Source organism: Micromonospora sp. NPDC049257, from assembly GCF_040678915.1.
GTDB classification, from domain to species: domain Bacteria; phylum Actinomycetota; class Actinomycetes; order Mycobacteriales; family Micromonosporaceae; genus Micromonospora; species Micromonospora antibiotica.
In genome coordinates this window covers 1-115023 of sequence record NZ_JBFAQU010000020.1, presented here as the reverse complement: position 1 = coordinate 115023, position 115023 = coordinate 1, and the positions used below count along the sequence as shown (strand labels likewise).

Sequence of the window (115023 nt, the reverse complement as noted above, 5' to 3'; positions counted from 1 at the left end):
GGGCTGCGCGGCGAGGGCGTCGACCAGCCGTCGGCAGGAGCCGGCCAGGTTCCACCGTTGGGCCAGCTCCAACAGCCGGTCGGGATCGGCGGGCGGTGCTGCGGCGGCCACCCCGGGGAGTGGTCAGAAACCTGCCGCGTGGGCGGCGGTGGTGCCGCCGACCACCGGAAGAACGATCTTGCTGCTCTTCAGGGCGACCTGGATGTTCGCGGCGGTGGTGTCCGCCTGGCTGGAGTACTGCGGGTAGCTGGCCACGATGATCACGCCGATCCGGTGGCCCGGCTTGAACACGTAGTCCTCCGGCAGCAGCGGGAAGGTGAAGTTGTACGACTCCCCCACCACCAGTGGCACGGCGGTCCGGATCGACTGCCGGTTCTGGGCGTCCATGATGCCCTTGGTGACCAGCTCGTAGTCGGCGGTGGCGACCCGCTTGGCGGTCTGCTTGTAGCAGCCGTCGTCGGTCGGGCTGTTCAACCCCCAGCAGTCCTCGGTGGCCAGGGTGACGATGCCCTCACCGGAGGCCCGGTGCGCCACCCGCTCGTCGGTGCCGTAGTCGACCAGGATCGCCCCGAAGTTGGTGTCGGTCTGGTCGGCCGAGGCCCGCAGCTGCACCTTCGGCGTGCCCGAGATGTGCAGGGGCGCGGTCAGCGGCGCGGACAGGAACGCCAGCCGGTTCGGCTGCACGGTGTCCGGGTTGAGGATCATGGTGTTCTGGCTCTGGGTCCGGCTGTCCTGGAACGCGCCGGTCGCCGGCTTGGCCGTCGGCACCAGCTTCAGGCCCCCCGCCCCGGTGGTGCCGGGCTGGAGGAACACCTCGGTGTCGGCCTTGCCGGGGATCGGCCAGTCGGCGTGGGTCTCCCACACGTCGGCGGCCCGCTCCAGGTCGACCCGGGGCTCGTCCATGATGCCGTTGGCGATCCCGTGCAGCCAGAAGTCGAACCACCGGTGCAGGGTGGACACCCACACCGCGCGCCGCGAGTCGAACGGGTCGACGTGCCCCTCCTGGGAGAGCCACAGCTTGCGCTGGACGTTGTTCTCCGCCAGGGCGTACCAGAACTTGCTGAAGTGGTCCGCGCGGACGTTGTCGTCGTTGAGACCGTGGTAGAGCAGCACGCTGGCGGTCATGTTGGGGACCTTCTTGACGTAGCTGCGCTCGTTCCAGAAGGCGGTGTAGTCACCGGTCTCGTCGCCGTCGGCGGCGGCCATCGCGTCGCGTACCGGCTTGCAGTAGTCCCGCCGCTCCGGGTTGGTGACCGTGTTGGCCAGCGACGCCACGTAGCTGTTACCCCGGGTGACCACGCCGTTGCTGCGTACGTAGTCGTAGTACTCGGTCGGGCCGCTGATCGGCACCACCGTGGTCAGGCCCTTGACGCCGGTCACCGCCGTCGCCATGGCCAGCGAGCCGTCGTACGACTTGCCGATCATGCCCGACTTGCCGTTGTGCCAGTCGGCGGTGACCACCTGACCGGCGGCGTTGCGCGCGGTGGCCCGGCCGTTGAGCCAGTTGATCGCCTGCTTGGCGCTGAGATTGTCCTGGTTGGCGTTGGTGGTGGGGCAGCCGGTGGAGTTGTTGGTGCCCACCATGTCCAGCAGGATCACCGCGTAGCCGCGCGGCACGAAGTAGTTGTCGTAGAACAGCGGCCACTTGTCGAGCAGTCCGTCGCCGTCCAGGTCGGCCTTGCACTCGGACTCGTTGCCCCGGCAGACCGTCGAGTAGTACGGGCTGGCGTCCATGATGACCGGCACCTTGAGCCCGTTCGCGGTGGCCGCCGGTCGCATCAGGTCGAACGCGATGATGTCGCGCAGACCGTCGTTGTCGCTGTCGAAGGTGGAGTCGATGAACAGGCGTTCCCGGATGGCGTCGCCATAGCCGAACACCGGCTGGGTGACCCCGTCCTGGACCACGATCGTCGGTACGTCCTGCGCCGCCAGCGCCTGTGGTGCCGCGCCCAGGGCGGCGAGCACCATCGCGGACAGTGCGGCCACCCCGGCGCGGAGGGGTGTTCCCGATCCAGCCATGCGGTCTCCTTGAATCTCGGCGAGACCGCGCACGTTATGGGCCGACCGACCGGCACCACCACCTGCACCTGTAGGAACTTTGCCCCGGCCGCCCCGACGACACCGGGCGGGGCGGTGGACGTGCCGGTCAGTCCCGGTAGCCCCACTGCCGCAGCGGCTTGTCCAGCACCCGTTCCACGGCGGCGAGCTGCGCGTCGCCCAACTCCTCGTGGTACGCGGCCCGCCGCCCGGCGTGGAACCGGTACCGCCCGAACCCCTTCTCGAAGGCCGGTGACCAGTCCAGGTCGAGGAAGTCGAGCATCCGGGCCACCTCGCCGCGCGGGTCGGCGAGCAGGTCCTCGTAGCGCACGTCGAGCCACTGCCCCTCGGGGTGCGCGGCCCGCGCCTCGGCGAAGGAGTCCATCAGCATCTTCCAGCCCAGCGCGGCGAGCACCGGGAACGACCTGTCGTATTCTTCCCACTCCTGGCGCAGGTCGGTCGGCAGCGGCCCGAGGAACCAGTTGTCCGGCCCGCGCCAGCCGTCCCACCAGCCCATCTGGAGCCAGGAGTTGGTCACCGCCCGACCGTCGCGGACCACGTTGACCACCCGCAGCTGCGGGTAGCCGGCCCGCAGGAACCCGGCGCGCGGCCAGCCCGTCACGTGGTGCAGCAGCAGCCGGCAACCCTGCCGTTCGATCCGGGCGTCGAAGAAGGCCCGCAGCCGCCGCCGCAGGTACGGGGTGAGATCGTCGGCGGTCAGGTCCCGGCACGGGCGGGAGAAACCGGCCACCACGTGCCGGTCCAGCAGGTCGTACGCCTCCGACGGGGCGACCCGCAACCGGCCCTTCTCCAGCAGCCGGCGGCTGTGCCGCAGCGACGTCATACCCGCCGGGCGGGGCGCGGAACGCCGGTACAGCGGCCCGTTGAACCGGCCGGCCAGGTTGAGCCGGGACAGCTTGTCGTCGACCCCGGAGACGAACCCGACCCCTGGATGCCGGGACAACAACTCCTGCACCAGCGTCGAGCCGCACCGCCCGGTGCCCACCACCACCGCCAACATCGTTCAGCCCTCCTCGTGCCCGGTCGACCCCGCCCGCCCGACGCCCACCGACCGTCCACCGGTCGCAGCCGGCCCACCCCGCGCGGGCCGCCCCGCCCCGGCCGGTGCCGGGACGCCGCGCCGCCACGGGTAGCCGAACCGGCGCAGCCCCGGCGCGGTGAGCCCGGTGACCAGCGCGTACGACCAGCGGGACAGGTCGCGCCGCCACTGCACGTCGGCGGTGATCGGCACCGGGCCGGTCCGGTGCCGCGACGGGTTGCCGGCCACCGAGTGCGTCGGCGTCAGCCGTACCGTCGCCGGGCCGGTGAACGGGCCGCCGTCGGGGTCGACCCCGGCGAAGGCGACGATCCGGCGCAGCGTCGCTTCCGGGTCGGCGGTCAGATCCTCGTAGCGCACCCGCAGGTAACCCGCCGGTGCACGGTCACCCCACAGCCGGACGGTCACCGTGTTCCAGACCAGCCAGAGCAGGGCCGCCTTCCACACCGGCGGTCGGCTCATCAGCTCCGGGTCGGTGTCGCCGTCGAGACCCCGGCGACGACGCCAGGAGAAGGCGGTGGCCCGGGGGTCACGGACCAGGTGCAGCACCCGCAGCTCGATGCCGGGCAGCGCGCCGAGCAACGCACCGTACGGGGGCAGCTTCGACGAGTCGACCACCACCCGTGCCCCGGTGTGCCGGGCCACGGCCGCGTACAGGTCGGCCAGCACCGCGTCGTCGGGGTGCGCGGGCACCGGCCGGAGACCGCGGCGGTGCCGGCGCAGCAGCGCAGGCAGCCCGCGCATCCGCAGCCGGCCGCGCAGCCCGGCGGCGATCGCGGCGGCCCGGTCGGTCGGCAGCTCCCGGCGCACCCGGTCCCACAGGGGGCAGTCCCGCAGCGGCCGGCCACAGCCGCAGGGCCGGTTCTCCAGCTCCCCGCGCTGCCACAGGTACCGCAGCTCCCCGGCGGCGAAGACCCCGTCGTACTGGCCCAGCACGGTGGTGACCAGGGTGCTGCCGCTGCGTCCGCTGCCGGCCAGGTAGAGCACCCGCACCGGCGGGTTCACACCGGCTCCCGCACGGCCTGCGCGGCGCTCGCGTAGACCTCCCGCAGCCGGGTCAGGTGCGCCTGTGGGGAGAAGTCCCGCTCCACCCGCGCCCGACCGGCCCGCCCCATCCGGTACGCCCGCTGCGGGTCGGCCAGCACCCGGTGCAACCCGGCGGCCAGCGCGACCGGTTCGTCGGCGGGCACCACCTCACCGTCCACCCCCGGGGTCACCAGCTCCGGCAGGCCACCCAGGTCGGAGGCGACCACCGGAACCCCGCAGCCGTACGCCTCCAGCACCGCCATCGGCTGGTTCTCGTTCCACCGCGACGGCACCGCCACCACCGTGGCCGAGCGGACCAGCTCGTGCAGCCGGGCCTTGTCCAACCGGCCGTGGAACCGGACCCGGCCGGGGGCCCGCCGCCGGGCCAGCTCGGTCAGCCCGTCGCGGGCCGGGCCGTCCCCGGCCACCTCCAGCACCACGTCGTCGGGCAGCCGGGTGAGCGCCTCGATCAGCACGTCGACGCCCTTCTCGGCGGCCAGTCTGCCGGCGAAGACCACCGGCCCGCCGGGTGCCGTCTTGACCGCCGTCGCGGCGACGTCGACGAAGTGCGACACCACGTGCATCCGGTCGGGGAAGACCCCGGCCCGGCGCATCACGTCGGCCAGGAACCGGCTCGGGCTGACGAACGCCTGCACCGGCCCGTACGCCCGGGTGGTGCGGTGCAGCCACGACTCGACGGCGAGCAGCGAGCTGGCCCCCAACGAGCCGTCCTTGCAGCGGCGGCGGGCCGCGCGCAGCGGACCGCCGGTCACGCAGGCGTCGCAGACCGCGCCCCGGTCGAGCATCTGGTAGCTGGGGCAGGCCAGCTTGTAGTCGTGCAGGGTCATCACCGCCGGCACCCGGGCGGCGCGCACCGCGGCCAGCACCGACGGGGAGAGCTGGTGGTAGATGTTGTGCAGGTGGACCACGTCGGGCCGGAACTCGTCGAGCACCCGGGCCAGGCCCCGCCGGCTGGCCGGCGACCAGATCATCCGGGCCGCGACCGCCGCCCGGGCGCCCGCGCCGCGCGGCGTCGGGTCCAGCTCCACGTGGGACGGGAAGTGCCTGGCGTACGGGGTGGGCGCGTCGTTGTCCGGGTGGGTCATGCCGAAGAAGGCCACCTCGTCGCCGTCGCCCCGTTGCAGCTCGGCGACGTCGAGCAGGTAGCCCTCGGCGCCGCCGCGCCGGTAGAGGAACTTGTTGACGTGGAGGACACGCATCGGCCTGCTCCGGAGGTGGCTGCTGGGGTCCGTCGGGGGTCGGGAGGTGGGGTGGTCGCCCCGGACAGCAGCGGTGACCAGGGGCCCCACCGTATGCAACACCGGTGTCGTGAGTCCAGCTCATGATCCCCAAGTAGCCACACGGCCCATCGCCGGCTGACCACACGGCCACGTGGTCAGCCGCGATGATCTGCCGGTACCGTGTGCCCCACCCCGCCCGACGTGCCCGAGGAGGACCCGGTGCCCCACCCCGACGAACCTTCGGCGCTGGCGTACACCGCCCGTCGGGTCCGCCGGCACCTGCGCTGGGCGCGTACCGAGGGCATCCGGCGACTGGTCGAGGAGGACCGGCTCGACCCGGTCGACCGGGCCCGCACCGCCCTGGCCAAATGGCGCTGGCGACGGACCCATCCCGGGCCGCCCGGCCGGGCCGTCCCGGTCTACCTGGTGGGCCTGCAACGCTCCGGCACCAACATGCTGACCCGGGGGTTGGACGCCGACCCGTCGGTGGAGGTCCGCAACGAGAACGACCGGGTGGTGTTCCACCGTTTCCGGCTGCGCCCCGACCCGGTGCTGACCGCCGTCATCCGGCGCAGCCGGCACCGGTACGTGCTGGTCAAGCCGCTGTGCGACACGCACCGGGTGGACGAGCTGCTCGACCTGTCCGGGGTCGCGCCGGGGCGGGCGCTGTGGGCGTACCGGGACGTCGACGACCGCGCCCGCTCCGAGGTGGCGAAGTTCGGCGACGCCAACCTGCGGGCGTTGCGGGCGATCGCCGACGGCACCATCGGGGACCGCTGGCAGGGGCAACGCCTGGACCCGTCGACGCGGGAGCTGGTCGCCGGCTTCGACCACGACCGGATGACCCCGCACACCGCCGCCGCCCTGTTCTGGTACGTCCGCAACTCGCTGTACTTCTCCCTGGGCCTGGCCGACCGCCCGGACACCCTGCTCTGCTCGTACGACGCGCTGGTCGCCGACCCGGCCGGGTACACCCGGCGGTTGTGCGCCTTCCTCGACCTGCCGTACGACCCGGTGTTGCACGCGCACGTCGGCGTCCGCAGCCCGGCGCGGCCCCGGCTGGACATCGACCCCCGAGTACGGGCGCTGTGCACCGAGCTGACGGGCCGGTTGGACGCGTCGGCCGGCCGACCCGAGGCGGTGGAGCATGGCTGACCCCACCGACCCGGCCCCGCACACCGCACCGGACCTGCAGGCCCGGCCCGCACGGACGGCCGACCCCGCACCGGACCCGCAGGCCCGGCCCGCGCCGGACGCGGCAGCCGGGGCGGGTCGGCCGCAGGGGCCGATCTTCCTGGTCGGGTGCCAGCGGTCCGGCACCACGATGCTGCGGCTGGTGCTCGACTCGCACTCCCGGGTCAGCTGCGGCCCGGAGACCCGGTTCCTGGCCGACATGCAACGCATCGTCGGGCGGGACTGGGAACGGCTGTCCCGCTTCGGATTCCCCCGCGATTACTGGCTGGGCCGCATCGCCGACTTCTTCGGCGGCATCCAGGCCGACTACGCCCGCTCCCGGGGCAAGACCCGCTGGGCCGACAAGACCCCGCTGTACGCGCTCTCCATCGACTTCCTGGCCGAGGTCTTCCCCGACGCGCAGTTCGTGCACGTCGTGCGGGACGGCCGGGACGTGGTGGTGTCGCACCGCAAACGGTTCGGCTACTGGTCGGCGGTCAAGTGCGTGGTGAAGTGGCCGCGCTACATCCGGATCGCCCGCGCCGCCGGGGCCCGGCTGCCGGCCGACCGCTACCACGAACTGCGCTACGAGGAGACGGTCACCGACCCGGAGAAGGCCATGCGTGGCCTGTTCGAGTTCCTCGGCGAACCCTGGGAGGCTGGCGTGCTCGACTACGACGGCAAGCAGCACGACGTGGCGGGCAAGTACACCGCCGAGGCGGAGCGACGGCGGGCCGCCGCCGGCACCGACGCCCCGATCTACGGTTCCCGGGTCGGCACCTACCGCCGGGAGCTGGACCCCTTCCTGCGGGTGCTGGTCCGGGTCTTCTCCGGTGCCACCCTGCGCGAACTGGGCTACCGGTGAACCGCCGGGACGGGTCGCCGGGGCGGCGGGCGGCCGGACCACCGGCGACCGGCCGGGCCGGGTCGTCGGCACACCGTCGGGCCGGGGCGGCGGTGGCCCGCCGGGCCGGGCGGCGGACGCTGATCGCCGGTGCGCTGCTGTTCGCCCTGGTCGCCGGGGCTGCCTGTTCGGACGATCCCGCTCCTGCTCCCCGGCCCGCCCCCTCGGCGACCGGGCCGTCGGCCGGTGCCAGCGGTACGCCGCTGCCGGCCGGTGCGCCGGTCCGCAACCCGTTCGGTGCGCACTGGGACTTCTCCCGGCACGACCAGTTCGTGCCCTACCTGGAGAAGCTCACCGGCTCGACGACGTACCACGAGCTGAGCTGGTGTGACATCGAGAAGACCCAGGGCAGCCCGGACTTCGCGGCGGTGGACCAGATCGCCGAACGCAGCCGCAAGCTCGGCATCACCCTGCACCTGAAGATCCGCACCGGGGTGTGCTGGGCGACCGGCGGGACGGCGAAGTTCACCCGGGGCCAGGCCAACAAGACCGAGTCGGCGATGCCGACGGACCTGGCCGCCTACCAGAACTTCGTCCGCACACTGGTGCAGCGGTACGCGCCGTACGGCGTCGGCGAGTACGCCATCGAGAACGAGGTCAACGCGCAGCAGTACTGGGCGGGCAGCCCGGAGGACTACCGCCGGCTGGTCACCGCCGCCGCCGAGGCGATCCGGTCGGCCGACCCGAAGGCCAAGGTGGTCGACTCGGGCATGAGCAGCGTCGCGTACGGGATGGGGGTCGCCGACCGGTTGCTGCGCGCCGGGCAACCCGACCAGGCCGTCGCCGCGTACCAGGCGTACTTCCAGCGGCGGATCGGCACCCGGGGGCGGCTGATCCCGGCGGTGAACGACCCGACGGCGTTGCGCACGGCGTTGGACAACGCGCAGAACTCCCGCAACCTGGCCTACCTCGCGGTCACCGAGAAACTGCTCGACGACCGGGTGGTCGACGTCCGGCAACTGCACTTCTACGAGCACTTCTCCGGGGTGCCGGCGCTGCTGGACTACCTGCGGGCCGAGACGCCGTCCGGGGTGCCGGTGCAGGCGTGGGAGGTCGGGCAGTTCTGGAAGGACGGCGGCGACGACGCCGCGGCCCGGGGTGACGAGATGGTCAAGGTGGTCAGCATGCTGGTCGCCGGGGGCATCCACGAGGTGCTCTGGTTGCCGCTGGCGTACAACCCGAACAACCGGGCCGGTGCGGAGGTCCGCTACGGGCTGCTCGACCCGGACGGCACCCAACGGCAGGCCGGCGCGATGATGGCCGCCCTGGCGGCGGCGGCCCGGGACGCGACCGTCGAGCCGGTGAACGGCAAGGGCCTGACCGGGGTGGCGTTCCGGCGGGGTGCGGAGAGCACCCTGGTGGTCTGGTCGACCTCCACCGGCACTGTGTCGTTGCCGGCCACGGGCGGGGTGACCGGGGGGCCGGTCGGTGCCGACCCGACCGCCCGCACCGGTGCGCTGCCGATCGGCCCGAGCCCGGTGCTGGTGCGGGCACAGGGTGACCCGGCCAGCGTCCTCGCCCCGATCCGCTGACCGGCTCCCCACCGCACGCGGTCCGATGGTAGGTGCGGTGGGGCCCCGGGCCGGTGCTCTCGGGGGCGGGCGGTGTGCGGCGGGCGCGGGTGAGCCCGGTGGGCTCCCATGATCACATTGCGATTTTGCGCACTGTCCTCGGCGTGTCGTCTACATAATCGCCAGCTGTTCATGGTCCCGCACGTTGGCGCAGCGGCGTTCAGCCCGGCGACGGGGCGTGGCCCGCTCGCTCACCAGGTACGGGGCCAGCCGAGCAGCTCGGCGAGGCGGGCGTTGTGCGGGGCGAACCCGGCGGCCAGCTCGGCCCGTAACGCCGGGGTGAGCTGCGACGGGCCGGTGTCCGCCCGGCGGGTGTGCCGGGCGAACTCCGCCGGGGTGAACGGGGCCAGCCCGAGGAACCGCAGCACGCCCGCATAGGTGGCCGCCGGGTCGGCGTACAGGTCCTCGCTGCGGATCACGTGCAGCTGGTCGGCGGGCAGGTGGGCGTACCAGCGGTCGAGCTGTTCGGCGTAGCGGCCCCGGGCTGCGTAGGAGAAGTTGCGCAGCGCGTGGTGTGCCGCCGGGGTGTCCGGCCCGTCGGCCAGCCCCCCGGCCAGCCGCCCCGACTCGGCGGCGAGCGCCTCGGCGAAGCCCAACGGCTCCAGCCCGTACGAGCGGGTGTGCAGGTAGTGCGAGTAGGCCCGCTCGACCGGGTCGCGCAGCAGCGCCACGAACCGGGCCTCGGGCAGCGTCGCCGCCACCCGGGCCGGCACGCTGGGGTGGAACAGGTAGTAGGGGCTGGCCTCGAAGCTGCGCCGGCCCGGGGCGGCCGGCGGGAAGTGCGCCCGGTACCAGCGGGTCCCCCGCCCGAAGTGCAGGCTGAAGAACTGGAGTTCCTTGCCGGTGGCGGCCCGCACGTCGGGATGCGCGGCGAGGTAGTGGTGCAGCGAGGTGGTGCCGCACCGCTGCCCGCCGATGATCAGGAAGTCGGGCAGTACGCCGACCCGGCCGGGCCGCGCCGCCCGCGCCCAGGCGCGGGTGCCGCGTACCACCCGACGGAGCCGGTCCACGGCGACCCGGCGCGGCCCCGCGCTCACCGCGACACCGCCCGGTCGGAGGTGTCCCGGCCACCCTCGCCCACCCCGGAGGGGGGCGGACCGTCGTCGGACGGGACGTCCCCGGCGGCGGTGTCGGGCGGGTCGCCGCGACGGCGGCGGGCCAGGGTGCGCAGCACCATCAGATCCTCCCGGCTGAGCCCCAGCGCCAGCACGGTCCCCAGGTAGACGGCGACGATCGTGGTCAGGCCGACGAACGGCCGCCACGGCCAGCCCGGCACCAGCCAGCGCACCAGCAGCCCGGCGGCCAGCGCGACCACCCCGGCAGCGAGCCCCTTGGCCATCCCGACGGTGAACGGCAACGCGCCGGTCAGGTGGCGGACCTGCACCACCCGGGCGATGTTGACCACGATCAGCGAGGCGCTCCACGCCGCCGCCGCGCCGACGATCCCGTACGCGGGGATGAGCCACAGGTTGAGCAGCACGTTGAGCACCAGGGCGACCAGGTTGTCGGCCATGTTGAGCGCCACCCGGCCGGACATGTTCAACACCGTGCCGCACGGCCCGGTGGCCGCGTTGACGAGCTGGCCGAGGGCGAGGATCACGGTCACCGCCGCGCCGGTGGCGACCTCGCCGCCGAAGACGCGCAGCAGGTCACCGGGGAGGACCAGCAGTGCCACGAACGCCGGCAGCGACAACCGGACCACCCAGCCGGTGGCCACCGCGTAGACCCGGCGGACGTCGTCGAGGTCCCCCCGGTGGTAGAGGTGCGCGAGGTACGGGCCGAACGCCGCGTTGACCGGCGCGAGGACGAAGATGGCCACGGTGACCAGCCGGGTCGCGACGTTGTAGACGCCGATCTCCGGGTTGGCGAAGAAGCCGAGCAGCAGGGTGTCGACCCAGATCAGCCCGGTCGACGACAGCGACGACACCCAACTGACCGTGGAGAAGCGGAACAGCTCCCCCGGCCGGTGCACCGGGCGGGCCGGCGGCACCCGGCGCACCAGCCGGGCCAGCGACAGCAGGGCGAGCAGGGCGGCCGACCAGCCGGCCACCACCAGCGCCCAGAACGCCCCGGTCAACCCGGCCCCGGTGACCAGGGCGAGCACGGTGAGCAGCAGCCGGGTGCCCGGCTCGTAGAGCTGGCCGATGAAGGTGTACGGCCGCTGGGTGCGCCAGCCCCGGGTCGCCGCCAGCGCCGCCTCACAGATCGTCGACGCGGGCAGGGTCAGCGCGACCAGTCGTAGGCCGGTGACCAGTCCCGGGTCGTGGAGCCGGTCGGCGAGCCACGGTGCCCCCCAGGCCAGGGCCCCGGCGAGGACGACCGACGAGCCGGCGGAGACGGCCAGCCCCAACCGGACGGTGCCGCGCAGTGCCGGGGCGTCGTCGTCGGCCAGGTGCACCGCCACGAACCGGGTCAGCCCGGCCCGGAACCCGGACAGCGACAGCAGCCCGGCCAGCGACAGCACCGCGTAGCACTGGGCGTACCGGCCGACCTCCCGGATGCCCAGCACCCGGGCCAGCAGCAGCATGACCAGGAAGACCGCCGCCTGGCTGAGCAGGGCACCGAGCAGGTTGAGACCGCCGCCCCGGGCCATCCCCCGCACGTGCTGGTCGCCCCGGGTGGACGCTTCGGTCACCCCGGCCTACCGGCGGCGGGAGTGCTGCTCGGGCACGGTCGCCGTCACCGCCGGCAGCACCACCGTGTCGTCACTGCTGCGCCGCCCACCGGTCGGGGCCGGGGTGGCCCGGCCGACGGCCGCCGGCTGTCCGGCCCGACGGCTGCGCGCCAGCCACTCCAGCACCGCCACCAGCAGCACGGCCAGCAGCAGGCCGGCACCGGACACCGGGAGCACCAGCGCGACCAGCGCCTTCATCCGGGACACCGGCTGCGCCTCGCCGACGCTGGTCACCTTGTCGGGGTCGGCCGCCTGGGACTGGGCGCGGGCCTGTTGCAGGCCCTGCCGGGCCGAGGCCAGCGCACTGGTGGCGCTGTCCCGCTGGGCGATCAACGCCTGGTAGTCGGGCAGCTTGGGGCCGAGTTCGTCGAGCCGCTTCTGCCCGGCGCTGATCGAGTCGGCGGCGGCGTCGGCGCCCCGGCTGTTGCCGACCGCCTGCATCTGCAACTGCTGCTGCCGCAGGCTGGCGATCTCCTGCAGCGTCGACTGGTAGAGCTTGTCCGGCTGGCTGACCTTGTTGGTCTTCTCCCAATCGTTGATCGCCCGGGTGGCGCCGGTCAGCTCGTCGGTGGCCGCCTTCACCTCGTCGGTGGCGATGTTGACCTGGCTGGTGAACAGGAACGCCAGCGCGCGCTTGCCGGTGGCGGTGAGCACCGGGGCGACCGTGGACCGGTCGTCGGCGGTGTAGGTCACGGTGAGCTGGCTGCTCGCGCCGACCTGCTTGACCGCCAGGCCGTCGCGCAGCGCGTCGGCGGGGACCCCGGTGTCGGCGGCCACCTGGTCGACCACCTGCGGGGAGGTGACCGCCGCGGCGAAGGCCGCCGCGAACTGGTTGGCGGCCTGGGTGCCGGTGTACTGCTGGGCGGCGCTACCGCCGACCAGGGCGGGCGCGGCGACGTAGGAGGTGGCGGCGTACTGCTGCGGGCCGAGCAGGACGATCGACGCGGCTGCCGCCCCGGCGACCAGCGGAATGCCCACCAGCAGCCAGAGTCGACGCCGCGCGACCCGCAGATAGTCGACGATCTCCACCCTGGTGCTCCCCACTGCTTGATCCTTCATCGGTTGGTCCGGCCGGTCGTCACCGGTCGGGGCGTCGCCGGCCGGGACAGGTCGTCCGGTAGCCCGCGGGCGACCGCGCCGGCTGCCGCGGCGAACGCCGCGAAATACCACAGGGTGACCACGTTCGAGATCACGTTGGACGCGGCGCTGACCGCGACGAAGGCGACCGCGCAGCCCAGGAAGCCGATCGCGATGCCCCGGCCGAGCGTGCCCGGTGGGGCCCGGCGCAGCGCGTTGAGCCCGGTGTGCAGGCACAGCGCCATCATCGCCAGGTACGCCAGCAGCCCGGCCAGCCCGGTCTCCACGTACGCGCGCAGGAAGTCGTTGTGCGGCTTCTTCGCCTCGTCGGCCTCGAACTTCGTCATGTTGGGGCCGATCCCGGTGACCGGGTTGCGGTTGGCCAGCGACACGATCTCCGACCAGTAGCCGACCCGCCAGGCGAGGGTGTTGCCGGTCGGGCCGCCGCCCACGGCGCTGCTGTCGGCGAGTTGCCCGAAGCGGTGCGCCACGCTCGGCAGCAGGGCCACCCCGGCCACCGTGACCAGGCAGAGCGCCACCAGCATCCGCCGGCTGCGGTGCAGCACCGCGACCACCAGCAGGCCCAGCCCCGCACCCAGGATGGCGCTGCGGGTGTTGGTGAGCAGCAGGAACAGCAGCGACGCGGCGAGCAGCACGCCGAGGCCGAGGCGCAGTCGGCGGCTCAGGTAGCGGTGGATGCCGAACCCGAAGATCACCATGAACATGAGGTAGCGGCCGAACGTGGTGGACTGGCTGAACGGGCCGCTGATCCGGGTGAAGTCTCCCTTGACCTCTGCCGGTGGGTGGCCGAGCAGGGACAGCACGACGGTGTAGCCGACCGCCAGCGCCAGCGAGACGTAGGCGGCGAGCAGCACCCGGCGGACCGCCGGCAGGTCCGGCATGAGCTGTTCCAGGACGACGAACATCACCACCACGGTGCCGATCCGCAGCGCCTCCAGGGCGCTGGGCACCGGCTGGGCGGCACCGGCGGCGCTGACCAGGCAGGTGGCCCCGACCAGCAGCATCGCCACGCCGAGCGGGGAGCCGCGCAGCCGGCCGTGCTGCCGCAGTTGGGCGGCGAGCCAGAGGCCGGCGGCGAGCAGGAACAGCACCGCGAGGATCGTCGAGGGGTCCATCGTGCGGGTCGCCCCGGCACCGTCGGCCCGGCCGGCCGTCGGGCCGCTGAGCTTGAACAGGTCGACGCAGGACCGGACCGCCAGCATCAGCAGCACGTACGCCGAGAAGCGGGTCAGCGCGAGCGCGCCGACGGCCAGCCCGGCGAGGATCACCAGGGGCAGCACGGCGGCGATCCGGCCGCCCCCGGTCGCGGCCAGCCCGGCGCCGACCGCCACCACGGCGCAGAGCAGCGCCGCGCCGCCGGTCAGCAGGCGGGTGGTCCGGTCACCGGCGGACCACCGGCGGGGTCGCCCCCCGGGCAGGCCGAGGTCGCCCTCCGTGCCGTGTCGCTGTCCGTCCACCGCTCGCCGACCACTCGTTTCCAGGGAACTGTTGCCGGTCGCCGCCGACGGCCGGGAGAACGGCCTAATCTAACGGGCGACGCGATCGGGGGACATGGGCCGTTACGTCGGCCGTGGGCGACCCAACGTCCGGTTCCTCGGGACGGGGGGCGCGCAGGGCCAGCGAGAAGTAGAGTTTTTCCAGCTCGCGGGCTGCCGCGTCCCAGCTGTACTCGGCCAGGACCCGGTCACGCAGCAGCGCGGCACCGGCCCGTTCGGCCGGTACGTCGGCGGTCACCGTGGCCAACGCCCGCAGCAGGTCGTCGGCGTCGCCGTCACGGAACAGCCGGTGCCCGGGGCCGTCGTGGGCCAACACCTCACGGTGGGGTTCGATGTCGCTGGCCACCACCGGCAACCCGTACGAGGCTGCCTCCAGCAGGGTCAGCGGCAGCCCCTCCAGGCGGGACGGCTGCACGAAGGCCGCCGCGTGCGAGTACAGCTCGGCGAGCACGTCGCCGTAGACGAAGTCGGTGAACACGATGCGCGGGTCGTCACCGGCGGCCTGCCGCAGCCCGGCGACGTACTCGTCGGTGAAGGACGAACCGCCGACGATGGCCAGCCGCAGGTCGGTCGGCAGCCGCCGGAACGCCCGGACGAGCAGGTCGGCGGCCTTCTCCGGGACGAGCCGACCGACCAGCAGCAGGTAGCCACCGGGGCGCAGGCCGAACCGGGACAGCTCCCGGGGCGGCCGGTGGGTGGGGGTGGCCACCCCGTTGGGGATGTAGCGGGCCGGCCGGCCGAACCTGCTGGTGTAGTGCGCCGCCAGCCCCTGCGACACGGTCACCCGGGCGTCCGGCAGGTGTCCGCTGAGCCGGTACGCGGTGCCGAGCACCGCCCGCGCCGCCCGGCCCCACTTGTCGCGCTGGTTGTCCAGCCCGTGCACGGTGAGCACCACCCGGGCCCGGGAGGCGTAGCGGGCCAGCGGCGCGGTCAGCACCGGGCCGAGACCGTGGTAGTGCACGATGTCGGGGCGCTCGGTCAGCGCCGCCAGGGTCGAGGTGGCCGAGTGCACGATGGCGTCGAGGTGCTTGCTGGGCACGGTGCGGGCCCGCCGCAACCGGATGCCCCGGTGCCGGGTCGTCTCCACCGCGCCGTAGCTGTCCCGGCAGTAGACGGTGATCTCGTGGCCGAGCCCGGCCAGCCGGCTGGCCATCTCCTCCACGTGCCGTTCGATCCCCCCGTAGGTGGCCGGCACGCCCTTCTGGCCGATCATCGCCACCCGCAGCGGACGCCAGCCCGGCGGGCAGGTCACGGTCGGCCCCGAACGGTCGGGGCGGAGTTGCTCTCCCCGATCGGCGGCTTCGTCACGCAACGGCACTGTCCCCCCTCGTTTCTGCTCCTCACCGGGTTGGTGGCGCTGTCCCCGGCGCACGGGACGCTAGATCATCGACGATCGGCCGGCCACTGGCCGGTCAGTCAGACCTGGCCGGACACCGGTGGTGTCCGGCCAGGTCGGACACCACCGGTGTCCGGCCGGTCGACCGCCGGTGACCGCCCGGTGCCGATACGACGCCGGGAGGACGGAGTCTCCGTCCTCCCGGCGACCGGAGGGTGACGTCAGGAGGTCGGGCCGCCGAACTCCACCCAGTTGAGGTTGAACAGGCTGGTCGTGGGTCCGCCGGAGACGGGCTTGAAGACCAGGTAGAGCGCGTGGGTGCCGGCGGCCTGGCTGACCGGGAAGGTCTGGCTGGCCCAGGCGCTGGTGCCGGTGGTCGCGTTGAGCGTCGCGCTGGTCACCAGCGCACCGGTCGGCGAGTCGAGCCGCAGCTCGACGATGCCGCGCGGGGTTCCGACGGTGGCCGTGGAGCCACCGGCGTACCGGAAGGTGATCTTGTCGATCCCGCCCAGGTTGATCGGGTCGAGCGCGATGTGGTCACCGCTGTCGATGCCGGCCACGTGCTGGCCGCCACCGGCGTCGGTGGTGTTGGCCAGGGTGACGCCCTGCTGGACCTGGGCGAACTCGGCCTGCTGCCGGAAGGTCTGCAGGACGATCTGGTCGAGCGAGGACAGCGCCGGCTGGCCGTTGGCGCCCTTGTCGGTGTAGGTGGCGCTGATCGCGCCGTACAGGTAGCCACCGGCGTGGTCGGCGCCGTCGGCCGGGGTCTCGAACGAGCCGGAGCAGCCGTTGGCGTCGCTCATGCCGTGGCCGTGGGTGTCGTGGCCGAGCACGAACGAGACCGTGACCCGGCTGCAGTCGATCGGGCCGTCCTCGGGGTCGGTCACGGTGACCGTCCACGGCACGGTGTCACCCCAGTTGAAGAACGTGCCGGACAGCGGCGAGGTGACCTTCACGGTGGGCGCGGTGTTGCCCACGGTGATCTCGCGGGTGAGCACCGCCGTCTTGCCGCTGGTGTCGGTGACCGTCAGCTTGGCGGTGAACACCCCGACGGTGGTGTAGGTGTGCGACGCGTCCCGCTGGGTCGAGTCGGTGCTGCCGTTGCCGTCGAAGTCCCAGGCGTAGGTGATGGTCTCGCCCGGGTCCGCGTCGTAGGAGCCCTCGGCGGAGAACTGCACGGTCAGCGGTGCCGCACCCGAGGTGGGGCTGGCCTTCAGTTCGGCCACCGGCGCCCGGGTGCCCTTGGCGTAGCGGATCACCGACAGCGCGGCGTCCGGGTTGGCCCGGAAGAAGCCGTCGCCGTACTCCAGCAGGTAGAGGTTGCCGTCCGGGCCGAACTCCATGTCCATCGGGTTGTCGAAGACGAAGCCCGGCAGGAACTGCTCCACCCCGACCAGCTTGCCGCTGCCGTTGGTGCGCATCATGTAGATCTTGTCCCGGGTGAACTCCCCGAAGACCACCGCGTCGTTGTAGTACTCCGGGAACTTGGTCTCGGAGGCCAGCGCCGCGTCGTACTTGTAGACCGGGCCGCCCATCGGGCCGACGCCCCCGGTGCCGAGCACCGGCCACTGGAACTCACAGGTGCCGGGCGGGGTGCTCAGGTACGCCTCGGCGCAGGTGGTGGTGGCCCGGAAGGTGTAGTTGAGCTGCGGGTCCTGCACCGGCGGGAGGACCCGACGGCCGGTGTTGCGCGGCGAGTCGTTCACCGGTGCGGCGCAGTTGAACGCACCCTTGGACTGCTTGGTGACGAAGTCGTAGTCGATGTACGGCAGGGTCGGCGAGTAGCAGTACGGCCAGCCGTAGTTGCCTGCCTTGTTGGCGGCGATCCACCGCCCGGTGCCCTCCGGCCCCCGGGCCGCGTTCGGCACCTGCGAGTCCGGCGAGTAGTCACCGATGTAGACGAAGCCCCGCGAGTCCACGTCGAAGCGGAACGGGTTGCGCAGGCCCATCAGGAAGATCTCCGGGCGGGTCTTGTCGTCGCGGTCCTCGGCCTCGGGGAAGAGGTTGCCGGCCGGGACGCTGTACGACCCGTCCGCCTTCACCTTGATCCGCAGCACCTTGCCCCGCAGGTCGTTGGTGTTGCCGGCGGAACGCTGCGCGTCGTAGCCCGGCCCCTGGGTAGGCGACTCGTTGATCGGGGTGAAGCCGTCCGAGCCGCCGGCGTTGGTGTCGTCGCCGGTGACCAGGTAGAGCAGCCCCTTGCCGTCGAACTTGATCTCACCGGCGACGTGGCAGCAGACGCCCCGGTCGGTGTCGACCTTCATGATCTTCTGCTCGCTGGCCAGGTCCAGGTGCGGGGTCGGCTCCTCCACCCACTTGAACCGGGAGAGCTGGTTGTGTCCCTTGTAGGCGTCCCACGCGCTCGGGTCGGTGCTGGTCACCGGCGCGTCGGTGATGGGGGTGTCGAGCTTCGGCGCGTAGTAGACGTAGACCCACTTGTCGGTGGCGAAGTCCGGGCCGACGGTGACCGACTGGAGGCCGTCCTCGTCGTGCTGGTACACCGGGAGGGTGGTGATGACCGGGCTCGCGCCGGTCTTCGGGTCGTAGAGCCGGATCTCGCCGGCCCGGGTGTTGTGCAGCACCCGGCCGTCGGGCAGCACCGACAGGGTCATCGGCTCGCCCGGCTCGTCGTTGAGGATGACCTTCTCGTAGTTGGCCTTGACCGTCGCACCGCAGTCGCCCTGGACCATGCCGGCCGACCACTGGATCGCGCCGAGCAGGTGCTTGCGGAACGCCCCGTTGGCGTACGTGTCGGCGGAGTCGCCGAGTCCGGTGTAGAACGACCGGCCGCCCTGGAAGTCCTTGCACCAGGAGATCGGGTGGTCGAAGCCCATGGTGCCGCCGGTGAAGGACTTCTCGTCCACCGTGGCCAACACGTGCGCGGTGCCCCGGACGTTGGTGGTGAAGTTGTACCACTGGTCGTTGAGGGTGAGCTGCCGGGCGAGCGGCTTGCTCGCCGGGTGCGCCCGGTCGGCCACGTCGATGGTCGCCGACCCGCTCGACGCCGTACCGGCCACGGTGGTGCCGACGATGTCGCGGTAGAACGTCCACGATGGTTCGGCCTCGACCGCGGCATGCACGCCGAGGTAGCCACCACCGTTGCGGATGTAGCGCTCGAAGGCCGCCTCCTGGCCGCCGTTGAGCACGTCGCCCGTGGTGTTGAGGAAGACGACCGCGCCGTAGCTGGCCAGGTTGTCGTCGGAGAAGGCGGTCGCGTTCTGGGTGACGTCGACGGTGAAGCCGTTGCCGTTGCCCAGGGTGCGGATCGCGTTGACGCCCTTGTCGATCGACGGGTGACGCTCACCGTCGGTCTTGGTGAACACCAGGACGCTTGTCTGGTCCTGGGCCGGCTGGGCCAACGCCGGGGCGGTCGCGGCGAGCGGGACGACGATCCCGACCCCTGCGATCGCGGCGAGCCATCGGTGTACCGATCTTGCCATCTGGTTCCTCCGGTGGGGGACGATGTGCTACCTGCTCCGGGCGGGTGCCGGGGCCACCCGGGGTGTCGTGGTGCTGCGCCTGGCTCTCCGGTGGGGCGGGACGACGCCGTCCCTGCCCCGGGGTGGTTCGCCGACCGGTGAGCTGCCGCACGGTCCGGGGGCGCGGCCCGTGCTGCGGGCACGGGGCATCGCGGCCCGGGGTACGGGTCGGAAGAGGTGACGTGGTGGCGGGCGGGGCCTGCGGGGGCGTACCGCCCGGGGACCGTGCCGACATCCTGCCCGGGTCTGCCGGGGCGGGGTCGGGGCGTGGCGGTCGGAAAGCGACGGCGTCCGGGCGGTGGCGGTCGCGTCAGGGGACGCGACCGCCACCCGGGAGCCGCCGACGGTGGTGCGAACCGCCGGTCGGTGCCCAGCTGCGGCCGGTAACCGGCCGTCGGGGGCGGTCAGTCGTTGCGGTAGATGGTCAGGTCGGCCATGTTGGCGTAGCTGAGCCGGGCGAAGTCCAGCGACTGGCCCGGGTTGGCGGCACCGCCGGGGGCGGTGTCCATCTCCCAGTTGGCGTGGTGGAACTCGGACTCGCCGATGGTCTCGAAGAACTGCTGGAAGTTGATGTCGCCCTCACCGAGCGGGATCATCTCGTAGCCGTTGGCCAGCGTGCTGTTGCGGTTGCCGTCCTTGGCGTGGAACAGCGGGAACCGCTTGGTACGCCGGGCCACGTTGAGGATCGGGTCGAACAGCGAGGTCTTCTGCTGGCCGGCGGAGTTGGTGTACTTGGTGTGCTTGAACCGGGCCACGTACGCCCAGTAGATGTCGCACTCGAAGTAGACGTACTTCGGGTCGGTCTTGGCGAAGAAGTACTCCAGCCGGCGCACGCCGGAGGAGCGGGTCGGCTTGCCGTTGGCGTCCAGCGGGCCGCTGTCGAGCAGGAACGAGTAGGCCACGTCGTGGTTGTGGGTGTAGAGACGCATCTTGCGTTCCTTGGCCTGCCGGCCCAGCTCGTTCCACAGGTCGGCGGCGGCGTCCCAGTCGGCCTGGTAGGCGCTGTTGGTCGGGTCGCTGCCGGTGCCGATGTTCTTCATGCCGAGTTCCTCGGCGATGTCGAGCTGCTGCTGGAAGGTGGCCGCGTTGATCGACGTGTGGGTGCCGTTGGCGACGAGGCCGTTGTCGTCCAGGATCTTGCGGATCTCGGTCGGGGTGATCTGCCGGCCCAGGATCGAGGTGTGCTGGTTGTAGCCGGCGAACTCGATCTCCTTGTAGCCCATCTCGGCCAGGCTGGCGAGCACCCGCTCGAAGCCGTAGGGCACGCCGCTGTCGTCGGGGGCGGCGGAGATCCGGTCCCGGACGCTGTAGAGGATGATGCCGCGGTTCTGCGTCGGGATGAGCGGGTCGACCCGCCACTTGCCGTCCGCGCGGGCCGGGCCCTTGGTCTGGAGCACCGGCAGTCCGGCCGCGCCGAGGACGGCGGCGGCGCCGGCCGACGCGGCGAGCAGCCGACGACGGGTGACCTGGGCACGGTACTGCGGGTCGGCGGCCAAACGGCGTTGTTCCTCGTTCACAATTTCCACCTTTCGAGGGTGGCCCTGCGGCCACGGAGACGTGCGAGTCCTGCTGGGAGGGTCGGTAAGGACCTGCGCCGCCGAATACGCGTGGCCCGGTGGATGACTGGTCGATCAAGGGGGGATGTCAGCCGTGTTACGTCCGTGAACCGGACACTAACGGTGGCTGACGGCTAAAGATAGACCTCGAACGGAGAAACTTTTGCACGTCTAAACAAAAGTTCTCGACGGTCGGAGACCCTGCCCGAACGGCCGCCCAGACCCGGCTCCCCGGTCGATTCCCCGACCCCCACCAGCGCGAACAGCGACGGCGCCCCGGGAGGCGGGCAGGCGGACACGGCGCGGGGCACGGTGTCGACCCCACCATCGAATCGACACCGTGCCCGACGCGCCTCGACACCGTGCCCGACGCGTCGCCGTGGACCGCTGCGGCACCGGCCGGCGTGCCACTCCCCCGAGCGGGTGACCCGGCCCGTTATCCGGAACCGGCCAGCACCAGCTCCTCCAACCGCTGCTCCAGCGCCGCCGCGTCCAACCCGCCCGGCCAGCCCCGCAGCAACGCACCGCCCTTGGCGACCAGCACGACGGCCGGTGGCTCCCGCACCGCGTACGACCGCCAGACGGTCTGCTGCTCGTCGACCACGACCGGGTACTCCACCCGGTGCGTACGCAGGTAGTCCTGCAACTCGTCGGCCTGGTCCGCGCCGGCCACCCCGACGAAGACCACCCGGTCCCGGTGGCGGCGGGCCAGCTCGCTCAGCGCGTCCTGCCGGGCGACGCAGGTGGTGCACCAGGAACTGAAGAAGGTGAACACCACCGGCCGGTCCGCCCACAGCCCGGCGGCGGTGAGCGGGGTGCCGTCGGTGAGCGCACCGGTGAACGCGGGGGCGGCCGGGGCGGTGCCGGGGGGCGGGCGCAACGCCAGGTCGGCGGGGACCGGACCGGGCAACGTGGACGCGCCCCCGGCGAGCACCGGCGCGGTCTCCGCGGTCGGCCCGGCGGAGCAGCCGGCCAGCACCAGCACCGCCAGCAGCGCCGCGAGCAGCCGCCTCATGCCGGCACCACCGCCACCAGCGCCGGCCCCTCGCTGCTGTCCGGGGTCAGCTCCAGCGCGGGCCGGCCGGCCACCTCCAGCCGGTACCCGGCCCGCTGCGGCACCTGCACCGGCACCGCGAACTCGCAGTAGGTCGGCACCCGTTCCACCTCGAGGTCCTCGGCGAACGCGGCCACCGCCGTGCCCGCCGGCAGGGTCCCGGTGACCAGGGCCGCCCCGTCGGGGTCGAGCACCCGGAACGGCGCCCGGTGGTGGAAGTAGAGGTACGGCCCGGTGCCGGCGCAGTCCACACCCTCGGCCCGGATGTTGATGTCACGGACCAGGACCCGGACGGTGGTCGGGGTGACCGCCTCCGGTCCGCCGTCGGTGCCGGCACAGCCGGTCGCCCCGGCCAGCAGCGTCGCCCCGGCCGACAGCAGGGTCAGCAGCGCGCCGGTGCCGCGCCGGGCACCCGTGGACAGCCGCACGTCGTCTCCTCCCACCCGTGCGTCGGGCCCGGGGCGGCGTGTGCCGTCCCGGACCCGACGCGACGATCGATCCCGGTCAGGACTTCTCCACCCGGCACTGCTTCGTCACGGTCTTCGACGGGTCGCTCTCCGAGGTCGCGGTGAGCTTGACGAAACCGGTGTCCGCGGCGGCGGCGGTGGCCCCCACCGACACCCGGACGGTGGTGGACTTGCCGAACTGGGCGGTGGCCAGCGGGTTGGGCAGCCAGGTCCGCCAGCCCTTGCCGGCCACCTCGGCCGAGAGCCGGTAGACGTCCGACTTGAGGTACGCGGTCACGTCCTCCGGGTGCTGCTGCCCACCGGCGGAGTACGCGCCGGTGTTGGTCAGCTCGAACGAGCAGGTCACACCCCGGTTCGTGGGCTTGCCGGTGCTGGTCACCTCGCCCTTGCCCAGCGTCACGCCGTGGCTGCTCGGCCCCCCGGTGCCGTCCAGCGACCGCACCGCCACCGTGTACGACAGCGAGCCGGCGGCGTCCCGCTTGAGGTCGATGACGTAGAAGTGCAGCCGGTTGGCCTCGTCGACGTACTCGTACTGGCTGCCGGTGTCCGCCCCGGCGTGGAACAGCGCGTCGGAGAGCTGCCGGTAGTCACCCATGGTGATCTTCTGCGGGGTGCCGTCCGGCCGGTAGAAGTCGATCATGTCGATGTCCTGCGGGTTGGCGTCCACCACCCACTGGAACGGCGCGCTGTCGGCGTTCTTGGTCTTGCTCAGCAGCACGCCCCGGTCCGGGGTGAACGAGTCGGCCCCCATCCGGTCGACGACCTCGACGGTGTAGTTGTTGAAGCTGCCGCCGTCGCACAGCGGGTTCGTGGCGACCGTGCAGGCGGGCGAGAGGTCCTTGTTCAGCGCGATGTTCACGCCGGTCAGCCCCTTCGGGCCGGCATCGACGGCGCGGGCGGTCACCTGGGCGGTGACCAGACCCGAGGAGGCCAGCGCCTCCCGGGAGAGCCGCAGCACGTGCTCCTCACCGAGCAGGCCGATCTTGAGCTTGTCCCGCACCGTGTGCAACGACCCCATCGAGCCACCGTTGGTCGGCGGGATCTGCCAGCGGGTGTGCGGGCCACCGGGGCCGTTGAACGAACCCCGCGACATCATGCTCCAGATGCCGGTGTACGCCCGGCGTAACGGCTCGCCGTACGGGTTGTTGTAGTTGTCGCCGATGCCGAGCAGGTGGGTCAGCTCGTGGGCGTACACCCCCATGCCGGAGCTCTCCCCCTGGGTGGACGAGCCGGAGCCGGCGTTGGGCCACAGGGTCGCCGCCGCCTTCCAGGACGTCCACTCGACGTAGCGGGTCTTGGCCCAGTTCGGCAGGTTGGGGTCCGGCGGGCCCCAGGAGTCCGGCACGTCCTCCTTGTTCTGGAAGATCATCTGCCCGAACTCCTGCCAGGTGGACGACTCGTCCTGCCCGGCGCTGAGGATGAAGACCAGCTCGTACTGGTTGGCGACCTCGTCACCGACCGCCGCCCGCCACGCGCCCAGCCCGTCGGTGCGGATGTTCTTGTTGCAGGCCTCCCCGCCCGGGCAGGCGCCGGGGTTGAAGCTGTTGTCCAGCCCGTACTGGTAGGACTTCGCCGGCAGCTGGTACGGCCCGAACCCGGCCAGGTCCACGCCGTAGCGCCCGTTGGAGTCCTGCATCCAGTACTCGTGCAGGGTGTGCCCCTTGTTCAGGGTGTTCGGGGTGTTGAGGAAGTCCTGGTAGAACTTCGGCACGTCGGCGCGGGGGATGTTGGCCGCGACCGACTGGGGGTTGCCGAAGACCGTCGAGCGGGCCCGTTGGGACACCGCGAACGTCTGGTCCGGATAGTCGAGCGCGACCAGGGCGATCTTGAAGTTGCGGATCGCGCCCCGCACGCTCGGGTCGGCCCAGTTCTTACCCGGCACCGCCTGGTAGTCGTCCCAGGTCATGGTGTCGGGGTTCTGCCAGGCCTGCGGGTCGAGGACCTGGAACGGCGCGGTGCCGCCGGCCGGATTGGCCGGGGCCGCGGCGGCCTGCGCCGCGCCGGTCACCACCAGCGTGCCGGCCAGGACCGCGGCCAGCACGGAACGCCTCAGTCGGGGTTTGTTGCGGGTAACACGGTGCACAGGTTCACCTCTCGTCGGGAGGGACACGGCGTCCGGTCCGGTGTCGGCGGGGGGGTGGCTGCCGGGGCACCTGTCACTGGGCCGCGCAGCGAATCTAGGAGGACGGGCCGGGGCCGGTCACCGTGCAGATGTCGGCAGGTGGACCGGCCGCTTCCGACACCTGAAGGACCCGCGTCGGGTCACGGCGGGCCACCAGCGTCCGCCGGGACCTCCCCGACCCGCCCGATCCACCCGCCCGGCCCGCCCGTCGACCGGCCCCGCCGGCCGGGGTGGTTCACCGGGGACGACCGTCGACGACCGGATCGACGGTGACCGACAGGGCCCGGACCAGGTCCCGGCGCAGCCGGGCGACGGCCGGCTGCGGCAGCGGACCGCGCGGCGGGCGGCACCGGCCGCCGAACCGTCCGGCGCAGTCCATCGCCAGCTTGATGGCCTGCACCGCCTCCGGCCGGGAGCCCCAACCGAACGCCGGGTGCAGCTCGGCGTAGAGCGGCAACGCCCGGGCCAGATCCCCGGCGACACAGAGGTCGTAGAGCCGCAGGGCCTGCCGGGGCAGCGCGTTGGACAGGCCGGAGACCCAGCCCCGGGCCCCGCACAGCACCAGTTCGAGCAGCACGTCGTCCGCGCCGGCCAGCACGTCCACGTGCGGGCAGAGGTCCCTGATCCGGTGCACCCGCCGCACGTCACCGGAGAACTCCTCGACCGCGACGATCCCGTCGGTCTCGGCGACCCGGGCGAGCAGCTCCGGCGTCAGGTCCACCCGGGTGTCGTACGGGTCGTTGTGGGCCACCACCGGCAGGCCGACGGCGGTCACCTCCCGGTAGTGGGCGACCACGTCGGCGTCGCCTGCGGGGTAGCCGTCCGGGGGTGGGGCGAGCACCCCGGCGGCCCCGGCGGCGGCGGCCTGCTCCGCCCAGCGGCGGGACTGCCGGCTGCCGTACCCGCCGACGCCGGGCAGCACCGCGCAGCCGGGTGGCGCGGCCTGCACCGTCGCCCGCACCACGTCGGCCCGCTCGTCGTCGGACAGCGCCCGGTACTCCCCCACCGACGCGCACGGCGTCACCCCGTGGCAGCCCGCCTCGGCGAGCCACCGCACGTGCTCCTGGAGCCGGTCGAAGTCGACGCCGAGGTCGTCACGCAACGGCGTGGTGATGGCGACCAGCACCCCCCGCCAGGGCCTACCAGCTGTCACTCGGGCGTTCCCTCCTACGCGCCGGCGGCCCGCTGCCCACCGCAGGTGGAACCCTACGATCGTCGATCGTCGTGGCTCTTCGGACAATTGCCGGAACAGTCGCCGTGGGGGCCGTCCTTTTGTCGGTATATCCGCGGTGGACCTTGCGCACAGGCCCACCGGCCGCACAGGGTAGGGCACCGGCTGTCGCACCCCCTGCCGCGCAGCCAACCAGGGGAGATCCATGCACGGTGAGCTTCAGCGCATAGTCGACGCCGTCGCCGCCCGGGTGGGGCGTCCCGCCCTCATCGAGGACCGGCGGCAGCGGGTGGTCGTCTACAGCGAACACGACGGGCCGATGGACGAGGTACGCCGGATGTCGATCCTGCGCCGGCAGACCACCCCGGAGGTGATCGCCTGGTTCCGCCGGATGGGTGTGCTCACCGCCCGCGAGCCGGTGCGTACCCCCGCCGACGTGGCCCTCGACCTGCTCCCCCGGGTCTGCGTGCCGATCTGGCACGACGACCTGCTGCTCGGTTTCGTCTGGTTCATCGACGACGACGGGTCGATGACCGACGCGGACATCGCCACCGCGACCGGTGCCTTCACCGACCTGTCGCTGGCCCTCTATCGGGAGAACCTGCTCGGTGAGCTGGCCTCGCAGCGGGAGTCCGAGGCCACCCGGACCCTGCTGGTGGAGAGCCCGCAGGCCCGTGCGCACGCCGTGCGTGCCCTGCTGGAGGAGGGCACGGTCGCCGGTGACGGCACGACCACGGCGGTGGTGGCCCAACTCGCCCCCGTCACCGGGCGGCACCCCGACGAGATGGCCCGGATCGCGCTGGAACAGGCACTGGTGGCGACCCGCCGGTGGCTCGGCGTACGCGAGTCGCTGCACATGGTCTGGCCCGACCACGGGGTGTTGCTGATCTGCGGTGGTCGGATCGCCGGCCGGCCCACCCCGGAAACCGCCGCCGGTCACCTCGACGAGGCGCTGGGGCAGGCGACCCGGGGGCTGTCCTCGGTGGAGCGCACGGTGACCGGCATCGGTCAGTCCCGCCCGGGGCTGGCCGACGCGGTGCAGTCGTACCGGGAGGCGGTGCAGGCGGCCCGGGTCGGTGTCCAACTGCCGGCGCTCGGCCGGGTGGTCTCCTGGGCCGGCCTGGGCATCTACCGGGTGTTGTCGCAGCTGGACGCGCGGCACCTCGACGTCGCCGGGGTGCACCCCGGGTTGGAGCGGCTGCTGCGCGACGACGCCCACCAGGTGCTGCTGGAGACCCTGGAGGCCTACCTCGACCTGGCCGGCAACGCCCACGCCACGGCCGAGAAGCTGCGGCTGCACCGGACCACCCTCTACTACCGGCTGCAACGCGTCGAGCAGCTCGCCGACACCGACCTCAAGGACGGCAACGAACGGTTGTGCCTGCACCTGGCGATGAAGCTGGGCCGGCTCACCGGCCACTACCGCACCCCGTCCTGACCGTGCCGGCCGCCCGGCGACCGTCGGGACAGGACACCCGCACCGCCGCACTGTGACAGCCCGTGTCCGGCCGGACAGATCATTGACAGATCCGAGCGGGTACGGCCAGGATGGGCGCACCGATCGGCAATGCCCCCAGGACCGACCGTAACCAGGTACGCCCCCCCGCCCGTCACGCAGACCGGATCGGCGCCGGTCCGTCACCGCCGCGCGTCCGGGAGACACCCCGTGTCCCCCGTCCTGCGGCGGGTCGACGTCATGACCGGCCGCCCACCGTCGCCCGACTGTCGGCGTCCGACCTCCCCGTTTCGTACCCCGCCCGACGGCGGGCGCTGCCGCGCGCCGTCGGCCCGTCGTGCACCCCCAGGAAAGGTGGCCCGAGATGTCTCGTTCCGCACTGCCCCGCCGCTGGCGGCGGCTACCCGCCGCCACGGCTGCCGGCGTGGCGTTACTGCTGCTCGCCGGCCCGGCGACCGCCGGCACCGCCGCCCCGCCCGACCGGGAGGCCGACGCCCCGATCGGGCTCGAACGCTCCGCCGACGAGCAGGCCGACGTGGTGGAGGTGGTGGTCGACGGCACCGCTGCGCTGGACGAGCTGGTCGCCACCGGGGTCGACCTCGACCACCATGTCACCCGGACCGCGCAGGGCATCGTGGTGCACGCCGTGGTCACCCCGACCGAGGTCGCCGCGCTCAAGCGGAGGGGCTACCGGGTCGGTGCCGTGCTGCACGACGCGGCCGACTCCGCGCAGCGGGTCAGCGAGCGGGACGCGACGATCGCCGCCCACCAGGCCGAGAACCGGGCGTACACGGCGACCCTGCAGCGCAGCGCCGCCGCCTCCGACGTGAAGATCATCCGGGCCGACTACTACACCTCCGGCACCAACCAGGTGCTCTCGGTCGAGGCGAAGTGGGCCCAGGGTCAGACCTCCACCAGCACGCTGACCGTGGCACGCGACAGCGGCCCCGGCACCGAGATCGGCTCCGGCGGCACCCAGAACATCTCCCGGTTCGTCGACGCCGGGGTCTACCTCTATCACCGGGGCGCCGCCGCCGTCACCGCCCGGCCGCAGCGCATCCAGATCACCAGCCCCACCGGGGACGTGGCGGTCGCCGAGGTGAAGGAGTGGCTGCCCATCCCGGCCGACAGCCCGGAGGGGCCGGGCTACCAGAAGGACTTCGTCACCAGCTACCTCACCCCGACCGAGCTGTACGACCGGATCAAGCGGCTGGCCGACGCCTACCCGCAGCTCGCCGAGGTGGTGAAGCTGCCCTACCAGACCAACGGGTACCGGCGTAAGGCCCAGGTCGTGCTCGGCGGGACCAACGCCACCCGGGTCGCGGTCGACTCGCTCGCCTGGGGGCACGAGGGCGGCAACGACCTCACCGTCGAGCTGGCCGACCCGGGCGCGGCCGACCGGCCGCTCACGGTCACGGTGACCGGCAAGGCCATCCGGGTCAGCCTGGCCACCGACGCCACCGGGGTGGTGACCAGCACCGCCGCCCAGGTCGCCGCGGCGCTGACGGCCGAGGCGGGTGCGCTGGTCACGGCGTACACCTACCGGGGGGACGCCGGCGCCGGGGTGGTCGCGCCGGTCGCGCCGACGCCGCTGTCGGACAACCTGAAGGCACCCGCGGGGGTCTCCCGCGACCCGCACCCGGTGTACGCCATCCGGATCGGCAAGTACCGCGACGGCTCCCGCACCGGGGTGCTCGCCTACGCCCAGGAGCACGCCCGCGAGTGGGTCCCGCCGCTGGTGACCATCGAGACCGCCGAGCGGCTGCTGCGCAACCACGCCACCGACGAGAACACCAAGCAGCTGCTGCGCACCCTGGACATCTGGATCGTGCCGTCGATCAACCCGGACGGCGGGCACTACTCGTTCTACGACTACGCCTCGCAGCGGCGCAACATGACCAACCACTGTGCCCCGGGCGGCGCCACCGACGCGCTGGCCCGCAACTCGTGGGGGGTGGACAACAACCGCAACTACACCGAGTACAGCCTCTTCGACGGCTACTCGGGGGCGTCGGCGAGCTGCACCAGTGACACCTACGCGGGGCCGAGTGAGCTGTCCGAGCCGGAGAACCGCAACGTCGACTGGCTGGCCCAGCGGCCCAACATGAAGTTCTCGATGAACCTGCACTCCTCCGGCAACTACTTCATGTGGTCGCCGGGCGCGTACGCCACCCCGGGCCGGATCTCCGCGCCCCGGCCGACGCTCGCCGACGAGTCGTTCTTCTGGGGCGCGTCGTCGCGCATCCTCACCGCGATCAAGCGGCACCGCAACATGGCGGTCACCCCGGCCCGGACCGGCCCGATCTCCGACGTGCTGTACTCGGCGGCGGGCAACTCCGGCGACATGCTCTGGTACAAGTACGGCATCTACGCCTGGAACTTCGAGGTGGGCACCAGCTTCCAGCCCACCTGGGACGAGGCGCACCAGGAGACCATGGAGTTCAGCAACGGCCTGGTCGAGCTGCTGCGGGTGGCCCGGGACTTCGACAAGGACAAGAAACGCCCGACCAGCACCCTGGCGGTCACGCCGAGCGCCACCGAGGGCACCGTCAGCGTCCGGTTCGACACCAGCGAGCCGGCGGCGGTGTTCTACACCCTCAACGGCTCCCGGCCGACGTTCGACTCCACCCTGTACGCCTCGGCGGGCATCCGGGAGGGGGGCGAGACGCTGACCGTCCCGGCCGGCACCAAGGTGCACTGGTTCTCGGTGGACGCCGCCGGCAACATCGAGCGCAACTACCGCCCGGACGACGACAGCTTGACCTTCAACCGGGGCTGGGCGACCCTGCCCACCGGCTGACGCCGACACCAGCGGGGGTCCGCGCGGTCGGACCCCCGCCGGTCGGCCCGGGTCAGTCCTGCGCCCGCCACCGGTAGAACTCGGTGGCCACGGCATCGAGCGGGCTGCCCCAGGTGTCCGGGTCGAACGGGCTGATGTACGGGCTGAGATCGTCCATGATCTTGGCGAAGACCGGTTGGTCGTGGCGTTGCTCCACGGCGCCGTCGAACGGCTCGCCGACGCGCTCCAGCACGTGCAGGTAGACGTCGTCGATCGAGTACAGCCACCGCCCGGTGACCCCCATCATGGCGGGCAGCGGGCCGGCGTCGGACTCGGCGAAGATCTGCGCGACGGTGGGTTCCGCACCGGGCTTGATCCGGGCCACGATGACCGTCCGGCTCGGCTCGCCCGCGTCGGCCGGCGGCTCGGCCGGCGCCCAGGAGTAGAACTCCTTCGCCACCGAGTCCGACGGGTTCTTCCAGTCCCTCGGGTAGGGCGTCACGTACGGGGCGATCTGCTCGGCGATCTGCTGGAAGGCGGGCAGGCCCCGGGTCTGCCCGGTCACCTTCGGGTCCGCGTCGCGCTCGATCAGGTGGATGTAGAGGCCGTGGAACGACAGCAGGGTCCGCCCGACCACGCCCAGGTCCTGCGGCCGGGTGGTCCGGTCGTAGTACCCGAACACGTCGGCGACGGTCTGCTCGCTGCCCGGCACCATGGAACAGACGATCACGTTGCGGAAGGTCATCGGAACTCCTCGGGGATCAGACGGTACGGGTCGGCTCGGTGGGACGGGGGCGACTGGCCGGCGGGTACGACACCGGCGGGGCGGAGGCGGTGAACCGGACCGGCAGCTCCAGCAGCCCCCGGAACGGGGACGCCGCCGGCAACCGGCGCAGCTCGGTGGGCGGCACCCCGAGGCGCAGCCCGGGCAACCGGCGCAGCAGTGCCGCCAGGGCGATCTGGGCCTCCATCCGGGCCAGGGAGACCCCGAGGCAGTAGTGCACGCCGTGGCCGAAACCGAGGTGCGGGCCACGGACCCGGCGCAGGTCCAGCCGGTCCGGGTCGACGAAGTGCGCCGGATCGTGGTTGGCGGCGTTGAGCACCACCCCGACGATCGACCCGGCCGGGATGCGTACCCCCTGGTATTCGACGTCCTCGGTGGCGACCCGAGGGCTGGCCACCGGCAGCGGGCCGTCGAAGCGCAGCAGTTCCTCGATCGCCGAGGGCAGCAGGTCCGGGGTGTCGCGCAGCAGGTCGAGCTGGTCGGGGTGGGTCAGCAGGGCCACCGTCGCGTTGCCCAGGAAGTCGGCGGTGGTCTGGTGCCCGGCGAACAGCAGCAGGAAGGTGGTGGTGACCAGCTCCGCCTCGGACAGCCGGCCGTCCTGGTCGCAGGCGTCGATCAGCGCACTGATCATGTCGTCGGCCGGGACCACCCGTTTGGCGGCCACCAGCTCCACCAGGTAGTGGTGCAGCCGTACCTGCGCCTCGCCGACCGCCGCCCGCTCCTGCGCCGGGGGTCGCCGCGCCGACCCCGAGGTCCGGATCACCTGGGTCCAGTCCAGCACCCGCTCCTGGTCGGCCCGGGGCACCCCGAGCAGCTCACAGATCACCACCATCGGCAGCGGGATCGCGAAGTCGTGCATCAGCTCGGCCCGACCCTGCGCGACGAACCCGTCGATCAGGTCGTCGACGATCTGCCGTACCCGGGGGCGCAACGCCTCGATCCGACGCGGCGCGAACGCCTGCGACACCATCCGGCGCAACCGGGTGTGCTCCGGCGGGTCCGCGTTGAGCATGTTGCGGTTCAACGCCTCGGAGTTCGGGCCGAAGAGCTGCAGGTAGTGCTGGCCGGGTCCGTAGAGGTCCTTGGACAGCCGGGGGTCGGTCAGCGCCGCCCGCGCGTCGTCGAACCGGGTGAGCAGGTACGAGTCGAACCGGGGCGAGCTGACCGGGCAGACCGGGGCGTCGGCCCGCAGCCGGGCGAAGGACGGGTAGGGGTCGACGGCGAACTGGTCGGTGTAGAGCTGCGCGGCGGGTACCGGCTCGGTCATCTGGTCTCCTCGGGTGCGCTGGGCATGCTGTGCAGCACCTGGTAGGTGTGCCGTTCGGCGGATTCCCGCAGGTCCCGCACCACCCGCAGCAGCCGGTCACGGTGTTCGCTGCGGCCGAAGGCGTCCAACCGTTCCCGGTCCACCCAGTCACTGATGATCAGATAGCTGCGCGGGTCGTCGGCGTCGCGGACGAGGTCCTGGCGCAGGCACCCGTCGAGCAGCCGGATCTGTGCCGCCGCCGAGAGCCACTCCGCCTCGAACCGCTCCGCGCAACCCTCCCGGGTCCGCATCGCGAGCACCGTGCGCACCGCCGTCATCGCGCACCCCCGAACACCAGGTGCAGGTTCTTGCGCAGCGCGTCGGCGTCGACCGGTTGGCTGCGGAAGCCGACGTGCCCGTCCGGGCGGATCAGGTACAGGGCGGTGCCGGTCACCCCGTACCGGGCGCGGAACTCACCCCCGGCGTCGCGCAGCACCGGCGGCGCGAGCAGCCCCGGGTCGTCGGCGTCCGGGCTGATCAGCAGGTACGCGTCGACCTCACCCCGGGTCAGGGCACGGACGTCGGCGCAGAGCCCCGACACGGCCGCCACCGCCGCCGGTTCGGCCGAGGCGTCGGCGTAGACCAGCAGGGTGTGCCGGGTGCCGCCGGTCAGCTCGCGCAGCCGCAACGGGTGCCCCACCCCCCGCCGGGTCAACCCGCCCAGGTCGGGGGCGCACTCACCGGGGCGCGGGCCGGCGCGCAGCCCCTCCGGGTCGGTCACGCACTCCCCGACCAGCGGGCTGTCGGCATAGCTGAGCAGCAGCGACATCTCCTGGCGGAACTGCCGTTCCAGGTCGGCACGGTCCAGTTCGTCGGTGAACGCCATCCGAACCGCCCGGCCGACGATCTCCTCGCCCTCCGGGCGACGTTCGGCCTCGTAACTGTCGAGCAGGCCGGGGGCGGCCAGCCCCCGCGCCGCCAGCGCCACCTTCCAGGCCAGGTTCCAGGCGTCCTGGATGCCGGTGTTCATCCCCTGTCCCCCGGCCGGCGGGTGCAGGTGGGCCGCGTCACCGGCGACGAAGACCCGGCCGTGGCCGTACCGGTCGACGATGCCGTGGCTGATCCGGAACACCGACGACCAGCGCAGGTTCGCCGCCCGGGTGCCCGGTGGGGCCAGCCGGGTAAGCGCCGCCTGCACGTCGTCGAGGGTCGGCTCGGCCAACTCCTCGCTGAACCCGGGCGGGGCGTCCCGACCGCCGGTCTGGGCGAAGAACCGGGGTGGCGCGAGGGTCGCGATCCGGTACCGGCCCGCACCGCGCAGCGGTACGCAGACCAGCATGCCGTCCATCTGACCGTCGGTCTCGTGCAGGAACCGCAGCAGGTGCCCCGGCGGCATGTCCCAGTTCACCTCGACGTCGGCGAGCATGAACAGCTGCGGGAACCGGCCCAGCCCGCCCGAGAACGTCAGCCCGAGCAGGTCACGGACCCGGCTGTGCGCGCCGTCGGCGCCGATCAGGTACTGCGCCCGGACCGTCTGGGTGCCGCCCCCGGCGAGCGCCAGGGTGGCCAGTACGCCGTCCGCGCCCTGGGTGAACCCGGTCAGCTCCGCCCCGCGCTGCGGCCGTACGCCGAGGGTGGCCAGCCGCTCGGTGAGGATCCGCTCGGTCTCGTACTGGGGCAGGCCGAGGTGCGCGTACGGCAGGTCGGGCAGCTCCCAGCTCATCCGGTGGGTCTGGGTGCCGTTGACGAACACCACGTTGCCGGTGAGCCAGATCCCGGCGTCCATCGCCTCCCGCGCGATGCCCTGCTGCGCCCAGATCTCCATCGTGCGGCAGTGCACCCCGATGGCCTTGTCCGCCTGACCGGGCGGGGCGGCCCGCTTCTCCACCACCTGGCAGTCGATGCCGCGCCGGGCCAGCTCGACGGCGGCGGTCAGCCCGGTCGGCCCCGCCCCGACGATGAGTACGTCCGTTGTCGTGTGCACGTCGGTCTCCCTACCGGTACTGGCTGCCCGGTCGGTGCCGGGGTGAGCCGCGAGGTGGAACAGTCGGCGGCGGAAGTCGAGCAGGAACGGCGCGATCGGCCCGGCCTCCTCCCGCGCGTGCGCCGGGTTGGCCACCCAGCGGTGGAACTCCGCCTCGGTGCGCCACTCGGCGAAGATGTGGTGGACGTCGGTGTCGGGCTCGCGCAGCAGCTCCTCGCGCAGGTAGCCGGGGACCCCGGCCATCCGGGCGGTCACCTCGGCGTGGCCGCGGTGGAACTCGGCGAGCCGGGCGGCCGGGACGGTGACCTCGACGTCCACCAGGAGCGTCGGGTGCCCGCCGGGCCGGTCGCGCATCACCCGCCGGTCGGCGGCGGTGGGCGGCGCGCACCCGGCACGCAGGGCGTCGGCGAGGCCGGCGGCCACCGGGCCGCGCTCGTAGTCGAGCAGGGCGTCGTCGTCGACCCACTCGGTGGCGATGACGAACGTACGCGGGTCGTGCGCGTCCACGAACAGGTCCCGACGCAGGTTGCCGGGCAGCGCGTCGAGCTGTGCCGCAGCCGTGCGCCAGGCCGACCGGACGGCCTGTTCGGCACCGGGGCGCGCGCGGATCCGGAGCATTGTCCTGATCATGGAGTCTCCTTGACGGCCTGCCCGTGACGAGGGTCCCGACCGCCGGGACCTGCACCGGCGCGTCGTCGCTCGACCCTGTCGCAGCGCGCGTCACCCCGGCGTCACCGGCCGGGCGGCTCGGGTCGACCCCCGTTGACGCCGCCGGGACGGCCCACCCACCCGGACCGTTCCCGCCGCCGGACGCACACCGACGGCCGGTACCGCACGCTCACGGCGGGACCGGTCGGGGTGGCTCAGGGGCGGCGGTTGCCGCTGCTCGCACGGACGACGAGGACCGGTTCGACCTGGGGGCGGGGCGCGTCCGCGCCCGCACCGTCGAAGAGTTCCAGCAGCGCCGCCACGCACCGCCGGCCGACCTCGTCGAAGTCCTGCCGCACCGTGGTCAGTGGCGGGGAGAGGTATTCGGCCTCGGGGATGTCGTCGAAACCGACCACGCTGACGTCTTCGGGAATCCGGGCGCCCCGCTGGTGCAGGGCGCGCAGCAGACCCAGCGCCTGGTGGTCGTTGGCGCAGAAGACCGCCGTCACGTCGGGGCGCTCCACCAGGGACTGGCCCAGCTCGTAGCCGGCCCGGGGGCTCCAGTCGCCGACGATGACCGGCGGGACGCGGCGGCCCGCCTGCTCCAGGGTCTGCCGCCACCCGTCGACCCGGTCGCGGGCCTCCAGCCAGTCCCGGGGACCGGCGATGTGCCACACCGTCTCGTGGCCGAGGTCGAGCAGGTGCCGCACCGCCAGCCGGGCACCGGCCACCTGGTCGACGGAGATGCTGGGCAGTTCGCCGCGTTCCCCGCTGGCCTCGACCACCACCGCGGGCACCCCGGTGGGCAGGCCGTGCACGGCGACCGACGCCGTCATCATCGGGGTGATGACGACGACGCCGGCCACCGACTGCTCGGTCAGCGCGTCGATGGCCGAGCGCATCCCGCTACGGTCCAGCCGCTCCAGGGTGACGATGCTGATGCCGTACCCGGCGGCGCGGGCGGCCCGCTCGATGCCCAGCAGGGTGGCCGCCGGGCCGAACAGGATGGTGTCGAAGCTGACCACGCCGATGACCCGGGAGCGGCGGCCGGCCAGCCCCCGGGCCAACGCGTTGGGCCGGTAGTTGAGCTGGTGCACGGCACGCAGCACCCGCTCCCGGGTCTCCGGCCGAACGCTCGGGTGGTTGTTGAGCACCCGGGACACGGTCTGGTGCGACACCCCGGCGAGTTGCGCGACGTCGCTCATCACCGCGGCGCGTTCGGGCCGCTGCTGGCCCATGGCGGGTCAGAAACCCCGGGCCAGGCGGTAGTAGGCCTGGTTCCAGCGCAGCTCGTCGGCGAACCGGCGGGGGGTCGTGTCGGCGTCGATGACGACCAGTTCGGTGCCGACCATCTCGGCGAGGTCGTGCAGCTCCTCGACCCCGACGGCCTGGGACAGCACCGTGTGGTGCGGGGCGCCGGCGGTGAGCCAGGCCTCCGCCGACGCGGCCAGGTCCGGCCGGGGCCGCCACACCGCCCGCGCCACCGGCAACTTCGGCAGCGGGTACGGCGGCGCGACCACGTCGATCTCGTTGGCGACCAGCCGGAACCGCTCCCCCATGTCGGCCAGGCCGAGCACCACGGCCGGGCCGGGCTGGGCGTCGAAGACCATCCGGACCGGGTCCTCCCGGCCACCGATGCCCAGCGGGTGGATCTCGACGTTCGGGGTGGCCGCCGCGATGGTCGGGCAGACCTCCAGCATGTGCGCCCCGAGCACCAGTTCCCGACCCGGGGTGAGGTCGTAGGTGTAGTCCTCCATGAACGAGGTGCCACCGGTGGTGCCGACGGACATCGACTTGAGCGTGCGCACCAGCACCGAGGTCTTCCAGTCGCCCTCACCGCCGAAGCCGTACCCGTCGGCCATCAACCGCTGCACGGCCAGGCCGGGCAGCTGACGCAGCCCGCCCAGGTCCTCGAAGTTGGTGGTGAAGGCGCGGAACCCACCGGCGTCGAGGAAGTCGCGCAGCCCCGCCTCGATCCGGGCGGCGTAGCGCAGCGAGTCGTGCCGGTCGCCGCCGGAGCGCAGCGCGGCGACCAGGCGGTAGCTGTCGTCGTACTCCTTGACCAGGTCGTCGATGCGCGCGTCGGCGACCGCGTCGACGGCCTCGACCAGGTCGTTGACCCCGTAGGTGTTGACCGAGACGCCAAAGCGCAGCTCGGCCTCGACCTTGTCCCCCTCGGTCACCGCGACGTCGCGCATGTTGTCGCCGAAGCGGGCCAGCCGCAGCGACCGCATCTCGGCGTGCCCGATCGCGGCCCGGGTCCACGCGCCGATCCGGGCGGCGACCCGGGGGTCGCTGACGTGCCCGGCGACGGTCTTGCGGGCGACACCGAGCCGGGTCTGGACGTACCCGAACTCCCGGTCGCCGTGGGCGGCCTGGTTGAGGTTCATGAAGTCCATGTCGATCTCGGACCAGGGCAGTTCCACGTTGGCCTGGGTGTGCAGGTGCAGCAGCGGGGTACGCAGCGCGTCCAGCCCCGAGATCCACATCTTGGCCGGCGAGAAGGTGTGCATCCACGCGATCACCCCGACCGCACCCTGCACGGCGGCGTCGCGGCAGACGGCCAGGATCTCGGCGCTGGAGGTCAGCACCGGCTTCCAGACCACCCGGGCCGGGACGGCCGGGTCGGCGTCGAGCCGTTCGGCGATCCGTCGGGACTGCTCGGCCACCTGGCGCAGGGTCTCCGGGCCGTACAGGCCCTGGCTGCCGGTGAGGAACCAGACCTCGGCGACCGGGGATGGGTTGGTCATGGGCGTTGCCTTCCGGTGGGACTGGCGAGGGTCACTTGGTACGGATACCAACGAGGCGTTGGAGCAGGATGAACACGAACAGCAGGCCACCAATGACGATCTTGGTCCACCACGAGTTGAGCGTGCCGTCAAAGGTGATCAACGTCTGGATGATGCTGAGCACCAGCACCCCGAGCAGGGTGCCGAAGACGTACCCGGAGCCGCCGGTGAGCAGGGTGCCGCCGATGACGACCGCCGCGATCACGTCCAACTCCATGCCCACCGCGATCAGCGGGGCACCCGACAGGGTGTAGAACGACAGCAGGATGCCGCCGATCGCCGAGCAGAGGCCGCTGATCGTGTAGACCGCGATCTTCGTACGGCCCACCGGCAGGCCCATCAGCAGCGCGGACTGCTGGTTGCCGCCGATGGCGTACACGTTGCGCCCGAGCCGGGTGTACGCCAGCACGGCCGCCGCCACGGCCACCACCGCGACGGCGATCAGCGCGCCGACCGAGACGAAGTTCTCGCCGAGGTGGATGCGGTGCTGGGCGGCGCTGGTCCAGAACCCGTCGGTGATCGGGATCGAGGTGGTGCTGATCCAGGTGCACACCCCCCGGGCGAAGAACATCCCGGCGAGCGTGACGATGAAGGGTTGGATCTCGAAGAAGTGGATCACGCAGCCCATCGCGAACCCGAGGATCGGGCCGAGCAGCAACGCGATCACCAGCACCAGGGCGGGGTGCAGGCCGTTGCCCAGCAGGGAGGCCGACACCATCGCGGTCATCGCCACCACCGACCCGACCGACAGGTCGATGCCCCCGGTGAGGATGACGAAGGTCATCCCCACCGCGACGACCAGCAGGAAGCCGTTGTCGATGAAGACGTTGAAGACGACCTGGATGTTGGAGAACGCCTGGTACTGCGAAACACCGATGGAGTACATAACCAGCAGCAGCGCTGCGGTGGCGAGCACCGGCACGTGCCGGGGTGGCACCCGCCACCAGGCACGGCCCGGGCGGGCGGCCAACGGGGTCGTGGTCATGCCGGAACCTGCTCCTTCTCTGTGCCGACCGGCTCCACCGGAGTCACCGGGACGCTGCGCCGACGGCGGAACCGCGCCCGGAAGGCCGGGGCCTGGATGAGACAGACCACGATCACCACGACCGCCTTGAACAGCAGGGACGTCTGCGGGTCGATGTTCATGGCGTACACCGAGGTGGTGAGGGTCTGGATGAGCAACGCGCCGACCACCGTGCCGCCGAGGTAGAACCGGCCGCCGGCCAACGCGGTGCCGCCGATGACCACGGCCAGGATGGCGTCCAGCTCGACCCAGAGCCCGACCGCGTTGCCGTCGGCGCTGGAGACGTTCGCCGTCATCATGAACCCGGCGATGGCCGCGCAGGCGGCGCTCACCACGTACACCAGGAAGGTGATCCGCCGGGAACGGATGCCGGCCAACCGGCTGGCCTCGGCGTTGCCGCCGACCGACTCGATGATCATGCCGAGCGCGGTACGCCGGGTCAGCACCGCCACCAGCAGGGTCACCGCGAGGGCGATGACGATCGCGAACGGCAGGGTCAGCAGGTGCCCCACCCCGATCACCTTGTAGGGCCCGCTGTTGATGGTGATGATCTGCCCTTCGGCGATCAACTGGGCCAGGCCCCGGCCGGCCACCATCAGGATCAGCGTGGCGATGATCGGTTGGATGCCGATGCCGGCGACCAGGATGCCGTTCCAGGCACCGAGCAGCAGGGCCACCCCGAAGCCGAGCGCCACTGCGGTGAGCACCACGCCCAGACTGTTCTGGTCGGGCTGCTCGCTGATGTAGAGGCAGGCCACCGCACCGGCGACCGCCGCCACCGCACCCACCGAGAGGTCGATGCCGCCGGTGGCGATCACCAGGGACATGCCCAGGGCGACCAGGATCAGCGGGGCGCTGAGCCGGACGATGTCGATCAGGCTGCCGTAGAGGTGGCCGTTCTTCAGCTCGATCGACAGGAAGCTCGGCCGGTAGACGGCGTTCGCGACCAGCAGCAGCACCAGCACCACGAGCGGCCAGAACAGCCGGTGGCTGGTGACGCCCGCAGCGCGGGCCCGTACGGTGCTCATGCCGGCACCGACCCTTCCTGGGAGCTGCCGCTGGCGATGACCTGCATGACGCGGGCGGCATCGAGGCTGTCGTCGTTGGTGAGTTCGGTGACCAGCTGCCGGTCGCGCATCACGGCGACCTTGTGGCTGAGCCGCAGCACCTCCTCCAGCTCGGCGGAGATGAACAGCACCGCCATTCCGCCGTCGGACAGCTGCGCCACCAGACGCTGGATCTCGGTCTTGGCGCCGATGTCGATGCCCCGGGTCGGCTCGTCGAGGATCAGCAGCCGGGGTTCGGTGATCAGCCACCGGGCCAGCAGCACCTTCTGCTGGTTGCCGCCGGACAGGTTGCGCACCGGCATCTCCGGATCGGCCGGCCGGATGCTCAGCGCCTTGATCCAGTGCTGGACCAGTTCGTCCTGCCGGCGGCGCGGCACCGGCCGCAGCCAGCCCCGGGCCGCCTGCATGGCCAGGATGATGTTCTCCCGCACCGACAGCTCGCCGACCAGTCCCTCGGTGCGGCGGTTCTCGGAGCAGAACGCGATGTCCCGGTCGATGGCGGCCACCGGGTTGCGGATCGCCACCGGGGCACCGTCCACGGCGAGCCGGCCGGCATCGGCGCGGTCCGCGCCGAAGAACAACCGGGCCACCTCGGTACGCCCCGAGCCGAGCAGGCCGGCCAGGCCGACCACCTCGCCCTGGTGGATGGTGAGGCTGAACGGCGCGACGGAACCGGACCGGCCGAGCCCGTCGGCCGCCACCAGGGGGGTGCCCTGTTCGAGGGCCGCCCGGTCGCCGCCGCTGGTCGCCTCGTCGAGGCGCTCCAGGGCGTCCAGCTCCTTACCGATCATCTTCTCCACCAACGCGATCTGCGGCAGTTCGCTGGTGAGGTACTCGCCGACGAGCCGGCCGTTGCGCAGCACGGTGATCCGGTCGGCGATGGCGTACACCTGGTCGAGGAAGTGGGTGACGAAGATGATCGCGATGCCGTCGTCGCGCAGCTGCCGCATGATCCGCATCAGCTGGGCCACCTCGTCGGCGTCCAGGCTGGAGGTGGGCTCGTCGAGGATCAGCACCCGGGCCCGGATGTCGACGGCGCGGGCGATCGCGACCATCTGCTGCACGGCCAGTGAGTAGTTGCCGAGCAGTTCGCTGACGTCGATGTGCAGGTCGATGCGGGCCAGCAGCTCCTGCGCCCGGCGGCGCATCTCGCGCCAGTTGACCGCGCCGAGCCGGCGCGGCTCCCGGCCGATGTAGATGTTCTCCGCCACCGACAGGTTGGGTAGGAGGTTGACCTCCTGGTAGACGGTGCTCACCCCGGCGGCGGTGGCCTGCATCGGGCCGGAGAAGGAGACCTCGTCGCCGTCGAGTGTGATGGTGCCGGAATCGGTGCCGTAGACGCCGGTCAGCACTTTGATGAGGGTGGACTTCCCGGCGCCGTTCTCGCCCATCAGGGCGTGCACCTCACCGGGGAAGAGCCGGAGGTCGACGCCGTCGAGGGCGCGGACCCCGGGGAAGAGCTTGCTGATCGCGGTCATCGTCAGGACCGGATGCCTATCCGACATCCCACCGAACCTTTCCTCGGAAGCGGAGGCCGCCGCGCCGAACGCGGCGGCCTCCGGTCAGATCAGTACTTCCGGTTGGGCAGAGCAGTCTTGGCCTGCTCCTGGGTGAAGGTGGTCTCCTCGGTCTCGACCCGGGCGGGGACCTCCTCGCCGGCCTTGACCTTCTTGGCCAGGTCCATCAGCTGCGGGCCGAGCAGCGGGCTGCACTCCGCGATGAAGTTGAACTTGCCGTCGGCCAGCGCCTGCATGCCGTCCTTGACCGCGTCGATGGTGATGATGGTGATGTCCTTGCCGGGCGTCTTGCCCGCCGCGGTGATCGCCTCCAGCGCACCCAGGCCCATGTCGTCGTTGTGCGCGAAGAGCACGTCGATCTTCGGGTTGGCCTTGAGGAACTGCTCCATGACCTGCTTGCCGCCGGCCCGGGTGAAGTCACCGCTCTGCGAGGCGACGACCTTCAGGTTGGGGTTGGCGGCGATCGCCTCGGCGAAGCCCTTCTTGCGGTCGTTGGCCGGGGCCGAACCGGTGGTGCCCTGCAGCTCCACGATGTTCACCGGGCCGGTCGCGGCCGACTTCTCCTTGACCAGCCACTCGCCGGCGAGCTTGCCCTCCTTGACGAAGTCCGAGCCGATGAAGGTCTTGTAGAGGCTCTTGTCGGCCGAGTCGACGGCCCGGTCGGTCAGGATCACCGGGATCTTGGCGTCCTTGGCCTCCTTGAGCACGGTGTCCCAGCCCGACTCCACCACCGGCGAGAAGGCGATCACGTCGACCTTCTGCTGGATGAAGTTGCGGATCGCCTTGATCTGGTTCTCCTGCTTGCCCTGGGCGTCGTCGAACTTCAGCTCGTAGCCGGCCTCGGTGGCCGACTCCTTGATCGAGTTGGTGTTCGCCGTGCGCCAGCCGCTCTCCGCGCCGACCTGCGAGAAGCCGATGACCAGCTTGCCGCTGCCGCTGCCGCCGCTCTTGTCGTCACCGCCGGTGTCGCTGTTGCCGCAGCCGGCGAGTCCGCCGGCCAGCAGGCCGACGGCGAGCATCGCGCCGAGGCCACGTCGGGTGAGGGTAATACCGGTCTTCGCCATGTGAAGACTCCTTGTACGGGGATGAGGTGGGGGATGGTGCTACTTGGGGAAGGACCGGCCGGACGGCACGCCGGACGGACCGGACCTTCCAGGGGTGGTGCATCGGGTTGCGGTGGATCGACCGGACCGCACGGGGCGGCCGGTGGCGAGGACGGGCGGGGCCGCGGTTACGGCCCCGGTTGCCCGTAGACGTTCTGGTAGCGGTGGTAGAGGGAGTCGATGTCGGCCTGGGCCATCGGCACGGGGGTGCCGAGCGACCGGGCCAGGTGCGCGGTCCGGGCCACGTCCTCGCACATGACGGCGGCCTTCACCGCCGAGCGGGCGTCCCGGCCGATGGTGAACACGCCGTGGTTGCGCATCAGCACCGCCGGTGAGCGGTGCCCGGACAGGGTCGCCACGATGCCCTTGCCGATGTCGTCGCCGCCGATGAGCGCGAACGGACCGACCGGGATCTCGCCGCCGAACTCGTCGGCCTGGGCGGTGAGGTGGCACGGGATCGCCTCGCCGCAGGCGGCCCAGGCGGTGGCGTACCCGCTGTGGGTGTGCACCACGCCGCCGACCTCGGGCATCGCCCGGTAGACGTAGGCGTGGGCGGCGGTGTCGCTCGACGGTGACAGGTCACCGTCGACCACGACCCCGTCGAGGTCGCAGACGATCATGTTGTCGGGCCGCAGGTCGTCGTAGGACACCCCGCTCGGCTTGATCACCATCAGCTCCCGGCCGGGCACCCGGGCCGAGACGTTGCCGGCCGTCCAGGCCACCAGGTTGTAGCGCACCAGCTCGCCGTGCAGGGTGGCCACCTGCTCGCGCAGCCGGGCCACCTCGGCGTCGAGGTCGAGGGTCATGCCGGCACCTCCAGGGGGTGGGTGGTCGGGTCGGCCGTGGGGTTGACGGCGGGGCGGCGGGCCGCGTTGCGGATCGCCCGCAGCCGCAGCAGCACGTCGTCGCCGCCCCGACCGAAGTGGTCGTGCAGCCGGCGGTACTCGGCGTAGAGCGCGTCGTAGGCGCGGGCCCGCTCCGGGTCGGGCCGGTAGACCTCGCGGTCGACCCGGCCCATCGCCGCCGAGGCGGTCGGCACGTCGGGGTACGCCCCGGCCGCGACCGCCGCGTGGATCGCCGACCCGAGGGCCGGACCCTGCGCCGAACCGATGATGCCCAGCGGACGCCGGGTCACGTCGGCGTAGATCTGCATCAGCAGGCTGTTGTTGGTGAGCCCGCCGGCCACGATCAGCTCGTCGACCGGGACGCCCGCCTCGGCGAACGCCTCGATGATCATGCGGGTGCCGTACGCGGTGGACTCCAGCAGCGCGCGGTAGACGTCCGGCGGCCGGGTGGCCAGGGTCAGCCCGACGAGCACCCCGCTGAGGTCGTGGTTGACCAGCAGGGAGCGGTTGCCGTTCCACCAGTCCAGGGCCACCAGGCCGTGTGCGCCGACGGGCTGGGCCGCGGCGGCGGCGGTCAGCTCCTCGTGGGAGGCGAACCCGGCGGGGGCGGCGTGCTTGACGAACCAGCCGAAGATGTCACCGACGCCGCTCTGGCCGGCCTCGTAGCCCCAGGAGCCGGCGCTGATCCCGCCGTCGACCACCCCGCACATGCCGGCGACCTCGGCCCGCTCGGTACCGTTGACCACGTGGCAGGTGGAGGTGCCCATGATGGCGACCAGCCGGCCGGGGGTCAGCGCCTGCGCGGCGGCGGCGGTGACGTGGGCGTCGACGTTGCCGACGGCCACCGCGATCCCCTCCGGCAGCCCGGTCCAGGCGGCGGCCTGCGCGGTGAGCCCGCCGGCCCGCGTGCCGAGCTGCGCCAGCGGCCCGTCGATCTTGGCGACGAAGTCGGCGAAGCCGGGGTTCAGCGCGGACAGGTAGGCCGGGGACGGGTAGTGGCCGTCCTGGAGCAGCCCCTTGTAGCCCGCGGTACAGACGTTACGGGTCTCGATGCCGCACAGCTGCCAGACGATCCAGTCGGCTGCCTCGATCCAGCGCTCGGCGCGGGCGTAGACCTCCGGGTCCTCCTCCAGCAGCTGCAGCCCCTTGGCGTACTGCCACTCGGCGGAGATCTTGCCGCCGTAGCGGCCGATCCAGGACTCGCCCCGGGAGTGGGCCAGCGCGTTGATCCGGTCGGCCTGCGGCTGGGCGGCGTGGTGCTTCCACAGCTTCACCCAGGCGTGCGGGCGGGTACGCAGGTCCGGCAGCTCGCACAGCGGCGTGCCGTCGGCCAGGGTGGGCAGCACGGTGCAGGCGGTGAAGTCGATGCCGATGGCGACCACCTGGGCCGGGTCGACGCCGCTCGCGGCGAGCGCGGCGGGTACCGCCTCGCGCAGCACCTCGCGGTAGTCGTCCGGGTCCTGCAGCGCCCAGTCGGCCGGCAGGGGCTGGCCGTCGGCGGCGAGCGTCGTCTCCATCACCGCGTGGCGGTACTCGTGCACCGCCGTGCCCAGCTCGGCGCCGTCGCCGACCCGCACCACCAGCGCCCGACCCGACAGCGTGCCGTAGTCGACGCCGACGACGTACCGGTCCTGCGGGTTCGCGCCTGCATCCATGCCGTTCTCCGTTCAATCGTTGGGGGCAAGTGTTAGCGCTCACATGGAATCCGTCAAGGCGCATCCATGTAACACTGCCGTAACCATCCTGAGCGGCCCCGGCACGGCATCCACCATCACCGCTGCGACCAGCCATCGAGCAGCCGGCATGCGACGACCAGGTGAGCGGTCACATCCCTTCGTCCGGGCCGGCCCTTGACACGCCCGCGCGGGCGGTTCCAGACTTCGGGGCGACCACGTGGCGGGCCGACAGCCGGGCCGGACGGGCGACGACGGATGCCATCCGGCGTCGTCGCCGCCCACCGGCCACCCACGCGGAACGGACCACGGCCTTCGTCCGCGCGGCGGACCACACGGCCTTCGTCGCCACCCGAAGGAGGCCGTGTGCGGATCGTCGACGCCCGGGTCATCGTCACCTGCCCGGGCCGCAACTTCGTCACCCTCAAGATCGTCACCGACGAGGGGGTCACCGGCGTCGGGGACGCCACCCTCAACGGCCGCGAGCTGGCCGTCGCGTCCTACCTGCGCGACCACGTGGTGCCGCTGCTGATCGGGCGGGACCCGGCCCGGATCGAGGACACCTGGCAGTACCTCTACCAGGGCGCCTACTGGCGACGGGGGCCGGTGACGATGAGCGCCATCGCCGCCGTGGACACCGCGCTGTGGGACATCAAGGGCAAGGTCGCCGGCCTGCCGGTCTACCAGCTGCTCGGCGGCCGGTCCCGCGACGGGGTCACCGTCTACGGGCACGCCAACGGCGAGACCGTCGAGGACGTGCTGGTCGAGGTCGCCCGCTACGTCGACCTCGGCTACCGGGCCGTCCGGGTGCAGTGCGGCGTGCCCGGCCTACCCAAGACCTACGGGGTCAGCACCGACAAGCTGTTCTACGAGCCGGCCGACGCGGCCCTGCCCAGCGAGGCCACCTGGTCCACCGCGCGTTACCTCGCGCACGTCCCGACGGTCTTCGCCCGGGTACGCGACGAGTTCGGCCCCACCCTGCGGCTGCTGCACGACGTGCACCACCGGCTCAGCCCGATCGAGGCCGCCCGGCTCGGCAAGAGCCTGGAGCCGTACGCGCTGACCTGGATGGAGGACCCGGTCCCCGCCGAGTTGCCGGAGGGCTTCCGGCTGATCCGGCAGCACACCACCACCCCGGTCGCCGTCGGCGAGGTGTTCAACACCATCTGGGACGCCGCCCAGCTCATCCGGGAACAGCTCATCGACTACATCCGCACCACGGTGGTGCACGCCGGTGGGATCACCCACCTGCGACGCATCTTCGACCTGGCGGCGCTGCACCACGTGCGCAGCGGCTCGCACGGGGCCACCGACCTCTCCCCCGTCTGCATGGCCGCCGCCCTCCACGTCGACCTGGCCATCCCCAACTTCGGGCTGCAGGAGTACATGCGGCACACCGACGCCACCGACGAGGTCTTCCCGCACGGCTACCACTACGCCGACGGCTACCTGCACCCGGCGGAAACCCCCGGCCTCGGGGTGGACATCGACGAACAGGCGGCGGCCCGCTACCCGTACGCCCCGGCGTACCTGCCGGTCAACCGGCTGGAGGACGGCACCGTCCACCCCTGGTGAGCGCGGGACCGCCGGGGACGTCTGGGCATCCACCCCGCCGGGGTCTACCGTACGTACACAGGCGGCCACAGTAGGGTGAGGATGGTGTCATGACGACAGCACGGACCGGCGCGGGCCGGGCCCGGACGGGCCGGCTCCTCGCCACGACAGTCGCGGTGGCGGTGGGTGTGGCCGGCGGCCTGTCCGCCGGGACGCCGGCCCGGGCCGGCTCGAACGGGCAACAGGTCTACTTCGACTGGGGTCCCGCCTGGGGCCGCGCCACCCTCGAGGGCTCCAACAACAACGGGCAGTACGTGACCTCCCCGTCGATCTACCTCGGCGCCACCGGCTACGGGGCGTTGAGCGACTGGTGGTGGAAGGGGTGGGTCACCGTGCACTTCTACTACGCCGACGGGACCAGCCGGGACAGCCGTACCTGCTGGGTACCGACCGAGCAGAGCGGTTCGGACTGGACCTCCTGCTTCTGACGGTCACCGCCGGTCCCGCCGGCGGCAGGAGACCCGGCCCGCGCGCCTGCGGCCACCGCCAGCCACGTCGACGCCACGGTCAGAAGAGGTGAACATGCGGATACCGACGAGAATCGGCAGGATCGCTGTCGGTGCGGCCGTCACGATGGCCGCCGTGACCGCCGCCGCCCCGCCTGCGGTGGCCGGCTCCAACGGTCAGCAGATCGCGTTCAACTACAGCGGCCCGGCCTACGGGTTCGTCTACCTGGAGGGATACAACCAGTCAGGCGACTGGGTCTACTCCCCCTCGATCCCGCTCGACTCGTCCGGCTACGGTCAGCTCTACGGCTGGTGGTGGCGCGGGTTCGTGACCGTCAACTTCTACTATTCCAACGGGACCTGGGCCCGGGGCAGCACCTGCAACGTACCGACCGACCAGTGGGGCGACTGGACCTACTGCTGACCGTGCACCCCACCGGACGGGCGGGGTCAGCGCAGCTGCTTGACGCGGATCAGGTTGCCGGCCGGGTCGCGGAAGGCGCAGTCGCGCACCCCGTACGGCTGGTCGATCGGCTCCTGGACGACCTCGGCGGCACTGGCCTGTACCGTCTCGAAGGTGCCGTCGAGGTCGGGGGTGGCCAGCATGAGCCAGCCGTAGGTGCCCTTGGCCATCATCTCGGCGATGGTCCGGCGTTCCTCGTCGGTGACCCCGGGGTCGACCGCCGGTGGGGCCAGCAGGATCGACGTGCCGGGCTGGCCGGGTGGCCCGACGGTGATCCAGCGCATCTTGCCCGAGCCGACGTCGTTGCGGACCTCGAAGCCGAGGATGTCGCGGTAGAAGACCAGCGAGGCGTCCGGGTCGTCGTGCGGCAGGACGCAGGTGTCGATGGTGAGATCCATGCCGCTCACGCTAGGTGATGATCGTGGCGGGTGCTTCTCGATTCCTGACCGGTCGGGTCACCTGTTTGGTCAGGCACGGCGGCAACTGGGCCGACCCCTGCTCCGCAAGCGTCCGGTAGCTGCTCGGCGGCATGCCGACCAGCTCGGCGAAGCGGGTGCTGAAGGTGCCCAGCGACGAGCAGCCGACCGCGAAGCAGACCTCGGTGACGCTGAGGTCGCCCCGACGCAGCAGCGCCATCGCCCGCTCGATGCGCCGGGTCATCAGATAGGAGTACGGTGACTCGCCGTAGGCGCGGCGGAACTGCCGGCTCAGGTGACCGGCCGACATGTGCACGCCCCGGGCGAGCGCCTCGACGTCCAGCGGTCGGGCGTACTCCCGGTCGATGCGGTCCCGCACCCGGCGCAGCCGGGCCAGGTCGCGGAGCTGCTGGTCGGGGGCGGATCTGCTGCTCACCCCCGTGATCGTGCCACGTCCCGGCGTCCGGCGGGTCGGCCCACGCCGGCCGGATACGCGGTGCTGGTCAGTGGATGCGGCGGCCCCGGGCGTCGGGCACCCCGGACTTGCGGAAGAAGTACGTGTTGACCTGGTCCCGCCACTCGGTCGCACAGCGCAACTGCTCGTCGAGACGCTCGACGACCCGGTCGTACACCGCCTGGTCGATCACCCCGGCGAGCCGGGTCCACCGGTCCCGCATCGCCACCACCTCCGCCACCCCGGAGAAGTGCGTGTCGTAGATGTGCTGGATGACGGTGACGCCGCTGTGCAGGACGTGCGAGTAGGGCACGTGGTGGAAGAACAGCAGCAGCTCGTCCGGGCACCGCTCCAGCGACTCGTACACCTGGGACCAGGGCGGCGGGTACTGCCCGGCGAAACCGGTGCCGGTCGCGCAGGTCCGGTCCACGCCGACGCCGTCGCGGTCGGCGAAGTGGTAGGTGCCCCACCGGCTGTACTCGTAGCCGTCCACCCCCGGCCCGTAGTGACCGGCCGGATTGACCATGAAGCCGACCCCCAACGGGGCGGTGTAGCGCTCGTAGGTGCGCCAGGAGTCGTCGAGCACCGCGTGCAGCGTCTCACGGACCAACGCCGGGTCACCCACCGTCGACGCCGGGAAGGTCAGGTCGATCCACTCGTCGAGGATCACGTCGGCCGCCAGGCCCGGATCCCAGGCCAGCCGCCCGAAGGCGTACAGGTTGGCCTGGGCGAGCGGGTGCCCGCACCAGAACGGGTCGTCACCGACGTTGGCGACGGCGACCAGGTCACCACCCCGGTGCGGCCCGGGACCGGGCACGTCCGCCAGCACGTCGGTGACGCTGCGCTCCGCCGGCCCCCACGGCCGGAAGGCCAGCACCTCGTGCCACCAGGGGGCGAGGTAGCACGCGTGCCACTGCTGGCCGGTGTACTCCTGGGTCACCTGCAACTCCACCGCCACCCGGGTGGCCGGCATCGCCGCGATCACCGGCGACACCGGCTCCCGGGGCTGGAAGTCGACCGGGCCGAACTTCACCTGGAGGACGACGTTGTCGGCGAACCGCCCGTCCAGTGGGGCGAAGTGGTCGTACGCGGCGCGGGCCCGGTCGGTCGTCCGGTCCCGCCAGTCCTGCCGGTGGTCGTAGACGAACGCCCGCCAGTGCACCACTGCCCCGTGCGGGGCGAGCGCGGCGGCCAGCAGGTTCGCCCCGTCGGCGTGGTCGCGCCCGTAGCTGAACGGGCCGGGCTGCCCCTCCGAGTCGGCCTTCACCACGTACCCGCCGAAGTCGGGGATGCGCGCGTAGACCCGGCGGGTGGTGCTCTCCCACCAGTCCCGCACGCCGTCGTCGAGGGGGTCGGCGGTGGGCAGGCCACCGAGGACCACGGGAGCGGCGAAGGTCACCGACAGGTGCACCCGGATGCCGTACGGGCGCAGCAGGTCGGCGAGGTCGACCACGTCGTCGAGCCGGTCGGTCAACAGCCGCGCCTCGGTCAGGCCCACGTTGACGTTGTTGACCGAGATCGCGTTGACGCCCATGGCGGCGAGCAGCCGGCCGTACGCCCGCAGCCGGTCCCGGTCGCCGCGCGGGCCGCCGTCGCGCCAGAAGATCGAGCCGCCGGCGTAGCCGCGCTCCACCTGCCCCATCACCGGGTGCACGGCCACGTTGTCCCAGTGGTCGAGCATCCGGCGGCGCAGCGCGGGTCGGTGCGCCCGCGCCGGATGGTCCCCGGTGTGGGCGGCCTCGCCGAGCCGGACCAGGTGGAACAGCCCGTACAGCAGCCCGGCCGGGGCGTCGGCCAGCACCACCGTCACGTCGTCGACCCGGGTCAGCAGGAACCCCTCGTCGCCGAGCGGCCCGTCGGGGGCCGGGACCGCCGTGACGGCGGCCGGCACCGCCGACGGCAGCGGTCCCGGGTCACGCAGGGCGAGCACCAGGTCGACGGGGTCGACCGCCGACGCGCCGTCGGTGCCGGTGCCGGTGCCGGTGCGGTCCACCCGTCCGCCGTGTGCGGCGCAGGCCTGCGCCACCTCGGCGAAGACCGTGTCGACCAGCAGACCGTCGCCGTGCACCAGCACCCGGCGTACGCCGAGGGGCCGCCACGCCTCCGGCGGCAGCCAGGCGGGATGCGGCCGGGGTTCCCCGGCGCCGCTCACTCCGGCCGGGACGGTGACGGGCCTGGTCATCCGGTGAAGTCCTTCCGCACGATGTCGGTCATCGCCGTGGCGACCCGCAGGTACGCCACGACGAACAGCACGGCCAGCAACGCCAGCAGCGCCTCGGAGAAGAGCACGGTGAGCGCCGCGGCGGCGGCCAGCAACAGCAGGTTGCCGACGGTGACGCCCGGGGTGCGGATCAGGAAGTGCACCGCCAGCCGCAGCACGTCGCGGGTGCGGAAGGTGAACAGCGAGGCGATCACCAGGGCGTTGCCGCCGATCAGCACGAGCAGCACGCCGAGCCCGACCAGCGGCACCGCCCAGCCGGCCGGGACGCCCGCGGCGGACAGGTGGGTGAGGTTGACCCCGAGGACGGTCAGCCACAGCAGCAGCGGCACCCAGAGCCGCAGCACCTGCGGCAGGTTGGCCCGGTAGCCCTGCCAGAACCGGGCCGCGGGATGCAGGTCGGTCAGGTCGGGGCGTTGGTGGTGCAGGGCGTACAGGGCGGCGGAGACCGCCGGGCCGACGGGGAGCAGGCAGACCGCGACCAGCGGCAGGTTGCTGGCGTCCCGGCCGAGCAGGAGCAGCGGGACCAGTCCGGGCAGGGTGACCAGTGCCAGCAGCAGCCCGACGACGAGCACCGTGTAGATCGACGCGGCGGCCCGCGACAGTGGACCGTCGCCGAACTCCCGCCAGGGCTGCGCGCTCACGACCGCTCGTCCCGGTTCGTCGGCGGGGTGCGCTCGGTGGGGCCGCCGAGCAGCCGGGCCTCGTCCCACCACGGCGGGGTCTCGTCGCGCACCGCCGCCAACTCGACCAGGGTGACCTCGTGCCGGGCCAGGGTGAGGTCGAGGTCGACCCGGCCGGCGGTGACCGGCAGGGCCCGGTGGGAGCGGGCCGGCTCGGCGGCCTCCCGCAGGCTGTCCAACTGCCCTGGGCGGGGAGACCGGGGACGGCCCATCTCGCTCCAGGCGGTCCAGGCGTTACCGGCCTCCTCGCTGACCGACGAGCGGAGCAGGAACACCGACGAGGCACCGGGCGGGCCCACCGGCACCGACAGGGCCAGCGGGTGCCGGTCGGGCACCGGCGTGTGGCCCGTCACGTCCACCGGCGCCCAGGCCAGCACGGCGACCCGGCCGTCGGCATGCCGGGTGACCAGGTGGTCCGCACCGCGCGCCAGCACCTCGTCGCCGAGGCGGGCCATGAAGGCGTACAGGTGGTAGGTGGGTTTCTTGATCTGCCGGTGGGTGAGCAGGCCGAACCCGCCGTGGAACAGCGCGGTCGGCACCCCCGTCTCCTCGAACATGTCGCTGAACGTCCAGTACGAGAAGGAGTCGACCAGGTCACCGCCGGCCGCCAGCACCGGGGCGAGGTACGCGGCGTGGAAGGCCGTGTCGTGGATCGGGTTGTCCGGCCGGTAGGAGGAGTTGAACTCGGTGATGTGCACCGGCAGCTCCGCCAGGGCGGTGCCGTACAGATGCCGCCGGGGCGCGGCGAACTGCTCCAGCAGCGACGACGCCGGGGCCAGCGTCTGGTGGGTGCCGAAGGGTACGTGCTGGGCGGGACCGGAGGTGTAGGCGTGCCGGCTGACGAAGTCGACAGGCACGCCGCGTGCGGCGACGAAGTCGGCGAAGGGTTCCAGCCAGTCGTCCGCGCCGGGTGAGATGGCCGGGCCGCCGACCTGCAACCCGGCGTCGACCTCCTTGACCGCGTGCGCGGTGACCTCGTAGAGGCGGTGGTAGGCGTCCCGGTCCGCACCCTGCCAGAAGTCGGGCAGGTTGGGCTCGTTCCACACCTCGATCGGCCAGCCCCGCACCTCGTCGAGGCCGTACCGGTCGACCAGGTGGGCCACCGTGGCGCGGACCAGGTCGGCCCACTCCGACCAGCAGCGGGGTGGGGTGACGTTGCCCTGCCACCAGAACACCGTCTGCTCGCCGGAGGCCAGCGCCTCGGGCATGAAGCCCAACTCCACGAAGGGTCGGACGCCCAGCCCGAGGTAGGCGTCGACGACCTGGTCGACGTACGTGAAGGAGTGGTGCACCCGCCGTTCGCCGCCGTGCTGGTAGGGACGGTGGACACCGACGCCGTCGCTGAGCAGGCCGTGCCCGCGGATGTGCCGGAAGCCGATGTCCTGCTGGATCAGGGCCAGCGAGTCCTGGTAGTCGCGGCGCAGGGCCAGCTCGAAGCGCCCGGTGCCGACACAGTGCCGCCAGGCGTCGGTGAGCCGCCCCACGGGCTGGGCGGGAACGGTGATCCGCATCGTGGTCGTCCTCCGGTGGTCGCCGCGTCGGTGACCGGTCCGGCCGGGCCCGTGGCAGGGCCCGGCCGGACCGGGTCGGACCGGGTCGGTCAGCCGTTGTCCTTCTCGAACCGCTCGTGCGCCTTGTTGACCAGGCCGATGTACTGGTCGGCGTTCTTGGCCTTCAGCTCACCGACGTAGGCGTCCCACTCGGTGAGGGGACGCTGGCCGAGGATGAACTTCAGCGTGTTCTGCACGACGTGGTCCTTCAGCGGGGTCTCCCACAGCGACGCCTGCTCCCGCTCCTCGTCGGTGAGCGGGGCCGGCGGGTCCACCGGCAGCGGCGTCCGGGCGTTCATCACCTTCTGGAACTCCATCTCCTCCGGCGAGAAGAACGACTGCACCAGGTCGAGCTTGCCGCCGTAGGAGAACACCCCGTTGCCGAAGCCGAAGTCCTTCTGCAGGTGCTTGCTGCCCTTGGGGTTGAGCCCGATCATGTCGACGTCGGGGTTCAGGGTGTACTTGCCAGCGGCGTCCCTGGTGAAGGTGGTGCCCTCGACGCCCCACTTGGCGAACTCCTCGCCGGCCTCGGAGTAGTACAGCCAGTCGATGAACTGCATCATCGCCACGAAGTTCTTGCTGTCCCGGGCCTTCTTGGAGATCATGATGCCGTTCTCCAGCCGGCTGGCCGGGTTGATCTCGCCGGCCGGGCCGACCAGCAGCGGGATCTTCGTCAGCTTGGCGTTCGGCAGGGTCTTGGCCAGGTCGGGGCGGTAGTCGTTGACCAGGGTCTGGGCGTTGCTGCCGATGACGAAGGACTTGCCGTTGGCGAGCTTCTGCCTGGCCTGCTCATCGGTCTGGGTGAAGCTCTCCGGGTCGAGCAGCTTCTCGGCGACCAGCTTGTTGAGGTAGACGATCACCTGCTTGTACTGCTCGGTGGCGCCGGTGTAGACGAACTTCTTCGCCGCCGGGTCCCAGGTGGCGGGGTTCCAGCTCCAGCCGGTCCGGATGCCGTGCGCGGCGCCGACGATGCTCAGCAGCTCACCGCCCGGGTTCGGCTTGCTCCACCGGTCCGAGTACGGGTACGAGTCGGGATAGCGCGCCTTCATCGCCTTGAGCACGGTGTACAGCTCGTCCCAGGTCTTGGGGATCTGGAGGTTGAGCTGCTGGAGGATGTCGGTACGCACCGCGATCGAGTACTCCGCCCACGGCTTCTCGTGCAGGCCGGGCAGCAGGTAGAACTTGCCGTCGGACTGTCGCAGCGTGTCGAACTCCGGTTGGAGGTTCCACTTGGCGATCTTGTCCTTGAGGTTGGGCATCAGGTCCAGGTAGTCGCTCACCGGCAGGATCGCGCCGGAGGAGACGAAGGCGTTCTCCTGCGGGTGATAGGTCTTCGGCATGATCAGTGGGGCGTCGCCGGCACCGATCAGCAGGCTGCGCTTCTGCTCGTAGTCGCTCAGCGGCACGGCAACCGGGGCGAGCTTGACGTTGGTCCGCTTGGTCAGCTCCGACCAGAACAACCAGTCGTCCTTGAGCGGATAGTTCGGATGGTTGTTGTAGAGGATGGAGAAGGACAGCGGTTCGGTGGCCTTGAACTGCTTGTCGATCCCGTAGTCGGCCATCGCGCCGGCCCGGTTGCCGTCGAGGTTCTTGGCCTCCGGGGCGTCGTCGGAGCAGGCCCCGACGAGGGTGAGGGTGAGCAGCCCGGCAGTGGCTATCGCCACGCGGCGCCACGTCCTGTGGAACATGGCTCGTCCTTTCGATCGGGTGGTGTGGGGGTGCGGTGGAGTGGAACGGTCGGGCTACCCCTTGACCGCGCCGAGCATCACGCCGGACACGAAGAACCGTTGGATGAAGGGGTAGACCGCGAGGATCGGCAGGGTGGTGAGCACGATGGTCACGGCCTGGATGGTGGCCGCCGCCTGCACCGCGTCGGACTCGGCGACACCGCCTGCCGACTGCGCCCCGGTCGCCCCGGCGATGAGGTTGCGCAGGTAGACCGTGACCGGGAGCAGGTCCTGCTGGTCCAGGTAGAGGAACGCGGTGAACCAGGAGTTCCAGAAGGACACCGCGTAGAACAGCAGCATCGTGGCGATGATCGCCTTGGACAGCGGCAACACGATCCGCAGCAGGGTGCCGTACGTACTGAGCCCGTCGACGGCGGCGGCCTCCTCCAACTCGACCGGCAGGCTCTCGAAGAACGCCTTCATCACCAGCAGGTTGAACACGTTGATCGCGTTGGGCAGCACCACCGCCCAGATGCTGTTCTTCATCCCCAGGCTGGTGATGAGCACATAGTTGGGGATCAGCCCGCCGGAGAAGAACATGGTGAACACGGCGATCCCGACGAGCACCCCACGCCCTCGGAGCTGGTGCTTGGACAACACGTACGCGTAGCAGGTGGTCAGCACGATCGAGATGGCGGTGGCCACGACGGTGTAGACCACGGTGTTGCGGTAGTTGGTCCAGAACATCGGGTCGGACATCACCAACCGGTAGGCGGTGAGGTTGAAGCCCTGCGGGACGAGGTTGACCCGGCCCGCGATGATCGGCGCCTCGTCGCTGAGCGACCGGGCCACGATGTTGACGAACGGGTAGAGCGTCACGATCACCACGAGGGTCAGCACGACCCCGTTGACCGCCTGGAACACCCGGTAACCCCGGGTGGGCCGGATGCCCCGCGACCGGCGGGCCCGCGCGGGTGGTGTCGTCTTCGGGCCGGCCGTGCCGGGGGCCACGGTCACCACAGGCTCGTCCCGACCGTACGCCGGGAGATGGTGTTCGCCCCGAGGACCAGGATCAGCCCGATCACCGCCTCGAACAGGCCGATGGCGGCGGCGTAGCTGAAGTTGCTCGACTCGAAGCCCAACCGGAACAGGTACGTGGAGATCACGTCGGCGGTCGGGTACGTCAACGGGTTGTACAGCAGCAGGATCTTCTCGAACCCGACGGCCATGAAGGTGCCGATGTTGAGGATCAGCAGGGTCACCATCGTCGGCCGGATCCCGGGCAGCGTGACGTGCCAGGTCTGCCGCCACCGGTTGGCCCCGTCGATGCGGGCCGCCTCGTAGAGGTTCTCGTCGATGGTGGTGAGTGCCGCCAGGTAGAGGATCGTCCCCCAGCCGACGGTCTGCCAGACCTCCGAGGAGACGTAGATGGCCCGGAACCAGCCCGGCTGCTGCAGGAACGGCACGCCCTCCCCGCCGAGACCCCGGACCAGCTGGTTGACCGAGCCGTCCATCGACAGCAACTGCATCACCATCGCCGCGACGATCACGATGGACAGGAAGTGCGGCAGGTAGGACACCGACTGGACGAACCGCTTGAGCCGGCGGGCCCGGACCTCGTTGAGCAGCAGCGCCAGCACGATCGGCAGTGGGAAGCAGAACAGCAGGGTCAGCGTGCCCAGGACCAGGGTGTTGGTGAACACCTGCCAGAAGGTGGGGTCGGCGAGGAACAGCCGGAAGTACCGCAGGCCCACCCAGTATTCGCCGAAGACGCTGCCGCCGGGGCTGAACCGGCGGAACGCGATCACGTTGCCGATCATCGGCAGGTAGCGGAACACCAGGAAGAACAGCAGCGGCACGACGGCCAGCGAGTAGAGCTGCCAGTCCCGACGCAGGGACCGCCGCCAGGAGCGTCGGCGACGGCGTCGCGGGGCCGGGTTCGCCGCTGCCTGTCCCGGGGCCGCCGGGGGCGGCCGTAACGTCTCGGATGTCATCCTCGGCCTCCTATCCGGCGTGCGGGCCGGTCGCGACGGGCTCGACCCGTACCGACGTGAGCAGGTGCCGCTGGACGCCGACCTGACGTTCGTCGCCGGTCAGGCGCAGCGGCAGGGCCGCTGCGGTGTCGCCGCTGGAGCGGCCGAACCGCAGCTCGACGTCGCCGGGTTCGACGATGCGCCGGCCGTCGCGCCCGGTGAACGAGGTGAGGTCGGCCGGCACGGTGAAGCTGACGTGCGCCGCCGCGCCGGGGTCCAGCGGCACCCGGGCGAAGCCGACCAGCCGGACCACGGGCCGGGTGGTCTGCGCCACCGGGTCGTGCAGGTAGAGCTGGACCACCTCGGTGCCGGCCCGGTGCCCGGTGTTGCGCACGGTGATCCGTACCGTCGTCTCGCCGTCGACCGGCCAGGCCGGCGGCCCGTCGGCCGGCCCGACGCCCGGCACCACCGGGTCGGTCCACGCGAAGGTGGTGTAGCTCAACCCGTGGCCGAACGGGTACGCCGGGGTGGGGTCGATCGAGGAGACCTCGGAGCGTCGGCCCAGCGGCGGCGTCAGGTAGGTGCCCGGCAGGCCACCCGCGTCGCGGGGGACGCTGACCGGCAGCCGCCCGGACGGGTTCACCGCGCCGGTGAGCACCTCGGCGAGCGCCTGCCCGCCGCGCTGGCCGAGGAAGAACGCCTGGACGACGGCGGCGGCCCGGTCGTGGTCGGGGCCGAGCGCGTAGGGCCGGCCGGTCATCAGCACCAGGACCACCGGCGTGCCGGTGTCGAGCACGGCCCGGACCAGGTCGGCCTGGACGCCGGGCAGCCGCAGGTCGTCGGCGTCGCAGCCCTCGCCGGAGGTGCCCCGGCCGAACATGCCGGCGCGGTCGCCGACGGCGAGCACGCACACGTCGGCCGCCGCCGCCGCGGCGACCGCCGCCGGGATGCCGGAGGTGTCCCCGTCGGTGATGGCGCAGCCCGGCTCGTGCACGAGGCCGGGAACCAACCGGGTGAGTTCGTCGCGCAGCGAGGGGATCTCCAGGCCCAACCCGTGCTCCGGGTGCCGGACGCCGACGTGGTTGGGGAAGGAGTAGCAGCCGAGCAGGGCCATCGGGTCGTCGGCGACCGGGCCGACCAGGGCGACCCGCCGGTCGGGGGCGAGCGGCAGCACGCCGTCGTTGCGCAGCAGCACCACCGACTCGCGGGCCAGCCGGACGGCGACGTCCCGGCTGGTCTCGTCGTCGAGGCGTAGGTTTTCCACGTCCTCGGGCAGTTCCTGCCAGTCCGCGTCGAGCAGCCCCAGCTCGATCTTCTGGATCAGCACCCGGCGCAGCGCGCGGTCGATCAGCGCCTCGTCGACCTCGCCGGCCCGCACCGCCGCCACCAGCGGTTCGCCGAAGGCGTCCACGGTGGGCAGTTCCACGTCGATGCCGGCGCGCAGGGCGAGTCGGGCGGCGTCGGCGGCGTCGGCGGCCACCCCGTGCAGGGTCTCCAGGAACCGCACCGCGAAGTAGTCGGCGACGAGGGTGCCGGTGAACCCCCACTCGTCACGCAGCAGCCGGGTGAGCAGCCCTTCGTCGGCGGCGACGGGCAGGCCGTCGATCTCGGCGTACGAGTGCATCACCGAGCGGGCCCCACCGAGGCGCAGCGCCATCTCGAACGGCGGCAGGATGACGTCGGCCAGCTCCCGGTGGCCCATCGACACCGGGGCGAGGTTCCGGCCGCCCCGGGAGGCGGAGTAGCCGGCGAAGTGCTTGAGGGTGGCGACGACACCGGCCCGTTCCAGGCCCCGCACGTACGCCGCACCGGTCGTCCCGACCAGGTAGGGATCCTCGCCGATGGTCTCCTCGGTGCGTCCCCACCGGTAGTCCCGGGTGACGTCGAGTACCGGGGCGAGTCCCTGGTGGACGCCGGCGGCCCGCATCGACCGGCCGATCCGACCGGCCATCTCCTCGACCAGCGCGGGGTCGAAGGACGCGCCCCAGCCCAGCGGGGTCGGATAGACCGTGGCCCGCCAGGCGGCGAACCCGGTGAGGCACTCCTCGTGCACCTGGGCCGGGATGCCGAACCGGCTCGCCGCGGCGATCTGCGCCTGGGAGGCGGCCAGCGAGCGGGCGCCCACGACGGGGTCGACCGGCGCGGTGCCGAACGGTCGGGTCAGTTGCCCGAGCCCGTACCGGATGATGTCACTCCACGGCGGGGCCCCGTCGATCATGTCGGCCTGGTGCGGGGCGACCCCCTCGCCGGAGGCCTCCGCGCCGACCCAGACCCCGACGAGCTGGGCGATCTTCTCCTCCAGCGACATGACCGGGACCAGCGCGTCGGCCCGTTGCGCGGGTGAGCGTCGCGGATCCCGCCACGGCTGGGTGTCCTGGGGCGTCGGGCCGTCGTCGACGGGCACCTGACTTCTCATGCCACACCTCTCACCATCGACCGCTCCCCCGCCCGCGCCGAACTGACCGACGCGGTGTGCCGGCGGAGGGTTCGAAAATTTCGTAAACAGCGCGTTACCTTTTTCGGGCAACTTAGGAGGCATCCCGGAGACTGTCAAGGGTCTCAAATGCGACATCCGGGAGCGCTCTTCCCGCAAAGGGCATTCACCCCCGTCAAAATCTTCCATCGACGCCGATCCCGCTTTCGCAGCCGACGTGCTAGAGTCCTCCGAAACTTTCGGAAGTGCCTGGTGAGGCTTCGATGACCGCGTCCCGCCCGCCCACCCCACAGTCCTCGGCCACCATCGCCACCATCGCCGAGGAGGTCGGCGTCTCCGTGGCGACCGTCTCGAAGGTGCTCAACGGGCGTGCGGACGTCGCCGCAGAGACCCGGGCGCGGGTCGAGGAGAGCCTGGAGCGCCACCGGTACCGCCGTCGCATCCGCCGGCAGTCGCCCGGCATCGACCAGATCGACCTCGTCTTCCACGAGTTCAACTCCGGCTGGGCGATGGAGATCATGAGCGGGGTGGAGGCGGTGGCCAGCGCCGCCGGGCTCGGCATCGCCATCTCCCAGCTCGACGGGGAGCACCGGCCCGCGCCCCGCCGGCTGGACGCCCTGATCGCCCGCCGGCCGCTGGGCCTGCTCTTCGTGCTCTGCCACCCGACCCCGTCCCAACAACTCCTGCTGGCCGAGCACCGCATCCCGTTCGTGGTGGTCGACACCGACAGCGCGACCTCGGCGTCGGTGCCGACCGTCGGGTCGAACAACTGGAACGGCGGCCTGTTGGCCACCCGGCACCTGATGGAGTTGGGACACCGGCGGATCGCCGTCATCTCCGGCCCCCGGGACGTGCTGTGCAGCCAGGCCCGCGCCGCCGGCTTCCGCTCCGCGCACGACCAGTTGGGGCTGGCCGTGGACGTCGACCTGGTGCGCTACGGCAGCTTCTACGTCGACGGCGGGCACGCCCACGGGTTGGAGCTGCTGGCCGGGCCCGACCGGCCCACCGCGATCTTCGCCGGCTCCGACCTGCAGGCCATCGGCGTGCTCCGGGCCGCCCGCCAGCTCGGCCTGCGGGTGCCCGACGACCTCTCGGTGATCGGGTACGACGACCTGCCGGTGGCCGGTTGGACCGACCCGCCGCTGACCACCGTGCACCAACCGCTGCGGGACATGGCCGGCACCGCCACCCAGATGCTGCTGGAGCTGGCCCGGGGTGGCTCCGTCGCGACCAGCCGGATCGACCTGGTGACCGAGCTGGTCGTCCGGGAGAGCACCGCACCACCCGCCACCACCCGCCCCTGACCACCCGAGGAACCCATGTCTGCCACCGAAGACCTGCGGCGGTACACGCCGGCTGTCGTCGAGCCCGCCGACTTCGACGCGTTCTGGCGTACCACGCTCGCCGAGGCGACCGTCCGGCCGGTGCTCGTCGACGTCCGCCCACACCGGACCGACCTGCGCCTGGTCGACACCTGGGACGTCACCTTCGCCGGTTTCGCCGGTGACCCGGTGCGGGCCTGGTACACCCGCCCGGCCGGAATCGACGCCGCGCTGCCCGCCGTGGTCGAGTACGCCGGTTACGGGCGCGGCCGGGGCCTGCCGCACGAGCGGCTGACCTGGCCGGTGGCCGGGTACGCGCACCTGCTGATGGACAACCGGGGCCAGTCCGGGCTGCACGGCGCGGGCGACACCCCGGACCCGCACGGGGCGTCCGGTGGCCCGTGGCCCGCCACCTGGGGCATCCTCGACCCGTACGACTACCACTACCGTCGGCTGATCACCGACGCGGTCCGGGCGGTCGATGCCCTGCGCGCGCTGCCCGGGGTGGACCCGGCCCGGGTCGCCGCCGTCGGCAACAGCCAGGGCGGCGGGCTGGCCCTGGCGGTCGCCGGCCTGCGCGACGACCTCGCGGCGCTGCTGACCACCGCGCCGTTCCTCTGCGACGTCCAGCGCGGGATCGAACTGACCGACGCCGCCCCGTACGGCGAGATCGCCAGGTACCTGGCGGTGCACCGGCAGGTCGAGGAGGCTGTCCGGCACACGCTGTCCTACGTCGACGGGGTGACCTTCGCCCGACGGGCCACCGCGCCCGCGCACTTCGGCATCGGCCTGCGCGACAACGTCTGCCCACCGAGCACCGGCTTCGCCGCCTACAACCAGTACGGCGCGGCGAACGGTCGGGAGGGGACACCGGCGCGGCAGCTGCACACCTACCCGTTCAACGGCCACGAGGGTGGCGAGGCGTGGCAGGTCGAACGGCAACTGCGCTGGCTCGACGCGCTGCTGGTGGGGGGCACGGAGCACGCGGCGCGGTGACCGGCGGTCGGCCCGCCCGAGCCCGGTCGCCGCGTCCCGCCCCCGGCACCCGGAGGGTGGTTCGTCCGGTCGGCAGCCCACCCGGGCATCGTCACTCACCGATGTTGCTGATGTTAGCGATAACACGATATGGTGCATCCCGGCGGGAGCGCAGGGCACGCTCCGGCTGCGGGTCACCGGTTCGTCCACGTCGCGACCGGCGGCCAGCGGCACCTCACGGCGTCCACGACCAGTGACGAGTCCGGGATCCTGGCCGTTGCGCGCGGCGCACCGTCCGCCCATCACCCCATGCAGATCCGCCGGGAAGCGGTGGTCGGTCCGCCCCGCGAGCCGGCGTCCGGGTGGTGCCGACGCACTCCTTCGTCCACCAGCCGGACGAGACGGCGACCCCCGGGACGGTCGCCGTGCTGCACCGTCCGCACCGCCACCCCAGGGAGTTTTCATGAGCGGCACGAGCTGCCCGAACGCCGGGCCACCCCCGTCCGACCGATCCCACCTCGTCGACGCCGCCCCCGCCGGCCGACGCCTGCCCACCATGCGTCGGGGCCTGCGCCTGCTCGGCCTGGCCACCGCGGCCCTGGTGGCCGCGGTCGCCACCGGGTCCGTGGTGACCGCACCCGCCGCCGCCGAGTCCAACGGCGGGGTACGGGTGATGCCCCTCGGCGACTCGATCACCGACGGGTTCAACGTCCCCGGCGGCTACCGCATCGAGCTGTGGCAGCGGCTGGTCGCCGACGGCTACCGGGTCGACTTCGTCGGGTCGATGTTCAACGGTCCGTCCAACCTGGGCGACCACGACCACGAGGGCCACTCCGGCTGGACCATCGCCCAGATCGACGCCAACGTGGTGAACTGGCTGCGTAACACCACCCCGCGCACGGTGCTGCTGCACATCGGCACCAACGACATGTACAACGCCTCCGGCGCCCCGGCCCGGCTCTCCACCCTGATCGACAAGATCACCAACACCGCGCCGAACGCGGACGTCTTCGTCGCCACCATCATCCCGCGCAACGGCACCGAGTCGGCGGTGCGCACCTTCAACGCGGCGATCCCCGGGATCGTGCAGAGCAAGGTCACCGCCGGCAAGCGGGTGCACCTGGTGGACATGTTCAGCGCGGTGGGCACGGCCGACCTGGCCGACGGCATCCACCCCAACGCCACCGGCTACCGCAAGATGGCCACCACCTGGTACAACGCCCTGCGCGCCGTGCCCGGCAGCCTCGGCGGTAACACGCCGACCACCCCGCCGCCGACCACGCCCCCGCCGACCACTCCGCCGCCCACCACGCCCCCGCCGACGACGCCCCCGCCCACCACGCCCCCGCCGTCGGCAGGTTGCCGGGTCGGGTACACGGTCAACGCCTGGAACTCCGGTCTCACCGCCTCCATCAGCGTCACCAACACCAGCAGTACGGCGGTCAACGGCTGGGCGCTGGAGTTCACCCTGCCCGGTGGGCAGACCATCACCAGCGGCTGGAACGCCACCTACACGCCCACTAGCGGGGCGGTGACCGCCCGCAACGTGTCCTACAACGGCACCATCGCGCCGAACACCTCGGTCGACGTCGGCTTCCAGGCCACCCACACCGGCAGCACGGCCCGACCGTCCTCGTTCACGCTCAACGGCACCGCCTGCACGGTCGCCTGACCGCCGTCCGGCACCGGGGTGACCGCACCCCGGTGCCGGACTGCTCCCGACCCTCCGACTCCCACCACCCCAGTAGGAGTACCGCATGCCATTGAACAGAAAGTTGCCGGCCCGGCTGGCTCTGGCCATCGGCCTGATCGCCGCCGGGACAGCCGTCGCCCTACCAGCCGAGGCCGCCGCGGCCGGCTGCACGGTCGACTACACCGTCTCGTCCGAGTGGGGTGGTGGCTTCGGCGCGAACGTGGCCATCACCAACCTGGGTGACCCGATCAACGGCTGGACCCTGACCTGGTCGTACGCGGCCGGGCAGCAGGTCACCCAGGCGTGGAACGCCACCGTCACGCAGTCGGGGGCGGAGGTGACCGCCCGCAACGTCAGCTACAACGGCACCATCGCCACCGGTGCCAACGTGTCGTTCGGGTTCAACGGCTCGTGGAACGGCAGCAACCCGAAGCCGACGAGCTTCACCCTCAACGGCACCGTGTGCAACGGCGGCCCGAACCCCACCACCCCGCCGCCGACCACACCCCCGCCGACCACCCCGCCGCCGACCACACCCCCGCCCACCACGCCACCACCGACCACCCCGCCGCCGACCACGCCGCCCCCCACCACCCCGCCGCCGGGGCAGTGGCCGCCCTCGTCGACCTTCGCCAACCCGGTGCTCTGGCAGGACTTCGCGGACATCGACATCCTGCGGGTGGACGACACCTACTACTACTCCGCGTCGACCATGCACTACTCCCCCGGCGCTCCGGTGCTGCGCTCCTACGACCTGGTCAACTGGGAGTTCGCCGGGCACTCGGTGCCCAAGCTGGACTTCGGCCAGAAGTACGACATGACCGCCGGGCGCGGATACGTCCGGGGCATCTGGGCGTCGTTCCTGGGCTACCGCAAGAGCAACAAGACGTTCTACTGGGGCGGCTGCATCGACTTCAACAAGACCTACATCTACACCGCGCCGTCGGCCGAGGGACCCTGGACCAGGCACACCACCCTCGACCAGTGCTACTACGACGCCGGCCTGCTGGTCGACGACAACGACACCATGTACGTGGCGTACGGCAACACGAACATCAGTGTCGCCCAGCTCTCCGCCGACGGGAAGACCCAGGTCCGCTCGCAGCAGGTGTTCACCACCCCGTCGAACGTGGGCACCCTGGAGGGGGCCCGGTTCTACAAGCGCAACGGCAGCTACTACATCTTCCTCACCCGACCGGCCAACGGGCAGTACATCCTCAAGGCGTCCAGCCCGTTCGGGCCGTACACCATGCAACAGGTGCTGCTGAACCTGCCCGGACCCATCGCCGGCGGTGGCGTGCCGCACCAGGGTGGCATGGTGCAGACGCAGAACGGTGACTGGTACTACATGGGGTTCGTGGACGCCTACCCCGGCGGCCGGGTGCCCGTGCTCGCCCCGGTCACCTGGAACGCCAGCGGCTGGCCCGTCCTCCAGCTGGTCAACAACACCTGGGGTGCCTCCTACCCGTACCCGAACGTGCCCCGACCACCACGCCAGGTCAAACCCATGATCGGGACCGACACGTTCGCCGGCACCACCCTCGGCCCGCAGTACGAGTGGAACCACAACCCGGACAACACCAAGTGGTCGGTCAACGACGGCCTGCGGTTGCAGACCGCCACGGTGACCAACGACCTCTACAACGCCCGCAACACGCTGACCCACCGGATCCAGGGTCCCCGGTCCACCGCGACCATCGAACTCGACTACTCCACCATGCGCGACGGTGACCGCAGCGGCCTGGCGATGCTGCGCGACCAGTCGGCCTGGATCGGCGTACGCCGGGACAACGGCGCGACCCGGGTGGCCGTGGTCAACAACCTGACCATGGACAGCAACTGGAACACCACCAACACCGGCACCGAGGTCGCCGGGGCCGGTATCTCCGGCGGTAAGATCTGGCTGCGGGTCAACGCCGACATCAGTCCCGGCTCGGGTCGGCAGGCCCGCTTCTCGTACAGCACCGACGGGGTGAACTTCACCTCGCTCGGTCCCGCCTTCACCCTCAACAACGCCTGGCAGTTCTTCATGGGCTACCGGTTCGCCATGTTCAACTACGCCACCAGTTCCCTCGGTGGCGCGGTGACCGTCCGGAAGTTCGACCTGGCCAAGTCGTAGGACCCGTCCCTCCTCGCCGGCCGACCACCCCCGTGGTCGGCCGGCGAGGCGCATCCCCCACCTCCGACAGGAGCACCCCCATGTCCGCCTCACACCACCCCCGCTCGGCCGTCCCGCCGTACCCGCACCCGCCCGCCACCGCACCCCGCACCGACCTGCCGCCCGCCCGCCACCCCGGCCGGGCCCGGGCGGCGGCGCTGATCGTGCTGACCCTGCTGGCCACCCTGCTGACCGCCGCCGCCCCGGCCGGGGCGGCCCCCGCCGTCCGGGTCACCAACCCGCTGGTCGCGCAGCGCGCCGACCCGCACATCGTGCGGCACACCGACGGCTACTACTACATGACCGCCACCGCCCCCGAGTACGACCGGATCGTGCTGCGCCGGGCCACCACCCTCCAAGGCCTGTCCACCGCACCGGAGACCGTCATCTGGCGGCGGCACACCAGCGGGATCATGGGCGCGCACATCTGGGCCCCGGAGATCCACTTCATCGACGGCCGGTGGTACGTCTACTTCGCCGCCGGCGCCACCGACAACGTCTGGGCGATCCGGATGTACGTCCTGGAGGGCACCGGGGCGAACCCGCTGACCGCCAGTTGGGCGGAGAAGGGGCAGATCCGTACCCCCTGGGAGACCTTCGCCCTGGACGCGTCGACGTTCGTCACCAACGGTGTGCGCTACCTGATCTGGGCGCAGGCCGAACCGGGCATCGCCACCAACTCCAACCTCTACATCGCCCGGATGGCGAACCCGTGGACGCTCAGCGGCACCCCCACCCGGATCGCCGTGCCGACCCTGGAGTGGGAGATGCGCGGCGGGGTGAAGGTCAACGAGGGGCCGACCGTGCTGCAACGCAACGGCCGGATCTTCCTCACCTACTCGGCCAGCGCCACCGACGCCAACTACTGCCTCGGGCTGCTGACCGCGTCGGCCGGCAGTGACCTGCTCCGGGCGTCGTCCTGGGTGAAGTCGCCGCAACCGGTCTTCACCAGCAACGCCGCGACCGGCCAGTGGGGGCCGGGGCACAACTCGTTCACCGTCTCCGAGGACGGGCAGAGCGACATCCTCGTCTACCACGACCGCAACTACCGGGACATCAGCGGTGACCCGCTGCGCGACCCCAACCGGCGCACCCGCGTCCAGAAGGTCTACTGGAACGCCGACGGCACCCCGAACTTCGGCATCCCGGTGCCCGACGGGGTCACCCCGGTCCGGCTGCGGTCGGACAACCAGCCCGACCGGTTCGTCCGCCACTGGGAGTACCGGGCCCGGTTGGAGGCGAACGTGACCAACCTCGCCGACTCGCAGTTCCGCCTGGTGCCCGGCCTGGCCGGCGGCAACACGGTCTCCCTGGAGTCCACCAACTTCCCCGGCTACCACCTGCGGCACCGCAACTGGGAGGTGTGGGTCGAGCGGGACGACGCGTCGTCGACGTACCGCGCCGACGCCAGCTTCGTGCAGCGGCCCGGCCTGTCCAACGCCGCCGGGGTGTCGTTCGAGGCGGTCAACTACCCCGGCCAGTACCTGCGGCACAGCAACGGCCTGCTCTATCTGCGGACCGTCACCGACGCCACCGGCAACGCCGACGCCACGTTCGTGCTGGAGTGACCGCCGCCCGCCGGGCCGCCCTGACACAGGGGTGGCCCGGCGGGTGTCGTCCGAGGTGGCCGGCCTGCCGGGCCGGTGGGCCGTCGGGCCGGGCGGACGGGGCCGTCCGGATGGGCAACCCGCCACGTCGGGGTGACCGTTCGGGGACGGAGCGCTACCCGGTCATCGCCTATAGTGGCGTCCATGGCTAGTCCAGCGGTGATGTCGGTCGATGAAGCGCGGGCCTGGCTCGCCGAGGTCATCTCCGGGGCCGAGCGCCTGCACCTGGAGTCGGTCGACGACGGGCGGGTCGTCTCGGTGACCGGCCCCGACTGCCTCGAACTCCGCCTCGACGGCACCATCTCCGGGCCGGCCACGTTCTGGGCGATGGACCTGACCGGCTTCGTCGCGGTCACCGTGCTGATCGGCCCGACACCCGCGATGGTCCTGGCGCACAGCAGCATCAGCTTCCTCGAACCCGCCGAGCCCGGCCAGCTGCGGGTCACCGCCGAGGTGATCAAACTGGCCAGCCGGTCGGCGGTGGTCGACGCCCGCGCCAACGACCGCCGGGGCGTCCTGGTCGCCGCCTCCACCCTGCACTTCGCCCTGCCGTCCCGGGCCACCCGGGCGGCCCTGCGCGCCGAGCACGCCGTCCGGGCCGGCGGCTGACCCGTCCGCCCCTGCCCCGGCCGGGACACCGGCGCGTGCACCGTCCGGCCGGGCCGCCGGTCGATCCAGCCCACGGCGGGGGCACCGGTGCGCCCACACGTCGACAGCGCACGGCCGGGTCACCGGGTGACTCAGTCCGGGCGGTCCACGACGTGGGTGCGCCGCTGCCAGGGGTAGGTCGGCAGCGCGGTCACCGCCCGGCCCTTCGGCATCGGCACCGGATCGTCCGCGCCGAGCACCCGCACATCCGGATGGGCGGTGCCGGCCGCCACCGCCGTCAGCGCCGCCACCGCCTCCACCGGCCCGGACGCCCGCACCCACACGGCGTGCGCCAGCCGGGTCCGCCCCCCGGCGGCGGTGCCGGCGAACGCCGGATAGTCCACCGCCGGCAGTGCGGCCAACCGGTCGGCGTAGCGGCGGGCCAACTCACTCAGCGCCGGCCCGGTGGCCGCCGACACCGGGAACCCGTCCACCGACGACGGCGCGGTCGACGGCACCGGCGGGGCCGGCGACAGCACCGCGAAGGCGTTCGTGCCGCTCATCCCGTACGAGCTGGTCGACGCGCAGGCCCCGAACCCGTCGTCCCAGGCGACCGGGGCGACCGGGATCTCGATGCCGGTGCCGGTGAGGTCGATGCGGGGGTTGAGGGTGCGGAAGTTCGCCTGCGGGGCGATCGTCCGACGCCGCAGGCAGAGCACCGCCTTCACCAGCCCGAGCACCCCGGCGGCGGACTCGGTGTGCCCGATGTTGCCCTTCACCGAACCCACGTACAGCGGCGGGCCGTCGGCACGACCGAGCGCCGCCATGATCGCCGACATCTCCGCCGGGTCACCCAGCGGGGTCCCGGTGCCGTGCGCCTCGTGGTAACCGACCTCCGACGGGGTGATCCCGGCGGCGGCCAGCACCGTGTCGATCAGCCCCGACTGGGCGGACACGTTCGGCGTGGTGAACGTCGCCGTCCGGCCGTCGTGGTTGATGCCGGTGCCGCGCAGCACCGCGAGCACCCGGTCGCCGTCGCGCTGCGCGTCGGCCAGCCGCTTCAACACCAGCATCGCGCAGCCCTCGCCCCGGACGAACCCGTTGGCGTCGGCGTCGAACGGGCGCGACCGGCCGTCCGGCGACAACGCGCCGGTCTGCGCCACCGACCGGGTGGTGCTCGGCGCGAGGATCAGGTTGACCCCGCCCGCGACCGCCGCGTCACAGTCACCCGCCGCCAGCGCCCGCGCCGCCGTGTGCACCGCCACCAGCGACGACGAACAGGCCGTGTCCAGCGCGAACACCGGCCCCCGCAACCCCAGGGTGTACGCGACCCGCCCGGCGGTGAAGCTGTGCCCGTTGCCGATCGTCCAGTACGAGTTGGGGTCCCCGGTCAGCCACTGCCGGTAGTCCCGGCCGGTCACCCCGACGAAGACCCCGGTGCCCCCGGCGACGGTGGCGACCGGGATCGCGGCGTCCTCGAACGCCTCCCACACCACCTCGAGCAGCAGCCGGTGCTGCGGGTCGAGGACCCGGGCCTCCCGGGGCGAGATGCCGAAGAACTTCGCGTCGAAGTCGAACACGGCGTCGCAGTAGCCGCCCCGGGTGACCATCCCGTCCCACTGCGTGCCGAACCCGGCCCGGCGGTCGTCGGGCAGCTCGCCGGTGAGGTCCCGGCCGGCCAGGATCGCCGACCAGTACGCGTCGAGGCTCGACACCCCGCCGGGCGCGCGGACCGCCATCCCGACGACCGCGATCGGGGTGGGCACTACAGCACCCGACGCATCCAGCCGTGGGTGTCGGCAGCCCGGCCGGACTGGATGTCGAGCAGCCGCTCCCGGAACTGCTGGGTGTACTTGCCCGGTGCCCCGTCGCCGATGGTGAGGGCGAAGTCGTCGCTCTTGAGCCCGATGATCGGGGTGATCACCGCTGCCGTACCGGCGGCGAACGCCTCCGTCATCGACCCGTCGGCGAACCCGGCCCGCATCTCGTCCAGGTCGATGGTGCGCTGCACCGGCTCCAACCCGTGCTCGGCGGCGAGGGTCAGCACGCTGTCGCGGGTCACCCCGTCGAGGATGGTGCCCAGCCCGGGGGTGAGCAGCTGGTGGTCGCGGGTGACGAAGAAGACGTTCATGGTGCCCGACTCGTCGATGCTGCGCCGCCCCTCACCACCCAGGTAGAGCACCTGCTCGCAGCCGTGACCGAGGGCCTCCCGCTGCGGGGCGAGGCTGGCCGCGTAGTTGCCGCCGCACTTCGCCGCGCCGGTGCCACCGATCGACGCCCGGCTGTAGGTGGTGCTGACCCAGAGCGTGACGCCGGTGACCCCGTTGGGGAAGTACGACCCGGCCGGGCAGGCCAGCACGCAGTAGGTGACCTGCTGGGCGGGACGCACCCCGAGGAACGCCTCCGAGGCGAACATGAACGGACGCAGGTAGAGGCTCTGCTCACCGCCGTACGGCGGGACCCACGCCTCGTCGGCGCGGACCAGCGCGGCCACGCTCTCGACGAAGGTCTCCTCGTCCAGCTCCGGCAGGACCATCCGGCGGGCGGACGCGGCGAACCGGCGGGCGTTGAGCTCCGGGCGGAACAGCCAGACGCTGCCGTCGGCGTGCCGGAACGCCTTGAGCCCTTCGAGGATCTCCTGCGCGTAGTGCAGGACCGCCGCGCCGGGATGCATGGTGAACGGCTCCAGCGCACCCACCCGGTGGTCGTGCCAGCCGGCGTCCGGCGACCACACGGCGGTCGCCATGTGGTCGGTGAAGTACCGGCCGAACCCCGGGTCGGCGAGGATCTCCTCCCGGGTCTGCGGCGGAGTGGGGTGGTCGGTGGGGACCAACGGGAACTGCGCGGTCATCCGGGCTCTCCTCGCGACGGGGTTTCGGTGAACACGACGACGCAGTTCTGCCCACCGAAGCCGAACGCGTTGGTGAGGGCCGCCCGCACCGGCGTCTCCCGGGCCTGGTGGGGCACGTAGTCCAGGTCGCAGGCCGGATCGGGCTGGTGCAGGTTGACCGTCGGCGGGACGATGCCCTCGCGGATCGCCAGCGCACACACCATCGCGCCGAGGGCACCCGCCGCGCCGATCAGGTGACCGAGCATCGACTTCGGGGCGCTGACCGCGACCCGGTCGGCCGCCGCGCCGAGGGCCGCCCGGATCGCCACCGTCTCGGTCAGGTCGTTGGCCTTCGTCGAGGTGCCGTGGGCGCAGACGTAGTCGACCTGGTCGGGGCGCACCCCGGACCGGTCGAGCGCCTGCCGGATCGCCTCGGCGGCGTACACCCCGCCGGGGCGGGGAGCGCTGACGTGGAACGCGTCGCTGGTCAGCGCTCCACCGGCGACCGTCGCATACGGGGTGGCACCCCGGCGGCGGGCGTGCGCGGCGGACTCCAGCACCAGGATCACCGCGCCCTCACCGAAGACGAAGCCGTCCCGGTCGGCGGAGAAGGGCCGGCTCGCGCCGGTCGGGTCATCGTTGCGCTGGGACATCGCCCCCATGCTGACCAGACCGGCGAACATGGCCGGGGTGATCGCCGCGTCGGTGCCACCGCAGATGACCACGTCGGCCTCCCCGGCCAGGATCAGCCGGCGGGCGTCGAGCAGCGCGTACGCGCCACTGGCACAGGCCAGCGCGCTGGCGTTGACCGGCCCGTGCGCGCCCACCTCGATGGCCACCTCACAGGCCGGCATGTTGGTCAACGAGGACGGCACGAAGTGCGACAGGGGCGCGGTCGGATCGGGGGCGAGCAGCCCGCGTACCGTCGCCTCGACGGTGTCGAAGCCGGCGACGGCGGCGTTGACGACCACACCGACCCGGGCGGCGTTGTCGGCGTCGACGGTGAGCCCGGCGTCAGCGACCGCCTCGCGGGTGGCGACCACCGCGAACTGGCTGAACCGGGCCATCCGTCGCAGCTGTTTGCCGGAGAAGTGCTCGGCCGGCTCGAAGCCGCGCACCTCGGCGGCGATCCGGGTGGGCAACGCGGCGGCGTCGAACGCGGTGACCGGGCCGACGCCGGACTTGCCGGCCAACAGGCCCTGCCAGGTGCTGTCCCGGTCGAGACCCAGTGGCGTGACGGCACCGATGCCGGTGATCACGACGTCGTCGGTCACCATCTCGCCGTCGCCCCCCAGCATCCCGCTCCGGCTCCGCTCTCCCGCCACCGAACGACCGATAGAACACTATCAGTCACCATCGACGTCCGGCAGCCGTCCACCGCACCGCCCGGCGCACCCGGACGGCCACCCCGGTCGGGCCGACCCCCGGGCCGCCACGCCCTACCCATCACGCCCCGAGCCCCGGGCGAGCACGGGCAGGGCACGCCACGCGTCGGGCCCCGCACCGGGGGGCGGCGTCGACCCGCAGATCACGTACCCGGTCGGCGCGACGAGCCCCGGGCGGCCCGCCAGCGCGTCGAGGACGCGCCGGTGCAGTTCCGCGGGCGAACCCGGACCGGACACGTAGGCGGTGATTGCGCCGTCGGCCGCCGGTTCGGCGAAGGCCGTCGTCCCGGCCACCTCGCCGACCAGCTCCGCCACCGCCTGCGGGCGGACCCAGCCGGCCGGGGTGGACACCCAGTCGGGACCCCGCCGGGCCGGGGTCAGGCCGATCCGGTCGGCGATCTCGGCGACCCGGACCACACCGGTGACCGCCGCGCAGAGCAGGGTCTCGATGCCCCGGATGACGGTCTCGCCGAGCCCTCCGGGGAAGAAGGCCGTGTCGACCAGCAGCCCGAGCCGGCACCGGCCGTCCCCCTGGTTGCTGGCCGCGACATAGAACCGCATGTCGCTCTTGGACAGCGGCTCCAGCCGCGAGTAACGGGAGTCCCGGCGCAGCTCGGCGAGGCGGTCCGGCCCCGGGTCCGGGTCGACCGTCGCCCAGTCGCTGCCCCGGTGCCCGTTGTTGAAATAGGCCGACAGGTCGAACGTCAGGCCACGCCGCCGGCCCACCTCGTCGACCACCGTCCGCACCCCCGCCGGGTCGCACGGGGCCCGCCGGTACGCCTCGAACGCCGGCCGGTGCAGTTGCCGGATCGCGGTGAGCAGGTCGACGTCCCCGTCGACCGGGTGCACCAGCAGGGCGTCCAACGTGTTCAGGGCGATCAGGTCGCGGCTGTCGCGGTCCAGGCGGTTGCCGGCGATCAACTTGAACACGGCGGTGCGGTGCCCGTTGTAGGCGGTCAGGACCAGCGTGGTCAGGCACAGCAGCACGGTCGAGAACGAGGTACGGGTCCGGGCGGCCAACGCCGTCGCCGCCGCGGTGACCGCGGTGGAATCCAGCAGGTGCCGTTCGATGGGCTGGTCGCCGGTCGCCGCGCGGGGCAGGTCGAACATCGAGGCCGGTGCGGTCGACAGGCCCTGCTCCCAGTGTCGCAGCCCCAGCCGGCTCTGCTGCCGGCCGGCCGCCGACTGCTGGTGGGCGGCCTGCGCCAGCGGCTGCGCCCCGCTGCCGGTCGCCGGTGCCGGCGGTGCTGGCGGGTCGGCGAGTCGGGCGAGCAGCAGCGCGGTGAGGGTGTTGAAGGCCCAGCCGTCGAACGCCAGGTGGGAGCCGACGAGCGCGACCGCGCTGATCCGGTCGGTCCGGTCCCGGGCACAGCCGACCCGCAGCGGCCATTCGGCCTCGTGGTCGAACGCCGTCGCGGTCAGGTCGGCGACGAGTTCGTCGCCGACCCGGGCCGGGTCACCGTGGTCGTCGACCACCACGACGTCGTACGCCCCGGCCGCGGCGACCTGCTGCTGCGGCTGGTCACCCCGCTCGACGTACCGGGTGCGCAGGGTCTGGTGCGCCTCGACCAGGGCCCGCAGGGTGGCGTGCAGCCGGGCCGGCGCGACCGGCGCGGGCAGCACCAGGGACCGGCCGATGTTGAACTGGTTCGCCTCCTTGCCGAACCACTGCATCGGCCCCCACATCACGCTCTGCGCCCAGGTCAGCGGCGCGGTCGCGTTCTCGCCCGTGGCGAACGGCACGCTGATCGTGGCGACGCCGGTGGTCGTGTCACGCACCCGGTCCCCCTGCGCACGGTCGTCGGTGCCCACTACGCCCGCCCCACCGACGCGTACGGACCGGACGAGCGCGGGGTCAACCGCAGCGGCAGGTGGTCGAGCCCCCGGAACGCCGGACTCTTGACCTTGACCAGCTCACCGATGAGTGCGATGTCGTCGGTGCGTTCGATGAGCATCCGCAGGAACGTGGTGGCCTGCAGGCGGGCGAGATGCGCGCCGACGCAGGTGTGGATGCCCGCACCGAAACCGAGGTGACCGTCGGTCACCCGGTCGATCCGGTAGTCGTCGGGGTCGGGGAACTTGCGCGGGTCCCGGTTGCCGGCGGCGAACGACAGCTCCACCCGGGCCCCCTGCGGGATGGTGGTGTTGCCGACCACCACGTCGGTGGTGGCGGTGCGGAAGACGTTCTGCACCGGTGGGTAGAACCGGGCGGTCTCCTCGATCGTCGGCCCGATCAGCTCCGGCCGCTCGCGCACCAGCCGGAACTGGTCGGGGTGGTTGAGCAGCGCGTCGAGCATGTTGCCCAGGAAGTGGGTCATCGTCTCCTGCCCGCCCACCAGCAGGGTGAGGCACAGCCAGAGGATCTCGTTCTCGGTCACCCCGCCGGAGGCCGCGGCGGCGAACAGCTTCGACACCACGTCGTCGCGGGCCGGCTCGTCGCGCCGCCGGGTGAGCAGGTTGCCCAGGTACCCGGAGAGGCCGGCGACCGACGACAGGGCGGCCTTGGCCGCCTGCAACCGCAACGCGTTCTCGGTCGGGTCGTCGGGTGCGTCCTCGCCGACCTTGGCGTTGGCGATGAAGCTCTCCAATACGCCGGCGGTGAGCTTGAGCTTGGCGAGGTTGTCGTCGGGCACCCCGACGATGGTGGTGATGACCTTCACCGGTTGCAGGATGATCGCCTGCTGGACGAGGTCGATGTCGCCGGTGGCCACGGCCTCGTCGAGCAGCTCGCCGCAGACCTGCTCGATGAACGGCCGCCAGAACTGCACCCCGCGCGGGGAGAAGTCGTGCCGGATCAGGGCCCGCAGCCGGGTGTGGTCCGGCTGGTCGAGCCCGAAGAGCACCGGCAACGTCGAACGGTGGTAGGCGATCCCGTCGGCCGAGGACAGTGCGGCGTGGTTCTTCGCCGCCAACCGGACGTGCTCGTAACGGATCACCAACCACATGTCGCGCTGTGCCAGGTAGAGCGGCTCCTCGGCGCGCAGCAGCTCGGCGTACGCGGGGTACGGGTCGTCCATGGACTCGGGCGAGAAGGGGTCGAACTCGTCGGTACGCGTCGCGCTGGTCACTGCCTTGTCCTCCGGAATCGATGGGGGCCGGTCACCGGTACGCCCTGGCCTGGAGTTCGAACATCTCGGCGTAGTGGCCGCCGGCGGCGAGCAGGTCGGCGTGGCTGCCGACCTCGGCGACGCCACCGTCGGCGAGCACCACGATCACGTCGGCCAGTTGCACGGTGGAGAACCGGTGGGACACGAACACGCTGACCGCGCCGGTGCGGCCGGCCACCTCCCGCGCCTGGTCGCGGTAGCGGGCGAACAACGCGTGCTCGGCCTCCGCGTCGAGCGCGGCGGTCGGCTCGTCCAGCACCACCAGCAGTGGGTCGTCGCGCATGAACGCCCGGCCGAGGGCGAGTTTCTGCCACTGCCCGCCGGACAGCTCGGCGCCGTCGGTGTGGCTACGGCCGAGCGGGGTGTCCAGGCCGGCGTCGAGCTGCCCGATCAGATCCTCGGCGCCGGCCCGGCCCAGCGCCGCCCGTACCGCCGGGTCGTCGTCGCGGCGCGGCAGGTCACCGACGCCGACGGTGTGCCGGGCCGGCAGCTCGAACCGGACGAAGTCCTGGAAACCGGCGGCGATCCGCTCACGCCAGCGCGGCACCGACAGCTCCCCCAGCTCGACACCGTCGACGAGAATCCGGCCGGACGTCGGTGACAGCAGGCCGCAGAGCAGTTTGACCACTGTGGTCTTGCCGGCGCCGTTCTCGCCGACGACGGCGACGGTGGCGCCCGCCGGCAGGTGCAGGTCGATGCCCGTGACCACCGGCTGCGACCCACCGGGGTAGCGCAGCGTCACCCCGGCCAGCCGGATGCCCTCCCGCAGCCGGGCCGGCGGCAGACCCGCACCCCCGGGGTCCCGGGCGGTGTCGCCGCCGGACGTCGGGTCGCCGCCCACCGACCACGCGTCGACCGACCCGGGGTGGTCGACCGGAGACGGTTCGTCGACCGGGGTGGGCAGGTCGACCGACGCGGGGTGGTCGACCGACGCGGGATGACCGGGCGCGGCGGCATGACCGGGCGGCGCGGGGCGGTCGGCGGTACGCACCAGGTCGTGCACCTCGTCGAGCCGACGGTAGACGCTGCGCAGCCGCTGGAGGTCCTGCAACACCCCGACCGCCGCCGCGACCTGCTGATTGACCTGCGCCGCGATGGTGACGACCAGGATGACGTCACCCACCCCGCGCCGGCCGGCGACGGCGTCGCGCAGGATCACCAGGACCGCCCCGATGTAACCGGCCGTGAACGCCAACTGCCCGGTCATCCGCACCAGGCTCGCCACCAGCTGGGCCCGCCACAACCGTCGGGTGGCGTCCTGCCAGTGCCCGCGGTGCCGCCGCCGCACCTCGCCGGTCAGGCCGAAGATCCGCAACTCCTTGCCGGCGGCGGCATCGGTGCTGAGCCGGAACAGCCCGAGGGCGCGGCGGGTGGATTCGGCACCCCCCTCCCGGGCCCGGTTCACCATCCGCTCGGCCCGCCGCCCGGCCAGCAGCGGCGGCACGGCGGCCAACGGCAGCAGCAACAGCAACGGATGCAGTACGGCCAGCACCACCGTCGTCAGCGTCATCGCCACGGCCAGCCCGACACCGGTGAGTACGGCCTGGAGACCGACCCGGAGCTGTTGGACGTCCTGCTCCAACACGGTGATCTTGTCGGCGAAGTCGGGCCGCTCGACGTGCGCCATCCCGGACGACCCGTTGGTGACGTCCATCAGCTGCTGGTGCACGTGCAGGACGTCGAGTTCGGCGAGTTCGAAGTAGGCGATGTGGGCGAAGTGGCCGAGGGTCAGGCCGGCGATCAGCAGGACCGCCACGCCGACGCCGGCGACGCTCGCGGTGACCGGCCGGCCGGCGGTGACCGCATCGAAGAGCACCCGCAGCAACACCGCCACCAGGGGCCACGCCACCGCCCCGGCGACGACCAGGGCCAGCGCGGTGAGCGCCTTACGCCGGTCCTGGTGCAGCGACGTCCGCCACAGCGACCACCCGGCGGAGAGCAGCCCGCGGCTCATCGGCTGCTCCCCGGCGACCCGACGTCCGCCGCCGCGCCACCGGCATCCAACGGGTCACCGTCGAGATCGCCGTCCACCGCGCCGCCGTCCACCGGGCCGGCCGTTGGCGGGCCGGCCGTTGGCGGGCCGGCGTCGGTGACGTCGGACGTCACGGGGTCGGGGTGGGCGGCGAAGCGCTGCGCCTGGAGGCTGAACAGCCGGGCGTACCGGCCGTCCCGGCTGAGCAGTTCCTCGTGCGAACCCTGCTCCACCACCCGCCCCTGCTCCAGCACGACGATGTGGTCCGCCCGGCGTACGGTGGCGAACCGGTGCGAGATCAGCACCGTGGTGACCCCCGTGGTGGCGGCGATGATCTCGTCGAAGAACCGTGCCTCGGCCCGGACGTCCAGGCTCGCCGTCGGCTCGTCGAGGACCAGCACCGACGCGCCGTGCCGGACGGCGAACAACGCCCGCGCGATGGCCACCCGCTGCCACTGACCGCCGGACAGGTCCACCCCGTCGCGGAGCTGACCGGTCAGCGGGGTGTCCAGCCCCAGCGGCAACGCGTCGAGGGTGTCGAGGATGCCGGCGGCGTCGGCGGCGGCACGGATGCCCTCCCGGTCGTCGGCGTGGGCGATCGCACCCAACGCGATGTTGTCGGCGGCGCTGGTCTCGTAGCGCAGAAAGTCCTGGAAGATGACCGCCAGGTGGCGTCGCCAGTGTGCCGGCGGGAGGTCGTCGACCGGTGTCGCGCCGACGGTGATCCGGCCCGCGTCGGGCAGCGCCAGCCGGGACAGCAGCTTGACCAGGGTGGTCTTGCCGGCACCGTTGAGCCCGACGATCGCGGTGCACGCCCCGGCCGGCAGGGTGAGGTCCAGGTCGGTGAAGACCGGTGTGGTGCGGTGCGGGTAACGGAACGACACCGCCTCGAAGCGGATGTCCACCGGGCCCGCCGGCCGGTCGCCGGCCCGACCCGACGCAGGCTCGACGGCGGGGCCGGCGGCCACGTCCCCGGTGGCCGTCCGGTCGCGCATCCCGGCCCGGAACTCGCCCACCGCCCGGTAGGCGTTCATGCCGAACTGGGTCTGCACGTCGGCCTCGGGATAGAACTCCCCGAGCTGGACCGCCGCCAGCACGGCCTGGATCACCAGCGCCAGCCGGGTCAGCCCGAGCTGCCCGTCGCCACCGGCCAGGCCCAGCGCGGCGAGCACGGCGACGAGCACCGTCAGGCCGACCGCCGTGTAGAGGAAGTAGGGCTTGAGGTAGACCCGTCGCCGCTGCGCCCACACCGGACGCATCCAGTCCAGGTACGCCTCCCGGTACTGCTCACGCAACCATGGCAGCAGGCCGAAGATACGGATCTCCTTGGCCGCCGGCCGGCCCATCGCCACACCCCGGAAGTAGGTCAGCCGGCGGATCCGGGCCACCACCGACCCGTAGATCGCCGCGTACCGGCGCAGGCCACCGCGTTGCCCGTGCCGGAACGCCAGCACGGCCACCAGCAGGCCCAGCCCCGCCGACCAGGCGAAGGCCGCTCCGACGATCACCGCGTACCCGAGGAGTTGTCCGTAGCGGGCGAGCAGGGCCAGCATCCCGGCACCCGCCGCCCCCGGACTCTGGATGCCGTGCTCGACCTCACGGGACGCCTCGGTGAGCTGTTCGAGCAGCGCCTGGTCCTCCAGCGGGGTCGTGCTGACGCTGCTCAACGCCGCCGTCATCAGCTCGTCGGCCACCCACCCGTCGATCCGCCGCTGCACCAGCAGACCCGTGGCGACCTGCAGCTGGGCCAGCAACTGCTGGGCGCTGAGCGCGCCCGCCGCCACCACGAACGCGGTCACCAGGTGACCGAAGGCCGGCGCGTCGACGCCGTCGCGGACCGCCTGCGGCAGCCACCCGATCATCCGGCTCGTCGCGACGACGAACAGCACGGGCGCGGCGGCGAGCAGCAGGTTGACCACCACGGCGGCACACACCGCCGGGCCACCCGCCCGGGGCAGCAACCTGACGATGCGCCACCGGTCCTCGGCGGTCCGCCGCAGCACCCCGGCCACGGTGTCGGGGTGCGTCGCGTCGGCGGTCATGCCGGCTCCCCGACCCGCAGGGCCCGGCCGGTGCCACGGGCGGCCCGCTGGAACGCCAACGCCGCAGCGTGCCCCTCGGCGATCGCCCGGACCGCGTCCAAGCCGACGGTGTCGCGGGCTCCGCCCACCACCCGGTGCCAGACCCCGACCCGGCGTACCGTCCGCACCAGGGCGTCGGCGGGCAGCTGACCGGCGGCGACCACCACCGTGTCGGCGGGTACGGACCGGGCCGCGCCGGTGCCGTCGACCAGGTGCACGGCGTCGGGGTCGACACGCAGGCCCCGGACGCCCGTCACCACCGTCACCTGCCGGCGGCGCAACTCGGCGAGCACCGCCCACCGGGTGGAGCGTCCCATCCGGGGGGCGAGCCGGTCACCGCGCAGCAGGATGGTGACCTGCCGGGGCGGGCCGGCACCCGGCTCGCTGGCCAGGTGGGCCAGGTCCACGGCGATGCCACCGCCGCCGATCACGGCGACCCGCCGGCCGAGCGCGTCGTCGGTGAAGGCCGTGCCGTAGTCGCGCACGTGCGGCAGGGCCCCGCCGGGCAGGTCCGGCCGCCTCGGCACCACCCCGGTGGCGACGATCACCCCGTCGTAGCGGCGCAGCAGGTCCTCGTCGGCCCCGGCGACCGGCCAGCCGGTGTGCAGCACCACGCCCAGCCGGGTCAGCTCGGCGGTGAGGAACCGGATCGTCTCGGCGTAGTCGGCCTTGCCGGGCACCCGGCAGGCCAGCCGGAACTGCCCGCCGGGTTCGCGGTCCGCCTCGTAGACGGTGACCCGGTGCCCGGCCAGGGCCAGGTCGTGGGCGGCGCGCAGCCCGGCGGGACCCGCACCGACCACCGCCACCGCCCGGGACCCGGCCACCGCCCCGACCCGCACCACCGGCCCGGCGCGGGTCACCGGCTCGACGTGGATCGCCGGCTCGGGCGGCATCGGCTCGACGTGGATCGCCGGCTCGGCCGGCATCGGCAGGTCGGCCGAGCCGGTCGGGTCGGCCGGCATCGGCGGGTCGACCGAGGCCGGCAGTTCGGCCGAGGCCGTCGGGTCGGTCCCGGCCGGCGCGGCACCGGACCCGGGGTCGGCCTCCCGGCCGACGAGCGGGTTGACCATGCAGGACACCACCGCACCGACCAGCGAACGGTCTATGCAGGCCTGGTTGCAGGCCACACAGATGTTCACCGGGCGGCCCGCACGGCTGCGCTCGACCAGCGCCGGGTCCGCCAGGAACGGCCGGGCCATCGACACCAGGTCCAGCGTGGTGCCGGCCAGGATCGCCTCGGCCTGCGTCAGCCGGTTGATCCGGTTGCTGGCCAGTACGGGCAGCCCACCCACGGCGGCCTTGACCACCGACGCCACCGGCACCCAGTGCCCCGGCGGCACCACCGCCTGCACCGTCGGGACGGGTGACTCGTGCCAGCCGACGCCGACGTTCAACGCGTCGGCACCGGCGGCGGCGAGCGCCCGCGCGTACTGCGCCACCGTGTCCCGGTCCGTGCCGCCGGGCAGCAGGTCGTCGCCGGTCATCCGCATCACCACCGGGAAGTCGGCGCCCACCGCGGCGCGGACCGCCCGCACCACGGCCACCCCGAACCGCATCCGGCGCTGCGGATCGCCGCCCCACTCGTCGTCGCGCCGGTTGGTCAACGGGGAGAGGAACTGGTCGATCAGATAGCCCTCCGAGCCCATGATCTCCACGGCGCTGAAGCCGAGGTCCCGGGCATGGTGTGCGCCCCGGGCGAAGTCCTCGACGATCCGGGCGACCCCGGCGGCGGGCAGCGCGTCCGGGGTGAGCCGGGAGATCGGGCTGGGCACCGCCGACGGGGCGACCGGGCGGGGACCGTCGGCCGCCGGCCGGGCGTAGCGACCGGCGTGGAACAGCTGGAGGGCGAGCAGGCCACCGGCCGCGCCGACCTCACCGGCGACCCGACGCAGCCGGTCCCGGAAGGCGGCGTCGTCGAGCACCCCGAAGCCGGGCACGTCGGCACCGGCGGCGCTGACCGCAGCACCCCCGGTGACCATCAGCCCGGCACCCCCGGCGACCCGGGCCAGATAGAACGCCGCCAACGCCCGACCGTCGTCGTCCCGGTTCTCCCAACCCAGGTGCATCGCCCCCATCACGATCCGGTGCGGCAGCGCCAGCCGACCGATGCGGCCGGGACGCAATACCCGCTCCAGCCCGGTCGTCATGCCAGCGGACCGCTCAGGTCCCGGGTGAACGGCGGCGCGACGATCGACAGCCCGCCGTCCACCACCAGGGTCTGCCCGGTGACGTACTCGGCGGCCGGGGAGAGCAGGAAGGCGATCACGTCGGCGACCTCCTGGGCGGTGCCCATCCGCTGCTTGGGGATCAGCGGCAGCACCCCCGACAGCGGGGCCATGCCGGGCACGTCATAGAAGTAGCCCGACGACTCGGTCTCGATGATGCCGCCGTTGACCGCGTTGACGTTGATGCCCCGGCCGGCGAACTCCACGGCCATGTACCGCACCCACGCCTCGATCGCGGCCTTGGCCGCACCCAGGTTCGCGTACGTCGGGTAGGCGCGGATGCTGCCGTAGCTGGACAGCGCGACGATCCGGCCGCCGTCGGGCATCAGCCGCACCGCCTGCTGCGCGCCCAGCACGAACGAGCGCATGTTCATCGCGTACGACCGGTCCAGGTGGTGCGGCTTGAGGTCCATGATGTTCTTGAAGGAGCTGGCCGCCGCGTTGCACACGAAGTAGTCGAGGGTGCCGAACTCCCGCTCGACCACCGCGAAGAGCCGTTCGATCTCCTCGGGTTGCTCCACGTCGGCGGCGACCGCGACGGCCCGCCCCCCGAGCTGCTCGATCTCCTTGCGGACCTGCTCGGCGAGTTCGGCGTTCTTCTTGTAGTTGACCACCACCGAGGCGCCGCCCCGGGCCAGGGTGAGCGCCAGCGCCCGGCCGATGCCCCGGGAGCTGCCGGTGATCAGGGCGGTACGCCCCTGGTAGCCGGTCATCGTCCGGCCGCCAGGATCTCCCGGGCGATCACGGTCTTCTGGATCTCGTTGGTGCCCTCCTCGAAGCGCTGCGCGCGGGCGTCGCGGTAGACCCGTTCGATGGTGCTGCCCTCCCAGTAGCCGATGCCGCCGTGCGCCTGCAACGCCTTGTCGGTGACCCGGGTCAGCATGTCCACCGCGACCAGCTTGGCCATCGAGGACAGCGCCCCGGCGTCGCTCTGACCCGCTTCCCAGCGGCGGGCGGCGTGCAGGGTGAGCTGCCGGGCGGCCTCGATGTCGGCGGCGTTCTCGGCGAGCGCGAACGCGACCGCCTGCCGGGCCGCCAGCGGTTTGCCGAAGGTGACCCGGTTGCCGGCGTGCTCGACGGCCAGCTCCTGCGCCCGACGGGCCAGCCCCACGCAGGTCATCGCCACGCCGATCCGGCTCGGGGTGAGGAAGCCGCCGAGCGCGACGGCCAACCCGTCGCCCTCCTCGCCGAGCCGGTTGGCGACCGGCACGGGCGCCCGGTCGAAGGTCAGGTGCGCGTGGTCGGTGCCGCGTACGCCCATGGTGTCGGGCATCGGTTGGACCCGGACGCCCTCGACGTTCCGGTCCACCATCAGCGCCACCGTGCCGTCCTTGCCGGTGCTGCCCGCGCACCGGGCGAACAGCAGCCAGTAGTCGCAGCTCACCCCGAAGGTGATCAGGTGCTTCTCCCCGCTGAGCAGGTAGCTGTCGCCGTCGCGGGTCACGCTGGCGCGCAGGTCGGCCCCGGTGCCGGCGGTCGGTTCGGTGAGCGTGAACGCGACCCGCAGGTCCCCGGCGACCTGCGGCAGCACGAACTTCTTGCGTTGCTCGTCGGAGGCGAACTGGTCGATGGAGCGCCACACCCCGTTGGACACGTGCACGATCATCCGCAGCGAGGCGTGCGACATCGAGAACAGTTCGAGCAGGTGCAGGTACTGGGTGAAGGACAGGCCGGCCCCGCCGTAGTCGACCGGCGCGGCGAGGCGCAGGTAGCCCCGGTCGCGCAGGTCGGTCCAGAGCTGCGCGGGGACACTGCGGTCGCGTTCGATCACCGTCGCGTACGCCTCGCCGGGGCCCCGGACGAACGCCTCGACCTCACGGGCCAACGTCTCGAACGACGTGCCATCGGCCTGGGTCACTCTGCCTCCTCGCCGATCGTTGCGCTGATCTGGTCACGCAACACGAACTTCTGCACCTTGCCGACCACGTTGCGGGGCAGCGCGGTGACGGTCTCCAGCCGCTCGGGCCAGTACTGTTTGGCGACCTTGTGGGCGTCGAGGAACCGCTGCATCTCGGCGAAGCCGAATGCCCCGCGGGTCACCACGAACGCGCAGGCCCGCTCGCCGAGGCGCGGGTCGGGCATCGCCACGATCGCCACCTCGCGCACGGCGGGGTGGGTGTGCAGCAGTTGCTCCACCTCCGCCACCGGGATCTTCTCGCCCCCCCGGTTGACCACGTCGGTCACCCGACCGGTGATCCGCAGGTAGCCGGCGTCGTCGATGGTGGCCAGGTCGCCGCTGCGGTACCAGCCGTCCGGGGTGAGCGCCGCCGCGGTCAGGTCGGGGCGGTCGAGGTAGCCGGCGAACAGGCAGTCCCCGGCGACCTCGAAGTTGCCCTCCACGCCGGGGCCGAGCACGGTGCCGGCGTCGTCGGTCACCCTGATCCGGATCCCCTCCAGCGCCCGCCCGTCCGTGCCCCAGGCGTGTGCCGGCGCGTCGGTCGGCGCGCTGAGCGTGCCGAGGCACGATTCGGTGGAGCCCCAGGCCCCGCAGACCGCCGCGCCGAGGGTCCGGGTGGCGTGCTCGGCGAGGTTGCGGGGCACCGCCGCGCCGGTGGCGACGAAGACCCGCAGCACCGGTGGTGGCTGCCCGCCCGTCTCCACGGCCTCGACGAGGTCGGCGAGGAAGGGGGTGGCCGCCTGGACGAAGGTGGATCGGGTGTGGTGCAGCGTCTCCAGCGCGGTCCGGCCGTCCCAGATCGGTTGCAGCACCACGGGTGCGCCGATGGTGAACCCCAGCCACATGCCGTAGAGGAAGCCGGTCTGGTGGGCCAACGGCGACGGGATGAACAACCGGTCGGCGGCGGTCAGGCCGAGGTGCCGGGCCTGCATCGCGGCGGCCCGGGTCAGCGTGTCGACGCGGTGCAGCACGCCCTTCGGCTCCCCGGACGTGCCGGAGGTGAACATCAACTGGGCCAGCGCCGCCGGGTGGGGCCGGTGGGCGGCCGGTGCCGCGCCGTCGGGACGTTGCCGGGCCAGCGCCGGGCCGAACCACTGCCAGCGCAGGTCCGTGGTGTCCGCCGGCAGTCCGGCGGCGTCGGCCGGTGCGGCGGTGCCGGCCGGGATGACGGTGCCGTCGGCGGTGGTGTGGCCGTCCGGGGTGGTGTGGCCGGCGACGACGAGGACGTGTGCCACGCCCGGGGCGTCCGGGCCGGCCAGCATCGCCGCGGTCTCGGCGAGGTGCGCGCGACCCCGGAACCGGTCGGGGACCACCAGCACCCGGGCCCGGGAGCGGCGCAGCAGCCGGCCCATCTCGCGTTCCCGGAAGAACGGCATCAGCGGGCAGCAGACCGCGCCGATCCGGGTGGTGGCCAGCGTGAGCACCACGAACTCGGTCCAGTTCGGCAGCTGCCAGGCGACCACCTCGCCGGGGCCCACCCCCAGCTCCCGCAGCAACGACGCGGCCTGGTCGGCCCGGCGGTCCAACTCGCCCCAGCTCAGCGTGGTGCCGGGCCGCCCCGGCGAGGCCGCCTCGATCACGGCCTCGGCGTCGGGGCGCGCACCGGCGTGCCGACGGACCAGCTCGGCGACGGGTGTCTCGGCCAACCGCGCCGGTGACGGCAGCGCCACGGACCGCCCCCGTGCCGACACCCCGCCCGACGGCGTCGGCGTCACCACCGGCGGGGTCGGTGCCGGCAACCCGACCGACGACGTCGGCGTCGGTGCCGGCGTCACACCCGGTGGTGTCCCGGCCGGCGACACCGGGGACGGGCGGGCCGGCGGCGGGTTGTCGGGGCGTAACCGACCGGCCGGCTCGCCGGCGGCGGGTCGGGGCAGGCGGCGGGCGCGGGCCCGGTCGACCGACATGTTGAGGCCGACGGCGTTCATCTGTTCGAGGAACTGCGGGAAGGAGATCCGGTGGGCGTTCGGGTAGGTCAGCCGGGTCTCGCCGGTGGCCCGGGAAGCGGCCACCGCCAGCGCCATCAACACCCGGTGGTCGTTGAACGAGGACAGGTCGGCCTCCCGCAACTGGCCGACCCCCTCGCAGACGAGCCGGTCGCCGTCGAGCCGCAGCCGGCCGCCCATCCGGTTGAGTTGCAACATCGCCGTCACCCGGTCGGACTCCTTGAGCCGTACGTGGGCCACGTTGTCCAGCACGGTGGTGCCGTGCGCGTGGGAGCCGAGGACGCTGAGCACCGGCAGCATGTCGGGCACCGCACGGCAGTCCACCCGCACCGGGGCCAGCCGCAGCCCGTCGTGGCGCACCCTGATCCAGCCGGTCGCCGGGTCACGGGTCAACGGCACGCCCATGGTGGTGAGGCTGTCCAGCAGGTGCGCCTCCGGATGGTCCAGCTCCCCGGCGGGGACCGCCGGCAGGCCCCGGAACAGCACGTCGGACGGGTGCAGGGCGGTCGCGGCCAGGCCGAACGCGGCGGCGCCGACGTCCGGGGGCAGCCGTACCACCGCCGGGGTGGGCCGCTGGCCGGGCTCGACGTCGTACCGGCGGCCGTCGCCACTGACCTGCACGTGCAGGCCGAACTGGCGCATCATCGCGACCGTCAGGTCGACGTAGGACCGCTCGTTGAACTCACCGACCACCTCGATCGTGGTGGGCCCGGTGGCGAACGGGCTGACCAGCAGCAGGCTGGAGATCCACTGGGAGAGGGTGCCGGGGATCCGCACCCGGCCCCCGGTCGGCGGGCGGGCGGCGACCCGGATCGGCAGCAGCCCGCCGGTCGAGCTGATCTCCACGCCGATGCCGGCGAGGGCGTCGAGCAGCGGGCGGATCGGCCGCCGCCGGAAGTACTTCTGCCCGGTGATGCCGACCGGGGTGTCGGCCAGGGCGGCCAGCCCGGTGAGGAAGTAGAGCGTGGTGCCGGAGCTGCCGACCGAGATCTCCGGCCGCACCGGACGGTACCGGCCGCCGTGCACCACGAAGGCGTCGTCCTCGACGGTGACGGCCGTGCCGAGGTCACGCAGCGCCCGGATGGTGTGCTGCACGTGACCGGCGTGGCAGGCACCGTGGATGCGACTGGTCCCGTCGGCCAGCGACGCGAGCATCAGCGCCCGGTGCGCGTGGTACTTCGACGCCGGGACGTCGAACTCCCCCACGAGTGGCTCGGCCGTGCCTTTGATGACGAGACGCACAGTCCCTCCCCGCAGTGTGTGTCAGCCGGCGGTGTCTGGTGGCGACGGTGCCGCCGGAGCCGGGGCTGGCCCCGGGGCCGCAGCCGGTCCGGGGGCCGGGACGCCGCCGAAGACGGCGTGCATGCCGCCGTCGGCGTGCACCACCTGCCCGGTGGTGTACCGGGACAGGTCCGACAGCAGGAAAAGCACCGCCCCGACCACCCGGGCCGGGTCGGCGCGGTCCCAGCCCAGCGGCGCCCACCGCTCGTACTGGTCGGCCAGGGCGGAGAAGGTGCGCACCCCGCGCGCCGACACGGTCTCGACCGGCCCGGCGGCGACGAGGTTGACCCTGATCCCGGTCGGGCCGAGGTGCATCGCCAGGTAGCGGCAGACCGCCTCCAGCGCCGACTTGTAGACCCCCATCCACCCGTATCCGGGCAGCGCCCGGGTCGAGTCGACGGTCAGCCCGACCACCGCGCCGCCGCCGGGGGCCTGACTCAGCAGCGGCGACAGCGCGGTGGTGAGCTGCTGGAACGAGTACGCCGACGCGCGGAACCCGTCGAGCACCCCACCGGCTGCGGCGGTGACGAACCCGGCCCCCAACGCGTCGGGCGGGGCGGCGGCGATGCTGTGCAGCACCCCGTCGAGCTGCCCCCAGCGGCTGCCGATCGCCTCGGCCAGCTCGTCGACGCTCGCGTCGGACATCACGTCCAGTTCGAGCACCTCGGGGCGGGACGGCAGCAGCTCGGCCACCCGTCGGGTGATCCGGCCGACCCGCCCGTACGAGGTCAGGATGACCTCGCAGCCCTCCCGTTGCAGGGCCGCCGCCACGTGCCAGGCGATGGACTCGTTGTTGAGGACCCCGGTGACCAGGTAGGTGCGCTTGTCCAGGCTCAGCAACGAGCTCAACGCGACGCGCCCGCCACGATCCGCTCGACGAGTTGACCGACGGTGACGTCCGCGAGTTCGCTGCGCGGGATCTCCACCCCGTACTCCTTGACGACCATGGCCATCAGGTCGGCCACGTCGAGCGAGTCGATGTCGAGCGCGTCGAACTTGGCGTCGGCGCTGATCGCGTCCTCCTCGACGCCGAGGTCGATCAGTTCGGCGCGCAGGCGCTCCTCGACGGCGGGGGCGGTGATCTCGGTCGATGGGGAAGACATCCGGATGCTCCTTTTCTCGGTGCGGGTCGCCTAGGCTTTTCTCGGTGCGGGTCGCCTAGGCGGCGAGCGGGGCCTGGCGGGCGAGGTTGGTGTGGTGCCGTTGCGCCCAGTACCACTGCCGCCAGTAGCTCTCGGCCAGCTCCAGCCAGGTCTCCAGCCGGCCGGTGTCGTCGAGGAAGCGGTTCATGCTGACCAGCAGCCAGCTGTAGACGCCCTGGCTGTCCCGGCAGTCCGCGCAGTTGCCGGAGGTGCAGCAGAACTGGAGGGTCTGGTAGTCGGCGCCGTAGACGGCGAAGCCGTCCAGGACCGGGTTGCCGTTGCGGATCCGCTCGGCGTGGTCCGGGTGGTCCACGCTGATGCTGGGGCAGACGTCGTAGCCGAACTGGCCGTCCCAGTGGGTGCGACCGGTGATCAGCGCCTCGATGAAGTACGGGTGGCAGACCACCGTCTCGGGGTACGCCTGCTTGACCCGGAGCGCCTCGGCGAGGGTGCGCTGCTCGTTCTCGATGCGCAGGGCGTGGTCGCTGCCGTGGGCGGAGTAGAAGTTGAAGGTGACCTGGTTGCCGTTGTCCTGGATGGCCCGGACGGTCGGCTCGACGTACTGCAGACCCTCCTCCGACAGCGCGTACACGAAGATCACCCGGGGGTCGTTACGGTAGTGCCCGAGGGCGGTCTCGAACAGCCCGGAGAACGACGAGCCGTTGACCCGGTAGCCGCGCAGCGCGTCGTCGAGCGGGCCGCCACCGAACAGGCTGATGGCGACCGCGACCTGCTCGAAGCCGACCATGGGCAGCGGCCGGATGCCGTTGGTGGAGATGGTCACGTACGGCAGCCGCTCGACGAACGGCACCACCCGGGGCAGGACCAGGGTCGGCTCGCCGCCGATCAGGGTCGCCTGGGTGACGCCCTTGGCCACGAGCGAGTCCACGAACCGGGAGATCAGCTCCGGGTCGGAGGTCTCGGGGACGGCCGCGTCGAAGCCGCCCTCGAAGTACCAGCACCCCTTGCACCGGATGTTGCAGGTGGTGGTGAGGTGCACCTCGGTCGCGCTGACCCGGCGGCCCATGTCCCGCACGACCTGCAACCGCGCGGCCAGGTCGGGGCGGTCGGCCAGCAGGGACGCCAGACGGGTCTTGGCCTCCCGCCGGGACAGCGGACGGGGATTGATCGCGATGGGAGTGGGCATGACCGTCCTCTCAGGTGCCTGCGGACGGGACGACGAGCCCCAGTGCGTGGATCCGGGGAACGACGGTGTCCTCCCACTGCTGCAACGCCTCGCCGTTGGTGGTGCGGCGCAGGCCGTACCGGACCGCCCGCTTGGAGCGCTCGGATTCGGGCGTGCCGAACAGGTCGCGGAACACCGGCCAGAGCCGGTCCAGCGCGGCCTGCAACTGCTCGCGCCCCTCGTCGGTGGTGGCGAGGTTGCGGCAGACCCGGGCACCGTGCGCGATGTGGATCTTCTCGTCCAGGATGATCGTCCGGACCGCGTCCGCCCACGGTTTGTAGCTGCCCTGGGCGAACTCCTTGATCATGATCAGGGCGCTCTCCTCGCCGATGTAGGAGTAGATGCCCCGCTCGGCCCAGGTGGTGCACTGGTGCAGCCGCTTGTCGGCGAAGAGCCGACGCTCCTCGATGGTCTGGCTCTCCATGTGGGAGGTGTCGATGCCGATCTCGGCCAGCACCCGCTTGCCGATCTTGTAGTGGTCGTACTCCTCGGCGGCCCGCTCGGCGCAGACCTGACGCTCCTCGGCGTTGGGCGCCAGCGGCAGGAACATCATCGTGTAGTCGTCGCCACCGGAGAGCTCACCCTCCGTATTGATCATGATTTGACTGATCAGTGCCTTCTGGTAGGCCCGAGGCATCCGCTTCAGCTCTTCGGGGGTACGGACCACCACTTCTTCGTCGTCAAGGATCTCCACCGACATAACGCAGACCGCCTCCTGTCGCCATTCACACCCGCAAATTACGGAAAAGGGGACACCGGCGCTGCCGCGCCGCCACGACGGACCCGGGACGACTCCCGGTGACCCGATCCCCTGCGAAAATCCCCCCGTTCCTCCTCGCCCGCCACCGACGGTGACGTCAGGTCAGGTTCTCGATCGCCAGCCTGCGCACGTCCGACCGTTGGATCTTGCCGAGCGGAGTACGCGGAAAACTGTCGACCCCGATCTCCTTGAGCGGCACGAACCGGCGCGGCACCTTGAAGGCGCTGAGCTGTTTCAGCAACAGCCCACGCCATTCGTCGTCCCGGGCCTCCGCGCCGGGCAGCAGGGTGTACACCAGCACCAGCTCCACCCCCGTCACCGGGTGCGGCAGCGCGGCGACCACCGCATCTTCGATCCCGTCGAGCTGCGGCACGACGTTCTCGATCTCGGCGGGATAGACGTTCTCCCCGCTGACGATGACCATGCTGTCCATCCGGTCGACGATGGTCAGCTCACCGCGTTCGTCGAGGTGGCCGAGATCGCCGCTGCGGACCCAGCCGTCGACCAGCCGCCCGGCGGTGAGTTCCGGCGCCTGCTCGTACCGGGTGAAGATGCTCGGCCCGCGCATCAGCACCTCGCCGCTCTCCCCCGGCGGGACGTCCCGGCCGGCCTCGTCGACGACCCGCACCTGGGCGAACGGCACCGGCAGCCCGGCCGTACGGCGGTCGGCCGGCCGGCGGTCCCGGGGCTCCACCACCGTCAGGGAGGTCATCTCGGTCATGCCGTAGACCTGGAACACCGGGATGTCGAAGGTGGCCTCGAACCGGTGGATCAGCTCTGGGCTGAGCGCCGAGCCACCGGCGAGGACCCCCTTGAGCCGGCTGGCGGCCGGTCGTTGCGGTCGTTCGACCAGGTGCGCGAGGTAGGCGTTGACCACCAGGGTCCAGGTGGGCCGGAACCGGTCCACGTAGGTCCAGAACCGGGCCAGCGCCACCTCCGAGCGGACGCAGACCGAGCGCCCCCCGGACCACAACGGCGTCAGCGTGGGCAGGCCCTGCCCGCCGACGTGCAGCATGGGGATGACGTTGAGGAAGACGTCGTCGCGGCCCGCGTCGGCCCACTTCACCATCGCCAGCGAGTTGGCCAGCAGGGCGCGGTGCGACAGCACCACCCCCTTGGCCGCGCCGGTCGAACCGGAGGTGTAGACGATCTCGGCGTCCCCCGCCGCGCCGCCCGGAGGTGCGGGCAGGTCCCCCGGGCGCGCGACGCCCCGGTCGAGGACCTCGGTGAGGAACACCTCCGCGTCGTCGACAGGCAGCCAGCGCCGGCCGGGCGACGCCTTCGCGGCGGTCGCTGACGGACCGAGCACCAGCCTGACGTCGGCGTGGGCGAGCAGGGTGTCCAGCTCGGCCGGGCCGGACTTCGGGTTCAGCGGCACCAGCATCCGCCCGGCGGCGATGATCCCGAGGAAGAGCAGCGCGGCCAGCGAGGAGTTGTGCAGGACCACGGCCACCCGGCCGCCCGGTGGCACCCGGTGCTCGTCGAGCAGCGCCGCACAGCCCCGGGTGAAGGTCAGCACGTCGGTGAAGCTGACCACCCGCCCGCCGGGCTCCGCCGGGAGCAGGTACGGGTCGTCGCCGTAGGCCGCGGCGGCCTGGGAGACGAGGTCCAGCAGGTTCGCCGTGACGGTGAGATCCGGCTCGACCAGCGGACTAGGCATGCGACTCGTCGCGGACGGCGGACTCCTCGACGACGGCGCAGAGCCGGTTGACCGTGGGTGTGTCGAAGATGACGTCGACCACGTCCACCCCGTACGCCGCCTCGACCCGGGTCACGATCTCCACCGCGCCCACCGAGTCCATGCCGAGCTCGACGAGATCGTCGTCGGGGCCGACGGTGACTCGGTTGAGCACGTCGGCGCAGATCGAGGTCATGTTCTCGTGCAGATCGGTCGCGGTCACTGAAGCGGTCCCCCCATGTCAGATCACCACACGGGCCACGGCAACGTTGCGGCAGCGGTCCCTTCCCCCAACTCTCGGGACTCGTCGGGACCATACTCAGTCCCGTCGTGAACCGTCCAGGGCAACCGTCGGGGCAATCGTCGGCACCCGCCCCCTACATCGTCATGCGTCATTAGTCCGTGCCATATCCGGATAGGATCCGGGCATGGGGAAGGGGCGACCGAAGGCCAGGCTGGTGCTCACCGACGAGGAACGGGAACAACTGGCGAGGGGGGCCCGCGCGGCCCACTCGACGCAGGCGTTCGCCATTCGCTGCCGCATCGTTTTGGCATGCGCCGACGGGGCCACGAATATCGAGGTCGCGACCCGGTTGAACGTTTCACCCGCGACGGTCGGGAAATGGCGTTCCCGGTTCGCCGCCGCCCGGCTGTCGGGGCTCGCCGACGACCTGCGTACCGGCCGGCCCACCTCGGTGCGTCCCGAGCAGGTGGACCGGGTGGTGGCGGCCACCCTCGGCGGCACGCCCGCGCCGGCCCGGCGGTGGTCCCGGGCGTCGATGGCCGCCCACACCGGGCTGTCGGCGTCCACGGTCGGCCGGATCTGGCGACAGTTCGACCTGCGCCCGCACCTGCAGGACGGCCCGACCCTGGCGGCCGACCCGGGGTTCGTCGCCTCGGTGGTGGCCCTGGTCGGGCTCTACCGTCATCCGCCGGAGCAGGTTCTGGTGCTCTGCGCCACGCCCCGGGACGACCGCTCCCCGACCAGCGGCAGCCCGCCCCCGACCGGGTCCGATCCGTACCGGCCGGGGTCGCCCGCACCCGTCGGGGAGGACGGCCCGCAGCGGCGGCGACGCGCGGCCGCGTACCGGCGGTTCCTGGTGGCGGTGGACCGGGCGGTGCCCGCCGGGCTGCTGGTGCACGTGATCGCCGACGACCCGGCGTCACACGGGGCTGCGGCGGTCCGGGGTTGGCTGGCCCGGCACCCCCGCTTCCACCTGCACCTGACCCCGACCGGCGGGGCCTGGGCCGACCAGGTCCGACGCTGGTCGGCCCTGCTCGCCGCCCGACACCCGGACGACGCCGGCCCGGTCCGCCCCGACACGGTCGGGCCGGCCCCGGACGGGGCGGTCGGGACCACCGGCGTCGGGGAGGGGCCGACCCGCTGGATCAGCACCGCGGACGGGGTACGGCAGGCGCTCGCCCGACATCGTCAACGGACTTCGGACGCATCGACGTCCGCCGACCGACGGCATGCGCCGGGCCCGCCCGCTGCGGCTACCGGCATGTGAGATGTCGGAGTCGCATCGTGCTCCGGCTCGGACCAGGCGTCGGCCGGACCCGGCACCGCGTCGTACGCCCGAACCGGTCGGGGCCGACCCCGCACCCACGCTCCCGGGGCCGCGACACCCCTCGGGGACCGGCCTGCCCCGGGCAGCGGCCCGCGCCGCCCGACCGTGCTCCGGTCGGGCGGCGCGGGGCGGCTGACGCGTCGGGGCGACGCGGGAGGGCGGCGGTTACCTGACTGCGGGGACCCGCAGGACACCCACCTCACCGACGTTGCCGGCCACGTCGACCGCGCGGTAACGGACCCCGTGCGCCAGGTCGTCCAGCGGCACCGGCCCGGTCCAGGTGGTCCACTCCCCACCGTCGAGGCGGTACTCCACCCGGGCCACCCCGGAGTCGCCGTCGCGACCGGTGACGACCAGCGTGCGGCCCGCCAGCGTCGCCTCGGCGGTCGGTGCCACCCGGTCCACCTGCACCGACACCGACCACGGCTCGCTCCAGAACAGGTTGACCCCCTGCGCCCGGTACTGCACCGTGTGCCGGCCCGCCGGCAGGGCCACCGGCTCCCGGTACGGGAACCAGCCTCCCCCGTCGATCTGGTACTCCACCAACCGGATCAGCTCGCCGTGGGCCAGGGTGAGGGCGGCGTTCGCGCCGTACCAGCCGTCGGCGCCCGGGTCGGTGATCCGCAGCCGGGGCTGCCCGCCCCGATAGCGCAGCGGCTCGACGCCGCTGAGCGTGGGCACCACCGGCCTGATGGTGCCGTCGTCGGCGAAGTACAACCGGTCGATGGTGGTCTCCCGGTGGGTGCCGTCACCGCCCGGGATGGCGAACCGGTGGTACGCCACGTACCAGTCGTCGGTACCGGGCACCTGGATGATCGAGTGGTGCCCGGTGCCCAGGATGCCCTGGCTCGGGTCCTTGGTGAGGATCTCCCCCTTGCTGGTGAACGGCCCGAGCGGGCTGCTGCCGATGCCGTAACCGACCCGGTAGTTCTCGCTGCCGGTGTCGTCGATCGACCAGGACAGGTAGTAGACGCCGTTGCGCTTGTGCATGAACAGGCCCTCGCGGAAGCCGGTGAGCCCGGTCAGCCGGACCCGCCTGCCGACGTCGTACGAGACCATGTCGTCGTTCAGCGGCACCACGTACGGGGTGCCGTTGCCCCAGTACAGGTAGCTCTTCCCGTCGTCGTCGGTGAACACCGCCGGGTCGATCTGCTGGGCGTTGCCGTAGTCGGCCTTGCTCACCAGGGGCCGGCCCCGCGGGTCCACGAACGGCCCGAGGGGCGAGTCGGCCACCGCGACGCCGATGTTCTGCTGCGCCGAGAAGTACAGGTAGTACTTCCCGTTCTTCTCGATCGCGGCCGGCGCCCAGGCGTTGGTGTCCGCCCAGCTGATGTCCGGCCCGAGGTCGAGGATGGTGTCGTGGCCGGTCCAGTCGACCAGGTTGCGGCTGGACCACACGGTGAACGTCGAGCTGCCCCAGCCGGGGAAGCCGTCGGTGGTGGCGTAGATGTAGTAGGTGTCGCCGAACCGGACGATGTTCGGGTCGGCGTTGAAGCCGGGCAGCACCGGGGTGTTCATCGGCACCGCCCGCACCGTCCACACCCGGCTGGCCCCGGCTGCGCTGGTGACGGTGACCGCCACCGGCCGGGTGTAGTTGCGCGGCCCGGCGGGCTTGACGGTGGAGGTCGGCGCGACCAGGTAGCGCGGGGCGAGGCTGGTCAGGTCGGTGCCCGGCCGGACCGGCAGGGTGATGGTGCCGGTGGCGGCGTCCACGATGGCCGGCACCTTCAGGCTGTCGAGTTCGACGGAGACCACGCTGGTGCCGTTGCTGCCGAGCGCGGCGACCTCGGCGTCGGTGAGCGCCCGGTTGTAGAGGGAGAAGTCGCGGATCCGGCCCTTGAGGTAGCGGTCGCTGGCGTACTGGGAGCGGCCCAGGTAGTTCGCGGTGGTCCGACCGCCGCCGATGTCACCGGGGGCGACGGTCAGCCCGGTCTTCTCGGCCACCCGCACCCCGTCCAGGTAGATCCGCGCGGTGCCGGCCCGGTTCAGGGTGTACGTCAGCGTCTTCCACGCTCCCCGGGGGACCGCCCGACCACCGGTGACGGTCTGTTCGCCGGTCCAGTTGCCCAGGCTGATCGAGGTGCGGTAGTCGTTGCCGGTGGTGAACAGGTAGCCGTTGCCGACGCCTGCGGAGTCGGTGTTGCCGAGCCCCCAGACGAAGTACGGGGTGGCCTGGTCGGCGGCGATGTTCACGTCCATCGACACGGTGATCTCGTCCAACCCGGCCATGATGTTGTCGGGCAGGTCGACGTGGCCGTTGGTGCCGCCGAGGGTGAGGCTGCCTGCGTCCCACCGGGCGTCACCGGCCAGCGTGGCGTGGTGGCCGTTGCCGGAGTCGTCGGTGACCGTGCCGCCGCCTGCCTGGTCGAGCCGGTAGTGGGCCACCACCCCGTCGGCGTTGGCGCTGACCGGCGGCGGCGCGTCGTTGAGCGCGTCGAGTTCGGCACGGGTCACCGGGATGACGGTGCCGTGGCGGGGGCTGGCCGGCAGCCGGTAGGAGGCCGGCACCTTCCAGTTCGGCTTCGCCAGGTCGTCGGTGCCCAGCGGGATGTAGCCCCGGCCGCCGTACTCGTCGACGAAGAGGTAGTAGCGCGAGCCGGAGGTGTCGCCGGGGTTGGCCTTGAAGACGGTGGGTCCCTCCACGGCGGAGGTGCCGGCGTCACGGCCGATGCACGAGTCGAGCATCGTCCACGACGGTCGGCCGGGCAGGTCGACGGCGGTCAGCGAGGTCGACCTCTCCTGGATGATGTCGGAGCAGCCGGTGCCGCCGCCGCCCTCGTCCTTGGTGAACCGGTAGTAGGTGTCGCCCTCGCGGATCATCGTGGAGTCGATCCGCGACTCGCCCCGGTCCTGCCAGATCGTCGCCGGGCTGAACGTGACGAAGTCGCGGGTGGTGGCGGCCAGCATCCGGTTGTACGTGTTGCCCGTGTGGTTCGGGTCGTTCTCGGCGAACAGCTTCGAGGCCCAGAAGACCAGGTACTCGCCGCGCTCGGCGTCCCAGTACGCCTCGGGCGCCCAGGTGTTGCCGGCGGTCGGCGGGGAGACCTCGACGTGCCGCTGCGCCGACCAGTTGACCAGGTCGGTGGACTCCCACACCTCCAGGTAACGGCTGCCCCGGCGCTGGGCGGCGTCCCAGTCGCCGTTGCGGCCGATCGACAGGTCGGTGGCGATCAGGAAGAACCGGTCCCCCTCCGGGCTGCGGATCAGGAACGGGTCGCGCAGGCCCCGGGTGCCGTACGTCGACTCCAGTTTCGGCTGGCCGCCGTTGACCTCGGTCCACTGCAGGGCGTTGTTGCCCCGGCTGGCGGCGAAGTAGATCTTCTCCCCGGCGATCGAGTTGCCGGTGAAGTAGCTGAACGCGTAGCCGGCGTACGGCGCGGGGGCCGGCAGCTCCCGAACGGTCAGCGGGATGGTCCGTTCGGCGGTGGCGCTGCCGACGGTGACGGTGGCGGTCACCGGGACCGTGACGTCGCCCGCGCCGTGCGCCGGGCGACGGACCACGCCGTCGGGGGTGACCACCTCGGGCCGGGCCGAGCGCCAGGCGACCGTCGCGCCGTGCCGGCCGGTGCCGGGCATGGTCAGGTTGCCACGGACGTCGTCGGCGTGCACCAGGGACAGCGCGGCGGCGGCCGACTCGGCCCGGGTCTGGTCGGACTCCTCGGGTCGCACGATCGCGGCGACCTCGGCGGGGGTGAGCGCCCGGTCGTAGATCCGGAAGTTCGCCACCCGTCCCTTGAGGAACCGGTCGGTGGCGTAGGTGGACCGGCCTAGGTGGTTGCTGGTGGTGACGCCGTTGCCGACGGCGCTGGGCGGCACGGTGACGGCGGTGTTGCGGGCCACCTGCACACCGTCGGCGTAGAGGGTGCCGGTGGTGCCGGTCTGGGTGTAGGTGACCGACTTCCAGACCCCCCGGGTCAGGTTGCCGCCGGCGCCGGTGACCTGCTCGCCGGCCCAGTTGGTGGTGGTGATGCCGGCGCGGAACGCGTCGCCGCTGGCGAACAGGTAGCCGGTGCCGGCGGCAGAGGTGGCCGGGTTGCCCAGACCCCAGAGGAAGTACGGGGTCTGCTGGGTCGGGTCGACGAGGACGTCGACCGCGACGGTGAGCGACGACCGGCCGGCCAGGATGTCGTTCGGCAGCTTGACGTGGTCGTCGACGCCGTCGAGCAGCAGCCCGTCCGGGCCGGTCCAGGTGCCGCCGCCGACCAGGGTGCCGTCGTTGCCGTGGCCGGAGGTGTCGGTGATGGTGGTGCCGGTGCGCTGGTCGAGGTCGTAGCGCAGCAGCAGCCCGTCGGTGACGTCGGCGGCAGCCGCGTCGGCCGGGGTCGCCACGGCGGGGGTCAGCGCGGCGACCAGGGTGAGCAGCGTGGCGGCGGCGAGGGTACGGGTGCGGCGGGGGGTGGCGGCGTGGTGGTCCCGGGGAACTGCTGAGCGCATGGGGGATTCCTCGGTGTCATGTGAGCGTTAACAGGCTGGAATTGTCAACGCAACAATCAGACTCCGTCAAGGAGGTGGACCCCGCCGATGCGCTGCGCTCACGCCCGCTCACCGCAGGGCGACCCGGGGGGCCCTTGACGCCGTCGAGCGACCCGAAACCACCCCGCCGACCTACTTGATCTTGCGAGTGGACCGGACCACGATGTCCGCGTACTCCGGGTGCCGACCCAGCCAGTCACCGAGGAACGGGCAGATCGGCACCGCCGTCCGGCCCCGGGAGCGGGCGTCGTCCATGACCGCGCGGGCCAGCGTCGACCCGACGCCCCGACCCTCAAAGGCTGAATCGACCTCGGTGTGCGTGTAGGCGATGATGGTGCCGGTCAACTGGTAGGTGACCACCCCGGCCAGCGTTCCGGTCTCGTCGCGCGCCTCGAACCGCTCTCGGTCCGGCGCGTCTGTCACGGTGAACTCCACCGGACCATCCAAACACGCGACGGCGGGGTCAGGATCGCAGCGTGCGGCTCGGCGGCTGGCCGTAGGCGGCCCGGTAGTCGGTGGCGAAGCGCTTCGCGTCCGTGAACCCCCAGCGGGCGGCGATCGCGGCCACCGTGTCGCCCGCCGCCGGGTCCCCCCGGAGCAGGTCCTCGTGGGCGCGGCCCAGCCGAACCCGGCGGGCGTACCGGGCGGGGGTGGTGTCCTGGTAACGGCGGAACGCGTACTGCAACCCTCGGGCGGAGACGCCGGAGGCCTCGGCCAGCTCCGCCAGCGACACGTACCGGTCGCTGTGCGCCTCCACGTGGTCCATCGCCCGGCGTACCACCGAGGGCGCGATGTCACCCGGGCCGCGCGGCTGGGGTACGACGGCGGCGCTCGGGAAGACCGCCAGCGCCGCCGCCGCCAGCATGTGCCGGACCTGCTCGATGACCAGCGGGTTGGTGGCCAGGGCGAGGTCGGCCAGCACCACCTGCCGCACGTACGCCAGCGTCCCCAACCAGTGCCGCTCCAGCCCGACCGAGACCGGACGGGTTCCCACGAAACGCACCCGCCCACCGCCACCTCCGGACCAGGTGTGGGCGACCTCGTCGACCAGCGACGTCGGCAGCCCGACGGCGAACGACTCAACGGCGTCGAACTCCAGCTCCAGCATCTGCTCCGCCGGCAGGAGGGCCACCTGGCCGGGCGCGAGCCGGTGCACGTCCCGGCGGTCGCTGACCGACAACCGCCCGTCGCGCACGTGCATGATGTTGACCAGTCCGTGCGCGACACCCTCCACCCGGATGCGCGCCGAGTACCGCAGTCCGTGCAGCGTTACATCGCCGAGCATGGCTCTCATGCCCCGCAGTTGCGCCCCCTCGGCCCCGAACTCGGACACCGCGACGGTGACGTCGGCGAACGTGGCCCGCAGGAACGCGCGCACCTCGTCGGCGTCGGTCATGGTGTACCGCTGCCAGGGCAATGGCTGCACCCCGGCCTCGGGATCGGCTTCCACGGCTGGTCGCGCCGTCGATCGCCGGGAAAGGGGCGGCCGGTAGCCAGCCATCCGGTGCCCTCCCGTGGCCACGCCGCCTGGCAACGCACCGGGCAGCAGAAATCCAATAATGCCGCACTATAGGCGACATCACCGATCTGCTACCTGCCCTACCCCGGATCGGACACTCTAATCACGCTACATATTCGCGATTCGCGCACCAAGGTGGTGAAAGACGAAGGTAGAACAGATCCAAGCAGCGCGAAAGCAAATTTCTCGCTCGCGAGAAAAGGTTGCGGCACACGAAGAAGTCAGGTCGAAATCACCCCGGCACACACCAGCCATCGCCCCCCGCCCGCCGGATACCGCTCTGGCCAGCGCAGATGACCCCCTCGACAGAGCACCGTGGACAGTAACCACAGCCGGGAACCGCTCCGACGCAGGCCGCCGCCGGCAGTCACCAGACGGTCGACGCGCGTCGGCCGACTTGCGCGGGATCCCCGGATAGGCAGCCACGACGCGCACAAGGCGCAATTCGCGGAACGAGACCGCCGAGCAGCGTGACCACCACGGTCTCCAAGCGTTAATTCCGACAACGGCAACGCCGCAGGAGTCCGATACCGGAAACACTCCATAGCAGCTACTATCGCCCCAAACGCCTTTCATGACCCGCAATGGGGTTTCTGGGCGTCCATCTACCGAAGCAGGGAACTGACATGGATTCACTCCGCGACCTCGACGGCACTCCCACCGCACCCGACGCCTCGGGCTACCGGCCCCCGACCGTCACCCGGCTCGGCACCCTCGCCGAACTCACCCAGGGCGGCACCGTCGGGCCCGACGACGGGCTGGGCGGCAACGGCGACGCCTCGCTGCTCTGAACCAACGGTGAGGGCCGGACGCCGATGCTGCGTCTCGTGCGGGCCACCCGACGGTTCGGTCACCGCAGTGTCTTCACCGACCTCGACTTCGAGGCGGCGGCCGGCGAACGGGTGCTCCTGGCGGGGCCCAACGGATCCGGCAAGACCACCCTGCTGCGGTGCCTGTCCGGCACGCTGGCCCTGAGTGCCGGGCAGGCCACCGTGGCCGGCCATCCGGTCGGCTCGCCGGGTGCCCGGCGCGCGACCGGCGTGTGCCTGGCGCCGGAACAGGGCCTCTACGAGCAGCTCACGGCACACCAGAACATCACGCTCGTCGCCCGGCTCCGGCTCCCCCGGCGGGCCGTCCGCGCCGCCGTCGACGCAATCGAGGAGGAGTTGGGCATCGCCCGCTACGCCAGCATGCCGGCCGCCCGCTGCTCGGCCGGCATGCGCGCCCGGATCAGCATCGCCCGGTCGCTCGTCGCCGCACCCGCGCTCCTGCTGCTCGACGAGCCGGGGCGCTCCCTCGACGAGGAGGGCCGGCGGTTGCTCTGGCAGACCATCGACCGGCGGACGGAGCTGACCTGTGTGGTCGCCTCCCACCACGCCGACGACGGCAACCGTTGCCAGCAGCGGCTCACCCTGGCGGCGGTCGGATGACGCCACGGGCCGGCACGCGTCTGCACCCCCGGCCGGCTCCGCCCGCCCCCGGCCCGGCTCCCCGGCCCGGGTCGGCGGGCGGTCGGGCCGTGCTCGCCCTGGCCCGGCGGGACCTGGGCGAGCGACAGCTGATCCGGCTGCCACTGCTGCTGGACCTCGTGTTCGGGGTGGTGAACCTGCTGGTCTTCCTGTTCATCTCCCGGGTGTTGACGCCACCGGGGGCGCACCGCCTGCTGGGCGCGACGACCTACTTCGACTTCGTCGCGGTCGGCATCACCTTCATGCTCGTCCTCCAGGCCGCGAGCACCCAGCTGACCTCGCGGGTGGCCCGGGAGCAACGCAGCGGCACGCTGGAGCTGCTGGCCGCGCAGCCGGTGCCGGCGTCCGCCCTCGCGGTGGGCACGGCCGCGTACCCTTTCCTGCTGGCGTTGCTGCGCGCCGGGTTCTACCTGGTCCTGCTGCACGCGCTGTTCGGCCTGCACACCGCGCGGGCCGACTGGTGGGGCGTCGCCGCGGTCCTGGTGGCCGGCAGCGCGGCGATGATGGGTATCGGCATCGGGTTGACCGCGTTCGCCGTTGCCGTCGGGTACGGCGAGAGCGCCGCCCGCCTGATGATCGTCGGATTGTCCTTCCTGTCCGGGACGTACTTCCCGGTGGCCGCGCTTCCCGGTGGCCTACCCACCCTGACCGCCGTGCTGCCCAGCCGGATCGCGCTGGACGGCCTGCGCGCCGCGTTGTCCGGCGACGCCTGGGCCGGCTCCGCACTCACCCTGTTGGCCGCCACCGTGTTGCTGTTACCCCTGTCGACCTGGTTCTTCGGGCGCGCGCTACGGATCGCCACCGCCCGGGGAACCCTGACCCGTGATTGAGGTGCCCATGCTCCGTCCGACTCCGCTCGACATCGCGTCCGGCACCGTGCTGGGCGTGGGGCCGCCGACCCTGCGGGTCGTCCCCCCGGTCGCCCCGGACCCGCTCGCCGCGCTGGGCCAGGCGGTGCTGCCCGCGCTGCGCCGACCGCCGTGCGTGGTGAGCTTCTCCGGCGGGTTGGACTCGTCGCTGGTGCTCGCCGTGGCCGTCCGGATGGCCCGGTGGGAGGGCCTGCCCGACCCGGTCCCGATCACCTGGCGGTTCACCGGCGCACCCCGGGCCGACGAGTCGCCCTGGCAGGACCGGGTCGTCGCGGCGCTTGGCCTCGGGTCCGCATGGGAGATCCTGCGGGCCGACCACGACCTGGACCTGGTCGGCCCGGTCGCCAGCCGTTTCCTGCACCGTTACGGGGTACGGCATCCGGTGAACCTGCACCTGCACCTGCCGCTGCTGGAGCTGACCCGTGGCGGAAGCGTGCTCACCGGCCTCGGCGGGGACCAGGTGCTGTCGGGGTGGCGTCGTCCGCCACCCCGGTCGGCCCGGGCCCGCCTGAGCCGGGTCCAGGTCCTCGCCCGTGAGCTGTCGCGCCGGCACCGGCCGAGGCGGCTGTTCCCGTGGCTGCCGGCGGAGACGGCCCGGCAGGTCAACCGCGCGCTGCGGGCGGAGCAGCGGGCCGAACCGCGCCGGCTCGGCCCGCGCGTCGCGTGGCACCTCCGCCGCCGCGACCTGGTGATCACCCGGTCGGCGTTCACCGCCGTCGCCGAAGACCACGACGTCACCCCGGTCCACCCGCTGCTCGACCACGGGTTCCTGGACGCGCTCACCGCACTGGCCGGACGACGGCACCACACCTCCCGCGACGGTCTGCTCGCCGAGATCGTCGGCGACGCCCTGCCGCCCGAGGTCACCGCACCCCGCCGCAAGGCCCACTTCCGCGACGTCTTCCTGCGTACCCCGACCCGGGAGTTCGTCCGCTCCTGGGACGGCACCGGCGCGGACCCGGAGCTGGTCGACGTGGCCGCCCTGCGCGACACCTGGTCCCGCTGGCCGATCCCCGGCGGCACCGCCGCCCTGGTCCAGCAGCTCTGGCTGGCGACCACACCATCCCCGGCCCCTCGGTTCCCGACGCGGGCCACGCCGATCCGAGCGCTGCCACCGGCCGGAGGGCGACGCGCCGGAGCCGACGCGGAGGTGAGCGGATGAGCCGGCCGGAGACCGTACACCGGGTGGACCCGACCCGGGTGGCCTGGCGGCAGGCCGGCGACGAGGTGGTCGTGCTGGACACCGACCGCTCGGTCTACTTCGGACTGGACCGCTGCGGGGCGATGCTGTGGCAGCACCTGGTCGGCGGCGCGACACAGCAGGAACTGGTGACCGTGCTGGTCGCCGACATCGCCGTGGATCCGGACCGGGCGAGCGCCGATGTCGCGGCCTTCCTCGACGACCTGCGCCGACACGGCCTGCTACCGGGGCCGTGACCCGCTGTCGGCCCGCCAGCCCGACCGGCCCGGATGACCCGACGTCAGGGCCGACCGCCAGGCCCGGGTGGCCGGCGTCAGGGCCGTTCGCCCAGCCAGGCCGGCGGGGTGGGCCGGCGGAGGATCTCCACCATGGCCTCCCGCTCGGCGTCGGTGTCGCCGTCGAGCCAGGCGTGGGCGTGGAAACCGGTGCTCGGGGCGGTCACCCCGATCACGACCGTCCGGGCGACCAGCTGAGCGCCGTACCAGCGTTGCCGCACCAGGGAGCGTTCCAGGCAGTTGGCCCCGGTGCGGCGCAGCACGCCGAGCACCACCGCGCGGTGGGCGGCCGCGCCGGGCGGCGGGGCCGGCAGCCGCAGGTCGGTCATGCCCTGCCGGGCGAGCTGCCGACGCGCCTGATGCACCGCCCGGCCCGTCCAGAGGGCCGTCCGGGCCGCCGGCAGGCCACCCCGGCGCAGCGCCCGCGCCATGGCACGCAGGGTCGACCGGTGCCGGTCAGCCATGGCGGGAGCGCCGCGCCAGCCGGGTGGCGGTCCGCAGCTCCCGCACCGCCGTCGGCAGGCTGACGACGTGCCGGGCGAAACGCAGCAGGTAGGCGGCCGACAGGCCCACCGGACCGCGCCGGGCCAGCCGGCTGCCGTGCCGCATCGCGGTGGGTGGTGGCAGGAGGTACGGCACCAGGTGCCGCCACCGGTCCCGTCCGGTGGGCAGCTCGGCGAGCCGGGCCAGCACGTACGCGGGGCCGGAGACCCGACGCACGGCGGCCCACTGCGTCCGGCTCGTCTGCCGGGGCAGGCCGAGGCGGTCCGCCAGCTCCGCGCCGCCCGGAGCCAGGCGCAGCCCGAAGCCGAACGCCGGCACCGCGCCGGTCTGTCTGGCGAGCACGGTGGCCGCCCGCCACACCTCGACCGGGAAGACCACCAACGCACGCCGCAGATCGGCGTACGGCCGGTCGGAGCGACCGGGCATCGCGGCGTGCACGGCGACCAGCAGGGCGGTGGCGGCCACGTCGGGTACGGCGACCGTGCCGCCGGCCAACGGCAGCCGCTGCGCCGACGCCGACAGCAGGGTCCAGAACGCCTGCGGGTCGGCCACCCCGTGAAAGCCCCGGTGCAGGTCGACGACGAGCGGTGCCGGGCCGGGCGCGTACCAGGGGCGCTCATACCAGAGCAGCCGGGGATCGGGGCGGCCCGGCGGCAACGCGCTGCGGAAGCCCGACCCGGCGAGAAGCGCTTCGGCGCGGTCGAAGTCGTCCGGCGCGACCAGCAGGTCGACGTCGGAATAGACCCGGCGTCCCTCGGTGCCGAGACGGCGGGCCAGCCCGGCCCCCTTGAGTAGGATGGCCGGTATCCCCCGGTCGGCCAGCCGGGCGCAGGTCGCCACGGCGGTCGCGTCGAGAGCGAGGTGCCGGACGGCCGCGCCGGTGGCCTGCGATGCGGTCATCGGGACGCCGCCACGGCCCGCGCGGCGGTCAGGGTCCGCTCGACCAGCCGCAGGGTCGGCCCGAACGCGGCCCAGTCACGCGGCCGGGTGAGGTCCCACGCCGGCAGGGCGGCGAGGCCCAGCAGGGCGGCCGGGTCGGTGGGCAACCGGTGCCAGGACCGGCAGCCGGCGAGCCGGGCCAGCAGCTCGGCCGGGGGCACCGGGGTCGTCGTCGGCGTCCGGCCCCAGCCGAGGAAGAGCCAGCCACCCAGCGGGGTCCGGTCGGCGATCGGCGGCAGGGCCACCCGCAGCCGCTCACCGGCCCGGACCGCCCGGGTGGACAGCGCCGGCCCCGGCACGGGTTCCCGCAGGTCGATGCAGCGCGGGCCGGCGTAGACCTCGGTCCGGTCGACCACCAGGATGTCGTCGGCGACCACCGGGACGTCCCGGGCGGCCAGGGCGGCGAGCAGGCTGCTCTTGCCGGCGGTACGCGGCCCGACCACCGCCCAGGCCCGCCCGGCGTGGACGAACGCGCCACTGTGGAACGTCTCCCGGCCGGCCCACCGGTTGAAGACCGTCGCCACCGGGGCGAGGTAGGGGTGGGCGAGCACGTCGGGGGCGAGCGGCGGGCCGTGGAAGGTGGCGGTGCCCCGCCGCCGGTCCACCGCGAGGGTCCGCCCGTCGACGAGGACCCGTACCCCGCCGTCGAGGTCGATGGGGACCGGGGGTGGCGGCACGACGGTGGTCTGCCGGACGCGTACCGCCGGACGATCCGGGTGGGCCTCGGCCGGGGGAAGCTCCTCGACCTCGTCCAACCCGTGCACGCACAGCCCGTAGACGGACCGCCCGGTCGCCCCCATCGCTCCCCCGTTCATGTCCTGGTCAACGACCGTCGTCGGCGCAGCGGTGCGGGTGGCGGTCATGGTGACCCGCCACCCGCACCCCTGCTGCGACAGTGCCTCAGCGCACGGTGCCGGTGATCAGGCTCAGCTTCTTCGACTCGGCCAACCGGCGGGCATCGAGCGCCCGCTGCCTGGCCGAGGTGGCCGCCTTGGCCTTCTTCGCCGCCTTGCCGGCGCCCGCGATGGTCGGGGTGTCACCGGTGCCGAGCGCGTCGATGTCGTACGCGATCCAGAACGTGCCCGGCGTGTCGACGGCGAAGGTGAGGGCGATGTGCACCTGCCCACCCGGCCGCAGCCCGCCCAGGTCGAACGGGACGGTCAGGGTGCTGGCCAGCCCGCCGCCGGGCGGGCTGGTGGCCGGCGCATCCATCGACAGGTTCCGCACCAGCAGGGTCTGACCGGTGCTGATGGTGATCGAGCTGGTCGGGTTGACCGGGTTGACCAGCCGCATGTTGGAGTGGATGGCCGGGGACGACCCCCCGGGCAGCGGTGCCCCGTTCTCCTGGCTCAGGGCGGTGATCCGGACCCGGGCCTGGGTGATCGGCGCGCTGGACCGGTTGGTGATGGTCCGCCGGATGATCAGCGTTCCCGGGCTGCCGTTGACCCGGACCCGGTTGGGCGCGACGCCCTGGGCGACGCCCGGGTCGAGCAGCGTCGACTGCATGGCGGTGTTCTGCTGGTAGGTGCCCAGGCTGTTCTGCGGCGACGGGGTGCCCAACGCCGACGGCACCCCGTTGATCGGGCCGAGCACGGTCGCCACCAGCCGGAAGTCCGCCGCGTTGTCGTTGGTGTCCTGTGGCTTGCCGCCGAGGCTCAGCCGGACCCACGCGTGGTTCACGAACGGTGGGCTGCCGAAGGTCGGCAGCGGGGTGCCCTCGACGAAGCCCGGCGTGGAGCCGGCCGCATCGGTGACGGTGTGTGCCGTGTCCGGCGCCACCAGCCGCAGGCCGCCCTGGCCAAGGCCCGACACGACCAGGTCGGGCTGAATGTTGGGCAGCGAGTAGGTGGGGCCCACCACCAGGAAGCCGCGGCGCGGTGGGAGCGGTCGGGCGCTGCCCGGAACGACCACGACCACCCCGCCGGGGGCCTCGATCCGGAACCCGGCGATCGGCAGGTCGAGCGCGGTGGTGTTGGTGACCGTGACGTACTGGTCGGCGAGGCCGGTCAGACCCGACTGGGCGAACTGGTTGATCTCCAGTTGCTCCCGCAGGGCGGAGACCTCGACCGTGACCGAGTTCGACACCACCTCGGCGTTCGGATCGACCCCGTCGTACTGCACCCGGAACTGGTTGAGGCCGAAGGCCGGCATCTGCAGGTCGAACGAGGCGCGGTTGAGCGCCACCGGGAACGTCCCGAGCCGGGTCTCGATCCCGTTGGGCAGTGCGTCGATCAACGTCACCGCCCCGTCGGCCTGACCGGGCCCGATGACCACCTCGAAGTGCACCGGGGTGCCGAAGGTGGTGGCGTTGGTGGAGGCGGTCAGGGTGACCACGCTCTGGGGCTGCACCACCAGCCGGATCGGCTTGGTGGCGCTGAAGCCGTTGGCGTCGGTGACCCGGATGGTCGCCGGGTAGGTCCCGGCGAAGGTCGGCCGGCCGGAGATCAGGCCGGTGGCCGGGTCGAGGGTCAACCCGGGGGGCATCGACCCGTCGGCCAGTCCCCAGACGAACGGCGCGGTGCCGCCGACGACGGTGAGCAGGTCGGCGTAGATCGCATCGACCTCGGCCAGCGGCGGCGGCGGGAAGACCAGGGTGGGTGCCTGGTTGACGGTCAGCACGATCAGCCGGGTGCCGGAGCGGGCCGCCGCGTCGACCACCCGGATCACCACCGGGTACTGACCGGCGGTGGTCGGCACCCCGGAGATGCCGTTGGTGACCGGGTTGAGGATCAACCCGGGGGGCAGCGCACCGGAGGCCACCGACCAGGTGAACGGGGGCACGCCGTGGGTGACGTTCAGGGTGGCGACGTAGGCGATCCCGACGGTGGCGTCCGTGGGGGCGTCGAACAGCAGCGTCGGCGACACGTTCGCGGTCACCACCGCCGACTGCGCGGACTCCGGGCCGGTGCCGGCGGCGGTCCGGGCCGCCACGGTGAAGGTGTACGTGGTGGTCGGGAGCAGGCCGGTCACCGTGTTGGTGGTGGCCGGACCGAACGACTGCGCGGCCTGGCGCACCCCGCCGACGTACGGGTGGACCTCGTAGCCGGTGATCGGCGAGCCGCCGTCCGGGCCGGGGGTCCAGCTCAGCACCGCCGAGGCGGTGTCCGCGGTGACCGCGATGATGGTCGGGGCGCCCGGCAGGGCGAGCAGCTTGGCCGCCTTCGAGCGTGGGCTGGCCGGGCTGGTCCCGGCGACGTTCTTCGCGGCCACGGTGAAGGTGTAGCTGCCCCTCGCCGTCAGCCCGGAGACCTTCCGGCTGGTCGTCGAGGCGTCGAAGGAGACCGAGCGGGTCTTCTTTCCGTCCCGGTAGGCGGTCACCGCGTACCCGGTGATGGCGGTGTCCGGCGAGGCCGGTGCCTTCCAGGTGACCGTGGCCGTGGTGCGGAAGCGGGTGGCGGTGGGTGCGGCCGGGGCCGCCGGGGGTTTCGGCCGGGCCGCCACGGTGGTGGCCGGCGCGGCAGGAAGCGGGCGGTGGAGTGTGGACGCCGGGGGCGGGACGGACCGGCCGGGGTCACGCGCCGAGGCGGAGGTGGGTGCGGTGAGCAGGCCGACGAGCAGCAGCAGGGCGGCGACGAAGGCCGCCCGTGGGTGGAGACGGTGCACCAGGGACATGAAGTGTTCTCCCTCTTCGGGGGGGCGGTGGGCCACCCACGGAGGAAGGGACGAGACAGCGGTTCGGCTCTGGACCGCGTGCCCGATGCCCCCGTACCGCGACGGTGACCGGCGGAAATCGACCCGCTCCCCGCCGTCGGCGGGTAGTGGAATCTCGCTCCGTTCCTACCAGTTTTCGCAGCTCAGAGGTGTTCTGCCAGGGCACGGTTCGGGCCCTGCACAGTGGTCGCGCGGGCAGCGTCGCCTACCTGACACTTCGCTGCTGCGCGTACCGGAACTGCGGTTTCCGCCGCCGGAACCGGTGCCCGACCCGGCCGGCCAGGGCGTCGAGGCGGTCCGCCCGATCCGCGACGAGATCCGGGCCCGGGTGGAGCAGCTCCTCGCCGACCTGCGACCGGCCGGCTGAGCCCGACCACTGTGGGTTAGAGTCCGGCCGCATGGAAGGCACCACGCTGCGCACCGCCCGCCTGGAACTCCGCCCGGTACGGGACGAGGACGTCGACCGGATCCTCGAATACCGCAACCTGCCCGAGGTCACCTACTGGCTGCTGCGTACCCAGGTGGAGCCGGCGGCGTTCCGGGCGGCGTGGCGGCGCGCGGCGGCGGACCCCGACGACCACAGCATGGCGGTGACCCTGGCCGGCCTGGTGATCGGCACGGTCTCGCTCGACGTGGTGGACGGGATGGGCCAGCCGGGCATGCCGGCACGCACGGAGGCGCAGCTCGGCTACATCTTCGACCCGGCCCACGGCGGCCACGGCTACGCCACCGAGGCGGTCGCGGCGATGGTGACGCACGCGTTCGCCGGGCTGGGCGTCCGCCGGATCACCGCCGGCTGCTTCGCCGACAACCTCGCCTCGGTACGGGTGCTGGAGAAGGTCGGGATGCGTCGGGAGCAGCACGGCGTCGGCGATTCCTGGCACGCCGAACGGGGCTGGGTGGACGGCTACACCTACGCGCTGTGCATCGACGCCTGGCCCGGGACGCCCCGCTAGAAAGGGATCACGGCGACTGCGGTGGCCTGGCCTTCTGCGGGTGGATCGTCTCGTGGCGGGCCAGCATGGCGACGAACTCGACGATCTTCCGCTCGCGGGTCTGCGCCCGCTTCACCGCGTTGAGGCGGTGGCTGAGCGCGAACCGGTTGGCGCTGGTGAGCACGTCGAACATGGCCTGGGCGGCCGGTACGGCGGCGATGGCGGCGAGCAGGTCGGCCGGCACCTCGACCTCCGACGGCGGGGCGTAGGCCGCCGCCCACCGCCCGTCGGCCTTCGCGGCCTCCACCGCGGCCCGCCCCGAGGGCTGCATCCGCCCCTGCTCCTCCAGCCGCGCCACATGGGCGACGTTGCGTTGCGACCAGATGCTGCGCGGCCGGCGGGGGGTGAACCTGATCCACGAGGTCTCCAGGTCCCGTTTCCGGGCCTGGCCGTCGATCCAGCCGAAGCACAGGCCCTCGTCGACCGCCTGCTGCCAGGTCAGCGTGGTGACCGTGCCGCCCTTGCGGGTCAGGGCGAGCCAGACGCCCGGCGAGGTGGCGTGGTGAGCCGACAACCAGGCACGCAGCGCGTCCGCGTCGGCGACGATCAACTCATCCAGTTCGGCGCTCACCATGACGGCAGGTTAGCCGCCACGGGTGACAGACCCGCCCGGGTCGGTCCCGGCCCGGGCATCCGTCGGCACCACCCCGGCGACCGGCGGACAGGTTTCCCGGCCGGCGTGCTCAGGACACCAGCAGGCGTAGGCCGAGCTCGGCGGTGTCGCGGCTGATGAGGTCGCGGTTGCGCTGCGTCCACCGGCCGGAGGCGAGGTCCGCCCGCAGCATCCGCACGGCCCTGCGCTCGGCCTGCGGCCCGACCCTGGTCCAGACCGACGTCGCCCGCCGCACCGGCTCGTCCAGGTAGGCTTCGGGCCGCCGCCAGTACGCCTCGAAGAGACCGTCGGCGCAGTCCCACGGGACACCCACCGGCTCGGCGCGGCCACCGGTCGCGCGGGCCAGGTCGGCCAGCGCGGGCCAGCCGACGAGCAGTCCCGCAAACTCCGGCAGGTAGTCGCGGGTCAGCCAGAACCGCTCCCGCCAGCCGGTGTCGTCGGCGTCGTAGGTGAACACCACCACCCGACGGGCCACCCGTCGCATCTCCCGCAGCCCGGCGACCGGGTCCGGCCAGTGATGGACGGTGCTGACCGCCATCGCGGCGTCGAAGGACCGGTCCGCGAAGGGCAGGTTCTCGGCGGCGGCGGCCACGCACCGCGCCGCACCCGGGGGGCGCTGCGCCCGCATCACCGCCGACGGTTCCACCGCCGTGACCTCGCGGTCGGGTGGCTCGTAGGAACCGGTGCCGGCCCCGACGTTGAGCACCGTGCGGGCGTCACCCAGCGCCGCCCAGATCCGGGCGGCGATCCGGGGCTCGGTACGCCGGGTCGCCGGGTAGGCCGCGCCGATGGTGTCGTACAATCGCGCGCCGAACACCCGCAGTTGCTCCTCCGGCGGCGTCGCAATCCCCATCGCCCGCGCCTCCAGTTCCCGGTCGATGGCCGTCACCATGGCGGCGGCCCGGTCGCGCTGGTCCGCCAGCAGACCGCGCAGCCGGCACAGGTGCGCGACCGGGTCGGTCGTCGGGTCGTCCACCAGTGCCGCGATCTCCCGCAGCCCGAAGCCGAGCCGCCGGTAGCCGAGCACCTCCCGCAGCCGTCGCACGTCGCCCGCCGAGTACGCCCGGTGCCCCGCCGGAGTGCGGGCGGACGGCGTCAGCAGGCCGATCCCGTCGTAGTGGTGCAGGGTGCGGACGGTGACCCCGGCCAGCTCCGCCACCCGTCCCACGGTCAGGTGTTCCTCCACGGCTCCGACTATCCGCCATGACGCCACGTGAGGAGCAAGCGTCGCGTGCACAAGGTGCGGGCCCGCCTCCTCCGGTGCCGGAGGAGGCGGGCCCGCACGGTCGTCGAGGTCGCGCCGTCGGCCGTCAGGCCACGGTGCAGGGGATGCCGTTGAGGGTGAACGCGGTCGGTTTGGCGGTGTTGCCGGTGTGGTTGGCCTGGAAGCCGATCTCGACGGTGGCGCCGGGGGCGATCGTGCCGTTGTAGCTGACGTTGCGGGCGCTCACCTGACCGCTGGTGGGCGAGATGGTGGCGCTCCAGGCCGACGTGATGGACTGGCCCGACGGCAGGGTGAACACCAACGTCCAGCCGTCGATCGTCGACGTGCCGGTGTTGGTGATGCTGATGCTGGCGGTGAAGCCGGAGTCCCAACTGTTCATCGTGTAGCCGACCCGGGGTCCGCTGCCGCCCGCCGTGGGGGTGGGGGTGGGGGTCGGGGTGGGCGTCGGGGTCGGGGTCGGCGTCGGGGTGCCCGTGGGCGTCACGGTCGGGGTGGGGGTCGGCGTGGTGCCGTTGACGCTGGTCACGAACGTCATCACGCTGCGCGCGGGCAGGTTGACGGTCAACGAGCCGTTGGACATGGTCAGCGCGCTCTGCGGGGCGACGTTGCGGCTGCCGTCGGTCAGCCAGTTCTGCACGCTGCCCGACGCGGTGGCGCCGGAGAGGGTGAACTGCTGGCTCACCGCCGAGGTGTTCTTGTTGACCGCGACGATGACCACGGTGTTGCCGCCCCGGTAGGCCGAGACGTAGACGTTCGACGCCGGGTTGGCCGTGGCGTCGACGCGGACGTATCCGGGCCGCACGAACCGGGCGAACTGGGCCATCATCGCGCCCCGCTTACTGATCTGGCCGTCCTCGCGCATGGGGCCGTAGCTGCGCCGCAGGTACCACCAGACGTACGTCTGGAACTCGGCGTCGACCATGGACCGGTGGATGTGCTCGCCGACGTCGAGCGCCTCCGGCCAGGCGTCACCCGAGTTCGCGTTGCTGTTCGGGTAGTAGACCTCGGTCATCCACAGTTCCTTGCCCGCCCCCTTCTGCTTGAACAGCGGGTACGGGAAGTTCGAGTACGAGGTGCCGTAGAGGTGGGCCCCGATGATGTCGACGTTGGCCAGTGCGGTGGCGTCGTTGAGGATCGGGTCCGACATCGACTTGACGTACTGGAACGACTCCGGCGCCATCACCCGGGTGCTGATCACCCCGGAGTTCTCCTTGAGGAACTTGATGATCTCGCCGGAGGTCCACCACGTCCAGTCGTGGGCGTAGTCGGGCTCGTTCTGCACGGAGATGGCGTAGAGGTTCACCCCGTTGTTGCGCATGTACACGGTGAAGTCGTTCAGGTACTGCGCATATGCGGCGTAGGAGCTGGCCCGCAGGCGCTTGGCGTTGGTCTGGCTGCCCCGGGTGAACGTCTCGATCATGCTGGCCGGGGGGTTCCACGGCGAGGCGAAGACGGTCACCCCGAGTTCGGCCGCGCGCTTGGCGGTGGCCAGGTCACGGCTCCAGTCCGCCTGGCTCTCGCCGACCGGGATGCGCAGCACGGAGAAGCCGAGCCGGCCCTCACCGGTGCCGAACGCCGTCTCCCGCTGGGCGGCGGTCAGGTCGCCGATCCAGCCGGCGTGGGCCATCGCGCCGTAGCCCTTGATCGTCTGCCGGGTCGCCGACAGGTTGATGCTCGCCGGGGCGGCGGAGGCCTCCGTGGCTCCCAGGGCCGCCGTGGCCGCCGCGACGGGCAGCGTGCCCAGCGTCGTCAGGACTACGCGACGGCTCAGTGTTTTCCGCTCGCTGGCCGCCGGCCCATTCTGATCCTGCGTCATTTCTTTCGTCCTCCTGGTGGTGGTGGTGGTGGTGATACGCGCCCTGCCGGTTCCATCGAGCCGGTCGGCACCGATCTGCTGCGCCGCCACGGGGATGACCTGGACGTCACCGTCGGCGTTTCGACAGCACATATCGACTGTGATAATTGTGAACGTTAACGGCCGGAGTTTAGTTTCCCCTTCCATAGGGGTCAAGCACGCCGGCCGCATCCGGGTCCGCACCGATCCCGCGCGTCCGATGGTCGTCGCACGCCGCCACGACGCGGGCGGCGACAGGGGGCGACCGGCGCGCACGGCCCGCCATCCGACGGTTGCTAACGTGACCGCCGTGACGGAGTTGGCGGACCTGGTCCTCACCCCCGACGAGCGGGCCCGGGGCATCGGGGTCGACAGCGTGCTGTTCGTGATGGACTGGACCGGCGAGGAGGAGCCCGGCGCCCTGGCGGCGTTCGTGGCCGGGCGGATCCGGGCCTTCGGGGCCCAGCCGGACGGCGTCGACACCGACGTCGTCCAGCGGGCCGCCGAGGCCGACCCGACGCTGGGCCGGGGCGACCTGCCGATCCGCCAACTCCACCACCTGTCCGGCGTGCTGGCACCGCTCGGCTTCACTCTCGCGGTGCACGACGACGGCACCGACAGCTACCCGGTGCTGGTCCTGCGGACCGGCGGGCAGCCGCCGACCGGGCTGACCCACCAGGGCCAGCCGGTACGGGACTGGGCCTCGCCACCCACCGAGACCCTGGTCAGCCTCGACTGCCCGGGCTGCGGGGAGATGCTGGTCTGGCAACTGCCCGCGACCGGGAGCCTCGCCGACGAGCACTGCGACTGCGGAACCGCGCTGTTCGACGCCACCGGCCGCCCACTGCCCGACGTCACGCTCCACGACTGAGTCGTTCCCGGCGGCGGACGACCACCGGGTAATGGGGTACGGCCACCCGGCGTGGTCCGAAATACCCGGCATAACGCATGGCACCCAGGGCCGGCCGGGACCGGTTCGATTGTGGCGGGATTCGCGACGACGGCGGGCAATTGATCTGACGTTCCCCCCTTTCCCCATAGTCGAACGGGAATGCCCTGCGGTAACTGTCGGGCCGGCGCGACTCGGTCCACCGCATGGTGGTGCGCGGGTCCGGCGTACCCCGACCGGCGCCGGCCCGACCGCTGCCGGCAGCCGTCCGGCTGCCGCCGCCCCCGCCGGTCGTCCGACGGGGGCAGGCGGCACCCCACCGGGGAGCGGGCCGGCCGGGCACCGGCTCCGCGAAACGTCCGACCACGCGCCGGTCCACCGGCCGGTTCCCGCACGGGCCCGACGTCAACGCCGGCCGTGCCGCCGCACGCTCAGGCCCCGGCGTCGACGCCGCCAGCCGGCGGACCGCCCGGCTGGGCACCATCCCGAGCACGGAGAGCACCACCAGCGCAGCGAGGATCAGCACGGTGTCGCGGGTACCGACCACCGCAGCGACCGGCCCGACCGCCACCTGCCCCAGCGCAATGGCCACGAACGGGCCCAACATGTCGTACGAGTAGACCCGTCGGCCGGGACGTGCTGGGCGATCGCGGGGCCCCGATGCGCTGGCCCGGCCGTCCACTGTCGCGCCCACGTACAGGGGCATTGACCTGCGTGGCTTCACGACGCCGAGATCAACATGTCACGTCCGCGACACGATCCGGCTCAACAGTGGGTCAACGTCGCCCACCCCTCAAGGAGCGTCATGGCCCCCACCCCACCGACCGACGCCGAGCTGGACGTCCTCATCCGCGCCCGGCTCGCGTCGCTCGGCATCGACCTCGACCAACTCCCACCCGGCACCACCGCCGACCCACAGACCGGCTCCCCCGGCCAGGCCACCGTGCTGGCCTCGCTGCGTTCGTTCGTCCGCAGCACGGTGGGCACGCTCGCCGCCTACCAGCCGCCCGCCCCGGCCGGCACCGACCCGGCCGTGGCCAAGGCGCTGTCCCAGCAGCCCGCGCCGATGCTCTACCCCTCGATCAGCACGGAATGGCGGAAGTGATGAGCACAGCCCCTGCCGACCACGGCGTCGACCGTCGCGCCTTCCTCGCCCGGACCGCCGCACTGGCCACCGCCTCGGCGGTCGGCGGCGTCGTCGGGCTGCCCGCCGTCGCCTCGGCGGCCGGCGTCACCCGCGCGGCGGTCGCCCCGCCCGGCCGCTACAACCCGGCGCTGGCCGTGCCGAACGCCTACGTCAAGCCGCGCCCGGAGGCGGTGGCCGACCCGACCGAGCTGACCATCGCCGAGGCCGCCTGGCTGATCCGGGCCGGCAAGCTCACCTCGGAGAAGCTGGTCGAGGCGTACCTGGCCCGGATCTCCCGCTACGAGCCGACCTACCAGGCGTTCAACCTGGTGCTCGCCGAGCAGGCGGTCAAGGCGGCCCGCGCGATGGCCCGCAAGCCGCACCGGGGCGCGCTGCACGGCATCCCGCTGGCCATCAAGGACAACTACTACACCGCCGGGGTGCCGACCACCGCCAGCTCCTACCTGTTCGCCGACTTCCGACCACCGTACGACGCCACGGCGGTGACCCGGCTGGTCACCGGCGGCGGGGCGATCGTGCTGGGCAAGACCCAGATGGGTCCGCTGGCCACCACCCGGGCCACCACCCCCGCCGGGGTGGTCACCACGGTCAACGCCTGGACCCCCACCAACCCGGCCACCGACCCCGGCGGATCGTCCACCGGCACCGCCACCGCCGTGGCGGGCCGGCTCGCCGCGTCCGGCACCGGCACCCAGACCGGCGGGTCGATCACCGCGCCGTCCAACGCGCAGAACCTCACCGGTCTCAAGCCGACGATGGGTCGGGTGTCGCTGCACGGGATCATCCCGCTCAGCTACACCCGCGACCATCCCGGCCCGCTGGCCCGCGACGCCAAGGACGCCGCCATCATGCTCACCGCGATGGCCGGTGAGGACCCGGCCGACCCGCGCAGCCAGGGCCTGCCCGAGGTGCCCAAGCTGATCGACGCGGCCACCCCGACCCACCAGGGCGGCAAGCTCAAGCTGCGGTGGAAGACCCGGATCGGGGTGCTACCCGGCTTCACCGCCGGCACCTCGGAGACCGCGCTGGCCCGGCAGGCGTACCTGGCGAAGCTCGCCGCGATCACCGGCGCGACGATCGTCGACGTGCCGCTGCCCGACGAGTGGGAGCTGCTCACCGGCACCGCGTTCAACAACGTACGGCTGCCGGAGCGCACCGAGCCGTTCCTGCCCTACCTGCGTACCGACCTGCGCGGCTTCGGGGTGTCGGTGACCGGCTGGTTGCAGGGGGCGCTGCTGGGTGGCGGCGAGTTCATCACCGGCCAGCGGGCCAAGCTGCTGCTGATGGAACGGGTGCTCGACCAACTCTTCGCCGGGTGCGACGTGGTGGTGCAGACCGGTCCGGTGCCGTTCGACATCCTCGGCCTGCCGGAGATCGGCTTCCCGATCGGGTTCACCGGCGCGGGCCTGCCGATCGGCACCATCCTCGGTGGCCTGCCGTACGGCGAGGACCGGCTGCTGTCGGTGGTCGCCGCCTACCAGGCGGTGACCGACTGGCACCTGCGCCGACCGGCCGACCCGCCGGCCGTCGCGGCGGCGGCGCGCAGCGCCGCCCCGGCCGGGCTGCGGCTCACCGCCGACGAGGTCGCCCACCTGTCCCAGTGACCGCCACGTCGTCCGCCCCGCCGGCGCAGGAGAACTTCTCCTACCACGGCGAGATCTTCCACTACGACAACGTCACCACCTACCCGAGGCCGTTCACCCCGGGCGGGCCGCCGATCC

General features: G+C 72.5%; 87 protein-coding genes. 24 read left to right on the top strand and 63 right to left on the bottom strand.

The features are described from left to right. Positions 1-123: 123 nt before the first annotated feature. The 4 genes from AB0K25_RS24445 to AB0K25_RS24430 form a co-directional block, all read right to left on the bottom strand. Positions 124-2019: a CocE/NonD family hydrolase gene (locus tag AB0K25_RS24445; protein ID WP_255597613.1), complete on the bottom strand. Its 1896-nt coding sequence runs from the start codon at positions 2017-2019 to the stop codon at positions 124-126. Between the two features lie 127 nt (positions 2020-2146). Then, entirely contained in the window at positions 2147-3058 is a 912-nt protein-coding gene (locus AB0K25_RS24440; RefSeq protein ID WP_219462723.1) for a sulfotransferase, read from the bottom strand. Positions 3059-3061: 3 nt separating this feature from the next. Continuing rightward, complete coding sequence (locus AB0K25_RS24435) at positions 3062-4099, bottom strand: sulfotransferase (protein ID WP_219462725.1); 1038 nt, start codon at positions 4097-4099, stop codon at positions 3062-3064. Then, positions 4096-5340 (bottom strand): glycosyltransferase, encoded by a 1245-nt coding sequence (locus AB0K25_RS24430; RefSeq protein WP_219462728.1) that lies wholly within the window; start codon positions 5338-5340, stop codon positions 4096-4098. The genes AB0K25_RS24435 and AB0K25_RS24430 overlap by 4 nt, the downstream gene beginning before the upstream one ends. Positions 5341-5580: 240 nt before the next feature. On the opposite strand from AB0K25_RS24430, the gene AB0K25_RS24425 reads away from it, so the two are divergent. The 3 genes from AB0K25_RS24425 to AB0K25_RS24415 are packed head-to-tail and all read left to right on the top strand — an operon-like array spanning position 5581 to position 8970. Beyond that, entirely contained in the window at positions 5581-6516 is a 936-nt protein-coding gene (locus AB0K25_RS24425) for a sulfotransferase (protein ID WP_219462730.1), read from the top strand. Next, positions 6509-7399, top strand: a complete 891-nt coding sequence (locus AB0K25_RS24420) for a sulfotransferase (protein ID WP_219462732.1) — start codon at positions 6509-6511, stop codon at positions 7397-7399. Before AB0K25_RS24425 ends, AB0K25_RS24420 begins: the two co-directional genes overlap by 8 nt. Further along, positions 7396-8970 carry a hypothetical protein gene (locus AB0K25_RS24415; RefSeq protein ID WP_363822901.1) on the top strand — a complete coding sequence of 525 codons (1575 nt, stop codon included), beginning with the start codon at positions 7396-7398 and terminating at the stop codon, positions 8968-8970. Before AB0K25_RS24420 ends, AB0K25_RS24415 begins: the two co-directional genes overlap by 4 nt. Positions 8971-9200: 230 nt before the next feature. Here the strand turns inward: AB0K25_RS24415 and AB0K25_RS24410 are convergent, their stop codons facing one another. From AB0K25_RS24410 to AB0K25_RS24360, 11 genes are all read right to left on the bottom strand, one after another. Beyond that, positions 9201-10046 carry a sulfotransferase gene (locus tag AB0K25_RS24410; protein WP_363822898.1) on the bottom strand — a complete coding sequence of 282 codons (846 nt, stop codon included), beginning with the start codon at positions 10044-10046 and terminating at the stop codon, positions 9201-9203. Beyond that, positions 10043-11644 carry a flippase gene (locus AB0K25_RS24405; protein ID WP_363822895.1) on the bottom strand — a complete coding sequence of 534 codons (1602 nt, stop codon included), beginning with the start codon at positions 11642-11644 and terminating at the stop codon, positions 10043-10045. The genes AB0K25_RS24410 and AB0K25_RS24405 overlap by 4 nt, the downstream gene beginning before the upstream one ends. Before the next feature lie 6 nt (positions 11645-11650). Continuing rightward, positions 11651-12727: a Wzz/FepE/Etk N-terminal domain-containing protein gene (locus AB0K25_RS24400; protein WP_219462739.1), complete on the bottom strand. Its 1077-nt coding sequence runs from the start codon at positions 12725-12727 to the stop codon at positions 11651-11653. Positions 12728-12738: 11 nt separating this feature from the next. Next, positions 12739-14238 (bottom strand): O-antigen ligase family protein, encoded by a 1500-nt coding sequence (locus AB0K25_RS24395; RefSeq protein WP_363822892.1) that lies wholly within the window; start codon positions 14236-14238, stop codon positions 12739-12741. 64 nt (positions 14239-14302) lie between these two features. Beyond that, on the bottom strand, positions 14303-15589 hold the full coding sequence (locus AB0K25_RS24390; RefSeq protein WP_363822889.1) for a glycosyltransferase family 4 protein: 1287 nt from the start codon (positions 15587-15589) through the stop codon (positions 14303-14305). A 245-nt stretch (positions 15590-15834) separates the two neighbouring features. Further along, positions 15835-19053 (bottom strand): ThuA domain-containing protein, encoded by a 3219-nt coding sequence (locus AB0K25_RS24385; protein ID WP_363822886.1) that lies wholly within the window; start codon positions 19051-19053, stop codon positions 15835-15837. 443 nt (positions 19054-19496) lie between these two features. Continuing rightward, entirely contained in the window at positions 19497-20609 is a 1113-nt protein-coding gene (locus AB0K25_RS24380; RefSeq protein ID WP_307799121.1) for a sugar phosphate isomerase/epimerase, read from the bottom strand. Between the two features lie 475 nt (positions 20610-21084). Next, positions 21085-21663, bottom strand: a complete 579-nt coding sequence (locus AB0K25_RS24375) for a TlpA disulfide reductase family protein (RefSeq protein ID WP_357534361.1) — start codon at positions 21661-21663, stop codon at positions 21085-21087. After that, positions 21660-22130, bottom strand: coding sequence for a hypothetical protein (locus AB0K25_RS24370; RefSeq protein ID WP_219462752.1), 471 nt, complete (start codon positions 22128-22130; stop codon positions 21660-21662). The genes AB0K25_RS24375 and AB0K25_RS24370 overlap by 4 nt, the downstream gene beginning before the upstream one ends. A 76-nt stretch (positions 22131-22206) precedes the next feature. Then, the gene (locus tag AB0K25_RS24365) at positions 22207-24252 is read right to left on the bottom strand and encodes a M6 family metalloprotease domain-containing protein (RefSeq protein WP_363822881.1); all 2046 of its coding nucleotides are present in this window, start codon (positions 24250-24252) and stop codon (positions 22207-22209) included. Positions 24253-24526: 274 nt separating this feature from the next. Next, on the bottom strand, positions 24527-25444 hold the full coding sequence (locus AB0K25_RS24360; protein ID WP_357534356.1) for a dihydrodipicolinate synthase family protein: 918 nt from the start codon (positions 25442-25444) through the stop codon (positions 24527-24529). Between the two features lie 223 nt (positions 25445-25667). On the opposite strand from AB0K25_RS24360, the gene AB0K25_RS24355 reads away from it, so the two are divergent. Next, positions 25668-26900 (top strand): helix-turn-helix domain-containing protein, encoded by a 1233-nt coding sequence (locus AB0K25_RS24355; protein WP_357534354.1) that lies wholly within the window; start codon positions 25668-25670, stop codon positions 26898-26900. A gap of 382 nt (positions 26901-27282) precedes the next feature. Continuing rightward, on the top strand, positions 27283-29718 hold the full coding sequence (locus AB0K25_RS24350; protein WP_363822877.1) for a M14 family metallopeptidase: 2436 nt from the start codon (positions 27283-27285) through the stop codon (positions 29716-29718). Positions 29719-29770: 52 nt separating this feature from the next. Here the strand turns inward: AB0K25_RS24350 and AB0K25_RS24345 are convergent, their stop codons facing one another. The 12 genes from AB0K25_RS24345 to araB all read right to left on the bottom strand — a co-directional run bounded on the left by AB0K25_RS24345 (position 29771) and on the right by araB (position 44359). Next, a complete protein-coding gene (locus tag AB0K25_RS24345; protein ID WP_219462763.1) occupies positions 29771-30442 on the bottom strand; it encodes a TcmI family type II polyketide cyclase in 672 nt (223 codons plus the stop codon). 16 nt (positions 30443-30458) lie between these two features. After that, the gene (locus tag AB0K25_RS24340) at positions 30459-31748 is read right to left on the bottom strand and encodes a cytochrome P450 (RefSeq protein WP_219462764.1); all 1290 of its coding nucleotides are present in this window, start codon (positions 31746-31748) and stop codon (positions 30459-30461) included. Beyond that, complete coding sequence (locus AB0K25_RS24335; RefSeq protein ID WP_219462766.1) at positions 31745-32065, bottom strand: antibiotic biosynthesis monooxygenase family protein; 321 nt, start codon at positions 32063-32065, stop codon at positions 31745-31747. Before AB0K25_RS24335 ends, AB0K25_RS24340 begins: the two co-directional genes overlap by 4 nt. Next, positions 32062-34341 (bottom strand): FAD-dependent oxidoreductase, encoded by a 2280-nt coding sequence (locus tag AB0K25_RS24330; protein ID WP_219462768.1) that lies wholly within the window; start codon positions 34339-34341, stop codon positions 32062-32064. The genes AB0K25_RS24335 and AB0K25_RS24330 overlap by 4 nt, the downstream gene beginning before the upstream one ends. 233 nt (positions 34342-34574) lie before the next feature. After that, positions 34575-35597, bottom strand: coding sequence for a LacI family DNA-binding transcriptional regulator (locus AB0K25_RS24325; RefSeq protein WP_244252069.1), 1023 nt, complete (start codon positions 35595-35597; stop codon positions 34575-34577). A 6-nt stretch (positions 35598-35603) separates the two neighbouring features. Further along, positions 35604-37109, bottom strand: a complete 1506-nt coding sequence (araA, locus tag AB0K25_RS24320; protein WP_208566690.1) for an L-arabinose isomerase — start codon at positions 37107-37109, stop codon at positions 35604-35606. Between the two features lie 31 nt (positions 37110-37140). Further along, complete coding sequence (gene yjfF / locus AB0K25_RS24315; protein WP_363822873.1) at positions 37141-38133, bottom strand: galactofuranose ABC transporter, permease protein YjfF; 993 nt, start codon at positions 38131-38133, stop codon at positions 37141-37143. Beyond that, positions 38130-39200 (bottom strand): ABC transporter permease, encoded by a 1071-nt coding sequence (locus AB0K25_RS24310; RefSeq protein WP_208566692.1) that lies wholly within the window; start codon positions 39198-39200, stop codon positions 38130-38132. The genes yjfF and AB0K25_RS24310 overlap by 4 nt, the downstream gene beginning before the upstream one ends. Further along, positions 39197-40744, bottom strand: a complete 1548-nt coding sequence (locus AB0K25_RS24305; RefSeq protein WP_219462771.1) for a sugar ABC transporter ATP-binding protein — start codon at positions 40742-40744, stop codon at positions 39197-39199. Before AB0K25_RS24305 ends, AB0K25_RS24310 begins: the two co-directional genes overlap by 4 nt. Before the next feature lie 62 nt (positions 40745-40806). Beyond that, on the bottom strand, positions 40807-41820 hold the full coding sequence (locus tag AB0K25_RS24300; RefSeq protein WP_219462773.1) for an ABC transporter substrate-binding protein: 1014 nt from the start codon (positions 41818-41820) through the stop codon (positions 40807-40809). A gap of 167 nt (positions 41821-41987) precedes the next feature. Beyond that, positions 41988-42665: an L-ribulose-5-phosphate 4-epimerase gene (locus tag AB0K25_RS24295; protein WP_219462775.1), complete on the bottom strand. Its 678-nt coding sequence runs from the start codon at positions 42663-42665 to the stop codon at positions 41988-41990. Further along, entirely contained in the window at positions 42662-44359 is a 1698-nt protein-coding gene (araB, locus tag AB0K25_RS24290) for a ribulokinase (protein ID WP_357534346.1), read from the bottom strand. The genes AB0K25_RS24295 and araB overlap by 4 nt, the downstream gene beginning before the upstream one ends. Positions 44360-44743: 384 nt before the next feature. On the opposite strand from araB, the gene manD reads away from it, so the two are divergent. The 3 genes from manD to AB0K25_RS24275 all read left to right on the top strand — a co-directional run bounded on the left by manD (position 44744) and on the right by AB0K25_RS24275 (position 46861). Next, entirely contained in the window at positions 44744-45952 is a 1209-nt protein-coding gene (manD, locus tag AB0K25_RS24285; protein WP_219462783.1) for a D-mannonate dehydratase ManD, read from the top strand. An 89-nt stretch (positions 45953-46041) separates the two neighbouring features. Beyond that, complete coding sequence (locus tag AB0K25_RS24280; protein WP_219462785.1) at positions 46042-46419, top strand: hypothetical protein; 378 nt, start codon at positions 46042-46044, stop codon at positions 46417-46419. A 154-nt stretch (positions 46420-46573) separates the two neighbouring features. Beyond that, on the top strand, positions 46574-46861 hold the full coding sequence (locus AB0K25_RS24275) for a hypothetical protein (RefSeq protein WP_219462787.1): 288 nt from the start codon (positions 46574-46576) through the stop codon (positions 46859-46861). A 26-nt stretch (positions 46862-46887) separates the two neighbouring features. Here the strand turns inward: AB0K25_RS24275 and AB0K25_RS24270 are convergent, their stop codons facing one another. The 9 genes from AB0K25_RS24270 to AB0K25_RS24230 all read right to left on the bottom strand — a co-directional run bounded on the left by AB0K25_RS24270 (position 46888) and on the right by AB0K25_RS24230 (position 58277). Beyond that, positions 46888-47298, bottom strand: a complete 411-nt coding sequence (locus AB0K25_RS24270) for a VOC family protein (RefSeq protein WP_219462789.1) — start codon at positions 47296-47298, stop codon at positions 46888-46890. A gap of 10 nt (positions 47299-47308) precedes the next feature. Further along, complete coding sequence (locus tag AB0K25_RS24265; RefSeq protein WP_219462790.1) at positions 47309-47752, bottom strand: helix-turn-helix transcriptional regulator; 444 nt, start codon at positions 47750-47752, stop codon at positions 47309-47311. Positions 47753-47819: 67 nt separating this feature from the next. Continuing rightward, on the bottom strand, positions 47820-49952 hold the full coding sequence (locus tag AB0K25_RS24260) for an alpha-glucuronidase (RefSeq protein ID WP_363822866.1): 2133 nt from the start codon (positions 49950-49952) through the stop codon (positions 47820-47822). Next, the gene (locus AB0K25_RS24255; RefSeq protein ID WP_208566703.1) at positions 49949-50632 is read right to left on the bottom strand and encodes a DUF624 domain-containing protein; all 684 of its coding nucleotides are present in this window, start codon (positions 50630-50632) and stop codon (positions 49949-49951) included. Before AB0K25_RS24255 ends, AB0K25_RS24260 begins: the two co-directional genes overlap by 4 nt. Continuing rightward, entirely contained in the window at positions 50629-52182 is a 1554-nt protein-coding gene (locus AB0K25_RS24250; RefSeq protein WP_363822863.1) for a xylan 1,4-beta-xylosidase, read from the bottom strand. Before AB0K25_RS24250 ends, AB0K25_RS24255 begins: the two co-directional genes overlap by 4 nt. An 89-nt stretch (positions 52183-52271) precedes the next feature. Beyond that, the gene (locus AB0K25_RS24245; protein WP_308290792.1) at positions 52272-53885 is read right to left on the bottom strand and encodes an extracellular solute-binding protein; all 1614 of its coding nucleotides are present in this window, start codon (positions 53883-53885) and stop codon (positions 52272-52274) included. A 78-nt stretch (positions 53886-53963) separates the two neighbouring features. Then, the gene (locus AB0K25_RS24240) at positions 53964-54905 is read right to left on the bottom strand and encodes a carbohydrate ABC transporter permease (RefSeq protein WP_308290793.1); all 942 of its coding nucleotides are present in this window, start codon (positions 54903-54905) and stop codon (positions 53964-53966) included. Continuing rightward, positions 54902-55882, bottom strand: a complete 981-nt coding sequence (locus AB0K25_RS24235) for an ABC transporter permease subunit (RefSeq protein WP_363822859.1) — start codon at positions 55880-55882, stop codon at positions 54902-54904. The genes AB0K25_RS24240 and AB0K25_RS24235 overlap by 4 nt, the downstream gene beginning before the upstream one ends. 10 nt (positions 55883-55892) lie before the next feature. Next, entirely contained in the window at positions 55893-58277 is a 2385-nt protein-coding gene (locus tag AB0K25_RS24230; protein WP_363822856.1) for a glycoside hydrolase family 3 N-terminal domain-containing protein, read from the bottom strand. A gap of 281 nt (positions 58278-58558) precedes the next feature. Between AB0K25_RS24230 and AB0K25_RS24225 the strand changes: the two genes are divergently transcribed. The 6 genes from AB0K25_RS24225 to AB0K25_RS24200 all read left to right on the top strand — a co-directional run bounded on the left by AB0K25_RS24225 (position 58559) and on the right by AB0K25_RS24200 (position 66659). Next, positions 58559-59599, top strand: a complete 1041-nt coding sequence (locus AB0K25_RS24225) for a LacI family DNA-binding transcriptional regulator (protein ID WP_219462803.1) — start codon at positions 58559-58561, stop codon at positions 59597-59599. 15 nt (positions 59600-59614) lie between these two features. Next, positions 59615-60613 (top strand): acetylxylan esterase, encoded by a 999-nt coding sequence (locus AB0K25_RS24220; protein WP_219462805.1) that lies wholly within the window; start codon positions 59615-59617, stop codon positions 60611-60613. Between the two features lie 442 nt (positions 60614-61055). Continuing rightward, entirely contained in the window at positions 61056-62264 is a 1209-nt protein-coding gene (locus AB0K25_RS24215; protein ID WP_357534335.1) for a cellulose binding domain-containing protein, read from the top strand. Positions 62265-62349: 85 nt separating this feature from the next. Then, positions 62350-64404, top strand: coding sequence for a family 43 glycosylhydrolase (locus tag AB0K25_RS24210; protein WP_363822851.1), 2055 nt, complete (start codon positions 62350-62352; stop codon positions 64402-64404). Positions 64405-64484: 80 nt separating this feature from the next. Beyond that, entirely contained in the window at positions 64485-66011 is a 1527-nt protein-coding gene (locus AB0K25_RS24205; RefSeq protein ID WP_363822848.1) for a family 43 glycosylhydrolase, read from the top strand. A gap of 183 nt (positions 66012-66194) precedes the next feature. Then, positions 66195-66659 (top strand): PaaI family thioesterase, encoded by a 465-nt coding sequence (locus AB0K25_RS24200; RefSeq protein WP_219462807.1) that lies wholly within the window; start codon positions 66195-66197, stop codon positions 66657-66659. Positions 66660-66790: 131 nt separating this feature from the next. Here AB0K25_RS24200 and AB0K25_RS24195 read toward each other — a convergent pair whose 3' ends face one another. The 17 genes from AB0K25_RS24195 to AB0K25_RS24115 form a co-directional block, all read right to left on the bottom strand. Next, the gene (locus tag AB0K25_RS24195; RefSeq protein WP_363822845.1) at positions 66791-68404 is read right to left on the bottom strand and encodes a polyketide synthase; all 1614 of its coding nucleotides are present in this window, start codon (positions 68402-68404) and stop codon (positions 66791-66793) included. Then, entirely contained in the window at positions 68404-69489 is a 1086-nt protein-coding gene (locus AB0K25_RS24190; protein ID WP_208566712.1) for a branched-chain amino acid aminotransferase, read from the bottom strand. The genes AB0K25_RS24195 and AB0K25_RS24190 overlap by 1 nt, the downstream gene beginning before the upstream one ends. After that, on the bottom strand, positions 69486-70766 hold the full coding sequence (gene fabF, locus AB0K25_RS24185; RefSeq protein WP_255597618.1) for a beta-ketoacyl-ACP synthase II: 1281 nt from the start codon (positions 70764-70766) through the stop codon (positions 69486-69488). The genes AB0K25_RS24190 and fabF overlap by 4 nt, the downstream gene beginning before the upstream one ends. A 141-nt stretch (positions 70767-70907) precedes the next feature. After that, a complete protein-coding gene (locus tag AB0K25_RS24180) occupies positions 70908-72632 on the bottom strand; it encodes a condensation domain-containing protein (protein ID WP_363822842.1) in 1725 nt (574 codons plus the stop codon). A 32-nt stretch (positions 72633-72664) separates the two neighbouring features. Beyond that, complete coding sequence (locus AB0K25_RS24175; RefSeq protein WP_219462811.1) at positions 72665-73921, bottom strand: cytochrome P450; 1257 nt, start codon at positions 73919-73921, stop codon at positions 72665-72667. 31 nt (positions 73922-73952) lie between these two features. Next, the gene (locus AB0K25_RS24170) at positions 73953-75914 is read right to left on the bottom strand and encodes an ABC transporter ATP-binding protein (RefSeq protein WP_363822839.1); all 1962 of its coding nucleotides are present in this window, start codon (positions 75912-75914) and stop codon (positions 73953-73955) included. Then, positions 75911-77974, bottom strand: a complete 2064-nt coding sequence (locus tag AB0K25_RS24165; protein WP_363822836.1) for an ABC transporter ATP-binding protein — start codon at positions 77972-77974, stop codon at positions 75911-75913. Before AB0K25_RS24165 ends, AB0K25_RS24170 begins: the two co-directional genes overlap by 4 nt. Beyond that, positions 77971-80160, bottom strand: a complete 2190-nt coding sequence (locus AB0K25_RS24160; RefSeq protein ID WP_357534323.1) for an FAD-dependent oxidoreductase — start codon at positions 80158-80160, stop codon at positions 77971-77973. Before AB0K25_RS24160 ends, AB0K25_RS24165 begins: the two co-directional genes overlap by 4 nt. Next, a complete protein-coding gene (locus tag AB0K25_RS24155) occupies positions 80157-80951 on the bottom strand; it encodes an SDR family oxidoreductase (protein WP_208566717.1) in 795 nt (264 codons plus the stop codon). The genes AB0K25_RS24160 and AB0K25_RS24155 overlap by 4 nt, the downstream gene beginning before the upstream one ends. After that, positions 80948-82096: an acyl-CoA dehydrogenase family protein gene (locus tag AB0K25_RS24150; protein ID WP_208566718.1), complete on the bottom strand. Its 1149-nt coding sequence runs from the start codon at positions 82094-82096 to the stop codon at positions 80948-80950. The genes AB0K25_RS24155 and AB0K25_RS24150 overlap by 4 nt, the downstream gene beginning before the upstream one ends. Beyond that, positions 82093-85323 carry a 3-phosphoshikimate 1-carboxyvinyltransferase gene (aroA, locus tag AB0K25_RS24145; protein ID WP_363822832.1) on the bottom strand — a complete coding sequence of 1077 codons (3231 nt, stop codon included), beginning with the start codon at positions 85321-85323 and terminating at the stop codon, positions 82093-82095. Before aroA ends, AB0K25_RS24150 begins: the two co-directional genes overlap by 4 nt. 21 nt (positions 85324-85344) lie before the next feature. Next, positions 85345-86211, bottom strand: coding sequence for an SDR family oxidoreductase (locus AB0K25_RS24140; RefSeq protein WP_357534318.1), 867 nt, complete (start codon positions 86209-86211; stop codon positions 85345-85347). Continuing rightward, a complete protein-coding gene (locus tag AB0K25_RS24135) occupies positions 86208-86465 on the bottom strand; it encodes a phosphopantetheine-binding protein (RefSeq protein ID WP_208566720.1) in 258 nt (85 codons plus the stop codon). Before AB0K25_RS24135 ends, AB0K25_RS24140 begins: the two co-directional genes overlap by 4 nt. Before the next feature lie 55 nt (positions 86466-86520). After that, the gene (locus AB0K25_RS24130; RefSeq protein WP_219462819.1) at positions 86521-87651 is read right to left on the bottom strand and encodes a 4Fe-4S cluster-binding domain-containing protein; all 1131 of its coding nucleotides are present in this window, start codon (positions 87649-87651) and stop codon (positions 86521-86523) included. A 10-nt stretch (positions 87652-87661) separates the two neighbouring features. Further along, positions 87662-88384: a Phenylacetic acid catabolic protein gene (locus AB0K25_RS24125; protein WP_208566722.1), complete on the bottom strand. Its 723-nt coding sequence runs from the start codon at positions 88382-88384 to the stop codon at positions 87662-87664. Between the two features lie 163 nt (positions 88385-88547). After that, entirely contained in the window at positions 88548-90110 is a 1563-nt protein-coding gene (locus AB0K25_RS24120; protein ID WP_357534315.1) for a class I adenylate-forming enzyme family protein, read from the bottom strand. Next, a complete protein-coding gene (locus AB0K25_RS24115) occupies positions 90103-90351 on the bottom strand; it encodes an acyl carrier protein (RefSeq protein ID WP_219462823.1) in 249 nt (82 codons plus the stop codon). Before AB0K25_RS24115 ends, AB0K25_RS24120 begins: the two co-directional genes overlap by 8 nt. 205 nt (positions 90352-90556) lie before the next feature. Here AB0K25_RS24115 and AB0K25_RS24110 point away from each other — a divergent pair, with 205 nt between their 5' ends. Then, positions 90557-91639 (top strand): helix-turn-helix domain-containing protein, encoded by a 1083-nt coding sequence (locus AB0K25_RS24110; protein ID WP_357534313.1) that lies wholly within the window; start codon positions 90557-90559, stop codon positions 91637-91639. Positions 91640-91864: 225 nt separating this feature from the next. Here the strand turns inward: AB0K25_RS24110 and AB0K25_RS24105 are convergent, their stop codons facing one another. The 3 genes from AB0K25_RS24105 to AB0K25_RS24095 all read right to left on the bottom strand — a co-directional run bounded on the left by AB0K25_RS24105 (position 91865) and on the right by AB0K25_RS24095 (position 97622). Further along, positions 91865-96133: a family 43 glycosylhydrolase gene (locus AB0K25_RS24105; RefSeq protein ID WP_363822827.1), complete on the bottom strand. Its 4269-nt coding sequence runs from the start codon at positions 96131-96133 to the stop codon at positions 91865-91867. Between the two features lie 171 nt (positions 96134-96304). Next, complete coding sequence (locus tag AB0K25_RS24100) at positions 96305-96595, bottom strand: GNAT family N-acetyltransferase (RefSeq protein WP_363822826.1); 291 nt, start codon at positions 96593-96595, stop codon at positions 96305-96307. Between the two features lie 40 nt (positions 96596-96635). Continuing rightward, entirely contained in the window at positions 96636-97622 is a 987-nt protein-coding gene (locus AB0K25_RS24095; RefSeq protein WP_363822823.1) for a helix-turn-helix domain-containing protein, read from the bottom strand. A gap of 695 nt (positions 97623-98317) precedes the next feature. Here AB0K25_RS24095 and AB0K25_RS24090 point away from each other — a divergent pair. The 5 genes from AB0K25_RS24090 (at position 98318) to AB0K25_RS24070 (ending at position 101466) form a co-directional block, all read left to right on the top strand. Then, positions 98318-98482, top strand: a complete 165-nt coding sequence (locus tag AB0K25_RS24090) for a lasso RiPP family leader peptide-containing protein (RefSeq protein WP_219462838.1) — start codon at positions 98318-98320, stop codon at positions 98480-98482. Between the two features lie 24 nt (positions 98483-98506). Next, positions 98507-99121: an ATP-binding cassette domain-containing protein gene (locus AB0K25_RS24085; protein WP_219462840.1), complete on the top strand. Its 615-nt coding sequence runs from the start codon at positions 98507-98509 to the stop codon at positions 99119-99121. 89 nt (positions 99122-99210) lie between these two features. Then, positions 99211-99990 carry an ABC transporter permease gene (locus AB0K25_RS24080; RefSeq protein ID WP_363822819.1) on the top strand — a complete coding sequence of 260 codons (780 nt, stop codon included), beginning with the start codon at positions 99211-99213 and terminating at the stop codon, positions 99988-99990. Positions 99991-99997: 7 nt separating this feature from the next. After that, the gene (locus AB0K25_RS24075; RefSeq protein ID WP_363822816.1) at positions 99998-101191 is read left to right on the top strand and encodes an asparagine synthase-related protein; all 1194 of its coding nucleotides are present in this window, start codon (positions 99998-100000) and stop codon (positions 101189-101191) included. After that, positions 101188-101466 (top strand): PqqD family protein, encoded by a 279-nt coding sequence (locus AB0K25_RS24070; RefSeq protein ID WP_219462847.1) that lies wholly within the window; start codon positions 101188-101190, stop codon positions 101464-101466. Before AB0K25_RS24075 ends, AB0K25_RS24070 begins: the two co-directional genes overlap by 4 nt. Positions 101467-101543: 77 nt before the next feature. On the opposite strand, the gene AB0K25_RS24065 is transcribed toward AB0K25_RS24070, so the two are convergent. The 4 genes from AB0K25_RS24065 to AB0K25_RS24050 are packed head-to-tail and all read right to left on the bottom strand — an operon-like array spanning position 101544 to position 106560. Then, positions 101544-101969 (bottom strand): lasso peptide biosynthesis protein, encoded by a 426-nt coding sequence (locus AB0K25_RS24065; protein WP_219462849.1) that lies wholly within the window; start codon positions 101967-101969, stop codon positions 101544-101546. Then, positions 101962-102909, bottom strand: coding sequence for a nucleotidyltransferase family protein (locus tag AB0K25_RS24060; RefSeq protein WP_219462850.1), 948 nt, complete (start codon positions 102907-102909; stop codon positions 101962-101964). Before AB0K25_RS24060 ends, AB0K25_RS24065 begins: the two co-directional genes overlap by 8 nt. Beyond that, on the bottom strand, positions 102906-103811 hold the full coding sequence (locus tag AB0K25_RS24055; protein WP_329009274.1) for a hypothetical protein: 906 nt from the start codon (positions 103809-103811) through the stop codon (positions 102906-102908). Before AB0K25_RS24055 ends, AB0K25_RS24060 begins: the two co-directional genes overlap by 4 nt. 37 nt (positions 103812-103848) lie before the next feature. Then, positions 103849-106560, bottom strand: coding sequence for a fibronectin type III domain-containing protein (locus AB0K25_RS24050; protein ID WP_363822811.1), 2712 nt, complete (start codon positions 106558-106560; stop codon positions 103849-103851). 437 nt (positions 106561-106997) lie between these two features. Here AB0K25_RS24050 and AB0K25_RS24045 point away from each other — a divergent pair, with 437 nt between their 5' ends. Then, positions 106998-107555, top strand: a complete 558-nt coding sequence (locus tag AB0K25_RS24045; protein ID WP_219462856.1) for a GNAT family protein — start codon at positions 106998-107000, stop codon at positions 107553-107555. Between the two features lie 7 nt (positions 107556-107562). Here AB0K25_RS24045 and AB0K25_RS24040 read toward each other — a convergent pair whose 3' ends face one another. The 3 genes from AB0K25_RS24040 to AB0K25_RS24030 all read right to left on the bottom strand — a co-directional run bounded on the left by AB0K25_RS24040 (position 107563) and on the right by AB0K25_RS24030 (position 111248). Next, positions 107563-108168: a YdeI/OmpD-associated family protein gene (locus AB0K25_RS24040; RefSeq protein WP_219462859.1), complete on the bottom strand. Its 606-nt coding sequence runs from the start codon at positions 108166-108168 to the stop codon at positions 107563-107565. 109 nt (positions 108169-108277) lie between these two features. After that, positions 108278-109393 (bottom strand): MerR family transcriptional regulator, encoded by a 1116-nt coding sequence (locus AB0K25_RS24035; protein ID WP_363822807.1) that lies wholly within the window; start codon positions 109391-109393, stop codon positions 108278-108280. Between the two features lie 124 nt (positions 109394-109517). After that, positions 109518-111248, bottom strand: coding sequence for a cellulose binding domain-containing protein (locus AB0K25_RS24030; RefSeq protein WP_357534291.1), 1731 nt, complete (start codon positions 111246-111248; stop codon positions 109518-109520). A gap of 319 nt (positions 111249-111567) precedes the next feature. Here AB0K25_RS24030 and AB0K25_RS24025 point away from each other — a divergent pair, with 319 nt between their 5' ends. The 3 genes from AB0K25_RS24025 to AB0K25_RS24015 all read left to right on the top strand — a co-directional run bounded on the left by AB0K25_RS24025 (position 111568) and on the right by AB0K25_RS24015 (position 114906). Further along, positions 111568-112137: a hypothetical protein gene (locus AB0K25_RS24025; RefSeq protein WP_308290797.1), complete on the top strand. Its 570-nt coding sequence runs from the start codon at positions 111568-111570 to the stop codon at positions 112135-112137. A gap of 823 nt (positions 112138-112960) precedes the next feature. Further along, positions 112961-113260, top strand: a complete 300-nt coding sequence (locus AB0K25_RS24020) for a hypothetical protein (RefSeq protein WP_219462865.1) — start codon at positions 112961-112963, stop codon at positions 113258-113260. Further along, on the top strand, positions 113260-114906 hold the full coding sequence (locus AB0K25_RS24015; protein WP_357534289.1) for an amidase: 1647 nt from the start codon (positions 113260-113262) through the stop codon (positions 114904-114906). The genes AB0K25_RS24020 and AB0K25_RS24015 overlap by 1 nt, the downstream gene beginning before the upstream one ends. The last annotated feature ends 117 nt before the right edge of the window (positions 114907-115023 follow it).

What these genes read in the sequence shown, in the direction of transcription:
- AB0K25_RS24070 (WP_219462847.1), top strand. Translation starts at nt 101,188, where the DNA reads ATGAGCCGGCCGGAGACCGTACACCGGGTGGACCCGACCCGGGTGGCC.
- AB0K25_RS24110 (WP_357534313.1), top strand. Translation starts at nt 90,557, where the DNA reads ATGGGGAAGGGGCGACCGAAGGCCAGGCTGGTGCTCACCGACGAGGAA.
- AB0K25_RS24445 (WP_255597613.1), bottom strand. Translation starts at nt 2,019, where the DNA reads ATGGCTGGATCGGGAACACCCCTCCGCGCCGGGGTGGCCGCACTGTCC.
- araB (WP_357534346.1), bottom strand. Translation starts at nt 44,359, where the DNA reads ATGGATGCAGGCGCGAACCCGCAGGACCGGTACGTCGTCGGCGTCGAC.
- AB0K25_RS24430 (WP_219462728.1), bottom strand. Translation starts at nt 5,340, where the DNA reads ATGCGTGTCCTCCACGTCAACAAGTTCCTCTACCGGCGCGGCGGCGCC.
- AB0K25_RS24165 (WP_363822836.1), bottom strand. Translation starts at nt 77,974, where the DNA reads ATGACCGCCGACGCGACGCACCCCGACACCGTGGCCGGGGTGCTGCGG.
- AB0K25_RS24300 (WP_219462773.1), bottom strand. Translation starts at nt 41,820, where the DNA reads ATGGCGAAGACCGGTATTACCCTCACCCGACGTGGCCTCGGCGCGATG.
- AB0K25_RS24210 (WP_363822851.1), top strand. Translation starts at nt 62,350, where the DNA reads ATGCCATTGAACAGAAAGTTGCCGGCCCGGCTGGCTCTGGCCATCGGC.
- araA (WP_208566690.1), bottom strand. Translation starts at nt 37,109, where the DNA reads ATGACCAACCCATCCCCGGTCGCCGAGGTCTGGTTCCTCACCGGCAGC.
- AB0K25_RS24030 (WP_357534291.1), bottom strand. Translation starts at nt 111,248, where the DNA reads ATGACGCAGGATCAGAATGGGCCGGCGGCCAGCGAGCGGAAAACACTG.
- AB0K25_RS24085 (WP_219462840.1), top strand. Translation starts at nt 98,507, where the DNA reads ATGCTGCGTCTCGTGCGGGCCACCCGACGGTTCGGTCACCGCAGTGTC.
- AB0K25_RS24375 (WP_357534361.1), bottom strand. Translation starts at nt 21,663, where the DNA reads ATGAGGCGGCTGCTCGCGGCGCTGCTGGCGGTGCTGGTGCTGGCCGGC.
- AB0K25_RS24225 (WP_219462803.1), top strand. Translation starts at nt 58,559, where the DNA reads ATGACCGCGTCCCGCCCGCCCACCCCACAGTCCTCGGCCACCATCGCC.
- AB0K25_RS24065 (WP_219462849.1), bottom strand. Translation starts at nt 101,969, where the DNA reads ATGGCTGACCGGCACCGGTCGACCCTGCGTGCCATGGCGCGGGCGCTG.
- AB0K25_RS24350 (WP_363822877.1), top strand. Translation starts at nt 27,283, where the DNA reads ATGTCTCGTTCCGCACTGCCCCGCCGCTGGCGGCGGCTACCCGCCGCC.
- AB0K25_RS24190 (WP_208566712.1), bottom strand. Translation starts at nt 69,489, where the DNA reads ATGACCGCGCAGTTCCCGTTGGTCCCCACCGACCACCCCACTCCGCCG.
- AB0K25_RS24260 (WP_363822866.1), bottom strand. Translation starts at nt 49,952, where the DNA reads ATGACCAGGCCCGTCACCGTCCCGGCCGGAGTGAGCGGCGCCGGGGAA.
- AB0K25_RS24170 (WP_363822839.1), bottom strand. Translation starts at nt 75,914, where the DNA reads ATGAGCCGCGGGCTGCTCTCCGCCGGGTGGTCGCTGTGGCGGACGTCG.
- AB0K25_RS24135 (WP_208566720.1), bottom strand. Translation starts at nt 86,465, where the DNA reads ATGTCTTCCCCATCGACCGAGATCACCGCCCCCGCCGTCGAGGAGCGC.
- AB0K25_RS24420 (WP_219462732.1), top strand. Translation starts at nt 6,509, where the DNA reads ATGGCTGACCCCACCGACCCGGCCCCGCACACCGCACCGGACCTGCAG.
- AB0K25_RS24050 (WP_363822811.1), bottom strand. Translation starts at nt 106,560, where the DNA reads ATGTCCCTGGTGCACCGTCTCCACCCACGGGCGGCCTTCGTCGCCGCC.
- AB0K25_RS24355 (WP_357534354.1), top strand. Translation starts at nt 25,668, where the DNA reads ATGCACGGTGAGCTTCAGCGCATAGTCGACGCCGTCGCCGCCCGGGTG.
- AB0K25_RS24060 (WP_219462850.1), bottom strand. Translation starts at nt 102,909, where the DNA reads ATGACCGCATCGCAGGCCACCGGCGCGGCCGTCCGGCACCTCGCTCTC.
- AB0K25_RS24200 (WP_219462807.1), top strand. Translation starts at nt 66,195, where the DNA reads ATGGCTAGTCCAGCGGTGATGTCGGTCGATGAAGCGCGGGCCTGGCTC.
- AB0K25_RS24295 (WP_219462775.1), bottom strand. Translation starts at nt 42,665, where the DNA reads ATGACCCTCGACCTCGACGCCGAGGTGGCCCGGCTGCGCGAGCAGGTG.
- AB0K25_RS24280 (WP_219462785.1), top strand. Translation starts at nt 46,042, where the DNA reads ATGACGACAGCACGGACCGGCGCGGGCCGGGCCCGGACGGGCCGGCTC.
- AB0K25_RS24020 (WP_219462865.1), top strand. Translation starts at nt 112,961, where the DNA reads ATGGCCCCCACCCCACCGACCGACGCCGAGCTGGACGTCCTCATCCGC.
- AB0K25_RS24220 (WP_219462805.1), top strand. Translation starts at nt 59,615, where the DNA reads ATGTCTGCCACCGAAGACCTGCGGCGGTACACGCCGGCTGTCGTCGAG.
- AB0K25_RS24045 (WP_219462856.1), top strand. Translation starts at nt 106,998, where the DNA reads ATGGAAGGCACCACGCTGCGCACCGCCCGCCTGGAACTCCGCCCGGTA.
- AB0K25_RS24235 (WP_363822859.1), bottom strand. Translation starts at nt 55,882, where the DNA reads ATGACATCCGAGACGTTACGGCCGCCCCCGGCGGCCCCGGGACAGGCA.
- AB0K25_RS24440 (WP_219462723.1), bottom strand. Translation starts at nt 3,058, where the DNA reads ATGTTGGCGGTGGTGGTGGGCACCGGGCGGTGCGGCTCGACGCTGGTG.
- fabF (WP_255597618.1), bottom strand. Translation starts at nt 70,766, where the DNA reads ATGCTGGGGGGCGACGGCGAGATGGTGACCGACGACGTCGTGATCACC.
- AB0K25_RS24130 (WP_219462819.1), bottom strand. Translation starts at nt 87,651, where the DNA reads ATGCCCACTCCCATCGCGATCAATCCCCGTCCGCTGTCCCGGCGGGAG.
- AB0K25_RS24270 (WP_219462789.1), bottom strand. Translation starts at nt 47,298, where the DNA reads ATGGATCTCACCATCGACACCTGCGTCCTGCCGCACGACGACCCGGAC.
- AB0K25_RS24305 (WP_219462771.1), bottom strand. Translation starts at nt 40,744, where the DNA reads ATGTCGGATAGGCATCCGGTCCTGACGATGACCGCGATCAGCAAGCTC.
- AB0K25_RS24040 (WP_219462859.1), bottom strand. Translation starts at nt 108,168, where the DNA reads ATGGTGAGCGCCGAACTGGATGAGTTGATCGTCGCCGACGCGGACGCG.
- AB0K25_RS24090 (WP_219462838.1), top strand. Translation starts at nt 98,318, where the DNA reads ATGGATTCACTCCGCGACCTCGACGGCACTCCCACCGCACCCGACGCC.
- AB0K25_RS24215 (WP_357534335.1), top strand. Translation starts at nt 61,056, where the DNA reads ATGAGCGGCACGAGCTGCCCGAACGCCGGGCCACCCCCGTCCGACCGA.
- yjfF (WP_363822873.1), bottom strand. Translation starts at nt 38,133, where the DNA reads ATGACCACGACCCCGTTGGCCGCCCGCCCGGGCCGTGCCTGGTGGCGG.
- AB0K25_RS24015 (WP_357534289.1), top strand. Translation starts at nt 113,260, where the DNA reads ATGAGCACAGCCCCTGCCGACCACGGCGTCGACCGTCGCGCCTTCCTC.
- AB0K25_RS24330 (WP_219462768.1), bottom strand. Translation starts at nt 34,341, where the DNA reads ATGATCAGGACAATGCTCCGGATCCGCGCGCGCCCCGGTGCCGAACAG.
- AB0K25_RS24120 (WP_357534315.1), bottom strand. Translation starts at nt 90,110, where the DNA reads ATGCCTAGTCCGCTGGTCGAGCCGGATCTCACCGTCACGGCGAACCTG.
- AB0K25_RS24205 (WP_363822848.1), top strand. Translation starts at nt 64,485, where the DNA reads ATGTCCGCCTCACACCACCCCCGCTCGGCCGTCCCGCCGTACCCGCAC.
- AB0K25_RS24310 (WP_208566692.1), bottom strand. Translation starts at nt 39,200, where the DNA reads ATGAGCACCGTACGGGCCCGCGCTGCGGGCGTCACCAGCCACCGGCTG.
- AB0K25_RS24340 (WP_219462764.1), bottom strand. Translation starts at nt 31,748, where the DNA reads ATGACCGAGCCGGTACCCGCCGCGCAGCTCTACACCGACCAGTTCGCC.
- AB0K25_RS24055 (WP_329009274.1), bottom strand. Translation starts at nt 103,811, where the DNA reads ATGACCGCCACCCGCACCGCTGCGCCGACGACGGTCGTTGACCAGGAC.
- AB0K25_RS24160 (WP_357534323.1), bottom strand. Translation starts at nt 80,160, where the DNA reads ATGACGACCGGGCTGGAGCGGGTATTGCGTCCCGGCCGCATCGGTCGG.
- AB0K25_RS24230 (WP_363822856.1), bottom strand. Translation starts at nt 58,277, where the DNA reads ATGAGAAGTCAGGTGCCCGTCGACGACGGCCCGACGCCCCAGGACACC.
- AB0K25_RS24345 (WP_219462763.1), bottom strand. Translation starts at nt 30,442, where the DNA reads ATGACCTTCCGCAACGTGATCGTCTGTTCCATGGTGCCGGGCAGCGAG.
- AB0K25_RS24155 (WP_208566717.1), bottom strand. Translation starts at nt 80,951, where the DNA reads ATGACCGGCTACCAGGGGCGTACCGCCCTGATCACCGGCAGCTCCCGG.
- AB0K25_RS24075 (WP_363822816.1), top strand. Translation starts at nt 99,998, where the DNA reads ATGCTCCGTCCGACTCCGCTCGACATCGCGTCCGGCACCGTGCTGGGC.
- AB0K25_RS24325 (WP_244252069.1), bottom strand. Translation starts at nt 35,597, where the DNA reads ATGGGCCAGCAGCGGCCCGAACGCGCCGCGGTGATGAGCGACGTCGCG.
- AB0K25_RS24250 (WP_363822863.1), bottom strand. Translation starts at nt 52,182, where the DNA reads ATGCGGATCACCGTTCCCGCCCAGCCCGTGGGGCGGCTCACCGACGCC.
- AB0K25_RS24335 (WP_219462766.1), bottom strand. Translation starts at nt 32,065, where the DNA reads ATGACGGCGGTGCGCACGGTGCTCGCGATGCGGACCCGGGAGGGTTGC.
- AB0K25_RS24105 (WP_363822827.1), bottom strand. Translation starts at nt 96,133, where the DNA reads ATGCGCTCAGCAGTTCCCCGGGACCACCACGCCGCCACCCCCCGCCGC.
- AB0K25_RS24385 (WP_363822886.1), bottom strand. Translation starts at nt 19,053, where the DNA reads ATGGCAAGATCGGTACACCGATGGCTCGCCGCGATCGCAGGGGTCGGG.